Source organism: Peribacillus sp. 05N428 (assembly GCF_056397085.1).
In genome coordinates this window covers 1-114,596 of record NZ_JBFTMS010000017.1, presented here as the reverse complement: position 1 = coordinate 114,596, position 114,596 = coordinate 1, and the positions used below count along the sequence as shown (strand labels likewise).

Genomic DNA, 114,596 nt, shown 5'->3' with positions numbered 1-114,596 from the left:
CAGGTATGATGATGGGCGGCCAAAACGGAGGTCAGCCACCAGGCATGATGATGGGCGGCCAAAACGGAGGTCAGCCACCAGGCATGATGATGGGCGGCCAAAACGGAGGTCAGCCACCAGGCATGATGATGGGCGGCCAAAACGGAGGTCAGCCACCAGGCATGATGATGGGTGGTCAAAACGGAGGTCAGCCACCAGGCATGATGATGGGCGGCCAAAACGGAGGTCAGCCACCAGGCATGATGATGGGCGGCCAAAACGGAGGTCAGCCCGGCATGATGATGGGCGGTCAAAACGGAGGTCAGCCACCAGGTATGATGATGGGCGGCCAAAACGGAGGCCAGCCACCAGGTATGATGATGGGCGGCCAAAACGGAGGTCAGCCGGACATGATGATGGGCGGTCAAAACGGAGGTCAGCCAGGTATGATGATGGGCGGTCAAAACGGAGGCCAGCCCGGCATAAAGGAGATGCAAATAGGAGGTCCTCCAGGGATGATGGGCGGCCAAAACGGAGATCAGCCAGAGATGATGGGCGGTCAAAACGGAGGCCAGCCCGGCATGATGGGTAGCCAAAACGGAGGCCAGCCGTGGATGATGGGCGGTCAAAATGGAGGTCAGCCGTGGATGATGGGCGGTCAAAATGGAGGCCAGCCAGGGATGATGGGCGGTCAAAATGGAGGCCAGCCGTGGATGATGGGCGGTCAAAATGGAGGTCCTCCAGGGATGATGGGCGGTCAAAATGGAGGTCAGCCGTGGATGATGGGCGGTCAAAATGGAGGCCAGCCAGGGATGATGGGCGGCCAAAATGGAGGCCAGCCGTGGATGATGGGCGGTCAAAACGGAGGCCAGCCCGGCATGATGGGTGGTCAAAACGGAGGTCAACCAGGAATGATGCCTGGACAATTTGGTGGTCAGCCGGACATGATGCGCGGACAGCTTGGGGGGCAGCCTGAAGCTATGTTACCTGGACAAATGGGAGGCCAGCCAGGTCAATTCGGGGGCGTTCGTGCACCTGAAACATTTGGGATACCGACATATGTAGATGAAAGCGATGACTACTAATCATCAAGGAGACAGTGTTTTTAACACTCGTCTCCTCTCTTATTTAAATCGTAAGCCAAAGAATGTCCACCATATTCAAAGCAGTGTCTATTTAATAACTTTTGAAAAAGGTCATTCAATGATCCTTAAAGGATTTGACAGTTTTGAAAAATGGGATCGGCAAAGAGAACTGACTTCTTTATTAAAACAAAAGGGATTTCATCAAACGTATTATATTCATCAGAATTTAATGCCCTTTCAATTTAAAGGGAAATGGTATGGCAGTATGGACTATTTTCCGCCGAACAAGAAAAAATTCAGGTTTTCCAATGATAAGGACCGCTTAGAAGGCATTCAGTTACTGGAAAGCTTCCATGATGTGTCGGAAAATCTCTCCATTAACGCGCCTGTTTTCAATCAATCAAAAAAGTGGAAAGAACGCTTATCACTATTTAAAAAGAACTTTTCCTATGTTCGCCAATATGTTTCCGAAGATATTATCAAGGAATGGATTAGATGGGGGGAATGGTCGCTAGAGGGGTTTGATAAATATCAGTCTTTATGGGATAAGGAAAAGAAAGTCATCATTCATGGTGATTGCGCCCACCATAATTTCTTGCGGAGAGCGGACGGCACTTTGACTTTAATCGATTTTGACTTAATGGCCAATGCCCCAAGGTGCATTGATTACTTACAGTATGCAAATCGAATTTCGCCACATCTGGAAGATGCGGCCAACGAGCTGTGGGAAGTGCCGCAATTGCAAAGGTATCAGTCAGACCTGGCCTTTTTATATGCTTTAACTTACCCTACCGATATCTTCCGTGAATGGAATCGTCTTAATAAAAGTTCTTCCCAGCTTCATTCGGTCTGGAAAATGACCGTGGAAGGTTTTTCGGAGCGGATGGAGATGAATGAAAAATTGGCGAAAAGGATTTCTTCCCTTAATAGGAATTAAAACGGGTTTTTGGCCGTATCTTACAGAGTACATTTCCCTTTCGACACCCATGCTAATTATGAGCGGAATATAGCTCATTCTATTGCAATGGGAGGGTTATTGGTGCAGAAAATAAAATGGGCACAGCCGCTTTGTACGGTATTGGCCGCCGTCAGTTTGGTTGGATGTGCTAATAATGATACAGCGGAAAATGAAAATATCACGAATGATACAGGGTACCATGAAAAAGATGCATTGGTGCGAAACATCAATTATGAGAATATGGTGCAAGGTTTATACAATAAAGATGATGCGTACAGTAAGAGTGACCGTAACTACCATGGACATGAAAGTAAGCCGCTAAAGGCTAAATCATCTTATTATAATTCTTATGAAGGATCTTTAGCCGACAGAGTAAATGGTGTCGCCAATAAAGTGGAGCAGGTTAGCGATGCCAGGACAATCATCATGCAAGATGAAATGCTGGTAGCCTTGCTGCTTGATGACTACAGCCAAGCAAAAAATGTCAAACAAAGAATCAAAAAGGAGATCGGACCGCTTACCAATGGCCGTACCCTATATGTAACCACCGATGAAGGTGTCTATTTCAGGACGATGACACTTGATAACAATCTTCGGGATGGAGATACGAGGGAAATGATCATTTTGGATGCCAATGACATGTTCGATAACCTTAACATCCACGAAAATCACTTAAAATAATTTGTGGGCTGACCCGACTTGGAGTCAGCTCTTTTTGATTTTTTTCTGGTTAATAATCCTTATTTGGGTCAAACTACATAAAAAGTAAACGCCTTAAGAGGTGAGTATATTGTTTAATCAACTTAGAATCCAATTTATCATGGCACTTTTCATATTGCCATTTTGCTTAACCGTTTTTGCGGAAGAAACCGTTCAAAAGGAAAATGATCCAATTGAAAGGAAGGTCATTCTTCAGCGTATGTATTTGGATGGCGAGTTAAGTGAAGAGAAATTGACAGAAACAATTTGGTCGATGGAGGACTTTTGGGCAAAATATGAAGGATGGCAAGTAGTCGATCAAAATGAAGAGCAGATTGTCATGAAGAAAATTGAGAATGACATATCTCCTCTGTTAAAAGCGAATGGTTACCTTGGGATGAGGGAAGATGGTACATTATCTATTTTTATCGGCAGGCCTGAGCACGCCAAGATCATTCATACATTCTACCAAATAGACGTTGGTAAACTTGAAGCATACAAGCAGGAGGAACTGCAAAAAGGGATTCCGATCATGAATAAAGACCAATATAAACAGCTCATTAAAGAATATGAGCCATATTCGGTAAACTAGGGTGGGATGATATCCCACCCTTCAGACTGTAGACTAACTCGATAATGATGGAGAGTTGTCTACAGTTTTTTTGGTGTTTACCATTACCGTTGATTTCCACTGCAGGCATGCTTTCCGCGGACGGTCCACCCTTGGTGCTTTTGCGCCTGTCGGGTCTCCCTTGGACGCTAGTCTTGCACGCCTGTTTCAATCAACTTTGTTTTAAGCAGTGAGGTGACACCCGGAATTCCCCGTGAATAGACTTTGCCGATTATGAAATAACTTTTAATGAACAACACCCCCTTTTTATGATAAAATGAGAGGTACAGCAAAATCAGGGAGAGAATTAATTTGTATGATTATATAAAAGGCAAGGTCGATTATATTGGACCTGAATACATAGTTGTGGAAAATGGGGGGATCGGATATCAAGTGATGACGCCGAATCCTTTTATTTTTTCCGCTCAATACCAGAAAGAAATCCAAGTTTTCCTGTATCATTATGTTCGTGAGGATATGGTGGCATTATACGGATTTCAGACTCGTCAAGAAAAGGCGTTATTCACAAAATTATTGAATGTAACCGGAATCGGGCCGAAGGGTGCTCTAGCGATATTGGCATCAGGCCAGGTTGATCAGGTGGTACAGGCGATCGAAAATGAAGATGAATCATTTTTGGTGAAATTCCCGGGAGTCGGAAAGAAAACGGCACGGCAAATGATTCTCGACTTAAAAGGGAAACTGGAGAACATTATACCTGATGCGTTTCCAAGCTTGTTTAACGAAGGCGTCACGGCTGCAATCAGTCCAAATGGTTATACGGAGGAATTGGATGAAGCCATTCTTGCATTGAAGGCTCTTGGTTATTCTGAAAAGGAAGTCCAAAAGGTAGCCAAGAAATTGCAGGCTGAAGATATGACGACCGAGCAATATATTAAGAAAGCATTGCAAATGATGTTAAGATAAGGAGTGGCGCAATGGAGGAGAGAATATTCAATCAGGAAGCCGATCTGAACGAACTGTCCTTTGAACAAAGCCTGCGGCCGCAAAACTTAAAGCAATATATCGGACAGGATAAAGTGAAAGCGAATTTGAGTGTATACATCGAGGCGGCAAGAATGCGTGAAGAAACGCTCGATCATGTACTTTTATATGGACCGCCTGGTCTTGGCAAGACGACGCTTGCCGTCATCATCGCCAATGAAATGGGTGTAAATATCCGCACGACTTCCGGCCCCGCCATTGAGCGGCCGGGAGATCTGGCGGCCATTTTGAGTGCACTTGAACCAGGTGATGTATTGTTCATTGATGAGATTCACCGTCTTCCCCGTGTCGTTGAGGAAGTGCTTTATCCGGCTATGGAGGACTTTTGTCTGGATATAGTAGTCGGTAAGGGACCGGAAGCCCGTTCGATCAGGATCGACTTGCCGCCGTTCACCCTCGTAGGGGCCACGACACGGGCAGGCTCACTGTCTGCACCGCTCAGGGACCGTTTTGGTGTTTTGAGCCGTCTTGAATATTATACGGAAAACCATTTGACTGATATCATCATCCGTACAGCAAGAATCATGGATACGGAAATGGATGATCAAGCAGCGGCAGAGCTTGCAAGAAGGTCAAGGGGCACCCCGAGAATTGCCAATCGTCTTTTACGGAGGGTCAGGGATTTCGCCCAGGTACGCGGTGATGGGACGATAACGGCCGAGCTTGCCGATTATGCGCTTGAATTAATGCAGGTCGACCGTTTAGGACTCGATCATATTGACCATAAATTACTTAAAGGGATCATTGAAAAATTCCGTGGCGGGCCCGTGGGCCTGGAAACGATTGCGGCAACGATTGGCGAAGAGGCACATACGATCGAAGATGTGTATGAACCATATCTGTTGCAAGTCGGTTTTCTTCAGCGTACCCCTAGAGGCCGGATGGCAACACAGCTTGTTTATGAGCATTTCGGAATGGAGATGCCTGAATGATGAATATACCAAAGATGGTCATGATTCTGGGAGTGGTTATATTCGTGATTGGTTTTGCGATGAAATATATTCATCTCGGCAGGCTGCCGGGAGATATTTTTCTGAAAAAGGGGAATACGACTTTTTACTTTCCTATCGTTACATCAATCATCGTCAGTGTTGTGTTGTCCGCGATTTTTTATTTGATCGGCCGTTTTAAATAATGATTACAGCTTGATAGACACGTAAGGAAGTGGAACAGATGAAATTGGATATGTTTGATTTTCATTTACCGGAGGAACTGATTGCCCAAGTTCCTTTGGAGGATAGGGAAGCAAGTAGATTGATGGTGCTGGACAAAGAAACCGGTAAGCTCCAGCATGATGTATTCAGCCATATCACGGAATATATCAAACCGGGAGATTGTCTGGTGTTGAATGATACAAAGGTGCTTCCGGCCCGACTATACGGCAGTAAAGAAGGGACGGGTGCAAAAATCGAGGTATTGCTGCTTAAGCAAGAGCATGATGATGTATGGGAAACGCTTGTGAAGCCGGCCAAACGGATTAAGGAAGGCTCGACGATCGTTTTCGGCGATGGTAAGCTGAGTGCCGTCTGTACAGGTGTACTCGAGCATGGCGGCCGTATCCTTGAATTTAAATATGATGGCATATTTTATGAAATACTAGAGAAGCTGGGCGAAATGCCGTTACCTCCATACATCAAGGAACAACTCGATGATCAGGACCGCTATCAAACCGTTTATGCGCGGGAACGGGGATCTGCAGCGGCACCTACCGCTGGCCTGCATTTTACGGAGGATTTGCTGGAGAAACTTAAAGGGATGGGTGTCCACATCGCCTTCATCACGCTGCATGTCGGGCTTGGTACATTCCGTCCGGTAAGTGTCGACGATATTGACAGCCATGAAATGCATTCGGAATTTTATCAAATGACGGAAGGCACTGCCAGATTACTGAATGACGTGAAGGAAAAAGGCGGGAAAATCATTACGGTCGGCACTACGTCCACAAGGACATTGGAAACGATTGCGTCCCGTAATGACGGGGTTTTCAAGGAAGAGAATGGCTGGACGAGCATCTTCATTTATCCTGGTTATGAGTTCAAAGGGATCGATGCGATGATAACGAACTTCCATTTGCCTAAATCGACTTTAATCATGCTTATTTCTGCACTTGCAGGCAGGGAGCATGTCCTTCATGCCTATGAAACGGCTGTGGAAGAAAAATACAGGTTCTTTAGTTTTGGAGATGCAATGTTAATTAAGTAATATAAGAGTGAGAAGCTCTTGAAGGGAGTTATTGCGTTGACTGCAATACGATATGAGTTAATCAAAACATGTAAACAGACAGGGGCACGGCTAGGCCGGGTCCATACGCCGCATGGTTCTTTTGAAACGCCGGCATTTATGCCGGTTGGAACGATGGCTACTGTCAAAACGATGTCCCCGGAAGATTTGAAACAAATGGGGGCAGGCATCATCCTGAGCAATACGTACCACCTATGGCTGCGTCCGGGGCATGAAATCATCAAGGAAGCTGGCGGATTGCATAAGTTCATGAACTGGGATCGGGCGATTTTGACCGACTCAGGCGGCTTTCAAGTCTTCAGTTTAAGCGAGTTCCGCAAAATTGAAGAAGAGGGTGTGCATTTCAGGAACCATCTGAATGGCGATAAATTATTTTTATCCCCTGAAAAAGCGATGGAAATACAAAATGCGCTTGGCTCCGATATCATGATGGCATTTGATGAATGTCCGCCATTTCCGGCGACTGAAGAGTATATGAAGAAGTCGGTTGAACGGACATCGCGCTGGGCGGAACGCTGCTTGAATGCGCATGAGCGTCCAAATGACCAAGGGCTGTTCGGAATCGTTCAAGGCGGGGAGTTTGAAAATCTTCGCAAACAAAGTGCAAAAGACCTTGTCTCCCTTGACTTCCCGGGTTATGCTATTGGAGGACTATCCGTAGGGGAACCGAAGGACATCATGAACCGCGTCCTTGAGTTTACTACTCCGCTGCTGCCATCTGACAAACCGCGCTATCTTATGGGGGTCGGTTCACCGGACTCATTGATCGATGGTGCACTCCGCGGTGTTGATATGTTTGACTGTGTACTGCCGACGCGAATCGCACGTAATGGTACACTCATGACGAGCAATGGGCGGCTGGTTGTGAAAAATGCGAAGTATGCACGCGATTTCGGTCCAATCGATGAAAATTGCGATTGCCATGTTTGCAAGAATTATAGCCGGGCATATATCCGCCACTTGATTAAATGTGAAGAAACCTTTGGAATTCGCCTTACGACTTACCATAATCTTCATTTTCTGTTAAACTTGATGGAACAGGTCAGACAAGCTATTCGAGAAGATCGTCTTGGAGACTTTAGGGAAGAGTTTTTTGAGCAGTATGGTTTCAATGAACCAAATGCGAGAAACTTCTAATTCCATAAATATTTTAATGAACGAAAGGAGTGAATATACTTAAATGGGTTCTTTAACACAAATACTTCCGTTGATTTTAATGTTCGTATTGTTCTATTTCTTATTGATCCGTCCGCAGCAAAAACGCCAAAAGGCTACGCAAAACATGCAAAGCAGTTTGAAAAAAGGTGATAAAGTTGCTACTATCGGCGGCATGCACGGAACAATCGATGCAATCGATGAACTGCAAATCGTCATTAAATCACCAGACGGTACAAAACTGACTTTTGACCGTGCAGCAATCCGTGAAATTACGGAAAGCGCACCGAATAAAGAAACATCCCTATAAAACAAACGAAAACCGGGCCATGTGCCCGGTTTTTTGCTGTCTTTTTTAATCGGAGCGTGAGTCGGAACTCATGTTGACCCCAAGAACGCCACCCATCATGGCCGTAATCACAAAACAGCCATAGTATATCCATTGCTTGATGGTGAAAAGGGCATCGTGACCTAAATATTGAAAAAGGAACACAACCAACAGATAAAGCAGCCCAGTGCTTCCGCCCAAGAATAATCCTTGCTTTTTCCCTTTGCCTCCTGATATGAATCCACCAATGAACAGCGATAAAAAGGACACGATCATGACCACGTATGTCAGGGATGATTCCGTCAGTGAAGTAAAACGAAGAAGGATGGAAACGATTAAACTAGCAATCATCGCTATGGCAAAGATGGAGCCTACGCCATAAATTACGGCGACACTCATTTTTTTAGTTTCGATGGGTATTCCTCCTTTTTAAAAGGCTGATACGTATAGCCTGTTTATGTGTTTGTACAAGCATATTCCCGATATCGAACCTTTAGACCAGGTTTAAGAAGCTTCCCGTAAAATTAGAAAAGATTATGGAGTAATTTTTCAGTTCCCAAGCCATGCTATGGATGAAGGAAGTGTTGTTGAATTGGATATCTATCTAGGGATTATATTTCGAACGGCGGTAATCTATCTGGTCATCTGGTTCCTTTTTCGAATGATGGGTAAGCGGGAAGTTGGGGAATTGAGCGTTCTCGATTTAGTGGTATCCATCATGATAGGGGACATTGCTGTGCTATCCTTTGAAGATTTGGAAAAACCGTTTATCCGACAGACTATCCCAATGTTTGTCCTCGCATTCCTCCAAATCACATTGGCCTTTGCCTCATTGAAAAGTGTCAAATTACGCTATTTCATGGACGGTAAGCCCCAGATCATCATTAATCAGGGGAAAATAGATGAAAAAGCGATGCGCAGACAACGATATAATTTTGATGACTTATTGACGCAACTTCGTGAACAAGGAATTATTGATATAAACGAAGTGCAATTTGCCATCCTTGAAACTTCAGGAAGGCTCTCGGTGATTAAAAAAAGCGACAAAGAAGGGTCGGAAAGTCAGGTGCCATTCCCGCTGATTGTCGACGGAGAGATACAGGAAAAAAACCTTGATAAAATTGGGAAAAACCATTTTTGGCTTCTGAATCAGTTAAAAGAACATGGAGAAACGAAGGTTAAAGAGATTTCGATTTGCGGGTACATAGATGGCCAAATTTACATCGATAAAAATGAAACGAAGAAATGAACCGAAGCCTTTGAATGCTTCGGTTCATTTTATTTCCAAGCCAATTTTGACAAATAGCCGCCCACTACAGGAATCCTGATCAGATCGGCTTTTTTTATGCTGCCGGTCATGAGCAGGAAAAATGTGAACAGCAGGATAACGACGGTTACGGAAAGCAAAAGCCGTATGCCGATAGGGTGTGAGGAGAGCGGGAATTGATAAAGATAATAACCACCCCATCCTGAAATTAAAGCAAGTACCAGAGCTGACATATAACTTCGGAAATGAAGCGTGAAAGGGACGACCTTCAGCACGGTTGAAAAATGCAGGAAAGTAACCAGCATCGTACCGACAGCTATCCCGATTGCGGCTCCCATGATCCCGAAACTTTCCTTTGAAGCCAGCAGCCAGATCACACCGATTTTAAGAATGTTCCCAGCCAGGCTGTTAAACATTGCGGCCTTTGCAAGGTCCAGTGCTTGCAGCATGGATTGCAGCGGATATTGAAAATAATAAAGGATGAAAAAAGGTGCCAGGAATTTAATGAAAACAGCAGCATGCGAAGATCCATACATGACTTGTAATATCGGTTCGGCAAAGATGAACAGAATGACGATAGCTAAACAGCCTGTGATAAAGGTGATTTTCAGGGCTTGTTGAAGCCTGTGTTCAACGAGTAAAAAGTTTCCGGTCGTACGGGCTTCGCTCACTGCCGGGACAAGTGCCGTCGCCAATGATGATGTAACGAAGGAAGGAAGCATGAGTAAAGGCAGAGCGTATCCAGTCAACTCCCCGTATTGACTGGTGGCTGCGGCCGCGGTGACCCCGGCAAGTGCCAAACTCTGGGCGACCACTATCGGTTCGAAAAACCACGATACCGATCCAATCATCCTGCTTCCGGTGGTAGGAAGGGCAATCCCCATCAATTCGGTGAACGTTCCTTTTCCGGATTTGACATTCTTGAAGAAACCCTTTCTGAACTTAAAATGTTTCTTTATTTTAAAGCTGGTCAATAAGTAGATAAGAGATACAAGCTCACCGATAATCGATGCAAGCATTGCCCCAGCTGCCGCATATTCGATTCCATAGGGCAAAAAGGCCTTGGTCAGGACGGCTATGAAAGTGATTCGGGCCACCTGTTCGATAACTTGTGAGAAAGCGAAGGGCTTCATATTTTGCTTGCCTTGGAAATAACCGCGCAGTACGGATGAAATGGCGATGATCGGTACGATTGGGGCAATCGCCATGAGCGGCCATAACGTCCGTTTGTCCGTAAATAGGTATTCTGATAGAACCGGCGCGAAAAGCAGCATCGCAGGAGTGAAAATCATCGATAGAGTAAAGGTGCAGGCCAAAGAGACGACAAGGATTTTCTTGATTTTCCGTTCATCACCTCTGGCATTGGCTTCGGCCACGTATTTCGAAATCGCGATAGGCAGGCCTAACTGGGTTATGTTCACGACGAGAAAGAGTGTCGGTAAAGCCATCATATATAAACCAACGCCTTCTTCGCCGATGAAGCGGGCGATGACAATACGGTTAATGAAACCAAGAACCCTTGTAATCAGGCTTGCGATTAATAAAATCAGCGTCCCTTTTAAAAATTTGGACATTGAACTCCCTCCCTGCCTTCTCAAAAAAGCGGTTATGCTATACAATTATCTATATGCTTGTACTTGGACAAAGCATGACAAAAGTGTTTGTTTGCGTTCTAACAAATGATAAGAAACCCTTCTAAGAAAATGCGCATTCATTTGAGAATCATTTTACTGGAGGCAAAATGATGGCAAAAAAGAATCATCCCTATCAAAGGTATTATCTAAAGGTGCGTCCATTTTTGAAGAGTAAGCGTGAGGAATTCCAAATGGTCGGATTGAATGCCGTAACAGAGGAAGACATATGGGGAACCTTAACCAAAAATAAATGGAAGCGCCCGCAGGAAAACATTCACCTTCATGAACTTGTCGCAGATATCGTGACATTTTCGAGCAACCAGTTCATGACCTTCCAAATGGTCGAAGCTTATAAATCACCGAACCTATTCGAGCCGCTTTCTGAAGAGGAACTGAAGGAGCTTTTGAAAGAATAACGCAAAGATATACTTAAATTGACAGCTGTTTGTATATGACTCATAATAGATATGGTTATGCTTTTTTTGGAAAAAGTATGGAAAGCTGTGTCTTTTTTCTCAAAAAGCAAAGGGTATGCAGTGATCATATAAACAAAAAATGACGGTTTTATTAACTTCAGGAACAGGCGTATTATAGAAAGGGGCCTACTACATAATGGTAAAAAGAAGCAGGATCGTTGCGTTTTTTCTAATCGCACTTTTGATTTTCGCAGCGATGGGTACGACTTCAAAAGGAATCCTAAAGGATATCAAGCTGGGTCTTGATCTTCAAGGCGGGTTTGAAGTGTTATATGAAGTAAAACCGCTGTCAGGGGAAAAGATCACCCCGGAAGTTTTACGGGCTACAGTAAGCTCACTTGAACGGCGTGTTAATGTGTTGGGGGTTAGCGAGCCTAACATACAAATAGAGGGGAAAGACCGGATCCGCGTTCAATTGGCTGGGGTCAAAGACCAAAACAACGCTCGGGAAATCCTTTCTACACAAGCTAAATTATCCTTCCGTGATTACAACGATAAGGAAATGATGACCGGTGCCGACCTGAAAGAAGGCGGCGCGAAACAAACGTTCCAAGAGAATAAACCGGTTGTCGAAGTCACGCTGAAAGACGTGAATAAGTTTAAAGAAATCACTCAAAAAATTTCCTCGATGGAAAGGCCGACAAATGTACTTGCAATCTGGCTGGATTTCGAGGAAGGAAAAGATTCCATTAAGGATACCTCTTCACAAGACAATATGATTTCAGCTCCAACTGTCAGTGAAGTTTTCAATACGAATAAGGTGTATATTACTGGTCAATTCACATTGGAAGAAGCGAAAGAGCTTGCAGCCCTTCTGAATGCAGGTGCCCTGCCTGTAGATTTGAAAGAAAAGTACTCCACTTCAGTAGGTGCCCAATTCGGTGCAGGTGCACTGAATGATACCATTTTTGCGGGAATCATCGGAATTGCACTTGTTTTCATCTTCATGCTTGTGTATTACCGCTTCCCGGGATTCATTGCAGTCGTCACCTTAAGCATCTACATTTTCTTGACGCTATTAGTGTTTGATTGGATGAATGCGGTCCTTACGCTGCCTGGTATTGCGGCATTGGTACTCGGGGTCGGGATGGCTGTCGACGCCAATATCATAACCTATGAGCGAATCAGGGATGAATTGAAACTTGGCAGATCGGTTAAGGCAGCTTATAAAGAAGGTACCAAGAATTCACTTGCTACAATCACGGATGCCAACTTAACGACCCTGTTGGCTGCGGCCGTACTGTTCTATTATGGAACAAGCTCGGTTAAAGGGTTTGCCACCACTTTGATCATTTCGATCTTAATGAGTTTCATTACTGCCGTTTATGGTACACGCCTCTTCATGAGCCTGTGGGTGAATAGCGGGTTCCTGGACAAACGTACAGGATGGTTCGGCGTGAAGAAGAAACATATTCACGATTTATCCGAGAAAATGGATTTAATGTCATTGCCAACACGCTTTGATAAAATCGATTTCGTGAAACATCGGAAAGTTTTTTACGGCATTTCAATCGGTGTCACCATTATCGGAATCATCTTCCTGCTCGTCTTCAGATTGAATCTTGGGATTGATTTCACGAGCGGCACCCGAATCGAGATTGCGTCCAAAGATGTCTTGACGACTCAGCAAGTCAAAACCGAAATGGAAAAGGTCGGTATCGACGAAGATGATATCAAGGATGTCAGGCTCGCTGGACAAGACAATAAAAATGCTGTCGTTCGGACAGTCGGTGTCCTTGATAAGCAAGAGATTGCTGAATTGAAGGACCATTTCAAGAAGGATTACGGAGCAGAACCGAATGTCAGCACCGTATCACCGACCGTAGGAAAAGAGCTTGCGAAAAATGCCATGTTTGCGTTAGCGATTGCCTCAATCGGAATCATATTGTATGTATCGATACGATTTGAATGGCGAATGGCTGTACCTGCCGTGGTCGCGCTTATACATGATGCCTTCTTCATCATCACGATTTTCAGCTTGCTCCGGCTCGAAGTGGATATCACCTTCATTGCTGCGGTTCTGACGATCGTCGGTTATTCGATCAATGATACGATCGTAACCTTTGACCGCATTCGTGAAAACCTGCGCTTCAGCCGTAAAATCAAAACCGCAGAAGAGCTAGAGAACATTGTGAACATCAGTATCAGGCAAACGCTGACTAGATCCATTAACACGGTTCTGACCGTTCTCATTACGGTCATCGCGTTGATGATCTTCGGCAGTGAAGCTATTCGTAACTTCTCCATTGCCCTGTTTATCGGTTTAATATGCGGCGTGTATTCATCGCTATTGATCGCTTCCCAATTCTGGCTTGATTTAAAAATCAGGGAATTGAAGAAGAAAGGTCCGCTGAATACCGCAAAAGAAAAGAAACAAAGTCTTGAAGGACAAGTTTAATAGGTGAAAAGGGGGCTGGCGTGATGCCAGCCTTCTTTTTGTTGAACTAGCTTATTGAATAGGGAATTACAACCAATTATGAGTTTAAAATAAAATTGAAACTGGTATATTCGTTTTGTATAATGAGTAGGTTGAGGGGTGAATAAATGTTAAAGCCAAAAACCCGGTGGAACTTGCGAACTGCCGATGAAAACAAAGTTGCTGTACTAGCTGAAGAGCTTCATATCACACCTTTGGTTGCAGCCCTGCTTGTGAATCGAGGCCTGGATACGATTGAAAGTGCCCGATCGTTTTTATTTGTAAAAAATCAAACTTTTCATGATCCATTTTTATTGAAGGATATGGATAAAGCAGTATATAGAATAAAAGAAGCCATTCAAAATGGAGAAAAAATACGTATATTCGGTGATTATGATGCGGATGGCGTGACATCGACCACAGTGATGATGACGGCGCTGACGAGATTGGGGGCCGATGTTGATTTTTATATCCCGAATCGGTTTACAGAAGGATATGGTCCGAATCCGATGGCATTCCGCCTTGCAGCCGAGCAAGGTGTGAAGGTATTAATAACCGTCGATACCGGAATCTCCGCAGTCGCTGAAGCGAAACTTGCCGCCGAGCTAGGCATGGATTATATTTTGACTGACCACCATGAACCGGGACCGCAATTGCCTGAGGCATTGGCGATCATCCATCCTAAACTGGAGGACAGTTCCTATCCATTTAAAGAACTTGCCGGAGTAGGAGTCGCATTTAAGCTTGCACACGCCTTGCTTGGGGAATTGCCTGAGGATTTGCTAGAAATAGCGGCAATCGGGACGATAGCGGATTTAGTGCCTTTACAAGGGGAAAACCGCGTCATTGCTGCGAAAGGCATCGAGCAGTTACGATTGACTCGCCGCCCGGGACTTGTTGCGTTAATGAAAGTGGCGAATGTTCAGCAGGAAGCATTGAATGAAGAATCGATCGGCTTTGCAATGGCACCGAGGATCAATGCTGTCGGCCGCCTTGGAGATGCCGATCCCGCTGTTGATTTATTGATGTCCGCAAATCTGGAAGAAGCAATGGAACTTGCTAATGAAATCAACGATATCAATAAAGAGCGGCAGGAAATGGTTGCAGCAATGGCTGAGGAAGCGATTGCTGAAGTCGAGGAAAACTTCCCGCCGGAGTCCAATGGCGTGCTCATCATCGGCAGGGAAGGCTGGAATGCCGGAGTTGTGGGGATTGTGGCCTCTAAACTTGTTGAACGCTTTTACCGGCCGACGATTGTATTGAGCTATGATCGGGATAAGGGATTAGCTAAAGGTTCTGCTCGGAGCATCGTTGGTTTCGATCTTTTTCAAAGTCTTTCCCAATGTCGTGAAATGCTGCCTCATTTCGGTGGACATCCCATGGCAGCTGGAATGACGTTGAAAATAGAAGATGTTCAGGAGCTTAGGGACCGCATGAACTTGATTGCTAAGGAAGAACTGAACGAAGAGGACTTCACACCGATTACAAACTTGGACGGTGCTACGACTTTAGCTGAAGTTTCCGTTCAAACGATTCAGGAAATGAGCTTGCTTGCACCATTTGGGGTTACGAATCCCAAGCCGAAGATTTTGATAGATTCCGTACAACTTTCAAGTGTACGCAAAATTGGTGCCAACCAAAATCACTTGAAGGTTCAGCTGGAAGATGGTGAAAAACACAAACTTGATGGTGTGGGCTTCGGTCTCGGTCATTTTGTCGATGAAATAGCTCCGCACGCTGAAGTTTCGGTGATTGGAGAGCTCTCCATCAATGAGTGGAATAATATGAAAAAGCCCCAGATCTTTGTCCAGGATGTCTCGGTGGACCATTGGCAGTTATTCGATTACCGCGGCAAGGGACAGGCAGAGAAGTGGCTTGCCGACATTCCTGCACAAAACCGGAAGATCGTCATTTTCTCGGAAGATATTTATAGCAGATATCCATTTTTGCAAAACCATCCAGATCTCGTTCATATCGAGAATGAACTGGATGCTGAGCAGCTCGACTGCTTCGAAGGGCATTTGGTACTCATGGACATGCCGCCGTCCAGGGAATTTTTGAAACGGGTGATTGCCAAAAAGAACCCTTCCCGTATCTACGCTCACCTTTCCCATGAACAGGACCATTTCTTAAGTACGATGCCGACAAGGGATCATTTTAAATGGTTTTATGCCTTCCTTGCCAAGAAGGGTCCGCTTGATGTGAAAAGATATGGTGATGACCTGGCCAAATATCGCGGCTGGTCAAGAGATACAGTGGATTTCATTTCTAAGGTGTTTTTTGAGCTTGATTTTGTTACAATAGAAAATGGGTTAATTATGCTCACAACCAATGCGAAAAAACGCGATCTCAGTGAATCTGAATCGTATACAAGAAAGAAAGAGCAATTTGAGCTTGAACAAGAGCTTGTTTATTCTTCCTATCAGCAATTATTCGATTGGTTCAATCATTATTTAGTTCATGAGGCAACAGACCTTGAGGAGGAAACAAAGCAATGGATTTAAAGCAATATGTAACAATTGTGCAAGACTGGCCAAAACCGGGTATCGTCTTCAAAGATATTACAACATTAATGGATAACGGCGCAGCTTATAAATACGCAACAGACCAAATCGTCGAGTATGCTCGCGATAAAAATATCGACTTGGTGGTCGGGCCGGAAGCACGCGGATTCATTATTGGATGTCCAGTCGCATACTCATTGGAAGTGGGCTTTGCACCAGTGAGAAAAGAAGGAAAACTTCCACGTGAAACGATAAAAGTCGAATATGGTTTAGAATACGGCAAGGATGTATTGACAATCCATAAAGATGCCATTAAACCGGGACAGCGTGTCCTGATTACGGACGACTTGCTTGCTACCGGGGGAACAATCGAAGCGACGATCAAATTGGTTGAACAGCTTGGCGGAATTGTAGCCGGGATAGCCTTCCTTATTGAATTGACCGACTTGGATGGAAAAGATAAATTAGACGGCTATGATGTCTTGACATTAATGAGCTTTTAATAAAGGAGAGCACTCTGACCAGGGTGCTCTCTTTCTGTTTTCCCCATTTTAGCTGGATTTTGTCGAATTTCCAGTGAAAAAATGCACTATTCTTAATAAAATACACGTTTAACTCTTTACATCCTTGCCTTTTTTTTCGATAATAGTAATAATAAAGAGTTTTTCTGCTAATAAGTTTATTTGCACTTTTATCCGTTTAAGCGGATTTATTTTTTTTCGCAAAAATTGTCACGTTTTGCAGAATAAAGGGAAGTGCTACCAATCATACTCAATCCGGATCATATCCGGTGGCAGTTAAAGTGGGGTTAAGGTGATTAAATGGCTAATGATCAAATATTGACTGCCGAGCAGGTTGTAGAACGGGCCAGCTTATATCTTCAGCCGGAAGAAGCTGAATTTATTCATAGAGCGTTTAAGTATGCAGAGTATGCTCACCGAGAACAATTCCGTAAATCGGGAGAGCCGTATATTATTCATCCGATTCAAGTGGCGGGCATTCTGGCTGATCTTGAAATGGACCCTGCAACCATTGCGGCAGGTTTTTTACATGATGTTGTTGAAGACACGGAGATCACTTTGAAGGATATTGAAGAAAATTTCAGTCCTGAAGTCGCCATGCTTGTGGATGGCGTGACCAAGTTAGGGAAAATCAAATACAAATCACAGCAGGAGCAACAGGCGGAAAACCATCGGAAAATGTTCGTGGCGATGGCCCAGGATATACGGGTCATCTTGATCAAGCTTGCGGACAGACTGCATAATATGCGGACATTGAAGCATCTGCCGCAGGAAAAGCAGAGAAGGATATCGAATGAGACGTTGGAAATCTTCGCACCGCTTGCCCATCGTCTCGGTATCAGCACGATTAAATGGGAACTGGAAGATACTGCACTAAGGTATTTGAATCCTCAGCAGTATTACCGAATCGTCAACCTGATGAAGAAAAAGCGTGCAGAACGTGAAAACTATCTGGAAGAAGTCATTGATGAAGTGCGTAAAAACGTTGAGGAAGTCAACATTAAGGCTGACCTATCCGGAAGGCCGAAACATATATACAGCATTTATCGCAAAATGGCTTTGCAGAATAAACAGTTCAGCGAAATTTATGATTTGCTTGCCGTTCGGATCGTCGTCAATAGCATAAAAGATTGCTATGCCGTTTTAGGGATCATCCATACATGCTGGAAGCCGATGCCTGGCCGATTTAAAGACTATATCGCGATGCCGAAGCCGAATATGTATCAATCGCTCCATACGACGGTGATCGGACCGAAAGGCGATCCGCTGGAAGTGCAGATCCGTACTTCCGATATGCATCGCATTGCCGAGTTCGGGGTTGCTGCGCACTGGGCTTATAAAGAGGGAAAAGATGTCGGTGAACAGCCTTCACTGGAAGAAAAATTGACATGGTTCCGGGAAATTCTTGAATTCCAGGATGATGCGACTAATGCCGAGGAATTCATGGAATCCCTTAAAATAGATCTTTTTTCTGATATGGTATTCATTTTCACTCCAAAAGGCGATGTCATCGAACTGCCATCAGGATCCAACCCGATTGATTTCGCTTACCGGATTCACTCGGAAATCGGAAACAAAACGATTGGTGCCAAAGTGAACGGGAAAATGGTACCGCTGGATTATAAACTGAAAACTGGCGATATCATAGAAATCTTAACATCGAAGCATTCATATGGTCCAAGTCAGGATTGGCTTAAACTGACGCAAACATCTCAAGCGAAAAATAAAATCCGCCAATTTTTCAAGAAGCAGCGCCGGGAAGAAAATATCGAAAAAGGCAAAGAGCTTGTTGAAAAGGAAATCAAGGATATGGAGTTCGACCTGAAGGAAATCCTGGCTGCCGAGAATATCAGGCGTGTTGCGGATAAATTCAACTTCCTGAATGAAGAGGATATGTATGCAGCAGTCGGATATAACGGAATAACAGCCCTTCAGGTAGCTAACCGCCTTACTGAAAAATGGCGTAAGCAGAAAATGGTCGAGCAGGAAGCGGATATTTCTGAAGCGGTAGCCGATCTGAAAACCTTCTCCAATACATCTAAAAAACGTGACTCGGGCGTACAGGTACCAGGGATTGATAACCTGCTTATCCGCTTATCACGCTGTTGCAACCCAGTACCAGGGGATGAAATCGTTGGTTATATAACCAAAGGCCGTGGAGTTTCAGTTCATAGGCAAGATTGCCCGAACCTGGATAGCGGGGATGCCGATCATCGCCTTGTACCGGTTGAATGGGAAAGTACGATTAACGAACGCAAGGAATACATCGTGGAAATTGAAATCAGCGGCTATGACCGTCGCGGCTTATTGAATGAAGTCCTTCAAGCCGTCAATGAAACCAAGACCAACATTTCTGCGGTCTCGGGTAAATCCGACAGGAATAAGGTGGCGACCATTCACATGTCGATTTATATTCATAACATTGCCCATTTGCAAAAGGTTGTCGACCGTATTAAACAAATTTCAGATGTTTATTCCGTTAGAAGGATCATGAACTAAGGAGTTTTTATTGCCATGCGTGTTGTTTTACAACGTTCCAAAGCGGCAAAAGTAGTTGTCGCAGACCAAATAATCGGACAAATCGACAGCGGTCTCGTCCTGTTGGTTGGTGTCACCCATGGAGATACGATCGATGACGCCGCCTATTTGGCCGAAAAGATTGTCAATCTTAGAATATTTGAAGATGAAAATGAAAAGATGAACCACTCACTATTGGATGTGGGAGGTTCGATTTTATCGGTTTCACAATTCACTTTATACGGCGATTGCCGTAAAGGCCGTCGACCGAACTTCATGGACGCCGCCCGTCCTGAAGAGGCGAATGAATTATATGAAGCATTTAACGAAGAACTCCGCAGAAAGGGCGTCCATACGGAAACAGGTCAATTTGGTGCCATGATGGATGTTCAGCTCACTAATGACGGTCCCGTCACATTAATACTTGAAAGCAAAAAATGACCTGCTGCGGCAGGTTTTTTTTGTAGAAAAGCCAGCTTCGATGCGAAGCTGGCTTTTCTAGTCCTTATTTAAAATACCGTGCCAGGCCATTATAGATGGCCGATGTGATTTTTTCTTGATACTCATTCGACGTTAATGTCAACTCTTCCACTGGATTACTTAAATAACCTAGTTCAATGAGTGTAGCTACCCGTTTATTTTCACGGGTAACATGATAATTCCCGTATCGAGATCCGCGATTGGGCACCTGCATGGTGGAACCGAGTGAATTGGCCAGTGTAGCCGCCAACGCACGCTGGTAGTCATGATAGTAGTATGTGGTTATCCCGCTGGTGATCTGGTCCTTGGTGCTATCATAATGGAGGCTGATGAAAGCATCCGCATTATGTATATGAGAAGTGCTGACCCGGGAAGGGAGTGGAACATAAGTATTTCCGCTCCTGGTCAGGATCACTTTAGCTCCTGCCGCCTGAAGTTTGTCCCGCAGCAATTCTGCCGTTCGAATCGTCAGGTTTTTCTCAAGTGTTCCACCGACCCCGATTGTACCGCTATCCCTGCCGCCATGTCCGGGATCGATGACAATCGTTTTATCCTTTAGGTATTTCTCGACGCCAGGTCGTTGGATCTGCTCGGCATTCCCTTCGATCGTCACGATCCATCCGGCCACATAAGCTGTTTTTCCGCCCTTTAGTTTAATGGAATACCAGTCGCCTTCCATACCTGATGCCGTGAATGTTTCACCTGCATTGGCCTGCTCTACAATCCCCGAGTTGCCATCCGGCTCATTTCTAAGGATCGTACCATCATGAATGATGGTAATCCTGTTTCCTTTTACATCAACCTTTTTTTCCTTCGCCGTTTGCTCGACATTCTCTTTTTCCAGGTACCAACTCACTACCCAGCCCTTTTTGGAACCAGTGAGCTGGATCTGTGTCATATTTCCCTTTGTTTGGAGCACGGCGTAAGTCTCATCCTTGTTCACCGAACCGATGACCTTGCTTGAGAGCGAGGCTTCATTCCTGACAGTTAAACCTGTAGCGGTCACCCTTGCAGTTGCGCCTGCCGTGTCCTTTTTCATATCAACATGATCTTCGCTTACTTGTATGTAAGGTTCAGCTACCCAACCGCGTGTTCCTTGGAAATCAATTTCAACCCATTCATTTTCAATCCTGTAGACGGTCACTGACGTATTTTTATTCAGCTTTCCGAGAGCGGCACTGCTTGTCGACGGTTCCGAACGGACATTAAGCCGGTCCACCAAAGTTACTCCGGTTTTCACGGATTGATTCGTTCCTTTTTCTTTAGTTGGATCTTTCTTCGCTGTTTTTTCTGATGCGGAGGGAAGTGTAATGTAGTCAGAAGAGACCCAGCCTTCGATATCCGCCGTTTTGACCTTTATCCAATTCTCATTCTTTTCAATGATGTCAACAAAGGTTCCTTTACTCAAGGAACCAACCGTTTGAAATGTAGTGCCGGGACCTGTTCGGACACGGACGGAGCTGCCTGATATCGTCCCTTGTCCGGATTCCTTTTTGACCTGATTGGTATCAGACCCTGTTTGTCTCTCCACTAACCAATTGGCAACCCAGCCCGTTTTGCCGGTGCCAATCCGGATTTCAATCCAGTCGCCATCTTCATTCAGAATGGGATACGATTCCCCTTTTGACAGTTTTTTTACGATAGGGAAACTGAGACCTGCACCTTCACGGACATTGACCACTTGGGTCGTCACGATATTTTCCCCATCATCTTTTCCAAAAGCGTGATGGACGGGGAAAATCGCTGAGAATATCAGCATCAGTGTCAGGCCGAATAAACCCGATTTCTTCTTCATAAGTTGTCTCTCCCTTTTAATGTCTATATGTATGTATTCTCGTTCAATGAAAATTTCCCTCTCTCCGTGTGCAAAAAACATTTTTTTTAGGAAAGAATAGAGCTTATATAACTGTAGGAGGGAAACCACATGAAATTCAGCGAAAAAGATCAAACGAGCTTAAGCGGAGGCAACCAAGTACTGGGTGTCGATTTTCACGATTTCATCCAAAAGGAACAAAGCGCAAACCTTGTTGAATTGGCATCCGAATTCGGGGTCAATGTCCGGACGGTCAAAAATTTGAAAAAACGTTTGAACCAGTAAAAAGCGACAAAAATCCTCAGTCTGCCTTGACATTTGATGTTAACGTCCGTATGATTATAAAATATCAGACTTATTACTGCAATAACCAATGATGGAGAAGAGTAATTAAGAAACACATGAAAAAGAGAGGAAATGCCGAGGCTGAAAGCATTCCACATGATGACTTAATGAAAGAACCCTCCGTAGGCTTCACTCCGAACGGATTTACTTAATAGGAGATGGACGTAAAACAGGCGTTAACTGTTTTTGAGCGGGGGCACTTTAATTTTGTGCTTCAACTAGGGTGGCACCACGGGATATCCAAACTCTCGTCCCTTGTAACATATACGTTACAAGGGGCGGGAGTTTTTTGTTTGGAAAAAATCAGTATAGCGTGCCGTATAAGAAAGGGCGCTTTGCTTTAAAGGAGGAAACACATATGTCTATTCAGATTCCTAGAGGTACCCAGGATTTATTGCCTGGCCAAACGGAAATTTGGCAATATATCGAGAACACAGCGCGTGATATTTGTCACCGTTACCAATATAAAGAAATCCGCACACCGATTTTTGAGCACACGGAATTATTTTTACGCGGTGTTGGGGATACAACCGATATCGTTCAAAAAGAGATGTATTCATTTCAAGATCGCGGTGAAAGGAACTTAACCCTTCGTCCGGAAGGCACTGCATCGGTTGTACGGTCATATATCGAGAATAAAATGTTCGGGTGGGCCAATCAACCGGTCAAGCTTTATTATATCGGGCCGATGTTCCGTTACGAACGTCCGCAAGCAGGTCGATTCCGCCAGTTCGTTCAATTCGGCATCGAAGCTTTAGGAAGTAAGGATCCCGGAATCGATGCAGAGGTTCTGTCACTTGCGATGAACCTGTACAAGGAACTTGGTTTGAAAAAGCTGAAGCTAGTCATCAACAGCCTTGGTGATAAGGAAAGCCGGACAGCGCATCGCAATGCGTTAATCAAACATTTCGAACCCCGCATCGGCGAGTTTTGCGGCGATTGTCAAAACCGCCTCGAAAAAAATCCTTTGCGTATCCTGGATTGCAAAAAGGATCACGATCACGAATTGATGAACACGGCTCCTTCCATCATTGAATATTTAAATGATGAATCGCGTACTTATTTCGAAAAGGTGAAACAGCACTTAACCGATTTGGAAATCGATTTCGTCGAAGATCCGACTCTAGTGAGGGGCTTGGATTACTATAATCATACCGCATTTGAAATCATGAGTGATGCAGAAGGCTTTGGCGCCATCACTACACTATGCGGCGGCGGCCGTTATAACGGGCTGGCTGAAGAACTTGGCGGACCGGAAACACCAGGAATCGGCTTTGCACTTAGCATTGAACGCCTGATTGCTGCCCTCCAAGCAGAAAACATCGAGCTTCCGATCAAAAAGGGAATTGACTGCTATCTTGTCTCACTAGGCGAAACAGCCAAGGATTATACCGTCAAACTTGCCCATCAATTGCGGAATGCCGGTTTTACCGTCGAAAAAGACTATCAAGATCGTAAAGTGAAAGCACAATTCAAATCAGCCGACCGCCTCGAAGCAAGATATGTGGCGACACTTGGGGATGATGAATTGGCAAATAATAAAATCAATGTAAAGTTCATGGAAACCGGTGAACAAGTCCAAATGGATCTTGCAACATTCGTTGAACAATTCAAAAAGCTACAGGCTTAAGGGGGAAATACCATGTTTGGCAGAACATACTTCAATGGTGAAGTGACAGAAGCAGCTATTGGTGAAAAAGTAACATTAAAAGGATGGGTACAAAAACGCCGGGATTTGGGCGGGGTAATCTTTATCGACCTACGTGACAGAAGCGGAGTCGTCCAAGTCGTTTTCAATCCGGACATTTCGGCAGACGCGCTTGCCACAGCCGAAAAAATCCGTAATGAATACGTCCTTGATATCCAAGGGACCGTCATCAAACGTGACGAAGCCAACTTCAATCCGAACGTAACAACAGGAACCATCGAAGTTCAAGCCGAAAACGTTACAATTTTAAACGAAGCAAAGACCCCTCCATTCATCATTGATGAAAGAACGGATGTATCAGAAGACATCCGCTTGAAATATCGTTATCTGGACCTGCGTCGTCCGGCGATGTTCGAAACATTGAAAATGCGCAACAAAACAACAAAAGCGATCCGTGATTACTTGGACGGTGAAGGCTTCCTTGATATCGAAACACCTATCTTAACAAAAAGTACACCGGAAGGAGCACGTGATTATTTAGTGCCTAGCCGTGTACACGAAGGGGAGTTCTATGCACTTCCGCAATCACCGCAAATCTTCAAGCAGCTATTGATGGTATCCGGTTTCGAACGTTATTATCAAATTGCCCGCTGTTTCCGTGATGAAGACTTACGTGCTGACAGACAGCCTGAATTCACGCAAATCGATATTGAAACAAGCTTCATGAGCCAAGAAGATATCATTAACACGGCAGAAAACATGATGGCTAAAGTGATGAAAGACGTAAAAGGATTGGACGTAACACTGCCATTCCCTCGAATGACTTACAACGAAGCGATGAGCCGTTACGGTTCCGACAAACCGGATACGCGTTTCGGAATGGAACTTAAAGATGTTTCCGATATCGTCAAAGACAGTGATTTCAAAGTGTTCACCGGTGCTGTTGCAAGCGGCGGTCAAGTTAAGGCAATCGTCGTTAAGGACGGAAATGCGGATTATTCCCGTAAAGACATTGATGGCTTGGCTGAATTTGCAGCGATTTACGGTGCTAAAGGCCTTGCATGGCTAAAAGTTGAAGAAGACGGTGTAAAAGGGCCAATCGCCAAATTCTTCGCAGAAGATCAACAGCAATTAGTATCTGAACTGGAAGCTGAAGTGGGCGATTTAATCCTTTTCGTGGCGGATAAGAAAGGCATAGTCGCAGATGCACTTGGAGCACTTCGCATCAAGCTTGGTAAAGAAAGAGGCTTGATCGATCAAAGCAAATTCAACTTCCTATGGGTGACGGACTGGCCATTACTTGAATATGACGAAGAAGAAGGACGCTACTATGCAGCACACCATCCATTCACAATGCCATTCCGTGAAGACATGGACAAACTGGAATCAGACCCAGCAAGCGTCCGTGCACAAGCATATGACCTTGTCTTGAACGGCTACGAACTTGGCGGTGGATCACTGCGGATATTCGAACGCGACGTTCAGGAAAAAATGTTCAAAGTTCTTGGATTCTCCGAAGAAGAAGCAAACGCACAATTCGGCTTCCTAATGGATGCATTTGAATATGGAACACCACCACACGGCGGAATCGCCCTTGGACTGGACCGCATGGTCATGCTGCTTGCAGGCCGCACGAACCTTCGCGACACCATCGCGTTCCCGAAAACAGCAAGCGCAAGCGACCTGCTCGTTGACGCACCGAGTACCGTAAGTGACAAGCAATTGGCCGAACTTAACCTAAGGCTTGCTGCACTTAAAAAATAATTCATTTGGGAAAAATATGAAAAAATACCTAGGTGTTTTTCCTTGAAACAGAGTTAAGCATTATGCTATGATGTTTTCAATAAGTAAGAGTCCTGATGTGTTCGTTCTTTAACCTATAAGTTTTGACCGAACACTTATAGTTACCGGGAGCACTAGTTTCCTGGCCGCGTAAAAGCCTCCCTCGAAGAGGACTTACAAACGCGAGGAACCGAGCACCCACCTGCGGAGAGCGGGTTCAAAACAAAGGCGTAAACGGCACAATTGGGACTCTTACACCTTACAAAGCAACTCATGTTAAATAACATGGGTTTTTTTGTGCGTTAAAATAGTTAACTTACGAGTAAACCGTGCAAATAGCGAATTCACGAGTAAATGGCGCAAACTCACGAGTAAATGGTGCAAACTCACGAGTAAATAGCGCAAACTCACGAGTAAACGGCGCAAACACGAGTAAAAGAGCCAAATTCACGAGTAAATGGGGTGAACTCACGAGTAAATGGTGCAAACTCACGAGTAAATAGCGGAAATTCACGAGTAAACGGTGCAAACTCACGAGTAAATGGCAGAAACTCACGAGTAAATGGCGAACTCACGAGTAAATGGTGCAAACTCACGAGTAAAAGAGCCAAATTCACGAGTAAATGGTGCAAACTCACGAGTAAATGGCAGAAACTCACGAGTAAATGGCGAACTCACGAGTAAATGGTGCAAACTCACGAGTAAATGAGCCAAATTCACGAGTAAATAGCGGAAATTCACGAGTAAATAGCGCAAACTCACGAGTAAACGGCGCAAACACGAGTAAAAGAGCCAAATTCACGAGTAAATGGGGTGAACTCACGAGTAAATGGCGAACTCACGAGTAAATAGCAAACTCACGAGTAAAAGAGCCAAATTCACGAGTAAATGGGGTGAACTCACGAGTAAATGGCGCAAACTCACGAGTAAATGGTGCAAACTCACGAGTAAATGGTGCAAACTCACGAGTAAATGAGCCAAATTCACGAGTAAATGGCCCAAACTCACGAGTAAATGGCAGAAATTCACGAGTAAACGGCGAACTCACGAGTAAATGGGGTGAACTCACGAGTAAATGGCGCAAACTCACGAGTAAATAGCGGAAATTCACGAGTAAACGGTGCAAACTCACGAGTAAATGGCGAACTCACGAGTAAATGGCGAACTCACGAGTAAATGGCGTGAACTCACGAGTAAATGGCGAACTCACGAGTAATAGCGGAAATTCACGAGTAAATGGTGCAAATTCACGAGTAAATGAGCCAAATTCACGAGTAAGCTACAAATCTCATGGATTAAAAAGAGTGAAATTACGGTAAAACGTCTGATTTCAGATCCTAGCAGGAAAAAAGGGCATTAATAAAGAAGCTAAAGGAGAAGGAGTTGATGTATGGATGTTAAAACCGTGTGAAAGGCCTATGAAAATGCTCAAACTGGAGGCATTAAGCAGAAGGCTATCAGCCAATCATCCAAAACAGGAAAGAATAAAGAACGAGTTCCGGAAAATCCGTACAGGATTTAACGGGGAGCGGAGTATCGGAAAGGAGTTGAAGGATCTTCCGAAAGAATATCGAGTATTTCATGATTTGAGGTTAGACCACGCTGGGAGCCGTTATTTTCAAATGGATTTCCTAATTATCACCCGGAATTACTGTATCATCATTGAAGTGAAAAACTTTGCGGGAACGCTCTATTTTGACCGCACCTACCCCCAATTGATTCGTTCAAAAGACGGACAGGAACAGGCATATCTGGATCCGCTAATCCAGGTCGACGTGCAAAAATCCCGATTAAATGATTGGCTTACTTTTCACAAATTCCCCTCGCTGCCGATTGAAACGTTAATTGCCAATGCAAACTCGAATACGATCATCAGGACTACCCCAGGTTTTACCCCCATTTTCAAAAAAATCACGGGAAAAGAAACCCTGATCAACAAAATTCACACCCTTGAAGAAAAGTATCCTTCTGAGCAATTAACCCAAAGGCAGAGCACTAGACTTTCGAACACGATTCTGCAAAAGAACACTCCACATAATCCTGATATACTCAATTTATATCAAATCGATGAGCAAGATCTGCTAAAAAGCGTTCAATGTCCTGAATGCGCTGCTCTCCATATGCACTATCACTGGGGAAAATGGTCATGCAGTCAATGTTCTTATGCCTCCAAAGATGCCCACATTCAAACTCTTCGCGATTTTGCTCTCCTCATAAAACCCAATATAACAAATAAACAAGCACGGCTTTTTTTACAAATAGATTCAATTGATATCATGCAGCGGATGCTGTCTGCACTGGAATTGCCTTATTCGGGGCAATTTAAAAATAGAGCTTACAGACTTGATGGATTAATTCACGAGTAAATAAGAATTCACGAGTAAACGGCGTAAACTCACGAGTAAAAGAGCCAAATTCACGAGTAAACGGCGTAAACTCACGAGTAAATGGCCCAAACTCACGAGTAAATGGCAAACTCACGAGTAAACGATCCAGACTCACGAGTAAAGACCCCAAACTCAAAGAAGACACCAAAAAAACCATCGGATATACTTCAAAAATTCCCATTTAAGTAACATTCCGCAATATAGATTCGTAAATTATAGTAAGGTTGAGCAATAGTCAGCCAAGGATAGAAAGTAGTGAGGGCTTTGAAAGATTTATTGTATGCAAAGAGGATGGAAATGCTTCAATTAGTGGAGCGGCTAGTGAATATAGATAGTGGTTCTCATACGAAAAAGGGTATTGATGAAATTGGTTCGATTTTGAAAACGAAATTTGAAAGCCTGGATTTTATTGTGGATACCGTTGAACAACAGAATTATGGCAATCAGCTGGTCATCCAGCATCGTGATGCGCATCAACCGCATATTCTGGTCGTTGCCCATATGGATACGGTTTTTCCGGAGGGCACAGCGCAAAAACGTCCTTTTAAAGTGAAAGGAAATCGGGCATACGGTCCTGGCGTGGCGGATATGAAGTCTAGTTTGGTTGAGCTTTTTTATGCGATCCTTTGCCTGAAACAGACGGGGCAGACAGGCTATAAGCATATCCAGATCATTCTTAATAGTGATGAGGAGATCGGGTCTCCGTCATCTGCTTCACTCATATCGGAAAAAGCCGCCAATAAGAAGTTTGCGCTAATTCTTGAACCGGCAAGGACGGACGGTTCGCTTGTAACGGCAAGAAGGGGCTGCGGTCAGTTTAAAGTGGATATTGCGGGGGTGGCCGCCCATTCAGGGATCGAGCCGGAAAAGGGACGAAGTGCAATTGAAGAATTGGCCCATAAGATCATCGCCTTACATCGATTGAATGATCAGCAGAAAGGAATCAGCGTGAATGTGGGCATGATTGATGGAGGTTCCGCTGTCAATACGATCGCTTCCCATGCTGCCGCTTTTGTGGATGTGCGGATTTCGGAAAAAAGGCAGGAAGCCATCATCCTCAAGCAACTGAAAAAAATCTGTGCCGAAACCTATATTCCAGGAACGAAAACGACATTAAGCGGGAAAATGGACCGCTCTCCCATGGAAAAGAATGAGAAAACGAACTTGCTTTTAGAGACGATCCGTCAGGCTGGGAAGGAAATCGGCATCGAAATCACGGATACGGCCACGGGTGGAGGTTCGGATGCTTCCATCACTTCTGATTTGGGAATCGCGACAGTGGATGGACTCGGGCCCATTGGAGGGAATGCACATAGTGAAGAGGAGTATTTGGAAATTCCCAGCCTTACGGAAAGGACACTCCTATTGGCAACCGTCATTCAAAAATTAGCAAAAATGACCTAGCACACTAATTCCGATTAGACTGCTCATATTTCGCTTGTCATAAATGATGTTTATGATATATTGTTAATTGGGAAGCTAAATAAGAACAGAATTTATTGGAGTTGAATATATATGCTGCATCAGTTTTCACGTAATGAATTGGCAATTGGCAAGGAAGGAATCGATATTCTGAAAAACACGACCGTTGCTGTCCTGGGTGTTGGAGGCGTTGGTTCATTTTCAGCCGAAGCATTGGCACGCACCGGTGTAGGCCGCATTATTCTTGTTGATAAAGACGATGTCGACATCACAAATGTAAACAGGCAGATCCATGCTCTATTATCAACAGTCGGTCAACCGAAAGCGGAATTGATGAAAAATCGAATTCAAGACATCAATCCTGACTGCGAAGTGATCGCTCTTAAAATGTTCTATACAGAAGAGACGTTTGAGGAATTCTTCAGCTATGGTCTGGACTATGTCATTGATGCATCGGATACGGTCATTTATAAAATGCATGTGATGAAGGAATGCCTGAAACGGAATATCAAGGTGATTTCAAGCATGGGGGCCGCTAATAAGATGGACCCGACGCGTTTTCAAATTGCCGATATCTCCAAAACGCATACCGATCCGCTAGCCAAGGTCATTCGTACTAGATTGCGTAAAGAGGGCATAACAAAGGGAATTCCCGTTGTCTTTTCCGACGAGAGCCCTATTGTCATTCGTGAGGATGTGCGGAAAGAAGTCGGCAATGATGAGGCAAAAATCCGTAAAGCCCAAATGCCTCCGTCTTCGAATGCATTCGTACCATCCGTTGCGGGTTTAATTGCAGCAAGCTGGGTGATCAATGATCTATTAAAAGACATTGAAGTTCGCCGTGTAAACGATTGATAAAATCAACTGACTCTACAATGGGTCAGTTTTTTTGTGTCGAATAGTAGATATTCCCTTTTAATAACTTTTTTATCCATATCATATAGACGGGGTCGAAAGAATGAGATAAACTATTTTCAGAATATTATTTTTATTCAGATATTCTATTTGTTTAAAAGAACATACAAAACAAGGGGGTTTCAAATGAAGAAGAAAAAGCTAGCAGGAGTGTTTCTATCACTTTCATTGGTTGCAGGGGCGCTGGCAGGTTGCAGCGGCGACTCGAAAACTAGCAGTTCAGGCGGAGGTTCATCAAAATCGGGTGACACCATTAAAATTGGGGCCAACCTTGAATTATCCGGAGGTACGGCATCATTCGGCCAATCGGCTGCAGATGGTTTGAAACTGGCCATCGATGAGATTAATAAAGAGGGCATCGACGGTAAAAAACTGGAGATCGTTAAGGTTGATAATAAATCTGACGCAGCAGAAGCTACAAGCGGTTCGATCAAGTTAGTCAGCCAGGACAAGGTGGTGGCTGTAGTCGGATCTGCAACGAGCACGAATACATTGGCACAGGTTCAAGTCGCACAAGATAATAAAGTTCCTCTCCTTACACCAACTGCAACAAATCCCGACATTACCAACAAAGCTGGAAAATTAAATGATTATGTGTTCAGAACTTGCTTTATCGATCCATTCCAAGGTACGGTGGCAGCCAATTTCGCATCTGACGAAATTGGAGCAAAGACGGCTGCGATCTATGTGGATAGCGCAAGTGATTATTCTAAAGGATTGGCCGCAGCTTTTAAAGAAGCATTCACTGCCAAGGGCGGTAAAATCGTGGCGGAAGAAGCTTATGTAACGAAAGATACTGATTTCCGTTCTACATTGACACGTATCAAATCGGCAAAACCTGAGTTCGTTTTCCTTCCTGGTTATTATGAGGAAGTCGGATTGATCTTAAAACAGGCCCGTGAAGACGGCATAGACCTTCCATTCATGGGTGGGGACGGCTGGGATTCCCCGAAGGTCGTTGAAATTGCCGGAGCGGATGCTTTAAAAAATACGTATATCACGAATCACTATTCCCCGGAAGATGAAGATGCAAAAATCCAGGATTTCGTTGCAGCCTTCAAAAAGGAATACAATAAAACACCGGATGCCTTTGCCGCACTTGGCTATGACACTGGGTACTACCTGGCAGACGCCATCAAGAGATCTGGAGATGCTTCACCTGAAAAAATCAGACAAGCGTTGGAAGATGTCAAAGATCTTCAATTAGTTTCCGGAACGCTGAACCTTGATGAAAATCATGATCCGATCAAATCGGCGACCATCTTGGAATATGTGGATGGCAAACAAACATTCAAGACAAAAATCAATCCATAATACCTTACGTGGATAGGGGGCAAGTCCCCCCTATTCTATATTCACTTAAAAAACACCTTAACGGGGAGAGTGCAATATGGAACTGATTCAGCAATTGGTAAATGGCATTTCACTCGGAAGCATTTATGCTTTGATCGCGCTTGGCTATACGATGGTATACGGAATCGTCAAGCTCATTAACTTCGCCCATGGCGACGTATTCATGGTTGGTTCATTTGTGGGCTTTTACGCCATTACCGTAATGGACTTATCCTTCATACCGGCTTTATTGATTTCAATGGCCACATGTGCCATCTTTGGCGTTTTAATTGAACGCATTGCTTATAAACCCCTTCGTAATGCAACACGGATTGCGGCCTTGATAACGGCCATCGGTGTTTCCCTTCTGATAGAAAATGGGCTGATTTACATCCGGGGCGCCCAGCCGGAAGCCTATCCAAATAATGTCCTTCCGATGGATAAACTCGATATATTCGGAGTTTCCATCAGCAGTCAATCGATATTGATCTTATCCGTATCCATCATATTAATGATCATCCTACAATTCGTTGTCCATAAAACCAAAATCGGCAAAGCGATGCGTGCCGTTTCTTTCGATTCCGAGGCGGCCAAGCTGATGGGAATCAATGTGAATAATACGATTTCCGCTACGTTCGCCATAGGTTCGGCCCTGGCAGGGGCGGCTGGTGTCATTTTTGGCATCTACTATATTAAAATCGAACCGTTGATGGGTGTCCTTCCTGGCCTTAAAGCATTTGTTGCAGCCGTCTTGGGCGGCATCGGCATCATTCCGGGAGCGATGGTCGGCGGTCTGCTGCTTGGTGTGATCGAGGCTTTGGTCAGTGCAGCCGGTTACTCATTATGGCGCGATGGTGTGGCTTTCGTCGTACTTATCTTGATTTTGATTTTCTTGCCGCAGGGACTGTTCGGTAAAAATAAAAGAGAAAAAGTATAGGGGAGACATGGCGATGACTACTTTAAAGAATTCAAAGGGTTTTTGGCTCTCGATCGTGCTCGCACTTATTTTTTTCGGAATCATGCAGTACACCATTTCAAACGGTATCCTCAATCCATTTTATATCAACACGCTCATGTTCATCGGCATCAATATCATGCTGGCGACGAGCCTTCATTTAATCATTGGAATAACCGGGCAATTCTCGATCGGGCATGCCGGTTTTTTAGCGGTTGGGGCCTATGCTTCGGCAGTCATGACAATGAAGCTGGAACTTCCTTTCATCATAGCTGTATTGACTGGGGGCGTCATCGCCGCTGTTGCGGGTATGGTGATCGGAATACCCAGCTTGCGCCTGAAGGGGGATTACCTGGCGATAGCTACCCTTGGTTTTGGGGAAATTGTCCGGATCGTCCTTTTGAATATTGAATATGTAGGCGGTGCAAGCGGGATGCAGGTATCCCATCTGACTTCTTGGCCATGGGTTTTTGCCTGTGTGATGATCACCGTCTTAGTCAACAGGAATTTCACCAATTCGACTCACGGGCGTGCATGCATATCCGTAAGGGAAGATGAAACGGCGGCAGATGCGATGGGAATCAATACGACCTATTATAAAGTGGCGGCCTTCGTCATCGGAGCTTTTTTTGCCGGAATTGCCGGATCGCTCTATGCCCATAATTTTTATATTATCCAGCCATCGAATTTCGGTTTCCTGAAATCCTTCGATATACTGATTTTCGTCGTACTTGGCGGTCTTGGAAGTCTTTCAGGTTCGGTTTTGGCCGCCATTTTACTGACGATCGTGACGACATTCCTTCAGGATTATCCGGAAACGAGAATGATCATCTACAGTCTTGTCCTGATCCTGATGATGATTTTCCGTCCGCAGGGGTTAATGGGAACAAAAGAAATCACATCATTGTTCACACATAAAAAAACGAAAGGGGGCCCAAAGGATGGAAGCCACAATACCGTTGCTTAAGGTAGATTCGGTGGGTATCCGCTTTGGCGGATTGAAAGCGGTATCCGATGTGAACGTGGAATTATTTCCAGGGGAACTTGTAGGCCTGATCGGGCCGAATGGAGCTGGGAAAACGACCTTCTTCAATTTATTGACGGGTGTGTATGTCCCTACAGAAGGAACGATCGCCTTGAACGGGGAAAATCTAAATAAGCAGCCGCCTTATAAAATTACCCGAAAAGGGATCTCGAGGACCTTTCAAAACATTCGCCTCTTCAGTGAGCTATCCGTGATCGATAATGTGAAGGTTGCTTACCACTCGCTTGCCAAGCATGGAATTCCAAGCTCCATATTCCGGTTGCCCGGACATTTTTCAGGGGAAAAGGAAATGGATGAAAAGGCACTCGAATTTTTGCGGATTTTCAATCTAGACCATTTTAAGGATGAAAAAGCGAAGAACCTTCCATACGGACAGCAAAGGCGGCTGGAAATCGCCCGTGCCCTTGCCGCCAATCCGAAACTTCTTTTACTGGACGAACCGGCAGCCGGAATGAACCCCCATGAAACGAAAGAATTAATGAACCTCATTGCTTTTATCCGGAAGGAATTCAACCTTACCGTTTTGCTCATCGAACATGATATGTCACTGGTCATGGGTGTATGCGAACGGATTTATGTCCTTGATCATGGACAGCTCATCGCTCACGGAAAGCCGGAAGAAATCCGCAACGATCCAAAGGTTATCGAGGCATATCTAGGGGAGGAGGTTTCCTGATGCTGAAAATAGAGGACATCAATGTTTATTACGGCAATATCCAAGCGCTAAAAGGGGTTTCCATGGAGATAAATGAGGGGGAAATCGTGACTTTGATCGGGGCGAACGGAGCGGGAAAAAGCACGCTGCTCAAAACGATTTCCGGTCTGTTAAAACCAAAGCAAGGAAAAGTTCTGTTCGAAGGCGATTCGATTGGGGGGAAAGCGGCACAGGCCATCGTGAAAATGGGTATATCCCATGTACCTGAAGGACGACGTGTCTTCGCCAACATGACGGTGGCCGAAAACCTGGAGCTTGGAGCTTATTTGCGGAAAGACAAAGATGGCATCCATAAGGATATGGAAAAGGTATACGAGCTATTTCCGAGGCTGCTGGAGAGAATCAAACAGCAGGCTGGCACGCTTTCAGGCGGCGAACAGCAGATGCTTGCAATGGGTCGGGCTTTAATGGCGAAACCGCGATTATTACTGCTCGATGAACCTTCGATGGGCCTTGCACCGCTTCTGGTGAAGCAAATATTCAACATCATCCAGGAAATCAGTGAGTCCGGCACAACGATCCTTTTGGTCGAGCAAAACGCCAACCTCGCCTTATCCATTGCGGATCGGGCGTATGTCGTTGAAACGGGCCGAATCGTCCTGTCGGGCAATGCCGAGGAACTAACATCAAGTGAAGAAATAAAAATGGCCTATTTAGGAGGCCACTGAACCGCCATTTGGCGGTTTTTTTGTTTGTTGATCGGGTTATGCAAAATATGCAGGAAGATAAAAAAGCACAGGGTTTCATGCATGATTTTATACATCCAATATAGTATTATTCAATTTTGATATAGGAATTAAGACTAAAAAAACACGGAAAAACTGGGTTTAATTCCCTATCAATATACTTGTATTTTGGTAAAAATGTAATTAATAGGATGAGAAAAATAAGAGAATGAATAAAATTTTTTGATCTGTAAATAAGGATTTTGTAATATCAATATAATTTAATTATCAGTTTTTTCTGATTATATAGCTTGTTTTCGCAATATTTAAAATATATAAAGATAAAAATGATATAGCACTACCTGTGAAAAATATCCTATCTAGCGAAATCTTCTCGCAATTATTGTATAGACGGAATGAAAATTATGCGGTAAACTATTTTTCGAAATATTAATTTAATTTGAAACATTTCATCTAATCAATTTTTTTCTGAAGCATCATGAATAAATATTCATGCATCAGAGCTTGATTACAAAATGGGGGGATTATTTATGAAAAAGAAAAAATTAGCAAGTGCATTCCTTTCTCTATCACTTGCTGCAGGAGTGCTAGCGGGTTGTTCCGGCTCTGGTTCATCTGAAAAATCAAGCGGGGATGGAGATACGATCAAAATCGGTGTCAACCTTGAATTATCAGGCGGTGTCGCTTCATATGGACAATCGATTGCAGAAGGTCTGGAGCTTGCAACTGCAGAAATCAATAAAGAAGGCATTGACGGTAAAAAAATCAAACTAATTAAAGTCGATAATAAATCTGAAGCGTCCGAAGCGACAAGCGGAGCGATCAAGCTGACATCACAAGATCAGGTTGCGGCGATCGTAGGTGCAGCAACAAGCACGAACTCGATTGCACAAGTACAGATTGCCCAAGATAATAAAGTGCCGGTCATCTCACCTTCAGGTACAAGCCCTGAAATCACTTTCAGCAAGGATAAATTGAACGATTACGTTTTCAGGACAAGCTTCATCGATCCGTTCCAAGGGACGGTAGCTGCAAACTTTGCCGCTAAAGAAATCAAAGCGAAAAGTGCAGCCATCTATATTGACAGCTCAAGTGATTATTCAAAAGGGTTAGCCGCAGCCTTTAAAGAACAATTCGAAAAGAATGGCGGAAAGGTTGTTGCTGAGGAAGCTTACATTGCGAAGGATACTGATTTCCGTTCCACATTGACTCGTTTGAAATCGGCAAAACCTGATTTCATTTTCCTTCCTGGTTACTATGAGGAAGCTGGTCTGATCGTGAAGCAGGCACGGGAAACTGGACTTGACGTTCCATTCATGGGCGGCGACGGCTGGGATTCTCCTAAGCTAGTTGAAATTGCCGGTGCAAAAGCTCTAAATAATACGTTCATCACGAACCACTATTCTTCAGGTGATCCTGATGAGAAAATTCAGAATTTTGTGTCAGCATTTAAAGCGAAGTACAAAGATAAGTCCCCGGATGCATTTAATGCCCTAGGATATGACACAGGATACTTCCTTGCAGACGCGATTAAACGTGCTGGTTCAGCGGATTCGGAAAAAATCAAAGAAGCGCTGGAAAAAACGGCTGACCTTGAGCTTGTTACGGGTACATTCACATTAGATGAAAAACACAATCCAATCAAATCTGCTACCATCCTTGAATTTAAAGAAGGAAAACAAGTATTCAACACAAAAATCAATCCTTAATTTCGGAGAACAACTCCAACCCTTTCGCCGGCCCTTCATTAATAAGAAGGTGCTGGCGAATTCTCATTTTTCAAGCATACTAGGGTGCTGAACATCCTCTTAGCGGAATGAAAAGAGTCTGGACTAATTACTCATAAAATTAGATTTTCAAGGAGAGTCGAACATGGAATTGATACAACAGTTAATTAACGGGGTTTCATTAGGAAGTATTTATGCCCTTATCGCTCTCGGATATACGATGGTTTACGGGATTGTTAAATTGATAAACTTCGCACATGGCGATGTATTCATGGTCGGCTCATTCGTTGGGTTTTACTCAATAACGGTCCTGGATCTGTCATTCGTGCCCGCCCTATTAATCTCGATGACGGTCTGTGCGCTGTTTGGAGTATTGATCGAGCGAATCGCGTACAAGCCATTGCGTAACGCAACACGTATCGCGGCACTTATCACGGCCATCGGTGTTTCCCTTTTGATCGAATACGGATTCATTTACGTCCGCGGTGCACAGCCGGAAGCTTATCCGAATGATGTATTGCCGACAGACAAGTTCAATATTTTTGGAGTTTCCATCAATAGTCAATCGGTTTTGATTTTTGGAGTGGCTGTAGTCTTGATGATCATCCTGCAAATCATCGTTCATAAATCAAAAATCGGAAAAGCGATGCGTGCCGTTTCCTACGATGCGGATGCAGCTAAGCTGATGGGTATAAATGTCGATAACACGATTTCTGCCACCTTTGCAATCGGTTCCGCATTGGCTGGGGCAGCGGGCGTCATTTTCGGTATTTACTATATTAAGATCGAGCCGCTCATGGGTGTGCTTCCGGGATTGAAGGCATTCGTTGCCGCCGTACTTGGAGGGATCGGGATTATACCGGGCGCGATGGTCGGTGGCCTATTGCTAGGTGTCATCGAAGCTTTGGTCAGTGCCGCCGGTTACTCATTATGGCGTGATGCTGTAGCCTTCGTCGTACTGATTCTTATCTTGATTTTCATGCCACAAGGCTTATTCGGTAAAAACAAAAAAGAAAAAGTATAGGGGAGACAAAGCAATGACTACAATTAAGCGAGCAAAAGGTTTTTGGCTCTCGATTTCACTATCATTGATCTTTTTCGCCGTAGTTCAAGTGTTAATCGGCGGCGGATCGCTAAATCCTTTTTATCAAAATACGCTCATGTTCATCGGGATCAATATCATTCTGGCAGCGAGCCTGCACTTGATCATCGGGATAACCGGGCAGTTCTCCATCGGGCATGCCGGTTTCCTGGCAGTCGGTGCCTATGCCTCAGCCGTCATGACAATGAAGCTGGAAATGCCATTTTATGCGGCATTGATAGTCGGCGGTTTGGCGTCAGCGCTGGCAGGATTGATCATCGGAATTCCAAGCTTACGCTTAAAAGGTGACTATTTGGCGATTGCGACCCTTGGTTTTGGGGAAATCGTCCGGATCATGCTTTTGAATATCGATTATGTCGGCGGGGCGAGCGGCATGCAGGTTTCCCATTTGACCACTTGGCCTTGGGTATTCGCATCCGTCATCGTAACGATCATCGTCATCCGAAACTTTACTAGCTCGACCCACGGAAGAGCCTGCATATCGATCCGCGAGGACGAAACGGCTGCCGATTCGATGGGAATCAACACGACCTATTACAAAGTTGTCGCCTTTGCGATCGGTGCTTTTTTTGCCGGTATCGCTGGAGGACTTTACGCTCATAACTTCTATATCATCCAGCCATCGAACTTCGGATTCCTGAAATCATTTGATATTTTGATCCTTGTCGTACTTGGCGGTCTTGGAAGTCTTTCCGGTGCCGTATTGGCCGCGATATTACTGACGGTAGTCACGACTTTCCTGCAGGATTATCCGGAAACACGAATGATCATCTACAGTCTTGTGCTTATCGTGATGATGCTCTATCGCCCGCAAGGTTTAATGGGTACCAAAGAAATAACATCCATGTTCAAACGTAAAGGAGGAAGCAGCCATGAAAAAAATAAAAACACCGCTGCTTAAAGTCGATTCGGTCGGCATCCAGTTCGGAGGGCTTAAAGCCGTTTCTGATGTTAACGTCGAATTATATCCAGGAGAACTAATTGGCTTGATCGGGCCGAACGGCGCTGGAAAAACCACTTTCTTTAACTTGCTGACAGGAGTTTACGTCCCGACGGAGGGAACCATTTCTTTGGAAGGTGAGAACTTAGGAAAACTGCCCCCATATAAAATCACGCAAAAAGGGATCAGCCGGACATTCCAGAACATTCGCTTATTCAGTGAACTATCCGTGATCGACAATGTAAAAGTGGCCTATCATTCACTTTCGAAGCATGGCATCTTAAGTTCGATCTTCCGCATGCCGATTCATTTTAAAGGCGAAAAGGAAATGGATGAAAAAGCGATTGAGTTCCTGAAGATCTTCAACCTTGATCAATATAAGGATGAAAAGGCAAAGAACCTGCCATATGGTAAACAAAGACGTTTAGAGATCGCCCGGGCACTTGCCGCCAACCCGAAACTGCTTTTGCTCGATGAACCGGCAGCGGGGATGAACCCCCAGGAAACGCACGAACTCATGAACCTGATTGCCCTCATCCGTGAGAAATTCGATTTGACCGTATTATTGATAGAACATGATATGCCGCTCGTCATGGGTGTTTGCGAACGCATATATGTACTCGATCACGGACAACTGATCGCTCAAGGAAAGCCAGAGGAAATCCGTAACAATCCAAAAGTCATCGAGGCCTATCTGGGCGAGGAGGTTTCATAATGTTAAAAATCGAGGACATCAACGTCTATTACGGAAACATTCAAGCCTTGAAAGGAATCTCGCTTTCTATTAACGAAGGCGAAATCGTAACCCTGATCGGGGCGAACGGAGCCGGGAAAAGCACGTTGCTGAAAAGCATTTCCGGCCTATTAAAACCAAAACAAGGGAAGATCATATACGAAGGGGATTCCATCGGAGGAAAGGCAGCACAATCCATCGTGAAAATGGGCATTTCCCATGTCCCTGAAGGCCGGCGGGTCTTTGCTAACATGACCGTCGAAGAAAACCTTCAGCTAGGTGCTTATCTACGCAAGGATAAGGCAGGCATCAAGCAGGACATGGAGAAAGTCTATGAATTATTCCCGCGTTTGCTGGAGCGCCTGAAACAGCAATCCGGAACCCTTTCCGGCGGGGAACAGCAAATGCTCGCAATGGGAAGGGCACTCATGGCCAAGCCCCGGCTTCTGTTACTGGACGAGCCATCTATGGGACTCGCGCCATTATTGGTGAAGCAAATCTTTCATATCATCGAAGAAATCAACAAAACAGGTACAACGATTCTGCTGGTCGAACAAAATGCCAACTTAGCATTATCCATCGCGGACAGAGCCTATGTTGTCGAAACCGGCCGAATCGTCCTATCAGGCAAATCAGAGGAACTGACCGCAAGCGAAGAAATCAAGAATGCCTATTTAGGCGGACATTAAACCTGTTACAGACTGCAGACGAACTCGAGGAAAAAGCGAGTTTGGCTGCAGTTTTTTTGTTTTTAAAAAGGTTCCAGTTGATTTCAGAAATCCGCTCCCTTTCCGCCGACTGCCTGCCAAGCCTCCTCGCCTAGCGGCTGCGGTGTCTCGGCTAGCCAGTAATTCGGCAGGAGTGTTGCAAATTTCTTTCATCCAATAAGGATTACAGTAAAAAAACATGAAGAATAATTTAGTCTTGTTTTAAAATCATGGTTTAGGGTTAGACCATTCTAAACTCCCAGACTGACTACAGCCAAACTCGAGGAAAAGCGAGTTAGGCTGCAGTTTTTTATTTTAAAAAGGTTCCAGTTGATTTCAGAAATCCGCTCCCTTTCCGCCGACTGTCTGCCAAGCCTCCTCGCCTAGCGGCTGCGGGGTCTCGGCTAGCCAGTAATTCGGCAGGAGTGTCGCAAATTTCTTCCATCTATTAAGGATTACAGTAAAAAAACATGAAGAATAATTTAGTCTTGTTTTAAAATCATAGTTTAGGATTAGACCAATCGGAACTCCCAGACTGACTGGAGATATATTCGAGGAAAAGCGAGTTCGCCTGCAGTTTTTTATTTTAAAAAGGTTCCATTGATTTCAGAAATCCGCTCCCTTTCCGCCGACTGCCTGCCAAGCCTCCTCGCCTAGCGGCTGCGGTGTCTCGGCTAGCCAGTAATTCGGCAGGAGTGTCGCAAATTTCTTCCATCCAATAAGGATTACAGTAAAAAAATATGACGGATAATCATGTATTCCTTTTAAAAACATGTTTAGGGATGAGACCATTTCGAACTCCATTTTGACGACAAAAGGTATCTGGATTTTTTAAACACGAAGTTGATTGGAACGGAAGGTACGAGACTCCTGCGGGAAAAGCGAGTCCAGGGGAGACCCCACAGGCGCAAAGCGCCGAGGAGGCTCCCGGACCGCCCGCGGAAAGCGAGTGCCTGGAGTGGAAATCAAAGTGCAAATTTTGCAGTGAAATTAATATCTACAGTCAACCACTTTGTTTTAAAATTCAGGTAGACCCCATTTTGTCGACAATCTGAGACTGCTTTATAGCGGTTTTTTTGTTGTGTAAATAAGTTAATTTAACTAGATAAAAAGGTTAGTAAAACCTTATCGGACGGTATACAATCTAGTTAGGAATAATAGTAGAATTGGTTCATGATATAACCTCATCGATAGCTATTCTTAATCATATTTTTTGGAGTGATTGTATGCACAAGCTTATTCAGGCCATATTGCTGGTATTATTACTGTTTATGATTCTGCCAATCTACCAGCCAGATGCTGCGTCTGCAGAAGAGACGCCGCAATCTGATGGCGTCATCGTCAAGTACAAAGAGACGAGCGATGAGCCGATCAACGAGTTGATAGAAAAGGTGGAGGTTCCTAAAGGGGAATCAACCGATAACCTGATCGAGGAACTTGAAGAACAGAAGGATGTGGAATATGCAGAACCAAACTATCTGTTCAAGAAGATGGAAAGCCCGAACGATCCAGCCTACATAGACCAGTGGCACCATAAAAAGCTTGGTACGGGTGCAGCGTGGACAAAATCAATGGGATCGAAGGAATTGATCGTGGCCATCATTGACGACGGCATCGATCGCAACCACGAAGATTTAAAAGGGAGGATCGTCAATGCCTATGATACGATACGCAATCGGAAGCATATCGTCCCAAAAGGGGAGCATGGAACGCATATCGCTGGCATCATTGCCGGTTCTGCGAACAACGGTATTGGCGGAACGGGGGTTGCCCCGAATGTAAAACTAATGCCAATCAACGTCTTTGATGGGGAGTATGCCGATACGGCCGATATCATTGACGCGATACATTATGCCGTTCAGCAAAAGGCAAACATCATCAATATGAGTTTAGGCGACACCAGTTATTCGGAGTCCTTGAACAAGGCCGTCCAGGAAGCCTATAAAAAAGGCGTACTGATCGTCGCGGCTGCCGGGAATGAAGGGGATATGGGGAAAAATGTACAGCGTGTGTACCCAGCTGCATTCAGCCACGTCATTTCCGTTGCTGCCACTAACTCAAGTGACAAGCGTCCCAGTTATTCCAACTACCATTCAACAGTCGATATTGCTGCCCCTGGGGATGATATTCTTTCAACCTTGCCAAATGGTAAATACGGCTGGATGAGCGGAACATCGATGGCGACGCCGATGGTGGCGGGTGTAGCGGCATTGATTTGGTCCCATGAGCCCAAGCTCAACAAAACGGAGGTTGAATACCGCCTCTATGATTCAGCCGTGGACCTAGGTACAAAAGGGAAAGACATATACTATGGAAACGGGCGGGTCAATGCCAAAAAAGCACTGGAAATGAAGACGCTGACCAAACCGTCCGTGACTGCGATATCCGATAAGGACACCAAGATCAATGGGAAAATCCCGGTTGATTTCAAAACGGGAACCGTTTCCATTTATACCGATAAAAAACAACTCGCCACAGTGAAGATCAACGGCGAAAAAACGTTTACAGCGACCATCGCAAAACAAACAGCCGGCACGACCATCTCTACTAGGCTCATCGATAAATCGGGAAATAAAAGTATACCCGTTTCATTTAAAGTCGCAGATAAAACGGCTCCTGCAAGACCGTCCGTAAATACGGTAGGTGACAATACCGTAAAAGTAACCGGCAAAGCGGAAGCAAGCTCTTCTGTCACCGTCAAAACTGGCAGAACGGTTCTAGGCAAAGCAAATTCCAACAGCGCAGGGAATTTCACCGTAACGATGTCAAAAAAACAAAAAGCCGGAAAAGTCCTATCCGTTACAGCAACCGATAAAGCAGGCAATATAAGCTCGATCAAAACCGTGACCGTCGCAGACAAAACAGCACCAAGTAAACCGACGGTCAACACAGTCACGACAAAAACGACAATAGTAACGGGTAAAGCAGAAGCTAACTCCACTGTGTCCATCAAAGCATCAAAAAAAGTGATCGGCTCTGCAACAGCAACGACCAAAGGCACATTCTCGGTTAGAATCCCCAAGCAAAAAGCCGGAAAGAACCTATATATTTATGCCAAAGACAAAGCGAAAAACGTAAGCGAATCAAGAAAAGTAACAGTTAAAAAGTGATGGAAAAACAAGAACAGCCCCCAATCATCTAATTGGGGGCTGTTTATGATTATGGATACAATAAGGGAAAGTTACACGACGGCTATTTGGATGAACAAACAAAAGTTAAAAGTTTTCTAAAATATAATTACAATGAAGTGTATAACTAGTATAATATCATAGGTATATTGTCTTTTTTTCAAAATATACGCTGTGACAAAGGTACCGGCAAAATATGCCGTAGGATTATAAGTACCGGAAAACATGGGGGGAAAGCTTTGAAACAAGAAACTGTTTATGGTCATCTTGAAAATGGAAATCCTGTTTTAGCAGATGGCTATTGCCTTTTCAATGGCACTAAGAGTATTAATAGAAAAAGAAAATATAATATGAAGTATTTCGTCTATAGTCAAGAAACGAACAATACGGTCACTCTTTCAGGATTTGAACCAATGACAACCCTGCAAACGATCACTACAAAGAAAGGAAATGTTAAGGAAAGAATTATTTTCTTCGTTGATACAAACTGCAAACTTTCCTTCGTGAAAACAAACCAAAAAAATCTGCAGATAGACAAAACACTGGATAAGATAGAGAAAAGCCCGTTTTTCAAAAGTTTAGTATTCCTTTTATTTTTTCACTTCCTATTTGTTGGGGTCATGCGCAGCAGAAATTATTCGTTTAAAGACGTATACTTATCTTTCGGTTACGATAAAAGCATAAATTTCAAAGTGCATTTTCTCTTTCCAGTCAAAATAAGAGAGAAATTCGCAATGAAGACAGGGAAGATATCGATATTCATTCATACCTACTGGTCTTTCATACCAATGAAGGAAATTTATCAACATTATGTAACCACTAGCGAGATTAATACGCCTATTTTTATCAAACTCAGTCACGCTGACCATGATTATTGGTATAATTTTAAATCAGACTCTAAGCACAAATACAATAAAAATCATTATCTGTACAACACCCGGTCCTATCGTTTGGGGCAGATGAATAGTGAACTTTTTATTCGAAAGTCTATAACAGGACAATACGTTATCGTATTGACAAGTATAATGAGCAAAAGCATTATAATTAAAGAAAGATTTGCTTATTTGATCAGCCTTTTTTCATTAAACAAAAAAAAATACGATATCTATTTTGAAAAATTCAGTGCAGGGGCTTCGGAATCGGCCTTTGAACTGTTTAAATATGCATTCAAGATGGGGGATTCCTGCGTTTATATCTTAGAAAAAGGTCACCCCGAATTCAAGAATCTTAAGCAACAATACGGAAAAGCCCTAGTTGGGAAAAATAGTTTTCTTGCTTTCTATCACATCTTTTTAGCCAGGAGTTTTCAATCTTCCGATCTTGTGGGTCATATACAACGCCGATTGTACGATAACGATTACCTAATTAAGAAAAAGGTTCTTTCATCTGATAAAAAAATAATGTTGCAGCATGGACCATGTATGGCGACCAATATTTTCGAACGTGGTTACTTTAATCGTAAAGTGCCGATTGCACCAGATTACATGCTCGTAAATTCCAATTTTGAGAAAAACTTATTCCTTAAAAATACAGGTTATACAGATAAAGAACTGATGGTAACTGGGCTGCCTAATATTGATTTATATGTCAAGGAACAACATAATGAAAAAAATCAAATCACATTCATGCTTACATGGCGACCATGGGACCTCACAGGAAGCATTGAAGTCGGAAGCTATTTAGACCGGTATTTCTCATTCTTAGAATTGATTCGCAAAGAGAAGTTCTACAAAGATAAAAAAATTAATGTCATTCTCCATCCTAAATCAAGAATCATACTTCAAGAACAGTTCCCGGATATATATGATAAATACGAAGAATCGTTCTTTATAGGGGATATAAAGGATGCTCTATTAAACAGTAAAGTTGTCATATCCGATTATTCTTCTATTACTTTCTATGCGTTTGCAGGCGGAAGTAATGTAATCTTCTATTGGGAAGACAAGGCTCTTGCAGAAGTGGAATATGGCGCGCCAAACATTCTTCAGAAAGAAATTGCATTTGGCGGCATAGTAGAGAGATTCAAAGATTTACACGCTGAAATTGTTTACAATTACAATAACCCGCAATCACGTTTCCATATTGCACAATTCTCAAAATTAATGGAGTGCACTAGCGGTCACAATACAGAAAATACCTATGACTACATCCAAAACATCATTTTCCAAAATGAACATAACCCTCTTGAGGAAGAGAGTGCATTTTCTATGTCTGAAAAGCAATCTTCTGCTTCTTGATTGTTCTGGGACAAAAAGGGTATATTTGCAGAAGGCCACCAAATGGTGGTCTTTTTTTTGATTATGCGATTTACATCATACATTCAAATTAGAGAAAAATACCTTTTAAGGGACAAAAAAAGAAGCAATAGCCAATATTGCTTCTAGTTTACATATATCGACTTCATGAAATTCCTTAAATTTCACCCTCTTCAAGCCTCCTATTATACTCAACTTTACTGATCAATCCCTTTGCATTACAGGTAAGGCAATCTGTATAAATATCGTAGGCACCTGTACCTGCACAAACATGGCATTTTACATGAGTTTCCGGTATATCCTTATGCATGAATGAAAAAACTTTTCCAATATACTGCAGAATAATCATTCCCAAAACTCCTTTTTTTTCTATCATACAACGAAAAAGAGAGATGGAAACAGGAAATACAATAACATTACTTAAAACAAATAAAACCATAACATACTTTACATGGGGTTAAAAAATAAGCTTATACAGATTTAGTGCATTTAGAAGTAAAAAGGGAGTAGGTGGGTGAACAGTTAGTAATCAGAATTTTATGTCCTGCACAAAATCATTGAAAAAATTCAGTTTAACCTCTATTATTAAGGAAAGATAATTAATTAATTTAATTAAGTTGAGTTTTATATCCTTTCTGGAGGTGAATCAGGTGAAAATCTATCAAGCTATACATAGTTTATTACAATACGGAGTTCAGCAGCGTTTATTGGAGAAGGAAGATGTTACATATTCACGCAATCGAATTTTATATGTACTCGGCTTGGATGACTGGGAGGAATGTGAGGGAGAAGGGGAAGAGTTTTCTCTCGGGGTTATTCTTAATGAAATTTTAGATTGGGCATTCGAAAATGGTATTTTATCATCCAATTCTATTACCGAACGAGATATTCTTGATACTGAATTGATGAATTGCCTGATGCCCCGTCCGTCTGCAGTAATATCTGAATTTAAAGAAAATTATCTGAAAAGTCCTAAAGCGGCAACCGACCAATATTACCATTTATCGCTGGCATCGAATTATATCCGCAAAGAACGAATTGCAAAAAATATACAATGGAAAAGCAGGACACCATACGGCGAAATGGACATCACCATCAATTTATCAAAACCTGAAAAACACCCGGAGGAAATATCGCGATTGAAAAGTACGCCTCAAGGTTCTTACCCTTCCTGTGCTTTGTGCAGGGAAAATGAAGGATATAGTGGGAACCTACGGAATGCAGCTAGAGCGACACATAGGATAATACCGCTGACATTAAATAATGAGAAGTGGTTCCTGCAGTATTCTCCTTACGTGTATTATAATGAACATTCGATTGTCTTTAGGGGAGAACATGTGCCTATGAAGATTTCAGCTGATACATTCACACGGTTACTTGAATTTACAGACCAGTTTCCGCATTACTTCATTGGTTCGAATGCGGATCTGCCGATTGTCGGGGGATCCATCTTAACTCATGACCATTTCCAGGGAGGAAGATTTGAGTTTGCGTTAGAAAGAGCAGAAGTTGAGGAAAGAATCAGCCTGACCGACTACCCATCGGTCACACTGGGAATAGTCAATTGGCCGATGTCAGTCATCAGGGTTCGAGGGAAAAAGGATGAAGTTCAAGCCGTTACAGAGCTTATTTGGAAGAGCTGGCAAAACTATAGTGACCCGGAAGCTGATGTGCTTGCTTTTAGCGGCAATACTCCTCACAACACGGTAACGCCGATTGCAAGAAGATGCGGCGAGCTGTTTGAAATGGATGTCGTATTGAGGAATAACCGAACATCTGAAGAATTTCCCCATGGGATTTTTCATCCCCATGAAGAGCTGCATCATATTAAAAAAGAAAATATCGGCTTGATAGAAGTTATGGGCCTTGCTGTCCTTCCGGGAAGATTGGCCGAAGAGTTAAGTCAAGCAGCAGAATATCTGCTCTGTCCTGTTCTTAAAGAGAACTGGGATGAATCTGCAGTAAAGCATTATGACTGGATACAGAAAATATTAACCAAGTATCAAACCATAGCCAAAGATGAAGTGATGGAAATTATTGAAGTTGAGGTTGGGGAAGTATTCCAGACTGTTTTGGAACATGCAGGGATTTTTAAAAGAACAAGGGAGGGGAAAAATGCCTTCCTGAATTTTTTGAACTCGTTAAAAGAAGCATCCAAACTTAATAGGTAATGGAGTAAATATAAATAAGATGATGTGCCCGCATTAGTTTATTAATTAAATTAATTTAGATATAAGTGCTAGATATAAAAAATAGATTCAGAGAAAGGTGGCTGTACAAATGAATGCCATTCAGCTTCGCCAATTATTCCGTGATCAATTTGGCTACGAAGAAGGGGTCAGAATCTTTTTTGCTCCCGGGCGTGTTAATTTAATCGGAGAACACACGGATTATAATGGTGGCTATGTTTTTCCCGCTGCTTTAACATATGGAACTTGGGCAGCAGCGGCACCAAGCACTAGCAGGATGTACCGATTTGCTTCAGCAAATTTTCCATCAACAGCAACCTGTACGGTAACCGAGGAATTATTATACAGAGAAGAGGATGATTGGGCTAATTACCCAAAAGGTGTTTTAAAGGAATTGCTGCAGATAGCAGGACTAGAAGGTGCCGAAAAATTTATTGGGGCAGATGTGCTGTATTACGGAAATATCCCGAATGGCGCAGGGTTATCTTCTTCCGCATCAATCGAACTTGTTACTGGACTTGCACTAAGCAAGCTTGCTGACTTTGATATCCCCATGATGGGGTTGGTTGAAATAGGGCAGAAAGCAGAAAATCGTTTTGTTGGTGTCAATTGTGGGATCATGGATCAATTTGCGGTTGGAATGGGAAGGGAAAACCATGCTATGGTGCTGAAGTGTGATACGTTGAAATTCCGATATGTACCATTGGAGATTGATGGCTATAAGCTGGTTATTACCAATACAAATAAACGCCGCGGCCTTGCCGATTCCAAATATAACGAGCGAAGGGCCCAATGTGAAGAAGGGCTTTCAATCATTCAGCAACAGCTTCCATTGGTACGCAATTTAGGAGATGTCAGTCTAGCTGAATGGGAAAAAGTTCACCACTTTATTGAAGCTGATGTTATACACCGACGTGTAGAGCATGTCATTAAAGAAAATGAGCGTGTCCTTGCAGCCACGAATAGCTTGCAGGATAACGATTTGTATGCATTTGGTGCAAGGATGAAGCAATCACATGTATCATTAAGGGATTTATATGAAGTGACCGGCTTTGAGCTGGATACACTTTTTGAAGAAGCATCGAAGGTCGAAGGCTGTATAGGGACCCGTATGACCGGTGCGGGTTTTGGCGGGTGCAGCGTAAGTCTTGTTAAAGAAGAAGCTGTAGATGAGTTTAAGGAAAAAGTAGCAAAAAATTATTCGGAAAAAACGGGCCTGGAACCTATTTTTTATGTGTGTGAAATAGGAGATGGCGCTAAAGAAATAATGGATATGGGGGAATAGAACATGGCGATTTTGGTAACCGGCGGTGCAGGATATATTGGCAGTCATACTGTGGTCGAACTGTTGAACCAAGGTGAAGAAGTGGTTGTTGTCGATAACCTTAGGACAGGACATGAAAAGGCTGTGTCTGGCGGCGCCATTCACATCGGTGATATCCAGGATGAAGGTTTCCTGAATTCCGTTTTTAAAAAATATGATATTGAAGCTGTCATTCATTTTGCAGCAAGTTCACTGGTAGGGGAAAGCGTGCAAGAGCCCCTCCAATATTATGAAAATAACTTAATCGCTTCACACACTCTTGTTAAAGTGATGCTAACGCATGGCGTGAAGAAGATTGTTTTTTCTTCCACAGCAGCAACTTACGGTGAGCCGGAGCAAGTGCCCATATTAGAAGGGGATGCCACCAAGCCAACAAGCCCTTACGGGGAGACTAAATTGGCGATGGAGAATATGTTCAGGTGGTGTGATGGGTCAAATGGGTTAAAGTCGGTTTCGCTGCGTTATTTTAATGCGGCAGGTGCACACCCAGAAGGAATGATTGGCGAAGATCATACTCCAGAAAGCCACCTTATTCCAATAATACTTCAAGTTGCACTCGGACAAAGAGCGCATATCGGCATTTTTGGCGATGATTACCCTACCGAAGATGGTACCTGCATCCGTGATTACATCCATGTTATGGACCTTGCAAATGCTCATTGGCTAGCTCTTGAGCATTTGCGCAACAAAAATGAAAGTGATGTTTTCAACCTGGGGAACGGCAAAGGATTTTCTGTTAAAGAAGTCATTGAAACAAGCAGAAAAGTTACCGGTCATCCGATCCCTGAAGTAGTTAGTGAAAGACGTGCCGGGGACCCGGCAATCCTGATCGCTTCCTCTGAAAAGGCTCAAACTCTATTAGGCTGGAAGCCAAAGTATAATAATTTGAAAAAAATTATCGAAACAGCATGGAAATGGCATGAGGCCAATCCAAATGGTTATCAGGACAAATAGGCAAAGGGGAATGCATAAATGTCAACAGCTATAGAAAGAGTCCTTTCATTCATTGAAGAAAAAGAAATTGATGGGGTTTTCTTCCGTAAAAGAAGTAATTTTTCCTGGATAACGGAGGGGAAAGTGAATCACATTGTTAACACAACCGAAAACGGAGTGGCTGACCTGTTAATTACGGCTGATAAGAAATATTGCATTACCTCCAAAATGGAGTCGGCACGGATTCATGACGAGGAGCTTGCGGGATTAGGCTATGAATTCATAACTCCGGAGTGGTATGAAGATCAGGATGCTGTAGTGCGGGAATTATGTGCAGGTAAAAAGGTCGCAAGCGATGTGCCATTTGGTGATTTTCTTGATTTTGGAGCCCAATTGACCAGTTTGCGTTATTCCTTAAACGAGGCTGAAATTTCATGCTATCGCTGGCTTTCACTTAAGGCGGCAAAAGCAGTTGAAGCTACTTGCCGGGAAATTGAGCCGGGCTGGACCGAATATGAAATCGCGGCACATTTGGGTTCAAAGGTAGTCAAAGACGGTATCACACCACAGGTTATTCTTGTTTCGACAGATGAGAGGGTATTTAAATACCGCCATCCCATTCCGACGGATAAAAAACTGAAAAATTATGCCATGATTGTAATCTGTGCGGAAAAAAGCGGATTGGTAGCTAACGTGACGCGCTTTGTCCACTTTGGCGAGCTACCTCGGGAACTCAGGGAAAATAAGCAAAAGCTTGTTCAGATAGATCTTGCAATGAATACGGCAACAAGGCCTGGAGCAGTTATCAAGGATATTCTTCAGTATGGATTTGATACATACAGGAAGGTCGGACACGGAGACGACTGGCGCTTGCTTCATCAGGGTGGGCCAACCGGATACGCTTCCCGTGAATTCCTGGCAACCCCTGAAGCGGAAGGGACCGTTCAAGTAAATCAGGCCTTTGCATGGAATCCAGCCATCAAAGGAATTAAATCCGAAGATACTATTCTTGTTCGCGAACATGAAAATGAATTCCTGACTTTTACTGGTGAGTGGGTCTATATTGAAGTGGAACATGCAGGGAAGAAGTATCTTCGACCTGACATTTTGGTTAGATAATCAATTGCCAGGTAGTGCTTCCTTACAGGATGGAGGAAATCCTCTAACAGTCAGGAAATTTTCTCCATTAATTAAATTAAATTATTTACTTACCGTGTTTTATTTTAATATTTACTGCTTAAATTATTTATCTTTAAAATTGATTTGGGATTTTAAAGAGGGAAGGGATTCAATCCAATAGATGGCACCTACTTTTTCCCTTATTTTAAATGGTTTTCCTATTGAAAGCGTTGACAAAAAGAATCTATCAGATTATTATAAAAATAGAAAGTAAATTAATTTAATTAACTTAAGTCACTTGAACTTTTACACTAGTAATAAAGCTTCTACAGAAGCAATAAACGATTTCTACATAAGGGGGAAAATGGGAATGAAGAAGAAAAAGTGGCTTGGCGTTGCAATGACAGCGGCACTTGCGATCGGTTCATTAGCTGGCTGTGCTGAAAAGGAATCAGGTTCATCGACTGACGACGGGGGCAAAAGCAATAAAATAACTTATTGGGCCCCGTTCTCAGGTGCGGATGGTCCGCGTATGAAGGAAATTGTAGCAAACTACAATAAGTCTCAAGACAAATACGAGGTGGATTTACAGATCATACCTCAAACAGACTACTATAAAACGGTTGACCTTGGGTTCTCCGGCCAAAAGAATGCTCCAGATTTAATGATCATGCATACGGATCAGCTTACAAACTATGCTGAAAAAAATCTATTAAAAGACATGACAGACACGATTGAAAAAAATGGAGTAAATGCTGAAGATTATTCAGATACGGCTTGGCAGGGCGGAACGATTGACGGGAAGCAATATACCATTCCTTTAGATATTCACCCCTTAGTCATGTACTACAATAAAGATATGTTTAAAGCGGCCGGCCTTGATCCGGAGAAGCCGCCAACTAACCGTGAAGAGTTCGTGGCTGCTGCTAAGAAGCTTACAGACGAGTCCAAAAAGCAATATGGGTTCGTAGTGCCGACTCTATGGCCAAATCAATTCATCTATCCAACTGTCTTCTTCCAGAATGGCGGTGAATTGCTTAAGGATGGCAAACCTAATTACAACAGCCCTGAAGGTGTCGAGGCATTAACCTTCTTACGTGATCTGGTACAAAAAGACAAAGTATCACCTGCCAACGTTCAACAAGATGGAGAAGTGACCCTTTTCCTTCAAGGCAAAAATGCCATGCAGTTAAACGGTCCTTGGATGATGGAACAATGGGATAAAGCGGGCATTAACTACGGTGTGGCACCAGTCCCTACATTAGGTACAAAACAGCAGGCAGTCTATGCAAACGGTCATAATTTTGCGATTCCCGCTACTGTAAAGGATTCTAAAAAACTCGAAGGAATCTCAGATTTCTTGAAATATGTTGGGGACAACACAATGGAGTGGGCTCAATCAGGCCAGGCTCCAGCTTCAAAAGCAATCTATGAGAAAAATGAAGAATTTAAAAAGATGGTTCAGCAGCCACAAGTTGCTAAAGAGTTCGAATATGCTAAATTCGCTCCGCGCGTAGCTAACTGGGGTCAAATATCAGAGCCACTATGGGCTGAAGTCAACCTTGCATTATTAGGCAAGAAAGACCCTCAAAAAGCTTTGGACGATGCTAACAAAAAAGCAGAACAAATAATGAAAAAGTAACTGTAAAAGGAGGACGGCCAGGTGACTAGTGAAAACTAACCTGCTCGCCTCTTCTTAATTATTACGACTTAAATGATTTCTAGGCGGCTAGATTATTTCATTGAAAGGGGGAGAGGCAATATGGACCAAACGAACTGGAAATCCAAACTAACTTCTAGTCTTTTCGTGCTTCCCTATTTGTTTCTGTTTACTGTTTTCCTTTTAATCCCCATTATCTATGGAGCATGGATGAGCTTGCACAATTGGGATTTACTCAATCTTGTCCATGAATTTGTAGGATTGGATAATTATCTAAAGATATTTGATTCGGAATCTTATTTGAACGATTTGTTCTTCGAAGGTCTTAAAAACACTCTACTATTCGTTATATTCAGTGTCCCTTTATTAGTGGGTATAGGACTTGGGCTGGCACTATTAATTGATAATCTGCCTGGCAGGCTTAAAGGTTTATTCCGCACCATGTACTTTATCCCTTATTCAGTATCCGTTTCAGTAGTAGCGATCATCTGGCTATGGCTTCTTGATACAAATAGCGGGCTGGTAAATGGGTATCTCCAGGCTCTCCACTTGCCAAGCATTCCATGGCTGACGGATTTGCCATGGGCATGGGTTTCCATTATTATTGCCACTCTCTGGTGGACGATAGGGTTTAACATGGTCATTTTCATTAACGCACTAAATGATGTTTCTGAAGAACTATATGAAGCAGGTTCCCTTGACGGCGCTTCAAGATGGCAGCGTTTCATCTATATAACCTTGCCGAGCATCAAGCCAACCATGCTGTTTGTATTGATTACATCAACAATAGCTTCGTTTAATATTTATGGCCAGCCGTACTTGATGACAAGGGGCGGTCCGGGAACCGAAACAAAGGTTTTATTGATGAACATTGTGGATGAAGCATTTGAACAAAGGCAATTGGGAAATGCAGCTGCCATGTCACTTATGATGGCGTTGATCATGATCATCATCTCTGTCGTTCAGCTGCGCATCACGAATCGAAAGGAGTAGGGTATGCAAAGAAAAGCGAGTAAAGCGGTTATTGTCATCCTGGCCATTCTTATTGGCTTAATGTTTCTAGTTCCAATCTTCTGGATGCTTGCTACTTCTTTCAAAAGTGACCAGGAAGCATTTACGGCTGGCCTGAAGTGGCTGCCGGAAGTTTTTACTCTTGAAAATTATACATATGCGCTTTCAGGTGATGGAGAAACTCCAGTATTATCATGGATGGCCAATTCACTTTTTGTTGGTATTATCGGAACTCTTATTGTTCTGGTCGTTGATACATTGGCCGCATATGGTCTTGCACGATTGGACGTTCCTTTTAAAAAGCTGTTGATCGGGTTGTTTATCGGATCCTTAACCATTCCGTGGGTCATAACATTCCTTCCATTATATATGGAATTTAATACATTGGGTCTTCTGGATACGTATGCCGTGTTAATCCTGCCTTATTCAGCTAATGCTTTCGGGGTTTTCCTTCTCTATCAATATTTCAGAACATTCCCAAGGGAGCTTGAAGAAGCGGCCTTCCTTGACGGAGCAAATAAATGGCAAGTTTTCACGAAGGTCGTATTGCCTTCAGCACGTCCTGTCATCTGGACACTTGGAATCTTCACATTTATGGGAATATACAACGACTTCCTATGGCCATTAGTGACAACGAGTTCACCTGAAATGAGAACGATCACAACTGGTATCGCGATCATGCAGCAGGGAAGTTTCGTTTCATCACCGGCAAAATTAATGGCGTTAACGTCCATTGCAACGATACCGGCCGTCATTTTATTTATCATTGGTCAGCGCTCTTTTATTAAAGGCGTGAACCAAACAGGAATTAAATAATATTCACTTTAGAAGGGATTGAAAATACATGTCTATTCCACGCAATGAATATCCACGTCCCCAGTTTGTTCGTAAAGAATGGGAAAACTTGAACGGACAATGGGACTTTGCATTTGATGATGAAAATAAAGGCCTTTCGGAAAAGTGGTTTGAGCAATTTCCATCAGGACAAACCATTACTGTCCCTTTTGCCTTCCAAACGGAAATGAGCGGAATTAACGACCCGGCTTTCCATGATGTAGTTTGGTATCACCGCAGAATCATGATTCCTGAAAAGTGGTCCGGCAAGCAGATTCAGCTGCATTTCGGGGCCGTTGACTACCGTTCATGGGTTTATGTGAATGGGAACCTTGCCTATCACCATGAAGGGGGACATACTCCTTTTTCAGTCAACATCACTCACCTTTTGAAAAATGATGGCAGGGAGGATGAAGTGACGGTCCGTGTGGAAGATCCATCTGAGGATGTAACGATTCCAAGGGGGAAGCAATACTGGCATGAAAAATCGGAATCTATCTTTTACACGAGAACAACTGGAATCTGGCAGACTGTCTGGATGGAGCCATGTGAACAGACTAGCTTAAGTGCCATTCGCTGGACACCCGAAATTGATCGTGGTGATATTGACCTGGAATTTGAAATTGAAGGCGGCTTACCTGAAGGGGTATCACTTTCTGTTGACATCTCATTTAAGGGGAAAAAACTCATCTCTGATTCTTCAAATCTATTTGAAACGTATAATAAACGAAGCTACAACCTGCGTAACCGTTTCACCGACAGAAGCAATATCCATGGGCCGGGTTACTACTGGTCCCCTGAGCACCCACATTTATTTGAGGCAACGCTGACGTTGAAAAATGGGGAGCAGATCCTGGATCAGATCGAAACCTATTTTGGAATGAGGAAAGTGTCCATCGATAACGGCATTTTCATGCTGAACAATATGCCTTATTACCAAAAGCTTATCCTTGATCAGGGGTACTTCCCTAAGGCATTGATTACAGCCCCGTCTGATGAAGCATTAAAAAGGGACATCGAGCTTGCTAAGGAAATGGGCTTCAACGGGGCAAGAAAACATCAGAAGGTTGAGGATCCTCGTTTCCTTTACTGGGCAGACAAACTCGGCTTTCTCGTTTGGGGCGAAATGGCTAATGCTTCCGAGTACAGTGAAGAAGCTGCCAGACGTTTAGCCACTGAATGGTTTGATGTCGTCAAGAGAGACTATAGCCATCCTTCCATTATCGTATGGCTTCCGCTTAATGAAAGCTGGGGTATCTCAAGGGTAGCCTATGACAAACAGCAACAGGCACACGCAACATCCATGTACTGGCAGACCAAATCAATTGACCAATCGCGTCCAGTTCTTTCCAACGACGGGTGGGAGCATACGATTTCTGATATTTGCGGCATACATAACTACCGCAGTGCAGAAGAAATGAGTAATGCCTATAAAGACGTGGATAGTGCGATTTCCACCACACCTGCAAACCGGGTGATTTATGCTCAGGGCTACTCTTACGGTGGAGAACCGATTTTAATAACGGAATACGGCGGAATTGCTTTTAAAATGGACGAAACAGAAGGATGGGGCTACTCAGCCGTACAATCCTCTGAAGACCTAGTGGAAGAATATCGCAAAGTAACGGATGCTCTATTCAATAGTCCAGTGATACAGGGGTTTTGTTACACTCAGTTAACCGATGTGGAGCAGGAAATCAACGGATTGCTGACTTATGATCGAGAACCAAAGTGTGATCTCAGCAAAATAAGAGAAATAAATAATAAGAAATAATGATGAAGAATACCTGTGCTCATAAGAGTGCAGGTTTTTTTATGGATATAAATGAATGGTTGAATGATGTGTTGAAAGTGGGGGGAATAGGAGAAATCATGAAGACAGTATGGGTTAAGGTGATATAAAGACGTCAGAACCGCAGCTGCCGCTCAATGAGCAGCAGCTGATTCTGTGTTTCTTGAAGTAAATAGTTCAGCCAGGATGAGAGCAACGGCACCCATCGCAGTAGCATCATCGCCGAATTTAGAAAGGATGATTTCCGTTTGTTTGGCTGGATTTGTCAATGCCCGCTGGTTAACGGTTTGAATGATGTTATCCATAATTAAATCGCCGGCATTGGAGACACCGCCCCCGATGATGATTCGTCTGGGATTTACAGTGTGGATTACATTGGTTATCCCCACTCCCAAATATCTGCCTGCCTGCTGCAGGGCCGTTTTGCATAAAGTATCGCCCTCTAGAGCCGATGAATAAATTAATTCTCCCGTAACCTTTTCAAGGTCGCCGTTGGTCAGATTAGTAAGCAAACTGGAGTGGCCTAGCCGCATTTCTTTTTTTACCCATTCGACAATGGACGGACCTGAAGCAAACGTTTGTAAACAGCCGTAATTGCCGCACGTACATTGTGGCCCATCGATATCGATAATCATATGTCCGATTTCACCGCTAATAAAATGGCTGCCATGATAAAGCTTACCATTAATGATGATCCCCGCACCGATCCCGCGCCCCACATTTATACAAACAAAGCTGTCAATGCCTGCGCCGTTCCCGAACCAGAGTTCACCAAGGCTCATTGCCCGGCCGTCATTCTCCACCTTTACCATCATATTAAACCGCTCTTCAAGCACTCTTTTAATAGGAATGTCCTGCAGGTTCAAGTTGGGAGCAAAAACGGAGCTACCCTGCTCCACATCTACAATTCCGTGCATACCTACGCCTATACCGACTATTTTCTCCTCATCTATTTTAGTATGATTTAGAATGCCGCTGACAGAATCAATCATTAAAGATAGAAGAGCTTCGTTCGTAGTTTGTGCTGGAAGAGGAACAACCGATTTTTTAATAACTTTGCCTGTAATGCCAGTCAGGATAGTTTTGATATTCTGTGATCCCACATCCATACCGATGACATGAAACATATCTTCACTTAACGTTAATAGAGTCGGCTTGCGGCCGCCGCTCGATTCACCCAGGTTTCGTTCGATGACAATCTCAGCCTCCAGTAACTCTTTTACAAAACTGCTTACAGTCGGAGGCGTAAGCTTTGTAAGCTTGGCAATATCTGCCCTGGAAATCGGGCCCTTTTCCCGAATAATATTTAAAATTAAAGAACGATTAATTGATTTCATCAGCTTGAAACTGCCCCTGAGAAGGTTCTTTCCCATTTATCTTCCCCCATTTAAGTTTCTTAATTAAATTTAATTATAAACTAAGTCGCAAAGGTATAAAACCATAAATGGGTGATAATCTCTTTGTACTTATAAAAAAGAAGGCTGTATCCTTATTGCTGCCGGTGAATCCGCTAAAACCAGAGGAAATTGCTTGGGGCGTTCATTTGTTTTTTTGAGCATAAATAATCTTAATGAAAATTATGGGTATCAAAGTTGAGAGATCTAGAAGATAAAACTGCACCTGCGAAACAGGCGGGAAGTGGGGGAGGTGTCCATAGGGACAAAAAAGAGGGCAAAGCGGAATTAGACTCAAACTATTATAATTAAAGGAGTGTTTGTTCGGCATTGCAAGAGTTTGTCTCGACCAAAGCAAAATAAAAAGAGCCCTAGGGCTCTAAAATAAACTATTAATGATCAATTTTATCCATCCAATAAAAGAAATCCATAACGGTATGCTCAAAGATGTACCAAACAAAAGTCCTTTAAAGAAATTCCCTTCATTCTCACCTATCATATAGAACACACCTCTCGGCTTGGTTTTCTTGTGATAATTATAAATGAAAGCGCTTTCTTTGTACATGAGACATTAGAAGCAATTACTTTACAATTTAATCCTTAAGATTTAGCTGACAAGTTGAATCTGTCGGCTTACTCATAAAATAACTATTTTGCAGCAACTTAATTAGGTACAGCTATCCAATATGAGTAATTGCTAGGTATCCCGGTATCCCTCCTGATAATAAAATACCCTTAAAAGGCGAAGACGGTACCATAACAATGTCGAGTGTTGTCGGAATAAATTGGAAGAATATTCTTTATCGAAAAAAATTTGATAGTTATAATTAATGAGAGAAAAATAACCGGAAAATGTGAAATAGATTTCTAGTAGCAGTACAAAAATAAGAGTTTTACTCTATATTATAAGGCTTCCATGTCAGTCACTAATGTTCAATTATTATGGGAGGTAAAGATGAGGAAATATGGATTAGTCATTATCGCTGGAATTTGCTACTGCATTGGAAAAACATAAGTCAGGCAGCAGGGGGCGAGGCTAGAGAAGCTGCAGCAAAAGTGAAAGAAGAGGAAAAAGAAGAAAGGGAAGCATTGATCCAAAGTTTAAAACCGGAAAATAATAAACAGCAGCCGTTAATAGATTACCTGCAGTATAAGTCGCTTACTCAAGAAAGGGTTATTGTTTCCCTATTGGGAAGTAACGGTACCTCAGGAACCGGGGCAAGTAAGATTTCCAATAGTTGGGCAGGGCTTTTAGAGAAGAGTCTGCGCGCTGACCGTGATGATCTGGAATCATTACGTTTCATTAATCATGGACATGAGGGTATTCAACAGAGGATTTGCTGGAAGGAAAGAAAATTGAAGCGGTCATTCAAGATGATCCCGATCTGATTATTTTTGAAAATCCGCTGATAAATAACCATTATCAATCATTAAGCTTGGAACAGACAAAAAAAGATTTGGAAAGCATCATGACGAAGTTACAGAAAGAGCTGCCAAATACAAAGATTCTAATACTTTCACCAAACCCAGTCGTAAATGGTAAAACGGAGAATAGTTTAGGGTTGAATTATTTGGATTATATTAAAGCTTCCGAGCAGGTCATCAAATCTAATAAATGGACTTATATGAATAGCAAAGAAGAAATAGAGAAGAAGCTAAAGGAAAAGAATATGAGATTGGCTGATATCCTGACGAATGATAATATCCATCCCAATGATCAAGGGCATTACATATGGTTCGAGGTGATGCAGGAATATTTTAGGTGAAAGTAGTAATACACATAGAAATAAAAGGAGGAAAAGTGGCTATAACCGCTTTTCCTCCTTTTATAGTTTTTGGTTTTCTTAAGAAGCTAAAAGAAAGCGGTATCATACTTGCTCAATCCTTAAAGACATCAATTTTCTATCTTGAATAAACTCGCGCATTTCCTCTTTCGATATTCCAGATCCTATAACATCCTGCATAATTTCAAGCCACTCTTCATCCATGACCTTGTCTGCTTGTTCATTCAACAACAGAGCATCCACCTTTATACAAAGGATTCGAGCGATTTTTTCCAAAACTAAAATAGTAGGGTTTGTTTGAAGGTTTCTTTCCAGTGAGCTTATATAGGATTTGGCAACGCCGGATTTTGCGGAGAGTTCACTAATTGACATTTTCCTTTCTTCCCTAAGCGACTTAACTCGGTAACCTATCATTTTGACCACACCTAACCATTAATATGAAAATTATACTAATTTAAACTATCACTTTCAGTTTACACATTTTCCTTTCAGTTTTAATGATAACTAGGCACTAAAATACTTGACATTATTATATGTATAAATGGATTTTTCTGTTTTGGTAGGCATTTAGTTAGGTTTATTTCTAGAAAATATTGTTAAACAACAAAAAGAGATAACAAATTATGGGAATGAGTGTATACTTAGGTTTAATAAAATTTCAGGTGAAAATATTCTGGAAAATGAGTTATTTAGATGTGATAAATGCAATACTTCAAAAATGACAATTATTTCATTTGTATTACCGCTTTCTTTTTTGTAAAATTACTTTGGTATTTGAAAAGTATTCATTCATTGTAAGTTTTATGAAAATTTCCTTGAAAATACATAAATATAGGCAATATATATGATATAATGCAATAGGTCATTTTTAACATATCAGGAGGATGAAATGGAAGAAACTATTAGTATTAATGATATTTTTAAAACATTAAAGAAACGTTGGAAGCTAATCATGCTACTGACATTGATTGCAGCTTTGATTAGTGGCACAATTTCTTATTTCTTATTAACACCCGTTTACGAATCTTCAACACAGATTCTCGTTAATCAGAAAAAATCAGAGAACCAATTGGACTCTAATCAAATACAATCCAATATCGACATGATCAATACATACAGTGTAATCATAAAAAGCCCTGCCATTTTGGAGAAGGTCATTGATGAGCTGGATTTAAAACTAAGTGTAGAACAACTTAGTGGGAAAATCACGATTAACAGCCAAGAAAACTCGCAGGTATTTTCTTTAACGGTTCAAGATAGTAATCCGACACAGGCAGTTGAGATTGCTAACACGGTTTCTTCAACTTTCCAAAAGGAAATCAAGGATATTATGAATGTCGACAATGTTAGCATACTTGCGAAGGCAGAAATAAAGGAAAATCCTACTCCTGTAAAACCTAATCCATTAATGAATATCGCCATTGCGGTGGTCGTCGGATTAATGGCTGGAGTCGGCTTGGCATTTCTCCTGGAGTATATGGATAATACGATTAGAGACGAAAAGGATATTGAGACACTCCTTGACTTACCATTACTTGGATCCATTCAAAAAATATCGCAACATAAATAAAGAACCATTCAGTGACATTAAGAAAGGAAGTGGGATTTTTGAGAAGTAAAGATGAAAAACAAGTGAATTTAATTGCGCAGACTAATCCTAAATCGCCTATTACAGAACAATACCGATTAATTAGGACAAACATACAATTCTCTTCCGTTGATAAAGAAATCAAAACCATTGTGGTTACTTCATCGGAGCCAAATGATGGGAAATCAACGACAGCTGCCAACCTAGCGATTGTGCTTGCTCAAGAAGAGAAAAATGTATTACTTGTGGATGCGGACTTAAGGAAACCATCGGTTCATTATGCTTTTAACCTTAGTAATATACATGGACTTACTAGCGTATTGACAAAGAAAATGGGCTTAAGAAAAACTATCTTGAATTCAAATGTTTCGAATTTAGACATTTTAACAAGTGGGCCGATACCACCTAATCCTTCAGAGTTATTAAATTCAAAAGCGATAGAAACAGTCATTGATGAACTAAAAGAAATCTATGATTATATCATTTTTGATACACCGCCCGTTCTGGTAGTACCGGATTCCCAGATTGTAGCTAATAAATGTGATGGCGTGATCATGGTAGTGGCAAGCGGCAAGACAAACAAACAAAGTGCAGTAAAAGCAAAGGAGCTTTTACTGAAAGCTAACACATCCTTGCTTGGAGTCGTTTTGAATGGTGTTGAAACGGATAACAGCAATTATTATTACTATAAATCTTAAAGAAAATAAAACGAAATTCGACAAAATAACACCCTGTTTAATGACAGTTTTATATGCTACTATTAACCAGGGTATTAATTCCTATATGATTTCTTAGTGAAAAAGTCTGGTATTCCAATTTGTTAAAAGGAAGTGTGTGAAATTTGATTGACATACATTGTCACATTCTACCAGGAGTTGATGATGGATCCGCTGACATGAAGGAAAGCATGAACATGGCAAGAAAAGCGGTAGAAGCAGGAATCAGCCATTTATATGCCACTCCTCACCACTTAAATGAGAAATATGTAAATGTTAAGAATGATATCATTAACCGTGCAGTGAGATTAAATGAGAGTTTACAACAAGCCAATATTCCTCTTATTATTCATCCCGGTCAAGAAGTAAGAATACACCGAGACATATTTATTTCGCTTGAAAAGGAAGAAATCCTAACGCTAGATGATAACGGTAGGTATTTGCTACTAGAGCTTCCGTCGGGAAGTGTCCCTACATACACCCAAGAAGTGATTTATGAGCTACTGCTAAAAGGAATAACGCCGATTATTGTACACCCGGAAAGAAATAAAGAATTGATAGAGAATCATAAACTATTATTTGAATTGGTCGAAGAAGGTGCTTTAACTCAACTTACCTCTGGTAGTATTATCGGTCTCTTTGGTAAAAATGTTAAATCATTTTCAAAAAAAATAGTGGAACATAATCTAGCTCATATTATTTCAACAGATGCCCATAATATAGGTTCGAGAGGCTTCACGTTACAACAAGCCTATGAAACTATAACAAAAGAATATGGAATAGAACGTACATTTTATTTCAAAGAAAACGCTGAACAGCTTTCAAAGGGACAAAGTCCTATTGTTGAAAAACCAGTGCCGTTCAAAAGGAAAATTTTAGGTATATTTTAGAATGATATTAAAAGATTAGGAAACGCTTTCATCATTATAATATAATTTTTGACCAGGTAAAACTATATATCGTTTTTTTTTTTTGAATAAAAGAGCTAGAAAGGGCTGATATCTAATGAAAAAAGTACGTAAAGCGATAATCCCAGCAGCAGGGTTAGGAACAAGATTCTTACCAGCTACAAAAGCCATGCCAAAGGAAATGCTTCCTATAGTAGATAAACCGACGATTCAATATATTATTGAAGAGGCTGTAGCATCCGGAATCGAGGATATTATTATTGTTACCGGAAAAGGTAAGCGGGCAATTGAAGATCATTTCGATAATGCATTTGAACTGGAAAATAATTTAATGGAAAAAAACAAATTCGAATTACTAGAAAAGGTTCAAGCTCCTTCTAAAGTGGACATTCATTACATAAGACAAAAGGAACCAAAAGGTTTAGGCCACGCAGTTTGGTGTGCAAGAAAATTTATTGGAAATGAACCATTTGCCGTTTTATTAGGTGATGATATCGTCCAATCGGAAACACCCTGCTTAAAACAATTAATGAATGAATATGATAAAACCTTATCTTCTGTCATTGGCATACAAACAGTACCTAAAGAAGAAACTCATCGTTATGGAATTGTCGATCCAAGTAACCAAAACGGTCGACGCTATGAAGTAAATAACTTTGTAGAAAAACCAGCAAAAGGAACAGCTCCATCCAATTTGGCCATCATGGGGCGATATATCTTTACGCCTGAAATATTTATGTTCTTGGAAAAACAAGAACTAGGGGCAGGCGGAGAAATTCAACTGACAGATGCCATTGAAAAATTAAACGAAATTCAACGAGTATTTGCTTATGATTTTGAAGGAAAACGTTTTGACGTTGGAGAGAAATTAGGATTCATCCAAACGACGATTGAGTTTGCTTTGAAAGATATAACCCTTAAAGATAATATTTTAGAGTTTATAGAGAACCTACTAGAAAAACAGAAGATGTAAGAAAAAATAAGAGTATAGGAGGAGCCAATTTGAAAGCTGTAGCAGTTGAGCAGAGAGTGGTATCATCATCTGACCACTTATTAACGGCTGAACAAGTAAATGCTAATTTGAGCTACTTAAGAATGAAAAGATCAATAGATATTATTGGATCACTTATAGGACTTATGATTTTATCACCCATTATTTTGCTTATAGCTATCTTAATCAAAATCGAAGACCCGAAAGGACCTATTTTTTTTAAACAAGTTCGAGTAGGAAAAGATGAAACAGAATTTCAAATGTATAAATTTAGATCAATGGTCTCCGACGCAGAAGAGCGGTTAAAAGACTTACTTGCATTGAATGAAGTATCTGGGGCTATGTTTAAAATGAAGGAAGATCCAAGGATTACGAAAATAGGGAAGTTTATTCGGAAAACGAGTATTGATGAACTACCCCAACTTTGGAATGTGCTAAAAGGAGACATGAGTTTAGTTGGGCCGCGGCCACCATTGCCTCGTGAAGTGGTAGAATATTCTTCTTATGATAGACAGAGGTTACTAGTAATACCAGGATGTACAGGGCTATGGCAGGTCAGTGGAAGAAGCAATTTGAACTTTGACCAAATGGTAATGTTGGATCTTAAGTATATAGAAGATAGAACATTTTGGTTTGATTTTAAAATTATTATTAAAACAGTGATAATGATAATAGGTTCAAAGGATGCCTATTAATAGAAAGGAAATGACAGATGAATAAAAATTCGAAAATTTATGTCGCGGGACACCGCGGTTTAGTAGGTTCAGCTATATTAAGAAACCTTCAAAAAGAGGGTTATGAAAATTTAGTATTGAGAACATCCAAAGAACTAGATCTTCGTGAAAAAAATCAGGTGGATAAATTTTTTGCGGAAGAAAGACCAGAATACATTTTCTTAGCTGCGGCTAAGGTTGGCGGAATTGTTGCTAACAATGAATTTCCGGCGGATTTCATTCGCGATAATTTATTAATTCAAACCAATGTCATCGACGCTTCTTATCGTTATGGAGCTACGAAACTTTTATTTTTAGGAAGCACCTGTATTTATCCCAAAATGGCACCACAGCCATTAAAAGAAGAATATTTATTAACAGGTGAATTAGAACCAACTAATGAGCCATATGCAATTGCAAAAATTGCAGGAATTAAAATGTGCCAATCATATAATCGCCAATACGGTACAAAATATATTTCAGTAATGCCAACAAATTTATATGGTCCAGAAGATAATTTTGATTTACAAACTTCCCATGTTCTCCCTGCGCTTATTCGTAAGTTTCATGAAGCGAAGGAAAGTAATCTACCCTTTGTGGAAGTTTGGGGTACAGGAACTCCGCTTCGAGAATTTTTATATTCGGAAGACTTGGCTGATGCTTGTGTGTATTTAATGAATAATTACTCTAGCAATGAAATGGTCAATATAGGAGTAGGTCATGATCTTTCTATTAAAGAGTTAGCCGAGAAAATTAAAGCAGTTGTTGGATATACCGGTGAAATTAAATTTGATAAAACGAAACCAGATGGCACACCTAGAAAGTTAGTGGATGTTACAAAACTTAATTCACTAGGATGGAAAGCAACAACTTCTATGGATGAAGGCTTAGCAAAAGCCTATCAATGGTTTTTAGAAAATTGATTAATAAAAACTAACATAATTTTGGAGGGCACAAGGACAATGAAAATAGCATTAATAACCGGTGTAACAGGACAAGATGGATCATACTTAGCGGAGTTTTTATTGGAAAAGGGTTATGAAGTACATGGTATTATTCGTCGTAGTTCTTCCTATAATCAAGAGAGATTAGAGGATATTTTTACTATTGACGAAGCAGAAGCACTACGAAATAATGAAAATTTCCATTTACACTATGGAGATATTACTGATACATCTAATGTAATCCGTTTAATTAGTGAAATCCAACCTGATGAGATTTACAATCTAGCAGCACAATCCCATGTTCGGGTATCTTTTGATATGCCTGGATATACTTTAGATGTAGATGGAAAAGGTACACTTAATATTCTAGAAGCAGTACGGATCTTGGGTTTAACAGAGAAAACTCGTATATATCAAGCATCAACCTCTGAACTATTTGGAAAAGTGCAAGAAGTTCCACAAAAAGAAACGACACCATTTTATCCACGTTCACCGTATGGTGTTGCAAAAATTTATGGGTTTTGGATTACAAAAAACTATCGTGAATCATACAACATGTTTGCGGTAAACGGAATTCTTTTCAATCATGAATCAGAACGACGCGGTGAAACTTTTGTAACTCGTAAAATTACATTAGCTGCTGCTCGTATAGCTCAAGGCAAACAAGAGAAGCTAACTTTAGGTAATTTAGATTCATTACGTGATTGGGGTTACGCAAAAGACTATGTGGAGTGTATGTGGCTGATTCTTCAACACGATAAACCAGAAGACTTTGTTATCGCAACTGGCGAAATGCACTCAGTACGCGAATTTGTAGAGTTATCATTTCAACACCTTGGTGTTGAAATTGAATGGATTGGTCAAGGTGTAGAAGAGAAAGCTGTTAACAAAGCAACTGGAGAAGTAATTGTTGAAGTCGACCCTAAATTCTTCCGACCTGCAGAAGTAGAACAATTGTTAGGAGATCCAACAAAGTCAAGAACATTATTAGGCTGGAATCCGACAAAAACACCATTCGATGAACTAGTTCGTATCATGGTTAAAGCCGATATGAGGAAAGTTGAAAAAGAAGATAAAGTTAAGAAAATGTTTGATTAAGATAGATAGATAAAGAGTAATTATGAAGAACTTTCTACATTGCTCTTTTTCTAAATGACCTGATAAAATTATGAGAACTATAATGATAATGGAATTTTCATAGGAATCTTACAAAGAACACTAATAGCAAAATGCCTGTTATTTAATTTGATGAGAGTAATAGATACAACGATCAACCAGCAGTCTCCTGGATAAGGTCTACACACGTGACCTTTATATGAGAGATTAACTCAATGAGAAATATATAGAGGCTGCTGTCTTTGCAACGTTGTATTTGAGTGTAGCCTTAACAGATAGGGAAGATATACTACATGGTTGAAAAGATGAAAACTGAAAAGAAAAAGCTTTTAATATATGCGCATTACTATAGTCCAGATGTCGCTTCCACAGGTCAGATTCTAAAAGAACTTGCTGAAGGAATGCTTCATGCATTTGATATAACAATAATTTGTGTTGTTCCTTCCTATACCGGAAAGGTTGCTGCCGATTATAAGACAAAGATGTTTTATAAGGAAGAAATCAACGGCGTAAAGATTATTCGAATCCGTGTACCTGAATTCTCCAAGATGAAAAAAATCAGCAGAATTAAAAATATCCTCACATACTTCTTTGGAGCTATATTTGCCACATTTAAGGTTGGTAAGATGGATTATGTGTATTCTATTTCTCAACCACCTATCCTAGGAGGTCTGATTGGTGTCTGGGGGAAATGGATGAAGCACGCAAAATACATCTATAATGTTCAGGACTTTAATCCGGAGCAGACCTTGGCAGTTGGATATAGCAAGAATAAGCTAATTTTGAATGCTATGATCTGGTTAGATAAATTTAGTTGTAAACGTGCTGACAAGGTAATTGTTGTCGGTCGTGATATGATTGAAACTCTGCAAGGCAGATTTAAAGGTAAAATGGTACCCAATCATGTGTTCATTAATAACTGGATTGATGAGAAGGAGATCTATCCTCTGCTGGCAGATAATGAAAAAGTGCTAGCTTTCAAAAAAAAATATGGATTGGAAAACAAGTTCATCATTATGTATTCCGGTAACATTGGCCTTTATTATGACCTTGAAAACTTGATTCATGTCATTAAAAAGTTTAAAGAAAGGAACGATGTGGCTTTCGCATTTGTAGGAGAGGGTTCTATCCGAGATAATCTTGTTCTTTATAAGGACAAATACGATCTCAAAAATGTAACTTTCATCCCTTATCAAGATAAATCAGATTTGGTCTACAGCCTGAATGCCGGTGATGTCCACTGGTGTATTAATGCCAAAGGAATCAAGGGTGTATCCGTTCCGAGTAAGCTCTATGGAATTATTGCAGCAGGAAAACCAATCCTAGGAGTACTGGAGGAAGGTTCCGAAGCACGCTTGATTATTGATGAAACAAAGTGCGGATATGTGACTGAACCGGGCAATTACGAAGAGGTCGAAGCCATGATTGAAAGATTTCTGAACGAGAAAGGAACTAATACACCTATTGAAATGGGTGAGCGTGGAAGAGGCTATTTGGTTAAAAACCTAACCAAGAATGTTTCTATAAAGAAGTATATTGATGAGATTTCGTCTTGTTAGAGTGAGGTTAAAATATGAATAGTAACTGGTTTAAGTTATTAATGAAAGCAACAAAGGTTGAATATGGAAAGAATTTATTGTTAAAAGGTGTACCAGTTATTTTCAATAAATCTGGGGCAAAGCTCACTATCGGTGATAATGTAACCATTAATTCCTCGTTCTTATCTAATCTAGTAGGATTGTATCAGCGTACGATCATTGTCACAAGAACGCCAGAGGCAGAAATTAATATTGGAAATAACGTTGGTGTTTCTGGTGCAACGATTTATGCGAGGAAATCTATCATTATAGGAGAGAACACCAATATTGGTGGAAATGCTAAGATTCTGGATAATGATTTTCACCCTCTTGAGATTGAAGCCAGAAATGCTGATATAAAAGAAAAAATTGGCACTATACCGATTGTAATTGGAAAGAACTGTTTTATTGGATGTAATGCATTGATCTTGAAGGGAACTATACTTGGTGATGGTTGTGTAGTTGGTGCTGGAGCAGTTGTAAGTGGAAAGTTTGAAGAGAACTGTGTAATTGCTGGAAATCCAGCGAGAGTTATTAAAAAGCTCTAGTTATACGTTCTGTTTAAATAATTTCATTGATTTTTAGATAGGAATTGTTTTGAAAAGACTAGTCTATTTATAATCATATTATTCTAGTCTATTATAAATTTGAAATATTGGTTTAAGTAAATTTTTAAAGTTTCAAGAATATGCTTTATATTAGACGAAACCATCGAAACCATACACTTGTTTTATAGTATTCATTTCTGATAGTTCTCTGAGGTATTTGTTGGAATATACTTAGCATAAAAATATACGATTTATTACTGAAATGATGTTTTGGTGACACTGGAGGGTTTAGCCCTAACACTATTTATAAGTCAACGGGTCATAGATAGAAATTCGCTAGTAATAGCTGATAAATAGGAGATAATGATATGCTAGATTTAACAGTTGTCATTCTTACTAAGAATGAAGAAATGAATTTAAGAAAATGTATAGAGTCGTTTCGTGGAATAGCCAAGCGGTTTGTAATCATAGATAGTTATAGTACAGATGGTACTGAAAGACTCTGCAGTGAATTGAATAGAGAACTTTTGGCAATAGGTAGTAGACTAGACTTCTATCAAAATAATTGGGTTAATCATGCAACACAGTTTAATTGGGGATTAAAGCACACCAATATTACCACAAAGTGGTCCATGAGAATGGATGCAGATGAAGAACTGATGGAGGATTTGGTTCAGGAGATTGTTACTGAACTACCAAAAGTAAATTCAGGCGTCAATGGTGTCATCCTTCGTAGACGAGTTTACTTCATGGGGCGTTGGATTAAGTATGGAGGTCGATATCCAGAAATGCTACTTCGCATGTTCCGCACTGGAAAAGCTGTATGTGAACAGAAAATCATGGATGAACATTTAATCTTAACCGAAGGGCAAACTGTTGAATTTAAGCATGATTTTATCGATTACAATACAAAGGATTTACAATGGTGGACCAATAAACATAACTGGTATAGCAATCTTGAAGTGCTAGATTACCAGATGACAGTTGAGAGTGCTTTGAAGGAGGCAAAACTTATAGAGAATGGTGAGTCTAGCAAACAGGCTAAGATGAAGCGCAAGATTAAGAACAAGGGGTATTATAAATTTCCGAAGTTCTTTAGGGCACACATATACTTCATTTATAGATATTACATTAAGCTAGGATTCCTTGATGGTCCGGAAGGCAAAATTTTCCATTTCCTACAGGCTTATTGGTATCGTTTTTTAGTAGATGCAAAGATGTATGAATGCGAAAAATTCGGGAAACCTATGAAGGAGCAGGGAGACTTGAAGTGAGAAGATTACTGGTATTACTGAAAAATATAAGTTCATTACCATCACGATTGTTCAATAATATATCTTTAATTGCGATTTTACAGGCTGTTGAAATTGATAAAACTGCTGCAGTTTGTTCAGGTGTAAAGTTCTATCGAGGCAAACTTGGAAAGTATTCTTATATAGGCAATAGTAGCTTTGTAATTGATGCAACAATAGGCAATTTTACATCTATAGCACCTGATTGTTATATTGGCGGGACATCACATCCTATTGAGTGGGTTTCTACATCTCCTGTTTTTCATAAATGGGAAAATATAATGAAAAAGAATTTTGCTAGACATGAGTTTGAAATATTTCAAAAAACTACTATTGGAAATGATGTATGGATTGGAAATAAAGTACTAGTAAAAGCAGGGGTGAATATTGCTGATGGTGCTGTAATAGGCATGGGATCAGTAGTTACCAAAGATATAGGGCCTTTTGAGATTTGGGCTGGAAACCCTGCAAGGATGATTAAAAAGCGTTTTGATGATGAAAGTATAGGAAGACTTTTAGAGTCTCAATGGTGGAGTTGGGATGATGCAAAAATTGAAAATTTTTCTAATGATTTCACTTCAATAGAACAATTTATTAGGAGTTTAAAATGAAAATCGTTCACATGTGTTTAGGGTGCTTTTTTCCTGATAACTATTCATATCAGGAAAATATGTTACCAAAATTTCATAAAGAATTAGGCTATGAAGTAGAAGTGATTGCTTCGTTAGTTACCTTTGATAAAAATGGAAAAGGTACATTCCTAGAAAGAGGAAGTACTTATCTAAATGAATACGATATTAAGGTTACGAGACTTGATTATAAGCGGCCAGAGAAAATTCACAAGAAGTTGAAGCGGTATATTGGAACGTATTCAGCGTTAGAAGCTGCAAATCCAGATATCTTATTTATTCATGGATGCCAGTTTATGGACATGGACTTGATTGTACGTTATTTGAAAAAGCATTCCAACATTAAAGTTTATGTTGACAATCATGCTGATTTTTCAAATAGTGCAACAAATTTCTTGTCAAAGAATTTCCTTCATAAAATACTATGGAAACGTTCTGCACATATCATTGAGCCTTTCACTACAAAATTTTATGGGGTAATGCCTGCAAGGGTAGATTTTTTAATTGATGTGTATGGTTTGCCGAAGGAGAAAGTTGAGCTGTTAGTAATGGGGGCAGACGATGAGAAAGTACTTGAAGCTAAACAACCTGAGGTAAAAAAACAAATTCGTAATAAATTTAGAGTAGATGAAGAAGACTTTCTGATTATCACAGGTGGAAAGATTGATGCCTTTAAAACACAGACTTTGTTGTTGATGGAGGCTGTCGCAAGAATTGTAGATGTTAGAGTAAAATTAATTGTATTTGGATCTGTTACTCCCGAGCTTAGGGATCAGGTAAAGAATGTCTGTTTAGAAAATAAGATTCAATATATTGGTTGGATTGATTCACAGGATTCATATAAATATTTTGCTGCTGCGGATTTGGTTGTTTTTCCTGGTCGTCATTCTGTATTTTGGGAGCAAGTAGCAGCTCAAGGAATTCCGATGGTGTGTAAGTATTGGGATGGAACTACACATATTGATTTAAACGGTAATGTTGAATTTCTAAAGGAAGATTCTGTAGATGAAATCAAGTTGGTTTTAGAGAGTATTATTGGTGATAAGGAAAAATATTCAAAAATGAAGAAAGTAGCAGTAGAACAGGGCATGAAAGCTTTTTCTTATAAAGATATTTCAAAAAGAAGTATAGAAGTGAAGTGAAAAATTATGAGTGGTAAAGTACATGTCATAACAGCAGTGCACAATAGATATTCAATTACAGAAAAATTTGTAGTTAATTTATTGCAGCAGACTTATCCGAGTGTTCATCTAGTTTTAGTTGATGACGGTTCAACGGACGGAACTTCAAAGATGGTAATGAAATACTTGCCGGATACTACAATTATTCAGGGGAATGGTAACCTGTGGTGGGGCGGCGCTTTACATGAGGCATATAAATGGATTTGCAAAAATGCGGATACTGATGATTATGTAATGATTTCAAATGATGATGTTGACATAGATTCTAATTATATTAATTTGGCATTGGCAAAACTGAGAGGAAGAGATAATGTATTAGTAAGTGGATTCGGTATCAGTAAAAATACCGGTGAAATTATGGATGCACCCATTGCGTGGGATTTTGCAAAATGCAGTGGTAAGCCGGTGTATAGTGGTGTACAAAATGCAAACTGTGTTTCCACCAGGAGCCTTTTTATGAAAGTTGGTACACTGAATTTTGTAGGAGGATTCCATCCAGTTTTACTTCCTCATTATGCTTCAGATTATGAATGGACTATCAGGGCTGTAAGAAAAGGCTGTGTAATTGAGACTTATCGAGACTTGACATATCTATTCGACGAAGGAACAACAGGTATCAGAAATAGAAAAAAAGCAAATTTGAAACTGATTTTTAGTAAAAAATCTAATTTTAATCCTATTTTTAGGTTCAGTTTTATTATCTTGGTTACGCCTTTGAAAAGTATACCTATGGCGTTATGGTATCAGTTTAGAAGAATAATAAAGTTATAGTAAATTTATTTTCACTTAATTATCTGGGTGGAGTTAGTATAGTTGCATGGACACATTTTAGTTAAATCCTTACAATGATTTTGAGAGGATGTGTTCGGCGTGGAACGTAAGAATATAGATGAGAAATATAATAATGAGTTTAAGAATACCCCCTGTAGATCTTTACTCGGGTAATTCAGTATGAGAGATAAGTTACGAATATGGCGTATCTGATTTAACGATTTATAAGTGGGTTAAGAATTCACCCCTATTGATTTAGGGGTAGAGTCCATTATATTAAAGGAATAGGCCGCCATACAGAAGGAAAACCTTTGGTTAAATAAGAAAGTTGAAATATTAAAAAAGGCTATCGCCAAATTCGCGAAAAAGTAACCTAGACATAACTCACCGAATTTATCGAGGAACACAAGAATCAATAATCCGTTTAGAAAATGTGTGAAGTATTAGAATCCCAAGAAGCAGCCATTATCAATCTCTTCAACTTGTCGTATCAAATCGCGAACTGGAAAACAAGAACCAACATAAAAATTCATCTCATTCACCTAGTAAGCAAGTGGCTCTATGGTGCTCCCAAGAAACATGAGATCTTATTAACAAAAGGGTTTAGTCTTAGACTAAAGCGTGTTATGCGCTTAAGGAGCAAGTTGGGAATCGGTTCTATCACTAAGAAAAAATACCTTCCTTATCCATCTAAAGAAATAGTTATTCAATTATTGAATTTGCTAAAACAAGATTTTACCACTCTAATGGAGAATAAAGGAAACTTCAAATGACACCTAATAAATTTACTGTAAATGATAAATTAATATTAATTTTCTTATTTCTAACTTCATTTGAAGTATTTAAAGTTAGCCATTATTGGTCCGTGATGCTATTCTTTGTAACACTTATTGCGATGGGCCAACGTTCAAAAAATATCAAATTATATTGGCAATTTATTACACTTGCGATTTTCCTATTATCGTATTCCACCTTTTTTATGATTTATGGAGGGTCAGTGCTTCGCAGTATAAGTTATTACGCATTGTCTCCCATGGGTGCTTATCTTGCTGGAATATATCTTATAAAACCAAATAGCAGTGATATTAATATTGTAAAAGCAGAGACTAAAGGCTCTATAGCTATTTTGATATTAACTCTTGGGTTTATATTACATGGAATACTGAGTTATGTTTTTGGTTTTATGAATCTAAGTGAAGAAATTAAACTTCAACGGTTTGTTTATGATTTTTGGTCGCATGAAGCCCTTCATCCTACGAATTTTAACAGCTCATTTGTTATTGTAGTTGCCTTGATATATTATGCTATATTTTATGAAAAGAAAAAATTGTTAAAAGTTGGAATGGTGTTAGCTGTACTTTTTGTTTGTTTTATATCTATTGAAACTTCATCAAGAACTAATCTTGTTTTAGCTGCACTAGTAATGATAGTTGTTTTCATTTTTGACATTATTGTCAATCGTTTGCCACCTAAGGTCCGACGAAGAAGAACAATGACTTACGTTACATATTTACTTTTAATCTTAGTTTTGGTAGTAGCTAATTATTCATCAGTTTTGTCATGGTATGAATCCACAAATTTATTTAATAGGATAGAAGATAATAGCCAACTTACATTTGAAAATGACGGACGATGGGATCAATGGTATGATGTCATTGTAAATATGCCGTCGTTTATATTTGGAAATATGCCAACTACCATTTTTTTAGCACATAATTTTTTCTTAGATGTTTATAGAGTAGCTGGTGTAATTCCCTTCTTTATATTGATTATTTATATGATTTCGACTATTAAAATATTATTTAAACTATTGAGAAGTGATAGGTTTACTAGTAACATTAAGTGCTTGCTTTTTTCAATTCAATTTTTATTTTTTTTATCATTTATATTTGAACCTGTAATGGAAGGGCGACCTTTAAGCTTTTTTGCATATTGTTTTACTAATGGAATAACAACAGGACTATTAATAAAAAGTAGGAATTTCGAATAGAAATATATGAATGTGTTTAATTTGGTAGCATACTGGATTCTATTCAATTTTAATTATAACTTAGTGTTCTTTTCCTGTAATTAAACTAGTAATTGCTGAATTTATCTTTTTTATTATTTTTAGACTCAAGATCTGTGTGAATATTTGAGACAAGGGAACGGGGCATATGAAAAATATACTTATTTATTTAATAAATATCTACTGTATGATGTGGAATCGTATTATATTTAAACGAAAAAAAGTTAGTTATGTTGCTTTTCCACGTATAAACGGGATCACTAAAATTCATGGAAATGGAACTATACAGATGGGAACGGATGTAAGGATTAATTCATCAGAATCATCAAATCCTATCGGTGGAATGACCTTTACAATGTTAGCTGCTTATGGTGATGCAAAAATTAATTTAGGTAATAATGTTGGTATGTCCAATTGTGCGATTGTTTGCAGAAAGAGTGTAACAGTTGAAGATAATGTCAAAATAGGTGGTAACGTGAAGATCTATGATACGGATTTCCATGCTTTAGGTTATGAATCAAGAGTAAATAATGTACAGGATATAGGAGCTGTCAAGCCTATTCTTATTAAAAAAGGTGCATTTATTGGAGCTCACTCTATTATACTAAAAGGTGTAACTATCGGAGAAAAAAGTATAGTAGGAGCCGGTAGTGTTGTGACAAAATCTATACCCGATGGGGAAATATGGGCGGGAAATCCGGCGAAATTTATTAAGAGATGTAATTAAAATAAGTAATTTTCTATGTAAAATAATATAACAACTGACTTTAAGTAAAGAAGTGAAGATATGAGAATACTGTGGATAACAAATGTAGCTATTCCTACTATTAGTCAAGCTATGAATATGCCAATCAGTTATGGTGGTGGATGGCTGGTAGGATTGAGTGAAGATATAGTGAAAGAAGAAAATATGGAATTATGCATTGCTTTCCCCATAGATGCAGGAAAAAAAATGCAATCAGGAAAGGTCGGGAACTATCATTATTATGGAATACCCTGTGACAAATTTTCTGCACAATATTCATATGAATTAGAAGAACAATTTTCTGAAATTTATAGATCATTTCGTCCTGATGTAGTCCATATTTGGGGAACCGAATATACACATACATTTCATGCGGTGACTGCCAGCGAAAAAAATAAACTACTTGATAAAACAGTAATATCGATTCAGGGACTTGTCTCGGTTTATGCTGACCACTATTTTGCCAATATTCCAGAGAAGATTTACAGAAAGTATACGTTTAAAGAGTTGTTACAGAGGAAAAATCTCAAAGTTGAGCAAATGCATTTCGTTGAGCGTGGAAAATTTGAAGTTATTGCGTTGAAGAAAATCAAACATATCATTGGACGTACCGACTGGGATCGAGCATGTACTTATTTAATTAATCCAACAGCTAATTATCATTTTTGTAATGAATCTTTACGTAATTCTTTTTATTTGCATAAATGGGAATTAGAAAAGTGTCGAAAACATTCAATTTTTGTAAGTCAGAGTCAATATCCGATTAAAGGTCTTCATATGATTTTGAAGTCTGCCCAACAAGTTAAGAAGTTCTATCCGGATGTTCATATTTATGTGACAGGGAAAGACCGGTTAACAAATAATAAAAAGGAAAAGTTTCGTTTTTCAACCTACGATTTTTATATTAGAAAATTGATAAAAGAATATGAACTGACAGACAACATTACTTTTCTAGGAACATTAAGTGAAGAGGAGATGTGTCAGCAGTATTTGAATGCCAATGTATTTGTTTCTGCGTCATCTATAGAAAACTCTCCAAATTCGGTGGGTGAAGCTATGCTGCTAGGTGTTCCTACTGTAACTTCAGATGTTGGTGGTGTTAAAACTATGCTGCAGCATAATGTAGAGGGATTGGTATATCCGTTTGACGAACCTTATATGTTAGCATATTATATCTGCGAAATTTTTAAAGATGATGAAATGGCAAAAGAGTTATCAAGATTTAGTAGAAAACATGCACATATAACGCACAACCGAGAAAAAAATTTAAAAGACCTATTTGATATATATCAATCATTGAATTTAGTAATAAATGATAAAGGATGATAATTTTATATGCGAATAATATTTATATCAAACTATATGAATCATCATCAACTTCCAATGTCGGATGCTTTATATAACATTTTGGGAGAAGGAAATTATTACTTTATTCAGACAGAACCTATTGAAGAAGAACGTTTAAATATGGGGTGGCATCAAGATTTTAACAGAAAGTATCTCATAGATGTAAGTAGATCAACTATAAAAAAAGAATATTCGCGTAAATTGGCAAACATGGCGGATGTAGTAATTATTGGTGCATGCAAAAAGCCACTTTTTTATATTGCGGAAAGAAATAAAAATTGCAAGATAACGTTTCGATATAGTGAACGATTATTGAAAAAATCCCTATTGCAGTTTTTTTCGAGTAAACGAAAAAAGGTAATGCATGAACTATACAAAGCTAATTTTAATCCTAATGAATATTTGTTATGTGCCAGTGCATATACCGCGTTCGATTTTTCTTTATACGGATTATACAAGAATAAGATGTTAAAATGGGGATATTTCCCTAAAACTATACAATATAATGTGAAAGATTTAATGGCAAAAAAGCAACACGATGTCATAAGAATTTTGTGGGTTGGACGATATATAGATTGGAAACATCCTGAAGATGCAATAAAAGCAGTAGCACAATTATCAGTAAAAAATTATCATCTTAGTTTGATTGGTACAGGGCCAATGAAGGCAAAATTGGAGAGCTTGATAAAAATAAATAAATTGGAATCAAATGTAACGGTTTTATCAGCTATGTCCCCTGAAGAAGTAAGGGGATATATGGAAATATCGAATATTTTTTTGTTTACTAGTGATTATAATGAAGGTTGGGGAGCAGTCCTAAATGAAGCAATGAACAGTGGGTGCACTGTTATCGCGAGCCATGCGGCAGGGGCAACGCCTTTTATGATTGAACACGGGAAAAATGGAATTATTTATAAAAGTGGAGATATCAAGGGGATTACAAAAATTTTAGATCGCCTGTTAAAAAATCAAGACGAAACTAAACGAATAGGGGAAGAAGCCCATAACACTATAGTGAATGTTTGGAATGCAGAGAATGCATCATCAAGGCTAATAGATTTTTGTACTGAACTTATAAATAATAATCAGAGTCTAAATATTATGGATGGACCTTGTAGTAAAACTATAGCTATCAAACAGTGGAAGATGTATAAGGTCTCGAAAAATAAGAAAGATGACTTATAAATTTGTAAATTGAGGTGTAATATATACTTTAAACTATGGGGAATTTACTAATATTGTTATTATTTAATAATTATGATTTAAACTTTTAAAAGATTTTAGATTTATAATATGTGGAATTATTTTTTAAGTTATTTATAAAAGTTAAGGAAATGGTAAAATTGAATCGAAATAAAAGACTGGCATTCAATACTTTTTTGTATTTTATTGGTAATTTATCATCTAGATTATTAGGTTTTTTTTTGTTACCAGTTTATACAACTTATTTATCACCTAAGGACTATGGGGAAGTTGATTTAATTTTTACCTACACATCTATTTTAATACCCTTATTTACATTACAAATCTCATTTGCTGGAGTAAGGTTTTTGTTTGAAACTGAGAATGTATTGAAAAAAAAGGAAATTGTAAGTAACAGCTTTTTTATCCATATGTTAGGTATGATTATTTTTGTTTTTTTATATACTATATTTTGGTTAATCACTGGTTATGAATATGGTATATATGTTCTTATTTATGTTCTATTAAATAGTTTAGTTCAGATTTTACAACAACTATTAAGAGGCTTAAGGGAAAACGTAATCTTCACAATATCTGGTACTATTGGAACTGCTGTTCAGTTATCTGCTAATATATTATTTATAGTGGGGTTAGGGCTGAAAAGTATAGCTTTATTGCTCTCTCCTATTATAAGTTTTATTATTATCATTTTAATGATAATAATAAAAACTGATATTAAGAAATATATTTCTTTCCATTCAATTAACAAAATAAAATTATTTGAAATGTTAAAGTATTCTATACCTTTAATTCCAGATGCAATTTGTTGGTGGGTGTTAATGGGATTTGGGAGGATTTTTTTAAACAGCACACATGGTCCAGATTCAGTAGGGATTTATGCAGTAGCAAATAAATTTCCTGGATTAATAACAACCCTTTATTCAGTATTTAATTTAGCATGGCAGGAAAACTCATTTGTTGAATATGATAAAGCTGATAGAGATAGATATTACAGTAGTATTTATAATGGGATGTTAAAATTTATTTTACCAATAATAATTGTTTTAATTCCGTTTATAAATATCGTATCTCCTTTTTTGTTGGGGGAATCTTTTGAAGAATCATATCTTTATATACCAATATTATTGATAGGAGCTTTATTCAATATAATGTCAACTTTTTATGGTTCAGGATTTGAAAGTGCAAAACAGACTAAAGGTATTATGGTATCTACATTTATTGCAATGGCCACAAATGTGTTTTTTACTTATTTACTGGTACCTAAATATAGTATCTTAGGTGTATCTATAGCATTTGTTTTAAGCTATTTTGTTTTATTAATTATAAGAGTTATTAGGTCAAAAAAATTCTTTTCAATTAAAGTAGAATTTGGATTGTTAATGATTTCAAGTTTACTTTTAATCGTAAGTCTAATTGTTTTTTATCTTGGTAATATTGCATTACAATTTACATTAATTATAATTGGCCTTACTTATTTCTTTTTTATAAACAAATCCTTAGTCTCATCTCTTATTAAAAAATTGACTTATAGAAGATAACTTCATGCTTCTTTTCGGCAGGTAGTGAACAATATGTCATGCTTTTAACTACATGGAATGAATTTTAAGCATAAAATTTTAATAGAATGTGAGAGGTAGGTTACAATAGGATTTGGCAATATTAAGAATTCTTTATACATTTGATTAGTTATTTTATTAAGCGTAGGGATAGAACTTTGGTTCTTTCCCTCCTTTTATGGCTTCTGAGTTTAAGATTGTTAAAATTAACATATTTTATTTCAAATTATGAATGTTGTAATACTTTAAGAAAAAAAACTTCTACTCAACATTTTATATTGAATAAACGGCTACACTTATCTAGCCAGAAAATTTAACGTCAAGTAGACTACAGAAACTAGTTTAGTAATTATACGATGACTAAAAAGAGCGAAGAAAGCCAAATGGTACAGTTGTATGTGAAGTAAACCAAGAAGCATTCGTGAGTATGAATTGACACCATCCTCTCTGGATAAGTAGTTCTTTCAATAAAAACCTCCGGTTATTTCAAAGAAGCTGATAACCGAACACCAGAAGAAAGAGAACTAGTAATGCCTGGTAAGGTACTGAGATAGTAATAAATGGAGAACGATATTTTAAAGCAAGCTGCGCTGATACTAGGACGAAAGTAAATTTATATAAATAATATTGTGATTATTATGCTTCCAAGTACATGGGATATTAATAAGCAAAAGAATTAATAAATTTAGGTGAAGGTGGGACAAAAAATGAAAATTGCAGTAGCTGGAACTGGGTATGTTGGCTTAGTAACCGGGGTTTGTCTGGCAGAAAAAATGCATCCTGTAACTTGTGTAGATATAGATGATAAAAAAGTAGACTTAATGAGAGAGGGGATTTCCCCTATTTATGAACCAGGCCTGGAAGAATTATTGGTTAATAATATGGAGCGATTGAATTTTACAACAGATTATAAAGAAGCTTATAAAGATGCAAATGTTATTTTTATAGGTGTTGGAACACCCGAAAAACAGGATGGTTCGGCAAATTTAAGTTTTGTTTATAGAGTAGCTCAGCAAATTGCTGAAAGTATAGAGAATGATTGTGTCGTTGTTGTTAAATCAACGGTACCAATAGGTACAAATGATAAGATTGAAGATTTGATTAAATCTAGATTGGTACATGATGTAAATGTATATGTTGCCTCTAATCCTGAGTTTTTGTCACAAGGAACAGCAGTAAGGGATACACTGTATGCTTCAAGAATTGTTTTAGGTGTCGAAGAATCATATGCAGGTGAAGTTTTAAAAGAGGTATATAAAGATTTTAATGCACCAGTTGTAGTTACGAATAGGAAAAGTGCTGAGATGATTAAGTATGCATCCAATGATTTTCTTGCTCTGAAAATATCATTCATTAATGAAATAGCGAACCTTTGTGAAATTATTGGAGCAGATATAGAAGATGTTACTCTTGGAATGGGTTTTGATAAACGAATTGGGGATCGTTTCTTAAATGCAGGAATTGGTTACGGTGGATCTTGTTTTCCAAAAGATACAAAAGCATTACATTGGCTGGCAAATTTCCATGATAATGAGTTAAAAACAGTTAAGGCAGCGATAGATGTAAATGAAAATCAAAAGCTAAAATTAATAAAGAAATCAAGAAAGTATTTTGAAAGTTTTAATGGTTTAAATGTAGCTGTCCTAGGTTTAACTTTCAAGCCTGGAACAGATGATTTAAGAGAAGCCCCTTCTCTTGTGAATGTTCCCATAATGATTGAAGATGGAGCGAATGTTAAAGCGTGGGACCCTGTTGGCGTAGAGAATTTCAAGAAAAAGTACCCTGATGAAATTACTTATTGTAACACCATTGAAGGTACCATTATGGATGCTGACGTATGTTTTATCTTTACAGAATGGGATGAAGTAAAAAGTTTCGATTTGTCAAAATACACTAAGCTTATGAAAACGCCAATCGTCCTTGATGGGAGAAACTGCTATGATCTGACAAGTGCGAGAAAAGCGAATATCATTTATGATTCGGTTGGCAGAGAAACAATTAGTAGTTTTGAAGTTTCATTAGTCTAATACCAATTGGAGACAGAACTTGTATCAATTGATATTAGAGGTCTATACTTTTGATTTTAAAACTGAGATTTATTAGCATCTTTTAGGTTTATGCACTTTTACATCATTAATCTTGGGGTAGGAGACTCATGCAAAAAATATAATTATAACTGCATCTCATGGGCCGAATAATATTCTTTCATATCATTAATAAAATTGAATATATCCATACTCCAACGTTTGAAAGGTTATGTGTGCAATTTAGGATTAAACATCCGGTGTTTAAAGGGGAATTTCTTTTTGATATTTCAATATAAATTCCTGGTGGATTTCATTGTCCGTTGGAAATTCTGCTTCGTACAAGTTTTACTTTTACGAAAATATTATTGAGTAAGGTCCAGTGTGAAAAATAGTATATAATCTTCAATCAGCACTATTATCCATATAAATTCATATCAGGTCCCAAGGGGGCTATTTTTTTGGAGGAATATTTATGAAACTAGTTTTACTTTCCGGTGGTTCAGGTAAACGGCTATGGCCATTATCAAACGATACAAGGTCAAAACAGTTTTTAAAAGTATTAGAAAGTAATAATGAAGAAAAGCAATCAATGGTTCAGCGTGTATGGGGACAGTTGGAAACAGTGGGATTGGCTGATTCCTCTATTATTGCCACTTCAAAGATGCAAAGAGATATGATTCATACCCAGATTGGGATGAATGTGCCTCTAATCATCGAGCCTGAACGTCGTGATACATTCCCTGCGATTGCGTTAGCTGCATCTTATCTCTACTCAATTGAAAATGTTTCAGAAGATGAAGTGGTAGTGGTCTTACCGGTTGATCCTTATGTTGATGATAGCTTTTTTGAAAAAGTAAAAGAATTAGAGAGTGTTTTACTAGATTCTGAAGCAGACCTAGCATTAGTTGGTGTTAAACCTACTTATCCCTCTTCTAAATATGGATACATTGTTCCGGAAGATACTGTAGGTGGAGATTCATATTTTACCGTGAATCATTTTACGGAAAAGCCAAGTGAAGAGAAAGCACAGACACTTATTAACATGAATGCTCTCTGGAATTGTGGTGTTTTTGCATTCCAATTAAAATATATGATTAATATTCTTAATACTAAAAAATTACCGCTTGATTTTGAAGAACTGTCCCTTCAGTATAAGGACCTGCCCAAAATCAGCTTTGATTTTGAAGTAGTAGAGAAAGCTAACGATATTGTGTCACTACCTTATGAAGGCTATTGGAAGGACCTAGGTACATGGAATACCCTCACCGAAGAAATGGCAACTACCCAAATCGGAAAAGGTATTATGGATGAGAGCTCAGTTAATACACATTTAGTAAATGAGCTGGATATCCCTGTAACCGTAATAGGTGCTAAAGATCTTGTGGTAGCTGCAAGCCCGGATGGTATACTTGTTGCTGATAAAGCCTCCAGCCCAAAAATTAAAGACTTAATTAAAGGGTTTGATCAACCGCCAATGTATGAAGAGCGTATATGGGGTTGGTCGCGTGTACTAGACTATGCTAAATATGACAGTGGTCAGGAAATGGTTACAAAGCGCATTTGTATTCATGAAGGAAAAAATTCCAGTTATCATTATCATAACCTTCGGGATGAAGTATGGACAATAGTACGCGGTGAAGGCGACCTTGCCTTAGAAGAAAGTATTTCTCGTGTTAAAGCTGGCGACATCATTCACCTTCCAGCAGGGAAAAAACATGGCATTAGGGCGCTTTCGGAATTAGAATTTATTGAAGTACAAACAGGAATAGGGATTAGCGACGAAGACTTCTTTAGATTATATTATAAATGGGAAGATGTTTTGGTTCATTTTCAGCAATCAAAAGCTAAAGTGATTTTATGATAAAGATATAAAATGGGGGTCGAGAGATATTTATTTTTGCTCTCACCCTTGGACTTTCTTATTGAAATGGTGTGAATGAAACGAAAAAGATAGCTTATTATATTTCTGATTATGGTTTTGGACATGCTTCTAGGAGTGTAGCCATTATTCGCAAGCTCTTATTACAAGCCAATGATATCCACATTATTATTTGTCATTCCTTTGCAATGGACCTTTTACAATCATCATTACGATTGATACAGGATAATCGAGTTGAATTTCGGCATGTAGAAACAGATATTGGCTTCTTTTTGAAAGAGAATTCGATTGAACCTGATTCGTCTAAGCTCAATATGGAGTTTGATGAATTCATGATGAGTTGGCCCACTAAGGTAGAAGAAGAAATTATATTTCTGTATAAAGAAAATATTAGTTTAGTTATATCAGACATATCCCCTCTAGCCTTCGAAGCTGCTAATCGTTTATGCATACCTTCTCTTGGAATATCCAACTTTACATGGTACACCGCATATAAAGGATTAATTGAGCAAGGTAAGTTACACAAGTATAAAGAGGCATATGAGAAAATGACTTATTTCTTTTCTTTAGCAGGAGGACAAGAGGAAAAGTGGGGAAACTCTGGAGCATGTCAATTTAATTTCTTCTCGAGAACCATTGATAGGGATGAAGTTAATAGAATCATAAAAAGGTTGGACCCTCATAGAGATAAAATTATCATTTTCTTCGGACTAGGTATGAAAATAAATGGGGTAGACCTTAAAAATCATCCAATATGGAATAATTCTAACTGTGTATTCATTATTTCATCGAATATGGATATCGAAAAAGAAAATGTGTATAAAATTCCATTAGATTATACGGATTCACAAAACTTTATCGCAGCTGCAGATCTCGCAATAACAAAAGCTGGCTGGGGAACAGTTAGTGAAGCAGTTGTTGAAAACACTTCTCTTTTACTCATAAATCGCCCTAACATGACAGAAGACCAACATACAATTCGTTATTTAAAAGAACGAAACCTTTGTCAAACCATGGATTGGGAACATTTTAAGAGTTTTACCATTACCGATGGATACATGGAAGAAGTAAGAAGACAAAAATATTCAAAGCCCAATTTTCAGTTTGAAAATGAAGTAGAAAAGATTGCTAGAAAAATAATTAAGATTTTAGAAGAGGCGATATATCGATGAATGAACCAATTTTCCTTAGTCCTTCATTTCATGAACGGATATGGGGAGGGACAAGGCTAAAGAATGTATACCACTATGATATACCTTCAGAACAAACAGGAGAATGTTGGGCTATTTCCGGTCACAAACATGGTGAAAGTATTGTTGTATCAGGTGAGTACTTTGGAAAGACGTTGAGTGAATTATGGGACAATTCTCCTGATTTGTTCGGTTTCTACAAAAGTGATCGATTTCCATTGCTTACAAAAATTTTAGATGCTAATTATGATTTATCCGTTCAAGTTCATCCGGATGATTCATTTGCACAGAACTTTGAACATGGTGAGTGGGGAAAAACAGAGTGCTGGTATATAATTGATTGCGAAGAAGATGCGGAGATTATATTTGGTCATAATGCACAAACGAAATCAGAGCTTATTGCCATGATACAAAATAATCAATGGGATGTACTACTTCAGCGTGTAAAAATTAAGCCTGGTGATTTTTTTTATGTACCAAGTGGAACAGTTCATGCCTTAGGAAAAGGGACTCTAGTGTTAGAAACCCAACAAAGCTCTGATACGACTTATCGAGTGTACGACTATGATCGTCCAAGTTCAAGTGGCGACAAAAGAGAGCTTCATTTAGAAAAAGCCGTTGCTGTGATGACTGTCCCTCACGTGGCAAAAAAGGTAGAGCCAAAAGTTTGGGAAATGGATGAAGCAACGATTACTACCTTTGTGGAAGATCGTTATTTTACCGTTTACAAATGGGAGGTACATAGCCGTTTAGAACTTGTTCAAGACCAACATTTTATGATCGTGAGTGTCCTAGAAGGTGAAGGAACACTCGAAGTGAATCGACATGTTTATCCTATAGATAAAGGTCAACATTTTATTTTACCTTATCGGATTGAGAACTTTGTGTTAAATGGAAACATGAGTCTAATTGTTTCACATCCATAAGATATTCAGGAGGATTAATAACACCATGACATGGAAAAAAACAGCCGAGAAATGGCTAAACTTTGAAAACTTAGAGGGCCATTTAAAGGAAGAATTACATTCGGTTCAACATAATGAAAAGCTAATGGAGGAAATGTTTTATCGAAATGTAGAGTTTGGTACAGGTGGTATGCGTGGTGAATTAGGGCCGGGTACAAACCGAATGAATATCTACACGATTAGGAAAGCTGCTGCTGGTTTAGCGGGGTATCTTGCTGAACAAGGAATCAAAGTCATGAATCGTGGTGTTGTAATTGCTTATGATTCTCGTCATAAGTCAGCTGAATTTGCTCTTGAAGTGGCGAAAACGGTTGGTAATCAGGGCATTACGGTGTACTTATTTGATGAACTGAAACCAACACCAATCCTTTCATATGCTGTTCGGCATCTACATGCTTACGCAGGTGTAGTTATTACAGCAAGCCACAATCCGCCGGAATATAACGGCATCAAGTTATATGGAGAAGATGGCGGCCAAATTACTCCACAGGCTGCGGATTTAATTATTCAGTATATGGATCGTGTGGAAGATGAATTGTTAATTGAGGTGGCAAGCGAAGAAGAGCTACTTGCATCGGGAACTCTAACTTATATTAATGAGAAAATTGATAGCGCCTATACGGAAAGCCTAAAGACGATTCAGTTGAATAAAGAATTAGTTGAGAAAATAGGCCAAGATTTAAAGATTGTTTACACACCACTTCATGGTACAGGGAATAAGCCAGTACGAAATGGACTTCTGGAATTTGGTTTTGGAAATGTTGCTGTTGTGGGAGAACAGGAACTTCCTGACCCGAATTTCTCTACGGTAAAATCACCGAATCCAGAAGAACATGCAGCATTTGAATTGGCCATTCGTGATGGATTAAAAATGAATGCGGATGTTTTGCTAGGTACAGATCCAGATGCAGATCGCTTAGGGGTAGCTGTGAAAAATAATGTAGGCGAGTATACGGTTTTATCAGGTAACCAAATGGGCGCACTGATGCTGCATTATCTTTTATCCCAAAAGAAAGAAAAAGGAATCCTGCCAGAGAATGGAGTTGTCGTAAAAACGATTGTTACATCAGAAATAGGCCGGACAATTGCTGCCGACTTTGGTATTAAAACTTTAGATACATTAACCGGTTTTAAATATATTGGTGAAAAAATCAATGAGTTTGAACAAACGGGTGAGTATACCTTTCAGTTCGGTTATGAAGAGAGCTACGGCTACTTAATAGGTGACTTTGTTCGTGATAAAGATGCGGTTCAATCTGCGGTGTTCGCTGCAGAAGTAGCTGCATATTATAAAAATCAAGGGAAATCGTTATATGATGGCCTGCTTAATATTTTTGAAAAGTATGGATACTATCAAGAGGATCTTGAATCTATTACTCTTAAAGGTAAAGATGGAGCAGAACAGATATCGAATATTTTAGTTCAGTTCCGCAATAATACACCTAACGAGATTGCAGGAGTAAAGGTAGTGACAGTCGAAGATTATCAATTTAGCAAACGGATGGACCTTTTAACTGGAGAAGCGACAAACATTTCTCTCCCGAAATCTAATGTCCTGAAATTATACTTAGAAGATGGATCATGGTTCTGCTTGCGTCCATCAGGAACCGAACCAAAAGTTAAATTCTATTTCAGTGTTAGAGGTAATTCACTTGAAGAAAGTGAGAGACTCCTAATAAATCTAAGAACTTCAGTAATGTGTACCGTAAATCGTATTATGTCAGTGACCGAATAATTTAATGAAAAAAAATGGTCGTATTCTGTGAAATAGGATTTATAACAATTTATTTCTAAAAAATGCTACTTAAGTGAAAGCTTAGGTGGCTTATTTAGGTTTGAACGTTTATTAAATAATATGGTATATAAAAAATATTATTTAATATAGGAGAAGTACTGGTTTGGAACCTTACATTTTGTTCTTCAATTTAAAAGGTGGATGGATTCGAATATAATCGCACTAAAAACTAAGCAACTGCACGTAACTTTGACTTATTGGTTCAAATTCAACATTAATTATAAAAATTTCTTTTTAATTAATAAACCATATATAGTAGGAATGACATGATTTAAAATAAGTTAAAAGACAGGTTGTGAGACGATGTATTTAGGTGCGATAGAAGCAGGGGGCACAAAATTTGTTTGTGCGATTGGTAATGAACAAGGACAGATTATAGAGAGAATTTCAATTCCGACAACAACACCGGAAGAGACAATAAAACAAGTCGTTAAATTTTTTCAGAATGATTCGCTATCAGCTATAGGCATTGGTTCTTTCGGGCCTATTGACTTAGATGTAAAAAGTCCACAATATGGCCATATTACGATGACTCCTAAGAATGCATGGAGACATTTTGATATTCTCGGCGAAGTGAAAAAGCATTTCCCCATCCCAATTGGATTTGATACGGATGTGAATTCTGCTGCTCTTGGAGAAAAAATATGGGGAGCTGCGAGAGACGTAGATAGCTGTATATATATAACAGTAGGAACTGGGATAGGTGTTGGTGCGATTGTTGAAGGAAACTTACTCCACGGACTAATTCATCCTGAAATGGGACATATTATTGTCCGGAGACATCCATCAGATCCATATGAAGGAAATTGTCCATACCATAAAGATTGCTTGGAAGGTCTTGCTGCAGGTCCAGCGATTTCTGAAAGATGGGGAAAAGCGGGTGTGGAACTACAAGATCAAGCACAAGTATGGGAAATGGAAGCGTATTATCTAGCGCAGGCTCTTGTGAATTATTTGCTAATTTTGTCACCTGAAAAGATCATATTAGGAGGTGGAGTCATGATGCAGGATAAGCTTATTCCTCTTATTCGAGGAAAGGTTACGGACATGTTGAATGGATATGTTCATCATTCGGCAATCTTATCATCTATTGATGAATTTATCGTGCCCCCCGGTTTAGGACAAAATTCAGGTATTAGTGGTGCTTTGGCACTTGCGATGAAAGCGAGAGATACAGAATTTTAGTTTTTCTAAGAGAGCTTGATATGGATACTGAGATAGAAATGATATGATTAAATGGGTATGTCCGAATTCCCGGTGTGATACCCTAGATTTCTAAAATCATATTAGGTTACATTAATGATATTATTGATTCAATAAGAGTCACAAATACCGACTATGCTCTATATGGAACGTTGTGCATTCTGAATTTTAACACCCAGACTTTCTTGACTAGGTGAAGTAAATTGACCTTTTACCAAAAGTACACTCAGACATTAAAAGAACATGATATACTAGGTCCATTAAATACCAAGTAAGGATGAAATTCATGAAAAAAATAATCGTTTTAATCCTATGTATAATGGTCATTATTGTTTTTTTCTATCAGCAAAAACATTTACTATCTAACCACAAAGAAAAGATATATGTTGAAGATTTTAAAGGGGCCAATGATTCTGCGAAGATTCAGGCTGCCATTGATCATGCAAAGGACAATAAGTTAAAGACGGTTATGCTGGATGATAGGGAGTATTCGATTTCATCACCGATCAAAGTTAGGGAAGGTGTTAAGCTGCTATTTGGATACGGGACGAAGTTCATTGTTGAAGGGAATTTCAGGGTGCTTGAGCTTGAGCAGAATGCTTCCATTGAGGGTGCTTATGTAGTGATAAATGATGCTGATTTTAATTCAGAGGTCATTTACTTAGATGGTAAGTATAAATATTATAATACCTGGAACAAAACGCATGTGAAGGATGTAAATATCATTAATTGGTCTGAGAGTAATCAGGGTACAGCGATATCTTTATATGCTGGCGGTAAGGAACATGAGATTTCTTTCGTGAACTTTGAAAATGTCAAGGTTGCTGGGATGGAGACTGGAGTCAAGTTAATAGCTGAAGAACCGTCTTCTGGTAAGGCCTGGATCAATGCTAATCGTTTCCTGAATCTATCATTGGAAGATTGTGTCAATATGATTTACATAGATAGTAACTCTACCGTACCGAATGAGGTTAGTGGTAATCAATTTACCAACTTACAGATACAGCCTTCAAGCAAAACAAATAGCATTTTGAAGGTAAATGGGCAATACAATAAGTTTGAGGGCATGGTTTGGGATTTGGACAAAATCACACTTCAAAACGATGTTATTGAACTTAAGGATAATAGCATGGGCACTATCATTGAGATCCCGTCCCTGCCTATAAGTCGAATCGCTGACAGAGGTCAGGCCAATATCTTGAATCAATAATAAAAGTGAAAAGGGTGATTAGCTAATAGATAGGCACACACCCTGTAATATAATTTGGAGATAACATTAATAACCATTAATTAACTGGTACTATTGATCCTTATCCTTGGGGAATAATCCTTTCCTCTGGATAAAGAGTATATATATGCCAGTTTTTTATATTTAGTAGTCATAGCTTTGTAGTGATAATTTGGCCTTGGTCATTAATAGTCACTTTCCACTTTGTTCCGTTTGGTGAAGCCATTGTCACAGCTTTCCCTTTTTGAAGTTCTAAATCTCCATATAATGTTCCGCCTGTAGTCGGCAGCCAAGCTGCACCTTGCTGTAACGATGATCTTGCGAAAATCCGATTGATCCGGAACCGTTTGTGCTCTTGTGTATAGCCGCTTAAGGTCAGTTTAACTTTATACAGCGTTTCTGCTCTTGCTTCTGAGATAACCGTGTTACCGGCATTAAACGGGAGATTTTTTGCAACTGTCCAGGGTCCATTTAAGCTTTGTTGATATTCAATTAATATTCGGCTGGGACTTTCATTCCATCCAAAATAAATACCAAAGCAATTTAGCATTTTAATAGGTTGTTTGGTAAAATCCAATTCAATCACAACCGGTTGGGAACTAGGGACATCGAGGTAATTTACACTTTGCTCATCGAGTAAGTTGAAACAGTTATTGATATTTCCTCCATAAGGAGCCTTTCCAGAAAGCTGACGTACAGCGTAGCGGACGTTTGCATTTACTAGGATATCGTCTTGATTCCCGACCAGATGCGCTTTTCCTAAGGCAAGAGGTGGATATACTTGGAGCGATTCTTCATGAGGAGATGTGCATCGATTGTATTGGCCGCGATCAAGGATGGATGTGGAAACCTGATTCGAGCTTAGGTAATTGTGATGGGAAGTGGAGGAGAATTCAATGACGAGCGGAGGATCATCCATACGGTAGGTATCCCATATGATGCCTTCAAATATATTATAAGCACCTGAGCATCGAATGACTTTTTTCGTTTGTTTTCGGCTTTGAACTTGAATTCCAGTAAAGGTGTTGCCGGAAATTTCGTAAGGTAGATCACTGCTTCCGACAATCTCGATGCCGTACTGGCAGCCATCTATAAAGATGGACTCGAAGGAGTTGGCATTAATCCAGCATGGGGTATCTACATTTGATAGTTTTTCAGTTTTTAAATAGAGGGCTGTATGGAAGTTTGTGATTTGGAGGGAGCTTGCCTTAAAGAAACTGATGAAATCCCATGCTTTGTTGCAGTATAGATGGATGGCTATACCTTGATATGTTGTAGTACGGTTAATAATATTGATATTGGATATAGCTGTATGATTATGGATTTCTATTTGCTGTGCCCCGGAAAGGAAAATGACGGATGAATTGAAGCTAGTATCGACGACTTCAATCGTCCCGCCGGAGAGGGAAGCATCCTTTTGCAGCTCAAAAACCTGGAAATTACCTTTAACTATTAATGTGACCGTCGGATCAATTTCTAGATGGACATTTTGCTTAATGATAATGGGGGAGGAGAGGGTATATTGTTTCTTCCCTGTAATGACAACTTTAGAGTAGTTATTATCTACACAATAATCAATTGCTGCTTGAATGGCTGGTGAATTATCCGCTAGATTGGGATTGGCTCCAAAACAATCAATATTAGCGACATTCCTGTTCTGGCAATCCTCAGGGAGATTGAGTGGGTCTGCCATATATAACACTCCTTTTATGGTGATGTTATATAGCATATGCTTGTCCAAAAAGTATGTATAGGTATAAAAAACAAAAAACAAACGAGGTCATCGTTTGTTTTTGTTCATTGATAGGTTTTCAGAGTAGAATGAATCATATTCGAGAGGGAGAATGATTCTTCTACTTTTTGTCTTGCCTTTTTTCCCAAGTGTTGTCTTAAACCCACATTATCTTGAAGCGCTTTTATTTGTTTAGCAAATTCCTGTTCTGAATGCTGTGAAATGAGAATCCCGGTTTCATGGTTCACAACCGCCTCTTTAATGCCGCCTACATCGACTGACATAATTGGCGTGCCTGCTGCCATTGCTTCCAGGACGACCATCGGAAAAACTTCTCTAAGTGATGTTAAAAGAAGTACGTCCATATTGCATATAAATTCATACGGATTGGAGGCATTGCCTAGTAGCATCACTTTATGGCGTAACTTTAAGTCTTTAATCATTTTTTCTACAAATTCCCGCTCCGGTCCATCACCAGCTATATAAAACATCACATTAGGAACATCCTTTAACTCATTAACGATTTTTAAGAAAAGTTCATGATTTTTCTCTTTTGATAAGCGGGCTAAGATTCCTACATTGAAGGTTTCTTTAGGCTGTAATTGTTTAAAAGAAAAGTGCTCCACATCTACGCCATTGTAAATCGTCCGAATAAGCTCCTTCCTAACACCAAGCTGAAGTAAGTTATCCCGTTCAAAATTACTAATTGCGATAATTTCTTCCACATGCTGATTCAGCACTCTTTTAAATAGAAAGGGCATCTTTTTTTCTAGGATGGTTACATTATGCTTGGTATACACGAGCTTGATATTTCTTCTAGTCAGTATCTTGATGGCGATCGAGTATAGTAGCATTCGTAAACTATTGGCATGAATGACATTGATGTGTTTTAAGCTGACTTCTTTAGTTAGTATTTTAAGGTTGGCAAGGTGATTCTTTAAGCTTAAAGGAATGAATTGTTGTTTGTTATGAATTTGCTTGTACAATTCCCCTGTCGCAGCAGCAGAGTAAAACGTCATGTTTTCATCCTGGAGATGGTTTTCCAATTTGCAAAAATACATCTCAGCTCCGCCTGTTATGAGTTTATCTGTAAGTAGCAGGACATTGTTCATATACCTTATTTCCCTCCATTTAGTAAAGAGGCAGGCTGTGAACCTCTGTTTTTGTTGTATGCGTTATAGGCGTACTTGCTAAAATAGAAGTTAGCTTTTACGAAATTTAATTTTTCCTGGCTTCGTAACAGCTTCCAATATCGGTATGCAGCCTTAAATTTATTTCTTGAAGTAGAGTTACTTACAATCCGATATTTAGATAAGACTTTCGGTAAGCCATGTGCTTTATATCCTTGTCGTAACAGTAACAGCCATAACGCAGTATCCTCAGGCTGAATATCGGGCATTTCGATATGCTTGATTTGCAGCCTATCCAGCATCACGGTTAAACAGCCAATTGTTGTATTTCCAATCAGATGCTTATAATCCACTTCTTTAGGTGCCTTTACTTCAACATCAATAGACTTTCCTTTTTCATCTATTAAAGAATAGGAGGTGAAAGAGAAAGCTAGATTTCCCTTTTGCATAAATGCGACTTGTTCTTCCAATTTAGTTGGGAGCCATAAATCATCACTATCAAGAAACGCGATATATTTTCCGTTGGCTTCTTTAATGGCTATATTTCTTGCGCGGGCAGCTCCGACATTCTTGGATAAGGGAATAAGTCTGATCCGTGAATCGTGCTCTGCATAGGATTTAATGATAGAAACAGAATCATCCTTTGATTGATCATCTACAATGATCATCTCCCAGTTAAGATAGGATTGATCCTGGACAGTTTTTATCGTTTCATGGATAAAAGACGAGCAGTTATACGAGGGAGTTATTACGGAAACTAAAGGTCTGTCATCCTTTTTGCTGTAGGTCATTACATTCCACCTCTTTTTTCTCATATACCAAAATATATTTTAAAGTTAGTGCTAAAAAGGAAAAAAATGCTTCATTAATCATGAGTGAAAGGGACATCATCTGTATTAAGAAAGCAAAAAGAGTTAGCACAATGAACGGTTTTTCTTTATGTAATTTAGTCTTGAATAAAGTGATGATAAGCATTAATAAAAAGGAAAGGTAAAAAAGAAAACCAATGATTCCAGACTCTACTAAAACCTCTAAATACGTATTGTGAACATATAGCTTTTCATTATGCTCAAAAGCGTAATAATCGGAAAAATTAAAAGCGCCAATGCCAAAAAGGGGATTTGACATAAAGTAATTAATCGCCTGCCCCCATAATTCAAACCTGCCGCTGCCCCCGTCAGTTGAAAAGTCAGAAATGCGGCTCGTAACGATTTCATTGAGATCTATATTGATAAGAGATCCAGAAACATATATTACCCCTGAAAATAATAAGGAAACAGCTAACATTTTGATTTTTTTTGAGAAATTAGCTAACAGCATGTACAAAAAGACCACCAGTACAAGCGCTAAAACACCGCCTCTAGAAAATGTAAGGAGGGAAGTAATCATACATAGGAGGAATCCGATTGAATGCTTGAATCCCTTTAAATTGGTTAAATAATAGGAAAAAAAGATTGTGTTAAAAAAAATGAAGATGTTGGGGTCATCCAGCAAACCGATTAATCTTGGATAATCCCGGTCCAATAATAATCCATATGAAGTAATCTCAACACCTGTCGGAAATCTTCCTGTCACCTGTATTCCAATGAAGTATAATAATAGGCTGCTAACGTTAAAGATGATTCCGACATTTGCAATCGATTTCTCAATCGCACTTAACGAAGTTAACTCCAATACATATCTCATGATGAAATAACAGCCAAGTACGAGTATCACTCCTAGAATGACCCGAATGCTCGATTCAGGATACTGAGAAAAAGCGCCGCTCAGACAATAGGTGAAATAAAATAAGAGCAAAAGGATTTCATAATGATAAAGGGTATGGAAATAAAAATCCCGAAAATGAATGCAAAAGAAAATGGCTAGAAAAATCATGTAAATTTTTAATGAAAAACCAATGGAGATATTATATTTACTAAGCGTAATAAAAAATAACAAGAGAAAGACTGACCAGATAGAGGTGTTTTTATTAATTAGCAATCTTTCCATTCTCTTTTTGTCTCCCATCTTGTAAATGTTCGGTAGCAGGTTTCTTTTTAATAAAGCCAACGATTAATTGCTTGATGCTCTTATCGAGCAGCAAAATTAGAGCAGTGACGAAAATGATGGTAGAAATCATGGCTATAAAAGGATACTTGGATAATAAGTTTTGCATCAGGATGAAACTGATGCAAAAGAAGGTACCATACGGCAGGATGACCTTGAAAAGTACCGCTTTTTTTTCTGGATTGGCAGCGATATATCCAATGAATGAGACGATTTCCATGGTAAGGACGGCAAAAGCTGAGCCAGCCACTGCATAGGTAACGCTCATAAAATAGAAGGAAACCAAACCAACGGTTATGGTTATAAACTGGACAATTGTACGCCGGTTCTGTAATCCCCTTGTTGTGAGACCGTCAGCAATGGCAATATTAAAGCCTTGCAGAACGATTATAAAAGCCAATATTTTTAAAGGCTGAACCGCAGATCCCCACTCGGGTCCAAATAAAATGGTGACGAGATAAGTGGCCAAGTAGAATAAGGTTATAGTCATGCACATGCCGATATAGGACATGATTTTCATTTGAAGGATATTCAATCTTGTGTGTTCTGCAAGCTCCCCTTGGTTGTATCGCTTAAATAAAAGCGGAAAAAAAGCGCCTGCGATGACCCCTGGTATTTGGTATAAAGCAGAAGGAATCCGATAGGCTACTGCAAAGAGGCCGACAAGCGCTAAAGGCAGTGTTTTTTCCAGCACCAATGGACCCAATTGTGGGGTTAGCATAATAAATAACCCACTGATTAAAAACGGACTAAGATTCATTAATAATTGTTTTTCAAAAGGAGACTTCCATTTTATTTCCGCTTTTTTCAGCAGTAAATAAAGGCTGTAAAATCCACCGGCTAAATACGAGAATCCATATAAAAAGGCTGCTAGGTGAACATCCACTTTTAAGCCCATACTCACCGTGGTTGAAAGTATTAACGCAAAAGAAGAGAAGATTTTTATGGACGCGATGAATTGCATTCTTTCAGTTAATTGAAAGTAGGTTATTCCAATACTTTGCATCGCTAGGCCAATGACCATCGGGATCATTAAGCTATAGATCATATAAAGAATTTGTTGTTCTTGATAAAGAATATGAATGCCGGCAAAAAAAACAAAAAAGGTCAAAAGGGAGCAAACAATCCGAATCTTAATATAGGAAGAAAATGTTCTTCCTATATTTTCCTTTTTTGATCCTTCCCTTAGAAAAGTATTACTTGTCCCAAGGTCCGTGAAAAAGTTCATGACCATGGCAAGAGCCAATGCCACACTGAAAATTCCATAGTTCTTTGAGTTAAAATAATTTGCTAATAAAATGAGCGTGGCCGCATTAAGAACATTGGATAGAATGGTACTGTAAAATAAATGGACAATATTTTTAAAAATAGAGTTCTTCTTAGTATTCACTTTATTCGCTCCCGATTTTATGACGATAAAGTCGTTGGCTTGAGTAGAGGTGCAGATGAATGAATGGTCTTGCTGTTTAAAGAAGGCTGATTTTGGTTTAAATAATATTCATATGTGCTCGCAAGACCCTGTTCAAGTGAATGAGCGGGGTGCCAAGCCAATTTATGAAGTGTCGTTTTATTACAGAGTAAGCTTTCTTTGATATCCCCATTTTTCGCTGGCTGATAAATAGGAGATAAATCATGGCTGCCAAAGGATTGAATAATCGAGAATAATTGATTGATGCTTGTACTGGTGGTTGATGAGACATTGAAGGTGCCGCTTTCTTCATGTTCCAACGCCTTCAGATTGGCATCGGCTACATCCTTTACATAGATGAAATCCCTTGTTTGAGTGCCGTCTCCATAAATGACGGGCCGCTCATTTTTTATGACAAGATTAGTGAAGATCGATATAACACCGCCTTCGCCGCTAGCTGTCTGTCTTGGCCCATATACATTGCTGTATCGAAGATTCACATAATTTAAATCGTATAATTCTTTAGCGAGCTTTAGATAATCCTCTGCCGTTTTTTTTGATGCACCATAGGGTGATAATGGAGAGGGAAGATGTGATAATGTGATTGGCATGACATCAGCATCTCCATATACAGCTGCTGATGAGGCAAACACGATTTTTTTAACGGCATACTTGTGAGAAAGCTTAGCGATGTTTATCGTTCCCATGATATTGATTCGTGCATCATTCGTAATATCCGAAATGGATTGTTGGACACTTACTTGTGCAGCTTGATGAATGACATAGTCAGGCCTAAAAGTCTCCATCGCATTTTCAAGCAGTACCTCATCTTCAACATTTCCAAAGATGGGAGTGACTTTTGCCTGGACATTTCCGATAGATCCGGTGGAGAGGTTATCATATATAGCCACTTCATAATTATTACGAATTAATGTATCAACAATATGAGAGCCAATAAATCCAAAGCCCCCAGTTACTAGTACTTTATTCATTTTTCATTCCCCCTTTTTTTGATTATCTAGCTCCATTACCAGTAAAGATTATGGTCAATGTTCGGAACAAAATTTTGACTTCCATAGCAACTGAGCGGTGTTGAATATAATATAGGTCGTAATGCAGCTTTTCTTTTGGTGATAAATCATACCCCCCATTTACTTGTGCCCATCCGGTAATTCCAGGTTTCACATATAAACGGTTTTTAAAGCCAGGCAAAAACTTTTCAAATTCTTTATAGAAATATTCCCTTTCAGGTCTTGGCCCGATGAGCGACATATCTCCTTTTAAAACATTAATAAGCTGAGGGATTTCATCAATCCGTGTTTTTCGTATAAAGGCTCCTATTCTAGTCACCCTGGAATCATTTGCACTTGCCCACTTAGGCCCATTTTTTTCGGCATCGATGCCCATGGAACGCAGTTTAATCATATTGAAAGGCTTCCCATCCAGGCCTAGTCTTTGCTGATAAAAAAAAGGGGAGCCAGTTGAATCAATAGGGATAAGAATGCAGAATAAAAGTAAAATAGGTGCTGTAAGTATCAGCATAAAAAATGAGATGATTAAATCCATAGTGCGCTTTATATTAAAATTAGATGATGTCGATAGTGGTTTTGTCAGGTTTGCTTCCTGCCTATCGACTCTGACTTTCGAATCCACTGGTTATCCTCCCTGAATTAAGAAATGATCATTGATCCTGAAATTTCAAGATTTGCCCTATCGAATTGCATTTTCACACCGGCAATTTTCTCTAACTTGTCTCTGCCTTCTTGTATCGCTAATATTATGCCATCACAATATTTAGCAACGATATTTGCATCAGGTTTATTTAAACTGTCTGATGTATGAAATAAAATGATGTCAAAATCCTTCTTCCACTCTTCAATCAGAGTTGGAAGGGTTTCTAATGTTAATAAAGTTGCGGGCTCATAAATGGCTTCGCTTGTAGGTATACAAAATAGATGACCCTTTATATGTATAGCATGTTCGTTAATATTGGGCTTCTCGTTTAAAAGCAAGTTGGTCAAACCGAATGAATTATCGATATTAAACACTTGATGCAGCGAAGGCTGGCGCAGATTAGCATCCACTACAAGGACTCGTTTACGCTGCTCAGAAAAGGCAAGTGCTAAGTACGCTGATGCATTTGCAATATTCTGTGATTGTGAAAGAGATGTAATCATTAATATTGAATCGTCTTTATGAAGGTTGGACTCGATATTGTTACATATCGAATAAAATTGCTCTTTATTGATTTCATTTAGGTAAAAGGATTGTTTCCTTGTGAATTTAATACTCACTATATTCACCCCGTTTTGTGGAAGGTAAGGTTTTATATGTTGTTTTACGTTTTCTGTTTATTCTTTTGGTATTCAAATCCAGCCTCCCTAATAATGGAATTCCAAGAAGTTCAAGTTCCCTATCGGAGTAGGTTGAATCATCAAAGTGCTCTCTAAGAAGTGCTAAGCCTATTCCAGCAAAAAAGCCTATTACGATTGAAATGGCTATGATGAATTTCGGCTTTGGGAAAAGCAGTTCTGCTTGTCCCATTTCATTATCATTTAGAATACTAATCTGTTTAACGTTTGTAATGTCTTTAAAATTAGATATCGAATGCCTCGCGACAGTTTGGGCGATGTCCTTAGCGGATTCAGGATTTGAATCCTTGACGGTAATCGTGATGATTTGTGAATTATCTCGATTAGTAATGGAAACTTGCTTTAGTAAGTCATAGCTAGAAGTCTTAAGATTCAATTCCTCTTTAACTCCTAACATGATCTGCGGACTTTTAATGATGTCCATATACGAAAGGGCAAGCTGTCTGTTCTCTTGAACCTTGTTTATCGAGGCTTCCTTTTCATCCATGCTTAATGATCCTGCCAGAACTTGAGTGGAATACTGATAGGTTGGCTTCATAAGGTACATGGACGAAAAAATAATAAAACCAGTAATACAAAGGGTAGATAGAATAATGATAAATATTCGCTTTTTTAAGATTCGTATAAAATCTTTAATTTTTACTTTTTCATTCATCGATTTCACCACTTTTTTAGAGATAGTAGAATATGTTCACAACTTGCAAAGAATTTTTATAGAATAGTAAGTAATTATCCTATTTTGCGTTTTAAAGCTAAGTGATCTTTGGATATTCCTTTTTCTTGTTTGTTTCTTGTGAAATACGTTCCGAGCCTCATGCATGGTTTTTCCACAAGTAAATAGGAAGCTGTAGACAGTAAAAAAGAAAAGAAAAAGGAAAAGATCAATATTAAAACGGTAGGCAGCTTGTTATAGAAAAGGTACATCAATGAGAATAAGGATATAAGATGGTACAAATACAAGCTATATGAAATTTTCCCAAGAAGAGTTAGCATTCTAGACCTCAAAATCTTTGAAATTTTCTGGGAAGACACGCTCATGAAAATAAAAATGCAAACACCGCACGAGACAACATAATCCCTAAAAATATAATTGTTTAAAAAATCCACTTCGCCAATGATGCCTTCGTACATAAAACAGGTAATTGCCCCCAACAACAATGCAATTTTTACAGGTTTTTTCTTTTTCAAGGAATAGGAAAAAAGTTCGTGTCGATATTTCGCTATTATTGCTCCCATCAAAAAAAGGGTACTGTAGTGGAAACTTAGAAGAATGCTGGTTATATCGCCACCAGAACCAAACAAAAACAAAAAAATAGTCGACGAAAAAATTAAAACAAAAAGCCATAATAAAGAGTCTTTAAGCTTTTTTCGTATAAATAAAAAAATCAGTAAAGGAAATATAATTGAAATTCTCATTTCGTGTACAAGAGACCATATAACATTGTTATAGGCGTCTGTATTGTATTGCCCTATAAACAAAAGATGTTCTATTAATAAGGAAGGAGTATCTGGGCCTGTCCAAGATTTATTAAACCAGTCTGTGATAAAGGGCAAATCAATTTGGCTTAAAAGCATTTTAGCCAATATAGCCATGCTTATTGCTACTAAATATGGTAAATAAATTCGAAACACTCGTTTTATTAAGTATGTAGAATAGTGGAATTTAGCACTATTAACTGATAAATACAAAACAAAACCACTCAATACAAAGAATAGAATGACAGACTCATTTCCACTGCTGAAAAAAAGGCGTAGAGGAGTTTCCTTGAATAAATAAATTATGTAGGAGCTGCTTGAACCATACTGATAATTAGCATATGAAGGGTATACCATCAAATAATGCCCAATTAACACAATGAGAGCGGCTAAACCCCTTAATGAGTCGAATTCCTCATATCTAGTCATATCCTCCTCCATATGAACCGTTTTTTTTATAATATAGCACTTGTTCTTAATAAAGTATAGTTAGTTCTTTAAAACAGACAATAAAAGACAGAAAAATACAAAATTAACCATCATATCCTAATTTTTAGGCTCAATTATGAAATGTTTAATGGGCGAATAAAAACTTTTGTCAATTAATAAAAAGGAGCATAGTTGAAAGTCGGAACACAAATGCCTTAATAATTTCAAGACTTTGGCCAATGGATAAATCCTGTTCCCACTACCATAAATTTAATGTAAGATATGGAAGTTTGGGGATTAGTTAGCAAGTTGTGGATTAGACATACAGGTGATGTTTATTATTCCTGTAAGAGGGAAATAAACTACTAAATATGCAAATAGAATAAACAAAGAAACCAATTGACATAATAATGTAAAGATGGTAATTTCAATTTAACTATTCGTTATAAAGAACACTTTGTTTGTTATGTTAAATTATAACCTGTTAATTCTATCAAAGAATATAAAGTAAAGTAACAAAAAATGTAAAATAATAGATGTTACTATTTAATATATACCTGTCATTTTTAAAAGAAAAAGCTCAATTAATAATTTATAGAAGAAAGGATGATCTTTAATGCCTTTATACCAAATGAGAGAAATATGGACACCTTTAAAATTAGTTGGAGTTAAGTTTTTTAAAACAGAAGAAGGAAGTATTTTTATGAAAGTTTTTAATAAACGTCGAAGAAAGTTAACGTAATGCTTTGTTTTAATTCAGCTTGTTGTGATTGATAAAAATCCCCATATATCTAGTTGTTATTTGAAGAATATTGTAGAATGATGGCGGAAATTAACGAAAAGTATTTTAATTAATGGACAGGATTTTAAGTATAATTAACATGAATATAGTATTTAATACTTAGTGAAAAAATTCATGGGCTATTACGATTTCTTAAAAAGAAAGAATGAAAAAATTAACTCCATGAACCAAAATAGGAAGATCATAATGTGAAATATTCTTGAGAAAGGCAAACCTATTGAAAAGTAGGGACGCAAAATTACAGGTCTAAGGCTACATGCTAAGACGGCTGTGTTACCACAAGCTGGGTGGGGTTTATCATGGAAGCTAACAATGAATGGGAAGAATGGGTTTATTTAATGTTAGAGGCTAAAAATCTAGGATTATCTATTGAAGATGTGCGGGAGTTCATCAAGGGAAAATGAACTGAAAAAAGCAAATCAGGGATAAAAATTACGTTAGGGAAGGCTGTTATACAGTCTTCTTTTTTGTTTTCATTAACTTAAAAGGTATCCAGAATAAAGAACATGGCGATGATAATAAAAATGCAACCTTATTGAGGGGGATTTTTATTATGGATGTACCTATTGCCTTTTTGAAGGGATTAATGTGGGGGACTGTATTTAGTGTACCGTTATGGTTGGCATTTTGCGGTTGGATAAAGATAATCATGAATTTTATAAATTAAGTGCTTAAGATTTAAATTATTAAAAAATAATACCTACGCAGGATTTAAGAAATATAGCCTATAAAAAATAGTTAATAATACCTAAAAGTCTTTGGTTATGTGCCGATACTATACTATAGGTTTCAAGCAAAGGGACTTCGCAAAAGGCGATGTCAGATAGCTGCCATCAAAGTAAAAGGAGATTATTTGATGACAAAAAACAAATTCATTACGTTCGAGGAAGTTTATGAAAAGAAACAGAGAAGCAAGAAAATTTTTATTGGGACTTATATTACCATTACGTTAGTTTTGATTTCATTAATGACTTATTTTATGGGACAAGTATAATATGGGGTGTCGAAGGGGCTGAGGAATCAGCCTTTTTTTTTTGATTTATATATTGACTAGGTACTAAATATTAAGGAAATGTTAATATTCAGTCATTTTTCTGTTAGTAAACTAGTTTCCGCTTGTCAATCCATACTATTATATGTAATTATCAAATAAAGGAGCTATATTCCTTTTTTTGATAAAAAGATTAGGAAAACAGTATAAAATGGTGGCTCAATTATATATTGGAGTGGAAATTTCGCATGGATTTTTTTGATATTTTAAAAGACACTTTTGCCAAGGGTGAGTCTGGACAAGATGTTACTGTAAATGAACTTGTGGAAGAGATTAAGGAGAAATTAAGCGGGATCATTGAACAACCTGATAGTATATGATCCGTAGAAACATATTCAACATTTTGCTCGTTTCATGGGCGATGGTCATCTTCTTTTCTTTTATCGGTGGAGGAGGCGTCAATGAATCTAAGAAATCCTTTTTGATACATATACTTAAGAAGCATGTCTAACAACATGCTTCTTTTTTATCGTTTTCCCATATATATATATAAATGAATGATAACCTGTGAGGGTGATGAGGGTGAGGAGACTCAGTAAGATTCCAATAGGAGTATGGACGGCTATTCTCGTGGTTTTAGCTGTAGGAGCCTGTATCATTTTTCTTTTTCCCAGCGGATCAAAAAGCGTGGTTGAAGATTTCTATGAGTATGAAAGTGAAGCGGAGTTCGGGAAGTCCTGGGAATTGTCAAGTTCTGAAATGAAGCAGCGGTTTCCGAATCGGGCAGATTATGTGCAATATCGGGAGCATGTATTTTTACCATATGGCTGTGCAGATATTTCAGTATGATAATGTAGGTCGATATATAAGAAAGTGAAAAACTAGTGTCTGGATTAGGTTGGGAGGCAGCATAAATCGGCCTATGAAATACCAGAGCTACACAGGTCTTCAAATCTCGCTATAGGGTGTTTATTTTGGAACAAAATTGCTATGTCGTAAAGGAAAAAGGCGAATGGTGTTTGTATGGGTTACCAGTTTGAATAGGTTCCTCTCCTTTTTCAGGCTCAAGTTCGTTTTATTGAAAAGGGAGAGGCGCTGCTCTCATGTATTTGCGAAAAGATCTACTTCTCATGAAACATATTTCATTCTTGAACGGTCACTGATGGCTTTCAGAATAAACATTTTGTCCTGTTTGCTTAGCATAGCCCAGCTGCCTGCTTTGATTTTCATTTAAATCCACTCCTTTTGTTTAGGATCATTTATTATAGTTGATGAATGATGGTTGATGGAATTCCGGGTCCAAAGAATAATAGTGTCAAGTGATGAAAGGGGCAAGGGGAAGATGGAATTGTCAGCTCATATTAGATTATACCGTCTTTTCATGCCTAATAAACAACAAAAATTCCAACAAATCTCTACATTTGGTGTTCGTTTTTTGTCAGAATATTGGACGTGGAAAATGAAAAAGCTGTCAGGATGCGGGTCCGGACAGCTCTTTCATTTTTTCTTATTTGATGGATAATTGTTCTTTTAATTCGGATTGAACCTTTTCTTTTTCTTCATCCGACACGATATAATAGTAGATTCCGTCGATTTTCGTTCCGTTTCCATTTATGGACGATTGGGTAATGCTTTTACTTGCATCCCTGTAGTTCTTTTGGATGTCCATCATGTCATTAAACGTCAAATTCGTCTGGATATTATTACCGAGTGCATCGAAGACTTCATCGTATTTCGTCAGGGAGGATAGGCTTGCACCTTCTTTGATGACTGCTTCGATGATGGCACGTTGTCTGGATTGACGGCCGAAATCACCACTAGGATCATCATGTCTCATTCTTGAATAGGCAAGTGCTTCTTTCCCGGTAAGGGTATGCGTACCTTTTGCAAAATGAATGCCATCGGATGTGAAGTCCAAATCGTTTTGAACGGTCACGCCGCCGACTGCGTCAACGATATCCTTAAAGCCTTCCATATTGATTTTCATATAATAGTCGATTGGGATATCAAGAAAGTTTTCAACGGTATCCATGGACATTTTCGCGCCGCCGAAGGCAAATGCATGGTTGATTTTATCCTGTGTCCCATGACCGACGATCTCGGTCCGTGTATCACGCGGAATGCTTAGCATCTTGACCGATTTCTTTTGTGGATTGACTGTCAAGACGATCATAGTATCTGAACGGCCCTTGTCACCGTCACGTTCATCGACACCAAGCATGAGCATCGAGAATGGCTCTTGATCTGACAGTGCAAGGTCTTTCGTTCGTTTATCGGTGGTACGGTCTATTGGTGTATGCATCGTGTCAACGGTTTTAGTCAGTGAATTCCATACGGAGTAGGCAAAGGCTCCCCCGGCTAGTATAAAAAGTAGGACAATTATCCCAACTACCTTCAGCCATGTCCGTTTCTTTTTCTTCTTTTTTTCATGTCTCATAGTTTACTTCCTTCCTCTTTTTGTAACCACTTCATCTATTATATTTAATTTCACAGTAAAAGAATAGTATATTTTGCTATTTTATAATACCTTTGGCATATTTTGGTGTAACTCAACTAGAACAATTCTTCATTTAAAGGTTTAATGCTAAAGGTGTGGCTGATCGGAAAATCTACACTTCTTTGGTTAGTAGTTGTGCAATTTGGCCTATTGTTTATTTCTTTTTTAGATTCCAGATAATTAGAGTTGCATATCTTTTTTATATTGCACTTGGGTAATCATGATTTTACAGCCAGCTTTACTGGACTTGATGTTTGAAGCGGGGAAGATTTATGGGGTGTTAGGGGCCAATGGATAATTCATACGGATTAAGGATGGCGAGATCATCACTAAGGAAAATGTCGAGGGTCTACGATAATCTAGTGGGAAATCAGTGATCGGTTGGCTAAAGGGACATCATAGCTAATATGAAGGAAAAATAAAGTAGCTTCGGAAAAGAGTCCGAGGTTCTTTTTTTGTTTGGAAGGAGAAAAACTATGACTCTAATGAATTTGATCAGGTGGAATGGATTAACCAAATATATCCAGGTGTATGAAGTTTTACTTCAAAATGGGTGATAAGCAAAGTCCCTCCATGAAAGAAGGCGCATATATATGCAATACGGATATCCTTAAAGAATAAATAAATCTTGGAGGCTAAGCACAAATGGAATATTTAACTGAAAGTTCATCATACGAAGAAAGTAATTCTACGGAAAGTTCCTCATACGAAAGTGATTCAGCGGAAAGCTCATCGTACGAGAGCGATTCAACGGAAAGCTCATCGGACGAGGGTGATTCAACGGAAAGCTCATCAGACGAGGGTGATTCAACGGAAAGCTTATCAGAAGATGAAAGTAGTTCAACTGAAAGCTAATCAGATTTAACAACTAGTTAATTTAGAACGAAGATTTACTTTAAAATGGGTGATAAGCAAAGTCCCTATTAGAAAGTAGGAACATATATATGCAGTACGGATATCCCTAAAGGATAAATAAATTTTGGAGGTTAAAGAATAAATGGAATATACAACGGAAAGCTCATCGTACGAAAGCGATTCAACGGAAAGTTCCTCGTACGAAAGCGATTCAACGGAAAGCTCATCGTACGAAAGTGATTCAACGGAAAGCTCATCGTACGAGAGTGATTCAACGGAAAGCTCATCGTACGAAAGTGATTCAACGGAAAGTTCATCAGATGAAAGCGATTCAACGGAAAGTTCATCAGATGAAAGCGACTCAACGGAAAGTTCATCAGATGAAAGCAGCTCAACGGAGAGTTCATCAGATGAAAGCAGCTCAACGGAAAGTTCATCAGATGAAAGCAGCTCAACGGAAAGTTCATCAGATGAAGGCAATTCAAATGAAATCCTTTCCGAGGCTGCAGAAGAAGAAGAAGAAGAAGAAACTGAAAATTCAGCCGAGGGTGAGGAAAATGGCAGTCCTCGTCGTGTGAATGTATTTAAGAAAATGTGGCTGGATAATATGATTAAAGCATCGAAGGGTATCTATAAAGACGAAGATTGACCATACAGGTACAGCAACCAAAGAGTTGTTGTGCCTTCTTTTGTAAAGGGACATGCCGCTAGACTCTTAATTGACACTAGGATTGTAATCCATTTACTAGATACGAGAAGCCTGTTTTTTCTGCGGGAATTTAGCCTAAGCGGTTTCTTAAGAAAGGACCTAGCCGGAGTATTTGGCTGACAATTGTACATATTGCCTGGAACAAAATTGGTTTACTGGTGGTTTTTTACAGAATAATGGTCAATATATTTTCAATAAAAAAACTCCGGATTTGAAGTGATCCGGAGTTATTTCTTTTTCTCGATATTTTCATAGACCGAGGCAAGTGCTTGTTCAAATTTCCCGCTCTTTTTCGGTTTGTAATATTTTTTGCTGCGCAGTTTGTCCGGTAAGTATTGCTGCTTCACCCAGCCATTCTCGTAGTCATGCGGATAAAGGTAGTCGATGCCGCGGCCGAGTTCGGTGGCCCCTTTGTAATGGGCATCCTTAAGATGATCTGGTACATCGCCGCTATGGCCGCTGCGAATGTCTGATAGAGCTGCATCGATTGCGACAATGGCCGTGTTCGATTTAGGTGATAGGCATAACTCGATCACTGAGTTGGCAAGTGGAATCCGGGCTTCAGGGAAACCGAGTCGTTCAGCGGCTTCGACTGCAGCGAGGGCCCTGGGGCCAGCCTGGGGATTGGCAAGAGCTATGTCTTCGTAAGCGATGACTACCAAGCGGCGGGCGATGCTTACAAGATCGCCGGCTTCGACCAAACGACCCAAATAATGAAGGGCTGCATTCACATCACTGCCGCGAATGGATTTTTGATATATAGACACCTATGAGATTTATTCGATTAATTTTAATATTCAGAATATAAATGTTGATAAATAAACGGTTAAATACTATAATTGATTTATCACATATTTTTAAATTGTGAGATTTATTAAATAAAATAGTTAGCACATATAAAAATAAGAAACACATTCTGGAGGTTAATCTAATATTATTTTTTGTGTTTTAGGAGGACAAAGTCTCGGTGCGAGCAGCACTCCGCAGAACGAAGTTCGAGGACTGGATTTGAGTCAATATTTTGGATGCAAAAAAATAAATCTCTAAGCTGTATTTTTAATGGAATTTTATATCCTAAGCTGCTATGAATTATTTTTCAGTTATACCAACCTTCAATAAATTGAAATAGCTAATTTAGCTTTTCAATACATGCATTGTCATACGGGCAACCTTTCTGGCTAAAAATGATTGTTTAATATGATGATTTTGGGTATGTGTCACTGTCTTGTATATTGTGAGCCAAGATCTTAATGAAGATTTAAATCCTCCAAGGGGGGAGTGAGCGGGTAAAACGGAGAAAGAACTCATACTATCTGCTTTAGAAGCTTTAGAAGCCCTCCAGACGTGGCAAAACACTGTAGATAAGCATGCGATTAAAGTAATTTACAGACAACAATCAAGAACGGCTCAGTAGCGTTTTACGGTGTCACATCTACAGGCGTAGATCTCCGAGTGCGAAAATCATGCTGTCGATCCAAGCGTAATTCCTATGGGTAGAAAGTCTATGGAGAGGGCTATAGCATGAGGCTTTTATAATCAGTTCTCCGAATTTATCGAGGAACACAAGAATATATACCCCAACTTACTCCAGACCTTTTAGCATTTTTTTATTTTAACAATCTTTAACATTTACTACCCTAGGGGTGAGAGGAAGTGAAGAATGAATCCTAATGCGGGATTAACGTTTGCAGTTGTAAAAGCAAATACAGATATAGGAAATGGGTATATTGTTGAATATGCAACAATTGTTGTAAAGGAAAAAAGCAGTCACTTCTTTAAGCCACACCCAGTTACTGATTTTATCCGCACTATATATGCAAAAACAGATAATAATTATAATACTCAAAAGGCAGCAGCAGAATCTATTAAGAGATTTTTAAACTGGTTATTAATTGATAACTATGAAACGTATAGATTATCAGAGTTTAAACAGTTCAGAATCAATCATGTAGTAGATTATCTTAACTATAAGAAAACAACAAAATATGAAAGACGGAAACGGAAAGAATCAGAAATTGAAAATGCTGGTCGTTATCGTTCATCTCAGACCCTCAAAAAAGATGCAGATTATATATTTAGCTTTTATATTTATCTTGCCAAAAGAAAAATATTACCCTCCTTTGTAGCAAACGAATTTCTCGGGTATCAAAAAAGTGATCTAGCCAATATTTCAATTTTCTCCGAAAATGGCTTTTCACTACCTGGCGATGATAATTCTAAAAATAAACCAATAAAAATAACGGCATTTCCTAATGACAAGTTAATAATGTTGTTTCTTAAAACTGCATTAGAAAGTAGTAATAAAGAGATCCAAATGATTGCTTTAGCAGTTTATTTTGAATTTTTTGGAGGCCTCAGAGCTGGAGAGGTTACCAATGTCTCAAGGTCCGATTTAATACTAAAAGGTGAGTATGGTGCAAGAGGATGTAGCCTTTCATTGAGTCGTAAACAGCACTTTTGGCTTAGATTAAGAAATACTGAAAAAACATATCCAAAAGGTGATACATCAGAATATCCCACGCAAGAAATACAACTCACATCATTGTTTCCATTACTAGTAAAGAATCATTTTTCACTCCTAAATGATGTTGGTGATAAAAACAAATTTAATGCCTTATTTTTAGACCAAAATAATAATCCTATGTCAGGCGATGTATTTGAAAAACGGTTTATGCGACTTAAAAACCTTTTTTTAAAGAGATTAGAAGATGAGAAGAATCCCCATTACACTTTTTTAAACTTACATGAATGGGACACACACATTGGACGAGGAATTTATACGAATCTGATGGCAAGGAAAGCAAAAAGTCCGGAACAACTTGCACTATGGAGAAGGGATAAAAGTACTGGTGTTGCATTAAGATATTTAAGTAAATTTAAAATTCTTCAAGAGAAAGAAGAAGGATTAGAAGCATTATATACCTTTGAATTTAATGATTAGAGGGCGTGATAGAATGTCAGAAACAACAAGTTACTCAAAAGAACAAGTGTGTAATAAAATTGGGCTTTCCCCTGAAAACGTTTATACCTTTGATCTTTTGGTTGAAATTAAACTTATTTGGAAAATTGGAGAAGAACGCTACTCAAAGTATTCCGTCGATAATTTCTTTCAAAATTTGAATGAAAACTACATAACACACGATGAACTTAAAAATATCACAGGCCTCAGTGATAGACATTCAATTAGAAATAAAATAAATTCCCTGACCACTCCACCGTTTCAGTTTAGGTATAAAAGGAAAACTTACATCAACAGAAAACACATCGAAAAATTGATACATACTTATACGAATTACTACACCATTCCTCAATTGACTAAAATAATTCCGGCAAATGCTGCTCATATACGGGATGGGTGTACACGCGGAACGTTTACTCAACTTTTTGATGATTATGTAGAACCAAATAATAACCCTTCTGGTCCTGTATGGTTGTTTAACAAGAGAGAGGTTGAATATTATATACTTCTCGCTAAAGAATATAGTGAGAAGTATATTACCAGGGAAGAAGTATGTACGTATCTTGACCTTGCTGCACCTCCTATCACTCTAACAAAAATAGATGTCCCTCGTTGGTGTTATTACTTCTTGGATATATTAGGGAACGGTAAACGAATTATCAAATATTTTTATCAAAGAGAAGAAGTACAAAGGTACAAAGAGAATAATCTAAGAAGCACAAATACTATCACCTCTGCACCATCTGACCCCCATGAATATTTTATATTTATTTTAGAAAAAGAGGATATTAACATACCTTCTCATTTAACACAGACTTATATATTATTTAAACGTTACGCACAAGATCTTCTTTCAAGAAGTAATGCCTCCTTTAAATCCATAAGTAAAGGTTCAGTTCCTGCTTTAATTAATACTTTAAGACATATAGTATATTTTGAGGTTCATAAGGAAGTTTTTTATTATCACAACGGAGAGGCCTTTAAGTTATTGGCATCTTGTGAGTTGTTTAATACCAAACAGTTTCTATACAGATTTCTAAAGTTTGTTAAATCTGTAAGGGTAACTAAATATAGAATAAAAGATATCCCAAATCCAAGAAACGAGTACTTAACTCCAAAAACCAAAAAAGAAAATTATAACTTTGAGGAATGGAAAACAATTTACTTACACGCTAAGGACTTTGAAAAACACCAACTTTTAGCTATTAGGGATGAAAAATATGCTTCCATCTGGCTGTATATTTTAATACATTTAACAAACAGCTGGAGGGCAAGTGATGTTTCAAATGTTCCTGCAATATCTCCAGAAGCCATTGGTGTATTTGATATAAATTGGTTTTATTCATATCACCTTACATTACCTCAAGGTCAATTAATAATAAATCAACTAACTCTTTATAAAAATATGATTCATCATAAATCAAGAGCAGATCGAACTTTTGTGTGTAATCCTAGCTTAGTTCCAACAATGGCTTCAGCGTTATGTATTTGCGAGTTCCATAGAAGAAAAACTAATCGAGCAAGTCTTATATTTTTTGGTACAAAAGATAATGATGTCAGTAAATACCTTCTGAAAAATTTTTTTAGAAGTAATGAAGATTTAGTCAAATTAGAGTTTAAAAATAGAAAGGCTAACTCAACATTAATGACACACTTATTTTATTCAATACAGAGTCGAGAAGGCAAAGGAAATTCAGCATTTGAAGTAGCACAAGCCATTAGAGATCATCTATCCGAAATAACTAAAGAATACATTGCTGTTGAAGATAGGGGAATTACAAGGCAGCTATTTGATAGGGGGGATTTTGGTTTTTTATATGACCAATTGCATGATGTATTATCTTCTAATAAACAAACGCTTGAAGAAAGAACAAGTAGTATAGCGAAACTTCAAAGATTACTGCCACCAGTCGAAATTGAAGCAACTATTGGTTTTTTAAATGAAAGAATAACTGAACAACATTCACTTGCATGGCATATGCTTCAATTATCTCCAGAAGAGGCAATGGAGTATGCTAAAAAGTTGTATCTGAGAGAAATGCCATCCCGGGCTGAACATATACAATGTGGTATGTATAATAATTGTCCAAAGAATAAAAAATCTCAAAATTATCCGTGTAATGGATGTGGTTTTTCTATCCCTAATATCTATGCAATTACAGAGATATTCACTGACTTATTGAAGCGTCTTGATAAATATAATGGTTTAACATTGGAAATACCAAAGAAAAGGGAATTGAAATTTATTACACGATTGCTTGATGTATTATCAGAAGCTATAAACTCATACGGAGAAGAATATGTTTGGTCCTTTTATCCTGGTGGGGAAGAAGCTTTCGAACAAAAATTAATAGCCATAAGTGGGTGATGAAAATTAGCCAGTCTTTTGTTTTTTTGGAAGAAGACATGCTTGATATAGAATCTGAAGACACATACAATCTTCAAGATACATTAGATAATGCAATATTTACTTATCAAATGTTCGTAGAACAAAATCGTATAGTATCAGGAGACTTTGAAGAAAATGTTTGGAAGATGGAAAAGTCTTATAGCACAGGTTATATAAACCTTAGATTTTTAGATGTTATTGATAGAAATGTCTTATTAATGGTTAAATGCTGGATATTAGGTTTAGCCCCGAAGTTGGAAAACAATACGGTTAAGGACAAAATATATTTGGTTCAGTCATTTTTAGAAAAAACAGAGACACTTAACGAGAAATATTTAGATAATCTTGAGGATATTATTAATGGATTTGCAGAATCGCTTAAATACAAAGCGATAAACGCAACAATGAATTTTTTAGATTACTCGTCTGCTGAGAATAGTGAATTATTTTATAATGAACTGGAAAGTATTTCGAAAAAGTTCGGCAGATTTACTAAAATAAGAACCCTACCACCATACAAAGACATCTTGCTATTTTCACATTACCTTAACTATTATTGGAAAGCATGGAGTGCTGAGGAGCAATTCAAATTCTTTCCTATATTACTCTGGTGGAAGATAACGAGTGTCATTCCTCTAAGAATTGGGGAATTCTTATCACTAAGTAGAAATTGTTTAGTACACGGTAAATTTAAGATTAAGCTCCCTAGAAGTAAGAATGAAGGTCACGAGGCACTTCAAGTTATAGATGAAATTGAAATAAACGAAGAACTCTATTCTTTAATTTCAAGCTATATTGAACTGACTAATGACTACGGGGAATCACACACACTTCTCTCTTACCCTGCCTACCGGAAATCTAGAAACCATAAGGATGTATTTGCAAAAACTATAAATCCTAAAAGATTCAATAAAGATTCATTTAATACTTTATTAAAAGAGTTTTATCAAGAGCTTAGTATCAGGGAAAAGATTACAATTATAGAAAAGGAACGATATAAAGAAAAATTAAAAGAAGACAATGTATTTACCCTAAATCCTAATGAGATGGTAATGATGAATCCAAATGATACAAGACACCACTCCATATGTACTCTAATGTTGCAAGGGTTCAACAGGTTAACAATTGCTAGGTTGGCAGGTCATAAAACAGTTGAAGCACAATTCCATTATCAAAAGCACTTGGACTCTTATGCTCAATCAAAAGTGTACGAACTCACAGTTTTAAATAGCTTTAATGAAGATGTAACGTTTGGAGATAACACCTATCAATTGTTGATAGATATTAGGAATAGATCCCTTCGAAACCCAGATGATTTTGATTTCTGTAATAAAGTAGAGTTAGGATATTGTACGGATGAAAATATGGAATGTGAGTCGGATAATTGTGTGTATTGCACAAAAAACTGGATTCCAGAAAAAGAAATTGATGAGAATATTGATTATCTCGAATCTATTGGTAATGAAATGTTATCAAAAATAAAGCAACGTACTTTTGTTTTAGAACGGTTATTTAACGAAATGGAGTTCACTCGTAATGGCAATTATTCCCCTGAAATCAATGAAGAATTTAAAAGGGAAGCATTAACGATAAATAGCCTTATTGAAGATCTGAGTAAATTAAATTTAAAAATTCAACCGGGGAGGACTTAATGGGCAGACCTGGAAAGTGGAATAATCCCGAGACGGAACAAAGGTTGCAAGAATTAGTTTACCTGTATAGACAAGATACGCCACATAAAAAAATCAGAATTAAAGATATGGTTGAATTTACTGTTAAAATGAATAAAATTAATCCAGAAAAATTCCCACATACTTATGATCGGTTTACTTGGGGGGACTATGGTAGGGTCTTTTTAGACAGAGCTAATGCTAATTGGGATATTAAAACTTATAAAACAGATATAAAAGATTATGAATTTATTCAAATACCTAATTATACCGGTCTTGTTGAAAAGTTTTATCATCAGAAGGAAATGCTAATTAAGAAGTTATCAGTATGTGAAGTATCGCATCACAATATTCTTGAAAAATTTATTGAGAGTGAAACGAAACGCCTAGAATTAAAAGACAAAGTAAAACAACTTGAAAAAGATTTAAAGAGATTTCAAGACCTTATTACAGAAATTGCACATTTAAGTAAATCTGAATCCTTACAAGAAAAATATGGCCTGAAAAATATTATTTCTCCGAATGCTAATAAAGCAAATCAACAATCGATGGAACAACTAGATAATTTAAGAGGTTTTTTAAATTCTGAAAAAGAAATATTGAAAAAAAGTGAGACCACGAAAGAAGAATTCCCTCCTAATAATTCACTTTTAGATCATTGGAAGGGATTAAAGAAAAAGAAACCCAAGCAATAATAAACCCGAAAATTCTTATTTACTAGGGAGTATAAAATATCAGAAAGAATGCAAATCAGCCCTTTTAATTTCTGAATGATGACCATCAAGCAGTTAATGTTATTACGTTGCTCATAAGAAACTGGTGAAAGTCAATGTTTCATCGGCAACAATAATTTCAAAACTAATTAAAAATAATAATAAAGTTAAAGTTCCAAGTTAATTAAAAAGTTATTTTAGTCTTATCGTCCTATGTGGTTCGTAATATCGATGGGGATGAAAATGTGCAAAAAGTAATTGTCAATAATCCATATTTTTTAATTGAGAATTCATGGCATATTAATTTTTTTTAGGACAATATCATTTTAAATCTTATTTAGAAAACCCTACTTTCAATAGGAAAACAATCTATTTTCCATTCAAAAGCGAGCTAATTAATTTAGAACTTAAATTTTTCGTGTATAGAAAAATATTTCAGGATGAATGGACCATGAACACTATGTTTGTTGGACAAGCCAATAATATTCAACTATTTAACCGTTTTGTAAATGAAAAATACCCCTATCTCAACTCTCTCACTGATTTGAATATTGACAAGGCAAACAGGGAGTGGCTATCTTGGTTAGAGAAAAACGGAGTATCGACTTCTTACATTAGCAAACGGGATGGATATAAAGTTAAGTCTCCCCGGGCCAAGTACTTATTAAATCTTCTAACTGAGTTTAATAAACTAATAGACTTTCGAGATGAATGGGAAAAAGACATTTGGGAAGCTAAAAATCTGA

97 protein-coding genes, 1 other RNA gene, 3 pseudogenes, 1 riboswitch and 1 other annotated feature are annotated in these 114,596 nt (G+C 39.2%); of the genes and pseudogenes, 82 read left to right on the top strand and 19 right to left on the bottom strand.

Translation table 11 applies throughout. The features are described from left to right. From AC1DIV_RS16810 to yajC, 10 genes and pseudogenes are all read left to right on the top strand, one after another. A pseudogene (locus tag AC1DIV_RS16810) lies at window positions 1-1,064 on the top strand (hypothetical protein); the annotation flags it as partial. Next, window positions 1,054-2,001, top strand: coding sequence for a phosphotransferase (locus AC1DIV_RS16805; protein ID WP_170956534.1), 948 nt, complete (start codon window positions 1,054-1,056; stop codon window positions 1,999-2,001). The pseudogene AC1DIV_RS16810 and the gene AC1DIV_RS16805, both read left to right, overlap by 11 nt. A 102-nt stretch (window positions 2,002-2,103) precedes the next feature. Further along, window positions 2,104-2,703 carry a YhcN/YlaJ family sporulation lipoprotein gene (locus tag AC1DIV_RS16800; protein WP_340877113.1) on the top strand — a complete coding sequence of 200 codons (600 nt, stop codon included), beginning with the start codon at window positions 2,104-2,106 and terminating at the stop codon, window positions 2,701-2,703. Window positions 2,704-2,803: 100 nt separating this feature from the next. Then, window positions 2,804-3,313, top strand: coding sequence for a BofC C-terminal domain-containing protein (locus AC1DIV_RS16795; RefSeq protein WP_419775894.1), 510 nt, complete (start codon window positions 2,804-2,806; stop codon window positions 3,311-3,313). A gap of 330 nt (window positions 3,314-3,643) precedes the next feature. Further along, window positions 3,644-4,258: a Holliday junction branch migration protein RuvA gene (ruvA, locus tag AC1DIV_RS16790; RefSeq protein WP_057276624.1), complete on the top strand. Its 615-nt coding sequence runs from the start codon at window positions 3,644-3,646 to the stop codon at window positions 4,256-4,258. Window positions 4,259-4,269: 11 nt separating this feature from the next. Then, window positions 4,270-5,268 carry a Holliday junction branch migration DNA helicase RuvB gene (gene ruvB, locus AC1DIV_RS16785; RefSeq protein ID WP_034308811.1) on the top strand — a complete coding sequence of 333 codons (999 nt, stop codon included), beginning with the start codon at window positions 4,270-4,272 and terminating at the stop codon, window positions 5,266-5,268. Continuing rightward, window positions 5,265-5,471 (top strand): DUF2905 domain-containing protein, encoded by a 207-nt coding sequence (locus AC1DIV_RS16780; protein ID WP_048683720.1) that lies wholly within the window; start codon window positions 5,265-5,267, stop codon window positions 5,469-5,471. The genes ruvB and AC1DIV_RS16780 overlap by 4 nt, the downstream gene beginning before the upstream one ends. Window positions 5,472-5,509: 38 nt before the next feature. Beyond that, a complete protein-coding gene (gene queA, locus AC1DIV_RS16775; protein WP_063575570.1) occupies window positions 5,510-6,538 on the top strand; it encodes a tRNA preQ1(34) S-adenosylmethionine ribosyltransferase-isomerase QueA in 1,029 nt (342 codons plus the stop codon). Between the two features lie 36 nt (window positions 6,539-6,574). Next, complete coding sequence (tgt, locus tag AC1DIV_RS16770) at window positions 6,575-7,714, top strand: tRNA guanosine(34) transglycosylase Tgt (protein WP_034308807.1); 1,140 nt, start codon at window positions 6,575-6,577, stop codon at window positions 7,712-7,714. A gap of 43 nt (window positions 7,715-7,757) precedes the next feature. Next, complete coding sequence (gene yajC, locus AC1DIV_RS16765; RefSeq protein ID WP_048683727.1) at window positions 7,758-8,042, top strand: preprotein translocase subunit YajC; 285 nt, start codon at window positions 7,758-7,760, stop codon at window positions 8,040-8,042. A gap of 45 nt (window positions 8,043-8,087) precedes the next feature. Here yajC and AC1DIV_RS16760 read toward each other — a convergent pair whose 3' ends face one another. Further along, a complete protein-coding gene (locus AC1DIV_RS16760; protein WP_096337820.1) occupies window positions 8,088-8,459 on the bottom strand; it encodes a TIGR04086 family membrane protein in 372 nt (123 codons plus the stop codon). A 193-nt stretch (window positions 8,460-8,652) separates the two neighbouring features. Here AC1DIV_RS16760 and AC1DIV_RS16755 point away from each other — a divergent pair, with 193 nt between their 5' ends. Continuing rightward, on the top strand, window positions 8,653-9,309 hold the full coding sequence (locus AC1DIV_RS16755) for a DUF421 domain-containing protein (protein ID WP_252270455.1): 657 nt from the start codon (window positions 8,653-8,655) through the stop codon (window positions 9,307-9,309). A 29-nt stretch (window positions 9,310-9,338) separates the two neighbouring features. Here AC1DIV_RS16755 and spoVB read toward each other — a convergent pair whose 3' ends face one another. Further along, window positions 9,339-10,901 (bottom strand): stage V sporulation protein B, encoded by a 1,563-nt coding sequence (gene spoVB, locus AC1DIV_RS16750; RefSeq protein ID WP_477576940.1) that lies wholly within the window; start codon window positions 10,899-10,901, stop codon window positions 9,339-9,341. Window positions 10,902-11,071: 170 nt separating this feature from the next. On the opposite strand from spoVB, the gene AC1DIV_RS16745 reads away from it, so the two are divergent. The 6 genes from AC1DIV_RS16745 (at window position 11,072) to dtd (ending at window position 19,836) form a co-directional block, all read left to right on the top strand. After that, window positions 11,072-11,377, top strand: coding sequence for a post-transcriptional regulator (locus tag AC1DIV_RS16745; protein ID WP_034308797.1), 306 nt, complete (start codon window positions 11,072-11,074; stop codon window positions 11,375-11,377). 196 nt (window positions 11,378-11,573) lie between these two features. Then, the gene (gene secDF / locus AC1DIV_RS16740; protein ID WP_477576938.1) at window positions 11,574-13,835 is read left to right on the top strand and encodes a protein translocase subunit SecDF; all 2,262 of its coding nucleotides are present in this window, start codon (window positions 11,574-11,576) and stop codon (window positions 13,833-13,835) included. Window positions 13,836-13,981: 146 nt separating this feature from the next. Further along, entirely contained in the window at window positions 13,982-16,357 is a 2,376-nt protein-coding gene (recJ, locus tag AC1DIV_RS16735; RefSeq protein ID WP_421162771.1) for a single-stranded-DNA-specific exonuclease RecJ, read from the top strand. Continuing rightward, window positions 16,348-16,860 carry an adenine phosphoribosyltransferase gene (locus tag AC1DIV_RS16730; protein WP_034308789.1) on the top strand — a complete coding sequence of 171 codons (513 nt, stop codon included), beginning with the start codon at window positions 16,348-16,350 and terminating at the stop codon, window positions 16,858-16,860. The genes recJ and AC1DIV_RS16730 overlap by 10 nt, the downstream gene beginning before the upstream one ends. Window positions 16,861-17,178: 318 nt before the next feature. Beyond that, the gene (locus tag AC1DIV_RS16725; RefSeq protein ID WP_034308787.1) at window positions 17,179-19,377 is read left to right on the top strand and encodes a RelA/SpoT family protein; all 2,199 of its coding nucleotides are present in this window, start codon (window positions 17,179-17,181) and stop codon (window positions 19,375-19,377) included. A gap of 15 nt (window positions 19,378-19,392) precedes the next feature. Then, entirely contained in the window at window positions 19,393-19,836 is a 444-nt protein-coding gene (gene dtd, locus AC1DIV_RS16720) for a D-aminoacyl-tRNA deacylase (protein ID WP_477576936.1), read from the top strand. A gap of 64 nt (window positions 19,837-19,900) precedes the next feature. Here the strand turns inward: dtd and AC1DIV_RS16715 are convergent, their stop codons facing one another. Then, window positions 19,901-21,670 (bottom strand): SH3 domain-containing protein, encoded by a 1,770-nt coding sequence (locus AC1DIV_RS16715; RefSeq protein ID WP_477576934.1) that lies wholly within the window; start codon window positions 21,668-21,670, stop codon window positions 19,901-19,903. 129 nt (window positions 21,671-21,799) lie between these two features. Between AC1DIV_RS16715 and AC1DIV_RS16710 the strand changes: the two genes are divergently transcribed. The 17 genes from AC1DIV_RS16710 (at window position 21,800) to AC1DIV_RS16630 (ending at window position 40,111) form a co-directional block, all read left to right on the top strand. Then, window positions 21,800-21,973, top strand: coding sequence for a hypothetical protein (locus AC1DIV_RS16710; protein WP_053535815.1), 174 nt, complete (start codon window positions 21,800-21,802; stop codon window positions 21,971-21,973). 79 nt (window positions 21,974-22,052) lie between these two features. After that, window positions 22,053-22,292: a binding site (T-box leader), on the top strand. 99 nt (window positions 22,293-22,391) lie between these two features. Further along, window positions 22,392-23,663, top strand: coding sequence for a histidine--tRNA ligase (gene hisS / locus AC1DIV_RS16705; RefSeq protein ID WP_034308774.1), 1,272 nt, complete (start codon window positions 22,392-22,394; stop codon window positions 23,661-23,663). A gap of 12 nt (window positions 23,664-23,675) precedes the next feature. Then, window positions 23,676-25,445, top strand: coding sequence for an aspartate--tRNA ligase (gene aspS, locus AC1DIV_RS16700; protein WP_340877105.1), 1,770 nt, complete (start codon window positions 23,676-23,678; stop codon window positions 25,443-25,445). Between the two features lie 86 nt (window positions 25,446-25,531). Further along, a non-coding RNA gene (gene ssrS / locus AC1DIV_RS16695) (6S RNA) lies at window positions 25,532-25,717 on the top strand. Between the two features lie 1,140 nt (window positions 25,718-26,857). Beyond that, window positions 26,858-27,829, top strand: coding sequence for a nuclease-related domain-containing protein (locus AC1DIV_RS16690; RefSeq protein WP_477576932.1), 972 nt, complete (start codon window positions 26,858-26,860; stop codon window positions 27,827-27,829). A 318-nt stretch (window positions 27,830-28,147) separates the two neighbouring features. Then, window positions 28,148-29,254, top strand: coding sequence for a M20 family metallopeptidase (locus tag AC1DIV_RS16685; RefSeq protein ID WP_421162764.1), 1,107 nt, complete (start codon window positions 28,148-28,150; stop codon window positions 29,252-29,254). 111 nt (window positions 29,255-29,365) lie between these two features. Next, window positions 29,366-30,127 (top strand): tRNA threonylcarbamoyladenosine dehydratase, encoded by a 762-nt coding sequence (locus AC1DIV_RS16680; RefSeq protein ID WP_054400119.1) that lies wholly within the window; start codon window positions 29,366-29,368, stop codon window positions 30,125-30,127. A gap of 186 nt (window positions 30,128-30,313) precedes the next feature. Beyond that, window positions 30,314-31,501 carry an ABC transporter substrate-binding protein gene (locus AC1DIV_RS16675; RefSeq protein ID WP_477576930.1) on the top strand — a complete coding sequence of 396 codons (1,188 nt, stop codon included), beginning with the start codon at window positions 30,314-30,316 and terminating at the stop codon, window positions 31,499-31,501. A gap of 76 nt (window positions 31,502-31,577) precedes the next feature. Beyond that, window positions 31,578-32,456 (top strand): branched-chain amino acid ABC transporter permease, encoded by an 879-nt coding sequence (locus tag AC1DIV_RS16670; RefSeq protein WP_034308761.1) that lies wholly within the window; start codon window positions 31,578-31,580, stop codon window positions 32,454-32,456. A 13-nt stretch (window positions 32,457-32,469) separates the two neighbouring features. Continuing rightward, window positions 32,470-33,441, top strand: a complete 972-nt coding sequence (locus AC1DIV_RS16665; protein ID WP_477576928.1) for a branched-chain amino acid ABC transporter permease — start codon at window positions 32,470-32,472, stop codon at window positions 33,439-33,441. Further along, entirely contained in the window at window positions 33,416-34,195 is a 780-nt protein-coding gene (locus AC1DIV_RS16660) for an ABC transporter ATP-binding protein (RefSeq protein ID WP_053535808.1), read from the top strand. Before AC1DIV_RS16665 ends, AC1DIV_RS16660 begins: the two co-directional genes overlap by 26 nt. Further along, window positions 34,195-34,902 (top strand): ABC transporter ATP-binding protein, encoded by a 708-nt coding sequence (locus AC1DIV_RS16655; RefSeq protein ID WP_251539712.1) that lies wholly within the window; start codon window positions 34,195-34,197, stop codon window positions 34,900-34,902. The genes AC1DIV_RS16660 and AC1DIV_RS16655 overlap by 1 nt, the downstream gene beginning before the upstream one ends. Window positions 34,903-35,450: 548 nt before the next feature. After that, complete coding sequence (locus AC1DIV_RS16650) at window positions 35,451-36,629, top strand: ABC transporter substrate-binding protein (protein ID WP_048684380.1); 1,179 nt, start codon at window positions 35,451-35,453, stop codon at window positions 36,627-36,629. 163 nt (window positions 36,630-36,792) lie between these two features. Continuing rightward, window positions 36,793-37,671 (top strand): branched-chain amino acid ABC transporter permease, encoded by an 879-nt coding sequence (locus tag AC1DIV_RS16645; protein ID WP_095390668.1) that lies wholly within the window; start codon window positions 36,793-36,795, stop codon window positions 37,669-37,671. A 13-nt stretch (window positions 37,672-37,684) separates the two neighbouring features. After that, entirely contained in the window at window positions 37,685-38,650 is a 966-nt protein-coding gene (locus AC1DIV_RS16640; protein WP_034308749.1) for a branched-chain amino acid ABC transporter permease, read from the top strand. Continuing rightward, the gene (locus AC1DIV_RS16635) at window positions 38,622-39,404 is read left to right on the top strand and encodes an ABC transporter ATP-binding protein (protein ID WP_477576926.1); all 783 of its coding nucleotides are present in this window, start codon (window positions 38,622-38,624) and stop codon (window positions 39,402-39,404) included. The genes AC1DIV_RS16640 and AC1DIV_RS16635 overlap by 29 nt, the downstream gene beginning before the upstream one ends. Then, a complete protein-coding gene (locus AC1DIV_RS16630) occupies window positions 39,404-40,111 on the top strand; it encodes an ABC transporter ATP-binding protein (RefSeq protein WP_034308744.1) in 708 nt (235 codons plus the stop codon). The genes AC1DIV_RS16635 and AC1DIV_RS16630 overlap by 1 nt, the downstream gene beginning before the upstream one ends. Window positions 40,112-40,735: 624 nt before the next feature. On the opposite strand, the gene AC1DIV_RS16625 is transcribed toward AC1DIV_RS16630, so the two are convergent. Continuing rightward, window positions 40,736-40,921: a hypothetical protein gene (locus tag AC1DIV_RS16625; protein WP_477576925.1), complete on the bottom strand. Its 186-nt coding sequence runs from the start codon at window positions 40,919-40,921 to the stop codon at window positions 40,736-40,738. Window positions 40,922-41,355: 434 nt separating this feature from the next. Here AC1DIV_RS16625 and AC1DIV_RS16620 point away from each other — a divergent pair, with 434 nt between their 5' ends. Beyond that, the gene (locus tag AC1DIV_RS16620; protein WP_477576923.1) at window positions 41,356-43,239 is read left to right on the top strand and encodes a S8 family peptidase; all 1,884 of its coding nucleotides are present in this window, start codon (window positions 41,356-41,358) and stop codon (window positions 43,237-43,239) included. A gap of 257 nt (window positions 43,240-43,496) precedes the next feature. Further along, window positions 43,497-45,494, top strand: coding sequence for a CDP-glycerol glycerophosphotransferase family protein (locus AC1DIV_RS16615; protein WP_477576922.1), 1,998 nt, complete (start codon window positions 43,497-43,499; stop codon window positions 45,492-45,494). Window positions 45,495-45,669: 175 nt separating this feature from the next. Here AC1DIV_RS16615 and AC1DIV_RS16610 read toward each other — a convergent pair whose 3' ends face one another. Then, window positions 45,670-45,861, bottom strand: a complete 192-nt coding sequence (locus tag AC1DIV_RS16610) for a hypothetical protein (RefSeq protein WP_048681418.1) — start codon at window positions 45,859-45,861, stop codon at window positions 45,670-45,672. 292 nt (window positions 45,862-46,153) lie between these two features. Here AC1DIV_RS16610 and galT point away from each other — a divergent pair, with 292 nt between their 5' ends. From galT to AC1DIV_RS16570, 8 genes are all read left to right on the top strand, one after another. Next, on the top strand, window positions 46,154-47,683 hold the full coding sequence (galT, locus tag AC1DIV_RS16605) for a UDP-glucose--hexose-1-phosphate uridylyltransferase (protein ID WP_477576920.1): 1,530 nt from the start codon (window positions 46,154-46,156) through the stop codon (window positions 47,681-47,683). A 109-nt stretch (window positions 47,684-47,792) separates the two neighbouring features. Next, entirely contained in the window at window positions 47,793-48,986 is a 1,194-nt protein-coding gene (locus AC1DIV_RS16600) for a galactokinase (protein ID WP_477576919.1), read from the top strand. 3 nt (window positions 48,987-48,989) lie between these two features. Then, window positions 48,990-49,979: a UDP-glucose 4-epimerase GalE gene (galE, locus tag AC1DIV_RS16595; RefSeq protein ID WP_477576918.1), complete on the top strand. Its 990-nt coding sequence runs from the start codon at window positions 48,990-48,992 to the stop codon at window positions 49,977-49,979. Window positions 49,980-49,997: 18 nt separating this feature from the next. After that, a complete protein-coding gene (locus tag AC1DIV_RS16590) occupies window positions 49,998-51,077 on the top strand; it encodes a M24 family metallopeptidase (RefSeq protein WP_477576917.1) in 1,080 nt (359 codons plus the stop codon). Between the two features lie 370 nt (window positions 51,078-51,447). After that, complete coding sequence (locus tag AC1DIV_RS16585) at window positions 51,448-52,719, top strand: ABC transporter substrate-binding protein (protein ID WP_477576916.1); 1,272 nt, start codon at window positions 51,448-51,450, stop codon at window positions 52,717-52,719. A gap of 120 nt (window positions 52,720-52,839) precedes the next feature. After that, window positions 52,840-53,730 carry a carbohydrate ABC transporter permease gene (locus AC1DIV_RS16580; RefSeq protein WP_477576914.1) on the top strand — a complete coding sequence of 297 codons (891 nt, stop codon included), beginning with the start codon at window positions 52,840-52,842 and terminating at the stop codon, window positions 53,728-53,730. Window positions 53,731-53,733: 3 nt separating this feature from the next. Beyond that, entirely contained in the window at window positions 53,734-54,564 is an 831-nt protein-coding gene (locus AC1DIV_RS16575; protein WP_289350498.1) for a carbohydrate ABC transporter permease, read from the top strand. A 28-nt stretch (window positions 54,565-54,592) separates the two neighbouring features. Then, complete coding sequence (locus tag AC1DIV_RS16570; protein ID WP_477576912.1) at window positions 54,593-56,356, top strand: glycoside hydrolase family 2 protein; 1,764 nt, start codon at window positions 54,593-54,595, stop codon at window positions 56,354-56,356. Window positions 56,357-56,508: 152 nt separating this feature from the next. Here AC1DIV_RS16570 and AC1DIV_RS16565 read toward each other — a convergent pair whose 3' ends face one another. After that, window positions 56,509-57,747 carry an ROK family transcriptional regulator gene (locus AC1DIV_RS16565; RefSeq protein ID WP_477576911.1) on the bottom strand — a complete coding sequence of 413 codons (1,239 nt, stop codon included), beginning with the start codon at window positions 57,745-57,747 and terminating at the stop codon, window positions 56,509-56,511. 963 nt (window positions 57,748-58,710) lie between these two features. Here AC1DIV_RS16565 and AC1DIV_RS16560 point away from each other — a divergent pair. Next, entirely contained in the window at window positions 58,711-59,157 is a 447-nt protein-coding gene (locus AC1DIV_RS16560) for a hypothetical protein (RefSeq protein WP_477576909.1), read from the top strand. After that, the gene (locus AC1DIV_RS16555; RefSeq protein WP_477576908.1) at window positions 59,106-59,534 is read left to right on the top strand and encodes an SGNH/GDSL hydrolase family protein; all 429 of its coding nucleotides are present in this window, start codon (window positions 59,106-59,108) and stop codon (window positions 59,532-59,534) included. The genes AC1DIV_RS16560 and AC1DIV_RS16555 overlap by 52 nt, the downstream gene beginning before the upstream one ends. A 102-nt stretch (window positions 59,535-59,636) precedes the next feature. Here the strand turns inward: AC1DIV_RS16555 and AC1DIV_RS16550 are convergent, their stop codons facing one another. Next, window positions 59,637-59,966: a helix-turn-helix domain-containing protein gene (locus tag AC1DIV_RS16550; RefSeq protein ID WP_477576906.1), complete on the bottom strand. Its 330-nt coding sequence runs from the start codon at window positions 59,964-59,966 to the stop codon at window positions 59,637-59,639. A 475-nt stretch (window positions 59,967-60,441) separates the two neighbouring features. Between AC1DIV_RS16550 and AC1DIV_RS16545 the strand changes: the two genes are divergently transcribed. The 25 genes from AC1DIV_RS16545 (at window position 60,442) to AC1DIV_RS16425 (ending at window position 89,654) form a co-directional block, all read left to right on the top strand. After that, the gene (locus tag AC1DIV_RS16545) at window positions 60,442-61,122 is read left to right on the top strand and encodes a YveK family protein (protein ID WP_101222740.1); all 681 of its coding nucleotides are present in this window, start codon (window positions 60,442-60,444) and stop codon (window positions 61,120-61,122) included. Window positions 61,123-61,151: 29 nt separating this feature from the next. Continuing rightward, window positions 61,152-61,838 (top strand): CpsD/CapB family tyrosine-protein kinase, encoded by a 687-nt coding sequence (locus tag AC1DIV_RS16540; protein WP_477576944.1) that lies wholly within the window; start codon window positions 61,152-61,154, stop codon window positions 61,836-61,838. Between the two features lie 143 nt (window positions 61,839-61,981). After that, window positions 61,982-62,746, top strand: a complete 765-nt coding sequence (locus AC1DIV_RS16535; RefSeq protein WP_101222738.1) for a tyrosine-protein phosphatase — start codon at window positions 61,982-61,984, stop codon at window positions 62,744-62,746. A gap of 115 nt (window positions 62,747-62,861) precedes the next feature. Further along, entirely contained in the window at window positions 62,862-63,737 is an 876-nt protein-coding gene (galU, locus tag AC1DIV_RS16530; RefSeq protein WP_340877086.1) for a UTP--glucose-1-phosphate uridylyltransferase GalU, read from the top strand. A gap of 56 nt (window positions 63,738-63,793) precedes the next feature. After that, window positions 63,794-64,450: a sugar transferase gene (locus AC1DIV_RS16525; RefSeq protein ID WP_340878561.1), complete on the top strand. Its 657-nt coding sequence runs from the start codon at window positions 63,794-63,796 to the stop codon at window positions 64,448-64,450. 17 nt (window positions 64,451-64,467) lie between these two features. After that, window positions 64,468-65,391, top strand: coding sequence for a GDP-L-fucose synthase (fcl, locus tag AC1DIV_RS16520; RefSeq protein WP_340877085.1), 924 nt, complete (start codon window positions 64,468-64,470; stop codon window positions 65,389-65,391). Window positions 65,392-65,430: 39 nt separating this feature from the next. Beyond that, window positions 65,431-66,510, top strand: coding sequence for a GDP-mannose 4,6-dehydratase (gmd, locus tag AC1DIV_RS16515; RefSeq protein ID WP_477576904.1), 1,080 nt, complete (start codon window positions 65,431-65,433; stop codon window positions 66,508-66,510). Window positions 66,511-66,821: 311 nt separating this feature from the next. Continuing rightward, window positions 66,822-68,087: a glycosyltransferase family 4 protein gene (locus AC1DIV_RS16510; RefSeq protein ID WP_477576902.1), complete on the top strand. Its 1,266-nt coding sequence runs from the start codon at window positions 66,822-66,824 to the stop codon at window positions 68,085-68,087. Between the two features lie 14 nt (window positions 68,088-68,101). Beyond that, entirely contained in the window at window positions 68,102-68,653 is a 552-nt protein-coding gene (locus AC1DIV_RS16505; protein WP_477576901.1) for an acyltransferase, read from the top strand. Between the two features lie 368 nt (window positions 68,654-69,021). Further along, entirely contained in the window at window positions 69,022-69,927 is a 906-nt protein-coding gene (locus AC1DIV_RS16500) for a glycosyltransferase family 2 protein (protein WP_477576899.1), read from the top strand. Then, window positions 69,924-70,556: a CatB-related O-acetyltransferase gene (locus AC1DIV_RS16495; protein WP_477576897.1), complete on the top strand. Its 633-nt coding sequence runs from the start codon at window positions 69,924-69,926 to the stop codon at window positions 70,554-70,556. The genes AC1DIV_RS16500 and AC1DIV_RS16495 overlap by 4 nt, the downstream gene beginning before the upstream one ends. Continuing rightward, complete coding sequence (locus AC1DIV_RS16490; RefSeq protein WP_477576896.1) at window positions 70,553-71,716, top strand: glycosyltransferase family 4 protein; 1,164 nt, start codon at window positions 70,553-70,555, stop codon at window positions 71,714-71,716. The genes AC1DIV_RS16495 and AC1DIV_RS16490 overlap by 4 nt, the downstream gene beginning before the upstream one ends. 6 nt (window positions 71,717-71,722) lie before the next feature. Further along, window positions 71,723-72,526 carry a glycosyltransferase family 2 protein gene (locus AC1DIV_RS16485; RefSeq protein WP_477576895.1) on the top strand — a complete coding sequence of 268 codons (804 nt, stop codon included), beginning with the start codon at window positions 71,723-71,725 and terminating at the stop codon, window positions 72,524-72,526. Window positions 72,527-73,295: 769 nt separating this feature from the next. Beyond that, a complete protein-coding gene (locus AC1DIV_RS16480; protein WP_477576894.1) occupies window positions 73,296-74,516 on the top strand; it encodes a hypothetical protein in 1,221 nt (406 codons plus the stop codon). A gap of 166 nt (window positions 74,517-74,682) precedes the next feature. After that, window positions 74,683-75,261: an acyltransferase gene (locus tag AC1DIV_RS16475; RefSeq protein WP_477576892.1), complete on the top strand. Its 579-nt coding sequence runs from the start codon at window positions 74,683-74,685 to the stop codon at window positions 75,259-75,261. A 60-nt stretch (window positions 75,262-75,321) separates the two neighbouring features. Further along, window positions 75,322-76,605 carry a glycosyltransferase family 4 protein gene (locus AC1DIV_RS16470; RefSeq protein ID WP_477576890.1) on the top strand — a complete coding sequence of 428 codons (1,284 nt, stop codon included), beginning with the start codon at window positions 75,322-75,324 and terminating at the stop codon, window positions 76,603-76,605. Window positions 76,606-76,614: 9 nt separating this feature from the next. Then, window positions 76,615-77,811, top strand: coding sequence for a glycosyltransferase family 4 protein (locus tag AC1DIV_RS16465; protein WP_477576888.1), 1,197 nt, complete (start codon window positions 76,615-76,617; stop codon window positions 77,809-77,811). A gap of 158 nt (window positions 77,812-77,969) precedes the next feature. Continuing rightward, window positions 77,970-79,367 carry a lipopolysaccharide biosynthesis protein gene (locus tag AC1DIV_RS16460; protein ID WP_477576886.1) on the top strand — a complete coding sequence of 466 codons (1,398 nt, stop codon included), beginning with the start codon at window positions 77,970-77,972 and terminating at the stop codon, window positions 79,365-79,367. A 725-nt stretch (window positions 79,368-80,092) separates the two neighbouring features. Next, window positions 80,093-81,412 (top strand): UDP-glucose dehydrogenase family protein, encoded by a 1,320-nt coding sequence (locus AC1DIV_RS16455; protein WP_477576884.1) that lies wholly within the window; start codon window positions 80,093-80,095, stop codon window positions 81,410-81,412. A 472-nt stretch (window positions 81,413-81,884) separates the two neighbouring features. Next, window positions 81,885-83,273 carry a sugar phosphate nucleotidyltransferase gene (locus tag AC1DIV_RS16450; RefSeq protein WP_477576883.1) on the top strand — a complete coding sequence of 463 codons (1,389 nt, stop codon included), beginning with the start codon at window positions 81,885-81,887 and terminating at the stop codon, window positions 83,271-83,273. Window positions 83,274-83,344: 71 nt separating this feature from the next. Beyond that, window positions 83,345-84,463, top strand: a complete 1,119-nt coding sequence (locus AC1DIV_RS16445; RefSeq protein WP_477576881.1) for a hypothetical protein — start codon at window positions 83,345-83,347, stop codon at window positions 84,461-84,463. Next, window positions 84,460-85,407 carry a mannose-6-phosphate isomerase, class I gene (manA, locus tag AC1DIV_RS16440; protein WP_477576879.1) on the top strand — a complete coding sequence of 316 codons (948 nt, stop codon included), beginning with the start codon at window positions 84,460-84,462 and terminating at the stop codon, window positions 85,405-85,407. Before AC1DIV_RS16445 ends, manA begins: the two co-directional genes overlap by 4 nt. A gap of 25 nt (window positions 85,408-85,432) precedes the next feature. Next, window positions 85,433-87,181, top strand: coding sequence for a phospho-sugar mutase (locus tag AC1DIV_RS16435; RefSeq protein ID WP_340877065.1), 1,749 nt, complete (start codon window positions 85,433-85,435; stop codon window positions 87,179-87,181). 363 nt (window positions 87,182-87,544) lie between these two features. Further along, window positions 87,545-88,426: an ROK family protein gene (locus tag AC1DIV_RS16430; protein WP_477576877.1), complete on the top strand. Its 882-nt coding sequence runs from the start codon at window positions 87,545-87,547 to the stop codon at window positions 88,424-88,426. 304 nt (window positions 88,427-88,730) lie between these two features. Further along, window positions 88,731-89,654, top strand: a complete 924-nt coding sequence (locus AC1DIV_RS16425) for a hypothetical protein (protein ID WP_477576875.1) — start codon at window positions 88,731-88,733, stop codon at window positions 89,652-89,654. Window positions 89,655-89,823: 169 nt separating this feature from the next. Here the strand turns inward: AC1DIV_RS16425 and AC1DIV_RS16420 are convergent, their stop codons facing one another. The 10 genes from AC1DIV_RS16420 to AC1DIV_RS16375 form a co-directional block, all read right to left on the bottom strand. Next, window positions 89,824-91,365 carry a hypothetical protein gene (locus AC1DIV_RS16420; protein ID WP_477576874.1) on the bottom strand — a complete coding sequence of 514 codons (1,542 nt, stop codon included), beginning with the start codon at window positions 91,363-91,365 and terminating at the stop codon, window positions 89,824-89,826. Between the two features lie 104 nt (window positions 91,366-91,469). Beyond that, window positions 91,470-92,516, bottom strand: a complete 1,047-nt coding sequence (locus AC1DIV_RS16415; RefSeq protein WP_477576873.1) for a glycosyltransferase family 4 protein — start codon at window positions 92,514-92,516, stop codon at window positions 91,470-91,472. A gap of 5 nt (window positions 92,517-92,521) precedes the next feature. Continuing rightward, window positions 92,522-93,325 (bottom strand): glycosyltransferase family 2 protein, encoded by an 804-nt coding sequence (locus AC1DIV_RS16410; protein WP_477576871.1) that lies wholly within the window; start codon window positions 93,323-93,325, stop codon window positions 92,522-92,524. Continuing rightward, window positions 93,303-94,523 (bottom strand): O-antigen ligase family protein, encoded by a 1,221-nt coding sequence (locus AC1DIV_RS16405; RefSeq protein ID WP_477576869.1) that lies wholly within the window; start codon window positions 94,521-94,523, stop codon window positions 93,303-93,305. The genes AC1DIV_RS16410 and AC1DIV_RS16405 overlap by 23 nt, the downstream gene beginning before the upstream one ends. Next, on the bottom strand, window positions 94,504-95,970 hold the full coding sequence (locus tag AC1DIV_RS16400) for an oligosaccharide flippase family protein (RefSeq protein WP_477576867.1): 1,467 nt from the start codon (window positions 95,968-95,970) through the stop codon (window positions 94,504-94,506). Before AC1DIV_RS16400 ends, AC1DIV_RS16405 begins: the two co-directional genes overlap by 20 nt. 17 nt (window positions 95,971-95,987) lie before the next feature. Continuing rightward, on the bottom strand, window positions 95,988-96,980 hold the full coding sequence (locus AC1DIV_RS16395; protein ID WP_477576865.1) for an NAD-dependent epimerase/dehydratase family protein: 993 nt from the start codon (window positions 96,978-96,980) through the stop codon (window positions 95,988-95,990). A gap of 22 nt (window positions 96,981-97,002) precedes the next feature. Then, window positions 97,003-97,554, bottom strand: a complete 552-nt coding sequence (locus tag AC1DIV_RS16390) for a sugar transferase (protein WP_477576942.1) — start codon at window positions 97,552-97,554, stop codon at window positions 97,003-97,005. A gap of 104 nt (window positions 97,555-97,658) precedes the next feature. Next, a complete protein-coding gene (locus AC1DIV_RS16385; protein ID WP_477576863.1) occupies window positions 97,659-98,282 on the bottom strand; it encodes a CpsD/CapB family tyrosine-protein kinase in 624 nt (207 codons plus the stop codon). Further along, window positions 98,272-99,015, bottom strand: coding sequence for a YveK family protein (locus AC1DIV_RS16380; protein WP_054400157.1), 744 nt, complete (start codon window positions 99,013-99,015; stop codon window positions 98,272-98,274). Before AC1DIV_RS16380 ends, AC1DIV_RS16385 begins: the two co-directional genes overlap by 11 nt. 74 nt (window positions 99,016-99,089) lie before the next feature. After that, window positions 99,090-100,265 (bottom strand): acyltransferase family protein, encoded by a 1,176-nt coding sequence (locus AC1DIV_RS16375; protein WP_477576861.1) that lies wholly within the window; start codon window positions 100,263-100,265, stop codon window positions 99,090-99,092. A gap of 999 nt (window positions 100,266-101,264) precedes the next feature. Further along, window positions 101,265-101,348: riboswitch (cyclic di-GMP riboswitch) on the top strand. 18 nt (window positions 101,349-101,366) lie between these two features. Here AC1DIV_RS16375 and AC1DIV_RS16370 point away from each other — a divergent pair. The 4 genes from AC1DIV_RS16370 to AC1DIV_RS16355 all read left to right on the top strand — a co-directional run bounded on the left by AC1DIV_RS16370 (window position 101,367) and on the right by AC1DIV_RS16355 (window position 102,907). Further along, complete coding sequence (locus AC1DIV_RS16370; protein ID WP_477576860.1) at window positions 101,367-101,471, top strand: anti-repressor SinI family protein; 105 nt, start codon at window positions 101,367-101,369, stop codon at window positions 101,469-101,471. A gap of 452 nt (window positions 101,472-101,923) precedes the next feature. Next, window positions 101,924-102,061 (top strand): hypothetical protein, encoded by a 138-nt coding sequence (locus tag AC1DIV_RS16365; RefSeq protein ID WP_268565092.1) that lies wholly within the window; start codon window positions 101,924-101,926, stop codon window positions 102,059-102,061. 245 nt (window positions 102,062-102,306) lie between these two features. Then, the gene (locus AC1DIV_RS16360; RefSeq protein WP_255294649.1) at window positions 102,307-102,438 is read left to right on the top strand and encodes a YwzD family small protein; all 132 of its coding nucleotides are present in this window, start codon (window positions 102,307-102,309) and stop codon (window positions 102,436-102,438) included. Window positions 102,439-102,640: 202 nt separating this feature from the next. Next, window positions 102,641-102,907 (top strand): hypothetical protein, encoded by a 267-nt coding sequence (locus AC1DIV_RS16355; RefSeq protein ID WP_477576858.1) that lies wholly within the window; start codon window positions 102,641-102,643, stop codon window positions 102,905-102,907. A gap of 658 nt (window positions 102,908-103,565) precedes the next feature. On the opposite strand, the gene tagU is transcribed toward AC1DIV_RS16355, so the two are convergent. Further along, window positions 103,566-104,495, bottom strand: coding sequence for a polyisoprenyl-teichoic acid--peptidoglycan teichoic acid transferase TagU (tagU, locus tag AC1DIV_RS16350; protein ID WP_477576856.1), 930 nt, complete (start codon window positions 104,493-104,495; stop codon window positions 103,566-103,568). Between the two features lie 705 nt (window positions 104,496-105,200). On the opposite strand from tagU, the gene AC1DIV_RS16345 reads away from it, so the two are divergent. Together AC1DIV_RS16345 and AC1DIV_RS16340 are read left to right on the top strand one after the other, a co-directional pair. Continuing rightward, on the top strand, window positions 105,201-105,410 hold the full coding sequence (locus AC1DIV_RS16345; RefSeq protein ID WP_477576855.1) for a hypothetical protein: 210 nt from the start codon (window positions 105,201-105,203) through the stop codon (window positions 105,408-105,410). Window positions 105,411-105,552: 142 nt separating this feature from the next. Further along, window positions 105,553-106,059: a hypothetical protein gene (locus AC1DIV_RS16340; protein WP_477576853.1), complete on the top strand. Its 507-nt coding sequence runs from the start codon at window positions 105,553-105,555 to the stop codon at window positions 106,057-106,059. Window positions 106,060-106,346: 287 nt separating this feature from the next. On the opposite strand, the pseudogene AC1DIV_RS16335 reads toward AC1DIV_RS16340, so the two are convergent. After that, window positions 106,347-106,886, bottom strand: a pseudogene (locus AC1DIV_RS16335) (AAA family ATPase); the annotation flags it as partial. 893 nt (window positions 106,887-107,779) lie between these two features. Between AC1DIV_RS16335 and AC1DIV_RS16330 the strand changes: the two are divergent. From AC1DIV_RS16330 to AC1DIV_RS16310, 5 genes and pseudogenes are all read left to right on the top strand, one after another. Then, complete coding sequence (locus tag AC1DIV_RS16330) at window positions 107,780-109,060, top strand: hypothetical protein (protein ID WP_336866451.1); 1,281 nt, start codon at window positions 107,780-107,782, stop codon at window positions 109,058-109,060. 13 nt (window positions 109,061-109,073) lie between these two features. Continuing rightward, a complete protein-coding gene (locus AC1DIV_RS16325) occupies window positions 109,074-111,446 on the top strand; it encodes a hypothetical protein (RefSeq protein WP_336866450.1) in 2,373 nt (790 codons plus the stop codon). A gap of 38 nt (window positions 111,447-111,484) precedes the next feature. Beyond that, window positions 111,485-113,119 (top strand): hypothetical protein, encoded by a 1,635-nt coding sequence (locus AC1DIV_RS16320; RefSeq protein ID WP_340877048.1) that lies wholly within the window; start codon window positions 111,485-111,487, stop codon window positions 113,117-113,119. Continuing rightward, window positions 113,119-113,832, top strand: a complete 714-nt coding sequence (locus tag AC1DIV_RS16315) for a hypothetical protein (protein WP_340877047.1) — start codon at window positions 113,119-113,121, stop codon at window positions 113,830-113,832. The genes AC1DIV_RS16320 and AC1DIV_RS16315 overlap by 1 nt, the downstream gene beginning before the upstream one ends. A gap of 469 nt (window positions 113,833-114,301) precedes the next feature. Beyond that, window positions 114,302-114,596 (top strand): annotated as a pseudogene (locus AC1DIV_RS16310) (tyrosine-type recombinase/integrase); the annotation flags it as partial.

Coding starts and splice junctions, on each gene's coding strand:
- AC1DIV_RS16435 (WP_340877065.1), top strand. CDS start 85,433: ATGACATGGAAAAAAACAGCCGAGAAATGGCTAAACTTTGAAAACTTA.
- AC1DIV_RS16380 (WP_054400157.1), bottom strand. CDS start 99,015: ATGAATGAAAAAGTAAAAATTAAAGATTTTATACGAATCTTAAAAAAG.
- AC1DIV_RS16510 (WP_477576902.1), top strand. CDS start 66,822: ATGGTTGAAAAGATGAAAACTGAAAAGAAAAAGCTTTTAATATATGCG.
- AC1DIV_RS16390 (WP_477576942.1), bottom strand. CDS start 97,554: ATGGATTTAATCATCTCATTTTTTATGCTGATACTTACAGCACCTATT.
- tagU (WP_477576856.1), bottom strand. CDS start 104,495: ATGAGACATGAAAAAAAGAAGAAAAAGAAACGGACATGGCTGAAGGTA.
- AC1DIV_RS16490 (WP_477576896.1), top strand. CDS start 70,553: ATGAAAATCGTTCACATGTGTTTAGGGTGCTTTTTTCCTGATAACTAT.
- AC1DIV_RS16655 (WP_251539712.1), top strand. CDS start 34,195: ATGCTGAAAATAGAGGACATCAATGTTTATTACGGCAATATCCAAGCG.
- AC1DIV_RS16710 (WP_053535815.1), top strand. CDS start 21,800: ATGAAATTCAGCGAAAAAGATCAAACGAGCTTAAGCGGAGGCAACCAA.
- hisS (WP_034308774.1), top strand. CDS start 22,392: ATGTCTATTCAGATTCCTAGAGGTACCCAGGATTTATTGCCTGGCCAA.
- AC1DIV_RS16480 (WP_477576894.1), top strand. CDS start 73,296: ATGACACCTAATAAATTTACTGTAAATGATAAATTAATATTAATTTTC.
- ruvB (WP_034308811.1), top strand. CDS start 4,270: ATGGAGGAGAGAATATTCAATCAGGAAGCCGATCTGAACGAACTGTCC.
- AC1DIV_RS16485 (WP_477576895.1), top strand. CDS start 71,723: ATGAGTGGTAAAGTACATGTCATAACAGCAGTGCACAATAGATATTCA.
- AC1DIV_RS16625 (WP_477576925.1), bottom strand. CDS start 40,921: ATGGTCTCATCCCTAAACATGTTTTTAAAAGGAATACATGATTATCCG.
- fcl (WP_340877085.1), top strand. CDS start 64,468: ATGAATAAAAATTCGAAAATTTATGTCGCGGGACACCGCGGTTTAGTA.
- AC1DIV_RS16465 (WP_477576888.1), top strand. CDS start 76,615: ATGCGAATAATATTTATATCAAACTATATGAATCATCATCAACTTCCA.
- galU (WP_340877086.1), top strand. CDS start 62,862: ATGAAAAAAGTACGTAAAGCGATAATCCCAGCAGCAGGGTTAGGAACA.
- AC1DIV_RS16470 (WP_477576890.1), top strand. CDS start 75,322: ATGAGAATACTGTGGATAACAAATGTAGCTATTCCTACTATTAGTCAA.
- AC1DIV_RS16645 (WP_095390668.1), top strand. CDS start 36,793: ATGGAATTGATACAACAGTTAATTAACGGGGTTTCATTAGGAAGTATT.
- AC1DIV_RS16745 (WP_034308797.1), top strand. CDS start 11,072: ATGGCAAAAAAGAATCATCCCTATCAAAGGTATTATCTAAAGGTGCGT.
- manA (WP_477576879.1), top strand. CDS start 84,460: ATGAATGAACCAATTTTCCTTAGTCCTTCATTTCATGAACGGATATGG.
- queA (WP_063575570.1), top strand. CDS start 5,510: ATGAAATTGGATATGTTTGATTTTCATTTACCGGAGGAACTGATTGCC.
- gmd (WP_477576904.1), top strand. CDS start 65,431: ATGAAAATAGCATTAATAACCGGTGTAACAGGACAAGATGGATCATAC.
- AC1DIV_RS16545 (WP_101222740.1), top strand. CDS start 60,442: ATGGAAGAAACTATTAGTATTAATGATATTTTTAAAACATTAAAGAAA.
- AC1DIV_RS16600 (WP_477576919.1), top strand. CDS start 47,793: ATGAATGCCATTCAGCTTCGCCAATTATTCCGTGATCAATTTGGCTAC.
- AC1DIV_RS16760 (WP_096337820.1), bottom strand. CDS start 8,459: ATGAGTGTCGCCGTAATTTATGGCGTAGGCTCCATCTTTGCCATAGCG.
- galE (WP_477576918.1), top strand. CDS start 48,990: ATGGCGATTTTGGTAACCGGCGGTGCAGGATATATTGGCAGTCATACT.
- AC1DIV_RS16680 (WP_054400119.1), top strand. CDS start 29,366: ATGCTGCATCAGTTTTCACGTAATGAATTGGCAATTGGCAAGGAAGGA.
- AC1DIV_RS16565 (WP_477576911.1), bottom strand. CDS start 57,747: ATGGGAAAGAACCTTCTCAGGGGCAGTTTCAAGCTGATGAAATCAATT.
- AC1DIV_RS16725 (WP_034308787.1), top strand. CDS start 17,179: ATGGCTAATGATCAAATATTGACTGCCGAGCAGGTTGTAGAACGGGCC.
- AC1DIV_RS16320 (WP_340877048.1), top strand. CDS start 111,485: ATGCTTGATATAGAATCTGAAGACACATACAATCTTCAAGATACATTA.
- AC1DIV_RS16580 (WP_477576914.1), top strand. CDS start 52,840: ATGGACCAAACGAACTGGAAATCCAAACTAACTTCTAGTCTTTTCGTG.
- AC1DIV_RS16365 (WP_268565092.1), top strand. CDS start 101,924: ATGACAAAAAACAAATTCATTACGTTCGAGGAAGTTTATGAAAAGAAA.
- AC1DIV_RS16550 (WP_477576906.1), bottom strand. CDS start 59,966: ATGATAGGTTACCGAGTTAAGTCGCTTAGGGAAGAAAGGAAAATGTCA.
- AC1DIV_RS16505 (WP_477576901.1), top strand. CDS start 68,102: ATGAATAGTAACTGGTTTAAGTTATTAATGAAAGCAACAAAGGTTGAA.
- spoVB (WP_477576940.1), bottom strand. CDS start 10,901: ATGTCCAAATTTTTAAAAGGGACGCTGATTTTATTAATCGCAAGCCTG.
- AC1DIV_RS16630 (WP_034308744.1), top strand. CDS start 39,404: ATGTTAAAAATCGAGGACATCAACGTCTATTACGGAAACATTCAAGCC.
- AC1DIV_RS16780 (WP_048683720.1), top strand. CDS start 5,265: ATGATGAATATACCAAAGATGGTCATGATTCTGGGAGTGGTTATATTC.
- AC1DIV_RS16690 (WP_477576932.1), top strand. CDS start 26,858: ATGTTAAAACCGTGTGAAAGGCCTATGAAAATGCTCAAACTGGAGGCA.
- AC1DIV_RS16360 (WP_255294649.1), top strand. CDS start 102,307: ATGGATTTTTTTGATATTTTAAAAGACACTTTTGCCAAGGGTGAGTCT.
- AC1DIV_RS16590 (WP_477576917.1), top strand. CDS start 49,998: ATGTCAACAGCTATAGAAAGAGTCCTTTCATTCATTGAAGAAAAAGAA.
- AC1DIV_RS16635 (WP_477576926.1), top strand. CDS start 38,622: ATGAAAAAAATAAAAACACCGCTGCTTAAAGTCGATTCGGTCGGCATC.
- recJ (WP_421162771.1), top strand. CDS start 13,982: ATGTTAAAGCCAAAAACCCGGTGGAACTTGCGAACTGCCGATGAAAAC.
- AC1DIV_RS16570 (WP_477576912.1), top strand. CDS start 54,593: ATGTCTATTCCACGCAATGAATATCCACGTCCCCAGTTTGTTCGTAAA.
- AC1DIV_RS16685 (WP_421162764.1), top strand. CDS start 28,148: ATGCTTCAATTAGTGGAGCGGCTAGTGAATATAGATAGTGGTTCTCAT.
- AC1DIV_RS16575 (WP_289350498.1), top strand. CDS start 53,734: ATGCAAAGAAAAGCGAGTAAAGCGGTTATTGTCATCCTGGCCATTCTT.
- AC1DIV_RS16650 (WP_048684380.1), top strand. CDS start 35,451: ATGAAAAAGAAAAAATTAGCAAGTGCATTCCTTTCTCTATCACTTGCT.
- AC1DIV_RS16665 (WP_477576928.1), top strand. CDS start 32,470: ATGACTACTTTAAAGAATTCAAAGGGTTTTTGGCTCTCGATCGTGCTC.
- AC1DIV_RS16560 (WP_477576909.1), top strand. CDS start 58,711: ATGGGAGGTAAAGATGAGGAAATATGGATTAGTCATTATCGCTGGAAT.
- AC1DIV_RS16345 (WP_477576855.1), top strand. CDS start 105,201: ATGGAATATTTAACTGAAAGTTCATCATACGAAGAAAGTAATTCTACG.
- secDF (WP_477576938.1), top strand. CDS start 11,574: ATGGTAAAAAGAAGCAGGATCGTTGCGTTTTTTCTAATCGCACTTTTG.
- AC1DIV_RS16315 (WP_340877047.1), top strand. CDS start 113,119: ATGGGCAGACCTGGAAAGTGGAATAATCCCGAGACGGAACAAAGGTTG.
- AC1DIV_RS16500 (WP_477576899.1), top strand. CDS start 69,022: ATGCTAGATTTAACAGTTGTCATTCTTACTAAGAATGAAGAAATGAAT.
- AC1DIV_RS16395 (WP_477576865.1), bottom strand. CDS start 96,980: ATGAATAAAGTACTAGTAACTGGGGGCTTTGGATTTATTGGCTCTCAT.
- AC1DIV_RS16475 (WP_477576892.1), top strand. CDS start 74,683: ATGAAAAATATACTTATTTATTTAATAAATATCTACTGTATGATGTGG.
- AC1DIV_RS16420 (WP_477576874.1), bottom strand. CDS start 91,365: ATGGCAGACCCACTCAATCTCCCTGAGGATTGCCAGAACAGGAATGTC.
- AC1DIV_RS16455 (WP_477576884.1), top strand. CDS start 80,093: ATGAAAATTGCAGTAGCTGGAACTGGGTATGTTGGCTTAGTAACCGGG.
- aspS (WP_340877105.1), top strand. CDS start 23,676: ATGTTTGGCAGAACATACTTCAATGGTGAAGTGACAGAAGCAGCTATT.
- AC1DIV_RS16610 (WP_048681418.1), bottom strand. CDS start 45,861: ATGATTATTCTGCAGTATATTGGAAAAGTTTTTTCATTCATGCATAAG.
- AC1DIV_RS16450 (WP_477576883.1), top strand. CDS start 81,885: ATGAAACTAGTTTTACTTTCCGGTGGTTCAGGTAAACGGCTATGGCCA.
- AC1DIV_RS16640 (WP_034308749.1), top strand. CDS start 37,685: ATGACTACAATTAAGCGAGCAAAAGGTTTTTGGCTCTCGATTTCACTA.
- AC1DIV_RS16675 (WP_477576930.1), top strand. CDS start 30,314: ATGAAGAAGAAAAAGCTAGCAGGAGTGTTTCTATCACTTTCATTGGTT.
- AC1DIV_RS16660 (WP_053535808.1), top strand. CDS start 33,416: ATGGAAGCCACAATACCGTTGCTTAAGGTAGATTCGGTGGGTATCCGC.
- AC1DIV_RS16620 (WP_477576923.1), top strand. CDS start 41,356: ATGCACAAGCTTATTCAGGCCATATTGCTGGTATTATTACTGTTTATG.
- AC1DIV_RS16370 (WP_477576860.1), top strand. CDS start 101,367: ATGGAAGCTAACAATGAATGGGAAGAATGGGTTTATTTAATGTTAGAG.
- AC1DIV_RS16375 (WP_477576861.1), bottom strand. CDS start 100,265: ATGACTAGATATGAGGAATTCGACTCATTAAGGGGTTTAGCCGCTCTC.
- AC1DIV_RS16585 (WP_477576916.1), top strand. CDS start 51,448: ATGAAGAAGAAAAAGTGGCTTGGCGTTGCAATGACAGCGGCACTTGCG.
- AC1DIV_RS16805 (WP_170956534.1), top strand. CDS start 1,054: ATGACTACTAATCATCAAGGAGACAGTGTTTTTAACACTCGTCTCCTC.
- AC1DIV_RS16325 (WP_336866450.1), top strand. CDS start 109,074: ATGTCAGAAACAACAAGTTACTCAAAAGAACAAGTGTGTAATAAAATT.
- AC1DIV_RS16715 (WP_477576934.1), bottom strand. CDS start 21,670: ATGAAGAAGAAATCGGGTTTATTCGGCCTGACACTGATGCTGATATTC.
- AC1DIV_RS16405 (WP_477576869.1), bottom strand. CDS start 94,523: ATGGAAAGATTGCTAATTAATAAAAACACCTCTATCTGGTCAGTCTTT.
- dtd (WP_477576936.1), top strand. CDS start 19,393: ATGCGTGTTGTTTTACAACGTTCCAAAGCGGCAAAAGTAGTTGTCGCA.
- AC1DIV_RS16330 (WP_336866451.1), top strand. CDS start 107,780: ATGAATCCTAATGCGGGATTAACGTTTGCAGTTGTAAAAGCAAATACA.
- AC1DIV_RS16670 (WP_034308761.1), top strand. CDS start 31,578: ATGGAACTGATTCAGCAATTGGTAAATGGCATTTCACTCGGAAGCATT.
- AC1DIV_RS16430 (WP_477576877.1), top strand. CDS start 87,545: ATGTATTTAGGTGCGATAGAAGCAGGGGGCACAAAATTTGTTTGTGCG.
- yajC (WP_048683727.1), top strand. CDS start 7,758: ATGGGTTCTTTAACACAAATACTTCCGTTGATTTTAATGTTCGTATTG.
- AC1DIV_RS16410 (WP_477576871.1), bottom strand. CDS start 93,325: ATGACCTACAGCAAAAAGGATGACAGACCTTTAGTTTCCGTAATAACT.
- AC1DIV_RS16340 (WP_477576853.1), top strand. CDS start 105,553: ATGGAATATACAACGGAAAGCTCATCGTACGAAAGCGATTCAACGGAA.
- AC1DIV_RS16415 (WP_477576873.1), bottom strand. CDS start 92,516: ATGAACAATGTCCTGCTACTTACAGATAAACTCATAACAGGCGGAGCT.
- AC1DIV_RS16425 (WP_477576875.1), top strand. CDS start 88,731: ATGAAAAAAATAATCGTTTTAATCCTATGTATAATGGTCATTATTGTT.
- AC1DIV_RS16730 (WP_034308789.1), top strand. CDS start 16,348: ATGGATTTAAAGCAATATGTAACAATTGTGCAAGACTGGCCAAAACCG.